Below are 112,914 nucleotides of genomic sequence, written 5' to 3'. Positions count from 1 at the left end.
CAGCGGTGGTGCACCGCTGCCGCGTCTGCGACCCTCATCGGTCCCCCTCGCGCCCATTGACGCCACCCCGCTCGACCTCGTCCGTCGTTTCTCTAGGGTCGATCACACTCCCGCAGCGCGTCGAGGGCAAGTGGGGTGCGACGGAATTGATCAGGACGCGTGGTGTCCGGCGGCACCAGGGGGAACGCAGCCCTTGTGCGTCACGCCATCGCGCGGTCGGCCGAGGGCTCGTCCGTGCGGTCGGCACTGCTCGCGAACTGGGTCCGATAGAGGTCGGCGTAGGTGCCACCGCCCGCGAGAAGCTCGGCGTGCGTCCCGCTCTCGACGACTCGTCCGCCATCGAGGACGAGGATCAGGTCGGCATTCCGGATCGTCGAGAGGCGGTGCGCGATGACGAGCGAGGTGCAGCGCGATAACGCCTCGTCGAGCGCAGCCTGGACGGCCGCCTCCGACTCGGAGTCGAGGTGGGCCGTGGCCTCGTCGAGGACGACGAACGCGGGCTCCTTGAGCAGCATCCTGGCGATCGCGAGACGTTGACGCTCCCCGCCGGACAGTCGGTAGCCGCGGTCGCCGACGACCGTCTCGAGGCCGCTCGGGAGCGACGCTACGAGCTCCCACACGTGGGCCCGGCGCAGCGCCGTCTCGAGCTCGGCATCGGTGGCGTCCGGCTTGGCGTAGCGGAGGTTCGCCGCGATCGTGTCGTGGAAGAGGTGCGCCTCCTGGGTCACGACACCGACCGCGTCGTGCAGCGACCGCTGGGTCACGTTGCGGAGGTCGGCACCCGCGATCCGGACAGCACCCGCCGTGGGGTCGTACATGCGTGTCGCGAGCTGAGAGATCGTGGTCTTGCCGGCACCGGAGTGACCGACGAGCGCGACGGTGGCACCGGCGGGCACGGCAAAGCTCACGTCGTGCAGGGTGTCGGTGACCGGGTCGTTGCCCAGCGTCGCCACGTCCTCGAGCGACGCGAGCGAGACCTCCGACGCGGCGGGATAGCGGAAGGCGACACCGTCGAGCTCGAGCGTCGCGCCGTTGCGCGCCAGGTCGTCGGCGAGGTCGTGCGCATCCGGGGCGTCAGCGACCATCGGTTCGAGGTCGAGCACCTCGAGGACGCGCTCGAAGCTGACCAAGGCGGTCATCACGTCGACCTGGACGTTGGACATCGCGGTGATCGGGCCGTACAGGCGGCCGAGGTACGCCGTGAGTGCGACGACCATGCCGACCGTCAGGGACCCTCCGATCGCCATCAGGCCGCCGGCGCCGTAGACGATCGCGGTGCCGACGGCGGCCACGGCCGTGAGCCCGGCCCGGAAGTACGTGCCGAGCACCGCAGCACGGACACCGATGTCGCGGACGCGCCCGGCCTTGCCGGCGAAGTCCGCGGACTCGGCCGCCGGGTGGCCGTACACCTTGACCAGGTGCGCCCCCGCCACATTGAAGCGCTCGTTCATCATCTGCGCGACGTCGGCGTTGAGCGCATAGCGCTCGCGGGTGATCCCGGCGAGCTTGCGGCCGACCCAGCGCGCGGGCAGGACAAAGGCAGGCAGGAGGACGAGAGAGACGAGGGTGAGCTGCCACGACATCGTGATCATCGCCGCGAGCGTGAAGACGATCGTGAGCGAGTTGCTGACGACATTCGAGAGTGTCGAGGTGAAGGCTTGCTGAGCACCCAGGACGTCGCCGTTGAGCCGCTGGACCAGCGCGCCGGTGCGGGCACGAGAGAAGAACGCGAGCGGCATCTGCTGGACGTGGTCGAAGACGGCGGTCCGCAGGTCGAAGATCAGACGCTCTCCGATGCGTGCGGACACCCAGGTCTGGAGGACCGTGAGGACGGCGCCGACGAGGGCGAGGGCGGCGATGACGAGAGCGAGGGTGACCACCAGTCCGCGGTCGCCGCCGGTGATGCCGTCGTCGATGAGGTCGCGGACGAGCAGCGGGGTCAGTGCGCCTGCGGCGGCGGCGATGGCGATGATGACGAGGAAGATCGCGAGCTGGCCGCGTTGGGGTTTGGCGAAGGCGAGGACGCGGCGCATCGTGTCTCGGTGGAGTGTGTGCTTCGCGACCGAGGAGTCTTGGGTGAAGGAGCGGCGGCCACCGCCGCGGGCTCCGGAGGGAGAACCGAGTTCCATGGGAGACCTCCTGTTCCGTACGGGTCTCTACCAGAGGTGAGTCTAGTTCACTATCTGGGAGACACAAAGTCATTAAGGCTCACGGTAGGATGGGGCCATGGCGACCGAAGGCCCGACGGGGGCTGAGTTCCTCTCTGTGCTGCACGCGGCGATGCGTGCGGTCCGATGCGAGGCCGACGCCCAGATGGGCGAGCAGGCGGTGGCGCCCGGCCAGATGCGCATGCTGCGTGCACTTGCGCGCGCGGGGGGCGAGGCGCGTCCCGGCGAGCTGGCCGAGGCGCTCGGCGTGAGCCCGCGGTCCGTGACATCGAAGGTCGACGCGGCCGAGCGTGCCGGCGACGTCGTGCGCAGTCCCGACCCGCGTGACCGGCGTGCGACGCTCGTCACGCTCACGCCGGCAGGTCGCGCCACCCTCGAGCGGCTCGGCCGGCTGCGCGCAAGCGGAGCTGGCGGACTCCTGCAGCACCTGTCCGCAGACGAGCAGCGCGATCTCGTCCGGCTCCTCGAGAAGGTCGCCGGCGAGCGCGTCTGCTGACTACTCGGCGTCCCTCTCGGCCGCGGCGACCTCGGCGCGTGCATCGGCCACCGCGTCCTGCGCCTGGCGCGCGGCCTGCTCTACTGCCGCCGCCGGGTCTGTCGACGTCGGCCCTGGTGTCGGACGGCCGTCGACCGCCGCGACCGCCTCTTCCTCGTGCGGTGTCCCGCCGAACGCCTCCGTCACCGCCCGTACGGCCTGGGTGAGCTCACCGGGAATCACCCAGAACGTGTTGTGCTCGCCGCCGGCGAGCTGCGGAAGCATCTCGAGGTACTTGTACGCCAGCACCTTCGGATCGGCGTCGTTCTGGTGCACGGCCTGGAAGACGCGCTCGAGCGCAGTCGCTTCGCCGTCGGCCCGCAGGATCGCGGCCTGCCGGTCGCCCTGCGCGACGAGGATCTCCTGCTGACGCGTGCCCTCTGCCGTGAGGATCTTGGCCTGCCGCTCGCCCTCGGCATGGAGGATCAGTGCCCGCTTGTCACGCTCGGCACGCATCTGCTTCTCCATCGCCTCCTTGATCGTCGACGGCGGGTCGATCGCCTTGATCTCGACCCGGTTGACGCGGATCCCCCACTTGCCTGTCGCGTCGTCGAGGACGTTGCGCAGTCGCGTGTTGATCTCCTCGCGTGACGTGAGCGTCCGCTCGAGGTCCATCGACCCGATGACGTTGCGCAAGGTGGTCACCGTGAGCTGGTCGATCGCCTGGAGGTAGTTCGCCACCTCGTACGCGGCTGCCCGGGGATCGGTGATCTGGTAATAGAGGACGGTGTCGATGTTGACCACGAGGTTGTCCTCGGTGATCACCGGCTGCGGCCGCGACGAGAGCACCTGCTCGCGTACGTCGAGCTTGGTGTTGATCCGGTCCGCGACCGGGATGATGAAGTTCAGGCCCGGCTGCAGCGTGGTCCGGTAGCGCCCGAAGCGCTCGACGTTGAAGCGACGTGCTTGCGGCACCACGCGCACGGTCGAAAGCACGGCGAAGGCGACGACGACCGCCGCCACGATGATCGGGACCGCCAGCTCCATCACGTCTCCCACCTGTGCACGATCGCGGTCGCACCGTCGATCTCGATCACGTCCACCCGTTCCCCTGCGGGGATCACGGCGCTCGAGTCGTACGCGCGCGCCGACCACTCCTCGCCCGAGAGACGGATCAGCCCGTGCAAGGCGGTGACCTCCTGGGTCACGATGCCGGTGCGTCCGACCAGCGCCTCGCTCCCGTCGCGCAGCAGCGGCGGCTGAGTCAGGTGGCGCCGGGCGACCGGGCGTACGACCAGGAGGGTGGCTGCTGCGGTCACGGTGAAGGCGAGGAGCTGCATGGACAGGGGTCCGTCCACTCCCGCGACGATGGCCGCGACGAGCGCCGCGACGGCGAGCAGGCCGAGGGCGAAGGTCAGGGTGAAGAATTCGGCGACGGCCAGGCCGATGGCCACGGCCAGCCACACGAACCACGGCATGTGCGCACACCTCCCCGTCCTGCCGGGGGTGCACTCGACTGTACTCCGCGCGCGTGTGGACTCCCACGTTTCCCAGGCGCGAGCGACCCGCCGGCATGGTTGAGCCGCTCGCGCCCGAGGGATGCGCGCGAGCGGCTCAAGGGGTGTCACGGACCCGGGAGGGGGAGCCTGGGCCCGTGACGCTTGGAGGTCACGGGATCGGGTCGGGGTTACGGCGGGGGGCACGTTGATCCCGACCCCGTGACACATGTGAGACGAGGGGGCGTGTCCGTTATGACGTGGTTCAGGTGGTGATCTAGGTCACTCGTCCAAGAACGGCGTCAGTCGACGTAGAGATCGAGGATCTCGCCGAGGTGGTCGCGCTGCGCGCTGCGGCGGCCGGCACCCTTGGCGCTCGCCGCGGTCAGCGCCGCGATGACGCCGATGAGCAGGCTCAGGCTCGGCGGGGAGCTGTCGTACGAGACCCCGGCCGGCGGGACGAGCACGACGTCCGCGCCGACGTCGGCCAGCGGTGCGTCGGGTGCGTCGGTGATGACGAGGAGCCGGCCGCCGGCCTCCTGGAACGCGGTGGCGATGTCGATCGTGTACTTGCGATAGCGCTGGATCGAGAACGCGACCATGACGTCGGAGCTGCGCACGTCGCTCAGCACGTCGATCGGCCGGATGATCGTGCCGTCGACGAGGTGGACGTTGGCGAGGCTCGCGCTGAGGTCGAGTGCGAGGAGCGAGGCGTACGCGAACGACTTCGTGGCGCCGATGATGAAGCGCCGGCGCGCTCCGACAATCTGCGCGGCCATCTCTTCGACGCCGGGATCGGTCAACGCCCAGTCGAGCATCGCGTCGAGCTGTCGACGCTGATCCTCGACGAGGCGTCGCTTCAGCAGGGCCGAGGATCGCCGTTGCGGACGGGCGGTCGCGTCGTCGCTCATCCGTACTCCTGTGGGGTGAGGGTGCACCTGGATCGTAAACCGTGCGGTGAAGAGCAAGGGCAGGAATGGCTGATCCGCCGAGGGAGGACTCGCGCGGTCGCGCGACCTGGGGAAAGTCGTGGCCGCCACCTCGTCCTGTGGAGGACGCCCGTCACGCCGGCGCCACGCCCCTACCGTCGAGGTCTCGTCGTCGACCGAAGGAGACCACCATGTCCGCAGTCCTTGTCCAGCACCGCCGTCACCGTCGTCGCGCCGACGTCGCAGACGGTCCAGACACGGCCGAAGGGCTACGCGGGTCGGCCTACTGGAGCCTGTGGGGTCAGCGACATTTCCCGTGGGCGCTGCTCGATGACGGGTCCCCGGTGCTCCTGCTCGAGTCGTGGTCCAGCGGCTCCCGACTCACCTGGATGGTCGAGGCACGCGACGTGCTCCGCGTGCAGGTGGCGAGCCGGCTCGAGGCTGTCGACGCCGTCTCCGCCTGGTCGGGTGAGCGTCCCGAGGACGTCGAGGCCTCCGACTACCTGCGTGCGAGCGCCGTCGAGTCGGGGGTCGTGCTCGGATGGCGGCCGTCACCGGTCGCGTGGGTGGGAGTGCCACGGCCCGACGGGCTCCGCATCGAGCGCAACGGGTGGGCGGTCGCACGGACGGACGACCTGCGCGCGTGGGGCGTCGGCCTCGCACCGTGAGCGGTGTGCGTGATCCTGGACACGTGCCCTGGATCGTGCGGTAGAAACGTCGCATGCTCTCGACACCTCCGCCGGGCGCCGCGGCCGAGCCTCTCGCTCCGTCGGTCCGGCGTGGCTACGCGCTCGGCTCCGTCGCGACCGGCACGTTCGGCACCGTCCCCGGCCTGCTGCTCCTTCCCTACCTCACCGACACCCTGGGCGTGGCAGCCGGGATCGCCGGCGTCATGGTCTTCGCGCCGAAGGCGTGGGACGTCTTCCTCAACCCGGTGGCGGGCCGGATCAGCGACAGGTCGACGAGTCCACGCGGGCGGCGCAGGCCGTTCCTGCTGCGTGCCGGTCTCCTGCTCGCGGTGACCTTCGCGCTCATCTTCGCCGGGCCGTCGGAGCCGACCTGGCTCGCCGGCGCCTGGGTGGTCGTGATGTTCCTGGCGTGCGCGAGCGCCTACGCGTTCTTCCAGGTGCCGTACGTCGCGATGCCCGCCGAGATGACCCTCGACTACGACGAGCGTACGAGACTGATGACGTGGCGGGTCATCGTTCTGGCGCTCGCCATCTTGTTGTCGGGGGCGACGGCTCCCATGGTCGTCGACGCGGTGGGCGAGGCGACCTCCGAGGCCACCGGCTACCGCGTGATGGGTGTCTACATCGGGCTGATCCTCGTCGTGGGGGTGCTCGGCGCCTACCTCGGCACCCGTCGTGCGCCCGATCACGGGGTGGCGAGCCCGTCCGGCAGTCTCCGTGAGCAGTTGCGCCTGGTCGGACAGTCGACGGATTTCCGCAACCTCCTCATCACGTTCGTCCTCCAGGCGCTCGGCGTCGGGGCGATGCTCGCGGGCGTCGCCTACGTCGCCTCTCACCTGCTCGACGGTGGCGGGGCGTCGACCTTCCTCTTCGTGGCGTTCGTCGGACCCGCGCTCGTCGTCACCCCGCTCTGGGAGCGTGTCGCCGCGCGCCGCGGCAAGCGTCACGGCTACGTCCTCGCGACCGGATTCCTCGTGGTGGGGTCGATCGGCCTGCTCGTCGCCGTGACGGGGACGGCGTGGGCGGCGTACATCGCGGCCGCGTTCGTCGGGATCGGCTATGCCGGTGCGCAGGTCTTCCCGATGGCGATGGTTCCCGACGTCGCGGCCGAGCACGCCGCACGCACGGGCGAGAACCGCATCGGCGTCTTCACCGGCGTCTGGACCGCGGGCGAGACGTTGGGCCTCGCGCTCGGGCCGGGCCTGTACGCCCTCGTGCTGTCCCTCGGCGGCTATGTGTCCTCGCGCGGCGGTGAGGATGTCGCGCAGCCCGACTCGGCGCTGACCGCCATCGCGATTGGCTTCTCCGTCGTGCCCGCTGTCCTCGTGGCACTGAGCCTCCTGTGGCTGCGCCGCTACACCCTCGACGACCGTGTCCACACGGTCGCCACCGCTGCCATCACCCCAGACCACCCGCCCGAGGAGCCGACCCCATGACCACTGACCGCACCGTCGACGACGTCCTGAGCCGCCTCCTCGCGCTGCGTGCCGACGACCTCCCGACCCATGGCGGACGCACGCTCGCCTACGTGTACGACTCCGGCATCGCCGAGGCCGACACGCTCGGCAGAGAGGCGCTCGCGGCCTACGGGGCGACGAACGGTCTCGACCCGACCGCGTTCCCGAGCCTGCTCGCGATGGAGCGCGACCTCGTCGCCTTCGCGCGACCGCTCTTCCACGCCCCGCCGACCGCAGTCGGCACGGTGACGTCGGGCGGTACGGAGTCGATCCTCCTCGCCGTGCAGACCGCCCGCGACGCACACCCCGACGTCGCACGCCCGGTGATGGTGGTCCCGACGACGATCCACGCGGCGTTCCACAAGGCTGCGCACTACTTCGGTGTCGAGCGGGTGAGCGTCCCTGTCGATCCGCAGACCTTCCGGGCCGACCCCGCATCGATGGTCGCCGCACTCGAGACGTACGCCGACCGTGTCGTCCTCGTCGCAGCGAGCGCGCCCTCGTACGCCCACGGGGTCGTCGACCCTATCCCTCAGATCGCGTCTGCTGCGGCGGCGCGAGGCGTCCGCTTCCACGTCGACGCCTGCATCGGGGGCTGGGTCCTGCCGTGGCTCGAGCGCGACGGTCTGGTCGCGACCCCGTGGGACTTCGCGGTCGAGGGCGTCACGAGCATCTCCGCGGACCTCCACAAGTACGCCTACACGCCCAAGGGTGTCTCGCTGCTGCTGCACCGCACCCCACAGCTCCGGCGCCCCCAGTTCTTCGCCAGCGCCGACTGGCCCGGCTACACCATGCTCAACGCGACGATGCAGTCGACGAAGTCCGGCGGCCCGCTCGCCGCGGCGTGGGCGGTCGTCTCCTACCTGGGCGACGAGGGCTACCACGTCCTCGCCCGACGCGCCTACGACGGCACGCGCGCGCTCGCTGCGGGTGTCGCCGAGATCGCCCACCTGCGGTCGGCGTCAGCACCTGACACGACTCTCGTGGCCGTGAGCACCGACGAGGCGTGCGACGTCTTCACGATCAGCGACGCGATGCTCGACCGCGGGTGGTTCGTGCAGCCGCAGATGGCGTACGGCGAGCTCCCGCCGACCTTGCACCTGACCGTCTCGGCAGCGACGGCCGACCTTGTCCCGGAGTTCCTCAACACGCTGCGTGATGCCGTGACCGAAGCCGTGGCCACCGGTCCTGTCGTCATCGACCCTCAGCTGCGGGCGGCGGCACAGGCTCTCGATCCCGCGACGCTGGACGACGCCGCGTTCGACGGCCTGCTGGCGTTGGCGGGGCTGGCTGGCGACGACGGTGCGGTCGGCGTGCCCGCACGGATGGCCCCGGTCAACGCACTCCTCGATGTGGCGCCCCCTGCGCTGCGCGAGGCACTGATGGTCGCGTTCCTCGACCGGCTGACGCGCTGAAGGCCAGGAGCGTCAGTAGGCGCGGTGGCGGCCGGCGGGCGGCGACTCGGCACGCTCGCGGAGCTCGGCCGCGAGGTCGTCACGGGTGCTCACCACGATCGGGGCCGCAGAGCCCGGGATGAGCGCCGCAGGGTCGTCCGGCAGCTCGACCTCGATGTCGACGGCTTCGCTGACCCGGTATGGCATCGCCCCGAGGACACCGCCCAGGGTCCGCCGCAGCCTCGACATCTCGGCCCGTACGGTCACTGTACGGGCGGCGTTGCCGAAGAGATCGTTGGCGAGCTCGGACGCCGAGCGGCCGTCGGGGTTGCGCACCAGCGACAGAAGGATCTCGGAGTGCCGGGGGGAGAGGGCATGGCTCCAGGAGCCGCTCGGCCCCGTCACCTCGACGATCGCCGGGGTGCGGGTGAGGTCGAGACGGACACGGGTCGTCGGCTCGTGGTCGGAGCCGTCGTGGGCGAGCCGCAGGAGCCACCCGTCCGGCACGGGCTCGGCGATGACGTTGCCGAGGGTCGGCAGCCAGAGCGACCCAGGCTCGATCTCGCGAGGGAGGTCCACCCGTGGCGGTGGCTCGGTGCCGACGGCGGCGGCGCAGATCCCGTCGCGGGTCACGGCCAACGCGGGGCCTCCGAGCCGTGCGAGCATCGGTGCGGCGTAGGTGCGGAGCCGGTCGGCGTTGTCGTGGTAGCGCTGGCGCAGCTGAGCCTCGGCGAGCTGTGCGGCCATCACGACGTGGGGGAGTGCGAGCGGGTTGACGCTGGGGTTGCGATAGCTGAGGTCGACCACGCCGATCTGGTCGCCGGTCAGGGGGTCGCGCACAGGCGCGGCCGCGCACGACCACGGGAGGTGGTCCTCGGCGTAGTGCTCGGCAGCATGGATGCCGACCGGAACACCCTCGACGAGCGCGGTCCCGATCGCGTTGGTCCCCACGTTGCCCTCGGCCCAGGTCGCACCGGGGACCATCCCGAGCTCGTCGGCGTGGCGGCGCAGGGGACCGGAGCCGGCCCGCCACAGGATGCGGGCGTCGGCAGAGGTGATCGCGAGCAGCATGCCTGCGGAGTTGACCGCGCCGCGCAAGAGGTCGCTGAGCTGGTCGACCATCGGGCGCAGCGCGCTGGCCGCGCGTTCGGCCTCGACCTCGGCGGCAGCGACCGGCGGCTCCGGCGGTGTGCCGTCCGGGGTGAGCCCGAGCGTCCTGGTGCGGTCCCATGAGGCACGAACGAGGGCGCGCGGCTCGTGCTCGGGCGAGCGTCCGGCGAGGACGTCAGAGCGGATGCGGTAGAGGCTGCGAAGATCGATACCCGACGTCGAAGCCTCAGTACGCGGAGCGGTCATCCTCACCCCCCGGGTCGCCGTGCCCTCCTCGCAGACCCCACCGTACGGCCTGGAGGAAGCAGAGCCCAGCCTTTGACACAACCTTTGTCCGTGTCGTGGGCAAGGTCTGCCGACAACAGTTGCAACCCCGCTGCAACCCTTGCCACGCGCGCGGAGGGTGGCTGGGATGGCTGTACGTCCCGCACCATCTGGTCGCGGACGTGGCCCGGGGACCAGTTCTCGGGCGATCTGGTCGACGTCCTGCTCGCTCCGCTGCGGGGGTACGGAGCGCGCAAGAGGTCGACACGAGCGAGGGCCCCGACACCATCCGGTGTCGGGGCCCTCGTCAGAAGTCTCGTGGAGAGACGACTTCTCAGATGGCGCGAACGTTCTCCGCCTGCGGGCCCTTCTGGCCCTGGGTGACGTCGAACTCGACGCGCTGGTTCTCGGCCAGCGTGCGGAAGCCGTTCCCAGTGATTGCGGTGTAGTGGACGAACACGTCGTCACCGCCACCGTCTTGCGCGATGAAGCCGAAGCCCTTCTCGTCGTTGAACCACTTCACGGTGCCTTGCGACATTTCTTGCTCTTTCGTCGAACTGTGGAGCCGGCCGTTGCCGACCCCCGTGCATGTTGTTCCACCGCCACACGTTCGTGGTGGTGTGCCCGACGCAGGTAAGACAAACGCGCCAACGGTCGAACCGAAGGCGCGGAGTTTCACCTGCGCTGAACCGAACAACTTCTTCCAGAACCCTAGCAGGTCGGTGGGTGCTCGCGCCGAGCTGCGACACGCGGTTCGGGGCTGGTTCGAGTGGCGTCCACCGAGCGCCGCGCGAATGATCGGTGAGCGAAGTCGAACCTCGTGAGGGTCGGCGGGACGGAGTGCTCATGACCAGCCGACAGCCGCGCCGACGTGAGGGTCGCGCAGGACGCCGCACGAGGCGACCCCGGCTGAGCTCGTGGTCCGACAACGCCCTGCGCGGCCGCCGTACGAGGCCCCTCGGGACCGGTCAGGAGAAGCCGGTCGACAGGGTGGTCTTCGGAGTCACCTCCGTTATCGCGATCGCCTTCGTGGTGTGGGGAGCGGTCGGCACGGACTCGCTGAGCACGGTCGCCAACGAGTCGCAGAACTGGGTCATCCGCAACACCGGCTGGTTCTACGTCCTCGTTGCCAGCTACTTCGTCGTGTACGTCATCTGGCTCGCCGCGTCGCGCTACGGGCGCATCCCGCTCGGCGCCGACGACTCCCAGCCGGAGTTCAAGACGGTCTCGTGGATCGCGATGATGTTCAGCGCCGGTATGGGCATCGGTCTGATGTTCTTCGGGGTCGCCGAGCCGCTGTCGCACTACGTGTCGCCGCCACCGGGCACCGCCACCCCAGAGACGGCCGAGGCGATGCGGACCGCCATGGCGACCACGATGTTCCACTGGGGACTGCATCCGTGGGCGATCTATGCGGTGGTCGGCCTCGCGATCGCGTACGGCACGTTCCGGCGCTCGCGGTCCCAGCTCGTGTCCTCGGTCTTCCGCCCGTTGCTCGGGGCCCGCTCGGAAGGCCCGGCAGGCAAGGTCATCGACATCCTCGCGATCTTTGCCACACTCTTCGGGTCGGCCGTCTCGCTCGGGCTCGGTGCGCTCCAGATCGGCGCGGGCATGGAGTTCCTCGACTGGACGGGGCCGGTGGGGGAGCCCGTGCTGGTCGGCATCATCGCCGTGCTCACCGTCGCCTTCGTGGCGTCGGCCGTCTCCGGCATCGAGCGCGGCATCCAGTGGCTGGCCAACACCAACATGGTGCTTGCCGTGTCGCTGGCGGTGTTCGTGTTCGTCGTCGGCCCGACGCTCCTGATCCTCAACGTGGTGCCCGAGACGATCGGTGCCTACCTCGGCGACATGGCTGAGATGGCCTCGCGGACAGATGCCGCCGGCGGGGTGGCGATGGAGGACTGGCTGGCCAGGTGGACGATCTTCTACTGGGCGTGGTGGATCTCCTGGACGCCGTTCGTCGGGCTCTTCATCGCCCGGATCAGCAAGGGGCGCACGATCCGCCAGTTCGTCACCGGCGTCCTCCTGGTCCCGACGCTCATCAGCCTGGTCTGGTTCTCGATCTTCGGGGCGGCCGGCATCCACGAGCAGGATGTCACCGGGGCCCTGACCAACAGCGATGGCGCCGTCGAGAGCGACTTCACGCTCTTCCAGCTGCTCGACCAGTTCCCGCTGGCCACGGTCACGTCCGTGCTTGTCATGGTCCTGGTCGCGATCTTCTTCGTGTCCGGGGCGGACGCCGCGTCGATCGTGATGGGCAGCCTCTCGCAGCACGGGGCCGTCGAGCCCGGCAGGGGGGTCGTCGTCTTCTGGGGTGTCGCCACCGGCTCGGTCGCGGCGATCATGCTGATCCTCGGCGGCCGGAACGCGTTGGACGGTCTGCAGAGCATCACGGTCGTCACCTCGTTGCCGTTCGCCGTCATCATGGTGCTGATCACGTACGCGCTGTGGGTCGACCTGCGCAGCGATGCCCTCACCGTCCGTGGCGACATCGCCGCCGAGCTCGTCCAGGAGGCTGTCGAGTCCGGGATCGAGCAGCACGGGGCCGACTTCGTCATCTCGACCGAGCCGGCCGAGCGCGAGCCCCACACGCGCGAGCCCGACAAGCGCGACCCCGACGAGGACCCGCCAGAAGCGAACCCCTGAGCGGGAATCACGGTGCCGTGGGAACCGTTGCCCCCGGCATGAGCCGTCCCCTGAAGATCGACGTGTGGTCCGACCTTGCCTGTCCGTGGTGCTTCCTCGGGAAGCGCCGACTCGAGGAGGGCGTGAAGCAGTACCGCGCGGAGGGAGGCGACCGCGAGGTCACGCTGGAGTTCCACTCGTACGAGCTCTCGCCCGACACGCCGGTCGACTTTGCGGGGTCGACAGTCGACTTCCTCGTGCAGCACAAGGGCATGGGCGAGGCGCAGGTCCGGCAGATGGTCGGTCGGATCACGGACCTCGGCACGCAGGAGGGGCTCGCGTACGACTTCGACGCCATCCAGCAGACCAGGACGCTCAAGGCGCACCAGGTGCTCCACCTCGCGAAGGCCGAGGACCTCCAGATGGCCCTGGTCGAGCGGCTGTTCACGGCGTACTTCGAGGAGGGCGCCCACCTCGGTCACGACGACGTGCTGGCCGACCTCGCCGCCGAGGTCGGGCTCGACCGTGACGGGGTGCTTCGCGCGCTCGACGAAGGAACGTACGCCGCTGCGGTCGACGCCGACCTCGCTCAAGCACGCGCGTACGGGATCAGCAGCGTGCCGTTCTTCGTCATCGAGGGGCGCTACGGGGTCTCAGGAGCGCAGGAGCCGGCGACCTTCGCGCAGGTCCTGGCGAAGGTCAGCGCCGAGGTCTGAGCAGCAGGACTGGCAGCTTCGGCCTCAGTCCGACAGGCTCGCGAGCCCGTCGAGGACGCGGGCGAGCTCGCCCGCCTGCCGTGCGGGGTCGAAGGCAGCCGCTCGAGCATCCTGATGTGGGTCTGAACCTGGTGTTCTTGCGCACGGGCCTGGCCACGTTCAAGCCCGAGGCGATCGCCGGCGCCGCCGGTCAGGGCACGCTGCTGGTGTTCGTCGTGAACGACCTCGACGCCGAGTTCGCGCGGATCGCCGCGCTCGGCGCCCGTGTCGTGACACCGCCGGAGACCGAGCCGTGGGGCGAGCGGTTCTGTCAGTTCGCCGACGACAACGGGTTGATCTGGCAGCTGGTGCGGTGGATGTCCGAGCCTGACGCCGCGCGACGGCGTCCTCGCCGCAGTAGGTCAGCGCTTCGGCTTCGGGGCCTTGCTGCGGACCAGGACGACCCGCGACGTCGATGATGCCTGATAGATGCTGCGACGCGTGACGACGCGGACCTTCTTGGGCTTCGCGTAGCGCCAGCGGACACGCCAGCTCGCGATGCCCGCGGCGTTCGTGACGCGCACCTTGCCGAGCGTGCGCCAGCGGCCCTTGTGCCGGACCTGCGCCTTGACCCGGATGCCCTGCGCCGTGAAGAGGCCGTACGGACGCGCGACCCGCACGGTCGTGGTGATCTTGAGGTGCTTGCGGAGCTTGGGGCGGCGGGTTGAGAGGCCCAGTGCCGTCGTCGACCGGGGCCGGATCAGCGTCAAGCCGGTGGTCGGCAGCGCGAGCGGCGCACGCGCGGCGTCGGCTGGCCACGTCACACGTGAGCGCACGGTGTATGCGCCCGGTCGCACTGTCCCGGCGCACAGCCGGAATGCGCCGGTGCCCGAGGCGCCCGCGCTCGCCGGGACCACCGCGCGGTCGACGCGGCGGCCGCCGGCCGTCACGAGATCGACCGTCAGCGTCCACCCCGTGCCGACGCCGCTGAGTGCGTACCGGAACGGATGGCTGAAGCAGTTCTTGAAGAGCGTCGCGCTGCGCGACGAGACCTGACCCGAGGCAGCCTGAGCGGGAGCGGACAGCCCCGTCATCACCAGCCCCGCCGTCAGGAGGAGCGTCACGGAGGCGAACAGCAGTCGTCGTACGGCCACCCTGTGACCCTACGCGAGCAGAGGGCCTTCGCCGATGTTTCGACGCGCGGCGGGTGATTCTCGCTCCGACGGCCGCCGAGCCGCTCACACGTGCTGGTCAACCTCGGCCCAGAACGCCTCACGAAGCTGCCACCGCGTCTCGGTCTGCAGCACCCGGTAGCGGTCGTCGCTGTGGGCGACCAGGTCGTTGAGGAGCGTCGAGTCGATGTCGCCGGGGATCGTCGGCCGGGTCGCGACGAGTGCGCGGACGTCGGCCTGCGTGGCGGAGTCCAGCCAGTTGCGCACCACCGTGCGGACCACCTCGGGGATCACCGCTCGGAGGTCGGCGTCGGGATCGGCTCCCGGTCCGCCACCGGAGTGCGCGGTCGAGCTGCTCCACGCGAGCGAGACCGCGGGCTGCGGGGAGGGCGTAGCCGAGGTGGTCGGCGCGGGGTGCAGGCGGGCGACGTCGGAGGGCGTCGGGATCCTCAGTCGCGGCGGAGCGGGAGCCTCCTCCTCAGTGACCACCTCCGCGACGGGGTCCGGCACCGGCACGGGCTCAGCGCGCTGGCGCGGCGACGGCGTGATCGCGGCGCGGATGGTCTCGAGCGGGATCCGGAGACGATCGTCCGCGACGCGTGCGAGGTTCATCGCCGTCGCGTGGACGCCGATGCGTGACTCGTCGTTGGGCACGTTGAACAGCGTGACCCGTACTCCGTAGTCCTGCGCCATGTCCACGGCCTCGGTCAGGTCGTCGTCGCCAGAGACCAGGAAGATCTCCGAGACCGCACCCTGGAGCGCGAGGTTGACGAGATCGAGGGCGATGCGGGTGTCGACGCCCTTCTGGGCGCCCTCGTTGTTGACGCGACCCAGCCGCAGCTTCACGTCGGGCAGGAGCGAGACGAGGTTGTGCTCCTCGGAGAGCGTGCGGGTGCCCAGCGCGTTCGCGGCGTCGTACCAGAAGACACGGAGAAGACGGGTGTCGGTGTGGTCGGCGGCGGACACCTTGATGCCGGTGACCAGGCGCTCCCAGCTCACCGCGATGGCGCGGCGCAGGGAGGTCCCGACGAGGATCTGCGCGGACGACGCGAGCAGGTATCCCGCGTCCACGAGGATGGCGTGACGATCGGACCGCGCGAGCCGGCTCATCCGGCCAGGCTAGTACGGCACCCTGAGGTGCACCGTCCAGCGACAATGAGCCGCGACGGCGCGTACGCTCGGGCACACCGCGGCTCGTCCGGGAGGTGGTTCGATGCCCGACCGTTGGCGGAGCCCCGTGCCCGACGACTGGCCCCGGCTCGTCGACGCCCACTGCCATCCGGTGCTGACCGGTGATCTCACCGACGAGGCGTTCGCCGGACTGATGGGTGCCGGTCAGGCTCTGGAGTCCATGTCCACGGTGGCGCTGCGCCGTTGGTGCGCGCCCGTGCTGGACCTCGACGCGCACGCCGCTCTGGACGCCTATCTCGCCCGACGTCGCGAGCTCGGTGCCGCCGAGGTCAACCGCAGGCTGCTGTCGCGCGCGGGCGTCGGCGACCTCGTGCTCGACGAGCCGGAGGGCACCGATCTTGAGGCGACGCTCACGGCCGCCGACGCGCGGGGGCACCGCGTCGTCCGCCTGGAGGACCTCGCCGCCGGTCTGCTGGCGCAGGTCGACCCTCCCGCTCTCGCCGATGCCGTACGGTCCGAGCTGTCTCGTACGGACGCCGTCGCCGCCGTCACTCTCGCGGGCGTCCGCTCTCCGTCCGTCGGGGGAGCCGCCAACGGGCCCATGCTGGGCGCTCGCCCGCTGGCGGACTCCTCGCTCGGCGACCTCGTCGGCACCACCGAACCCGAGGAACGGGCGGACGACCCGCGGTGGCACACGTGGCTCGCGTTCGCGGCGCTGGAGGCGGGCCTGCCGCTCCAGGTTCCACTCGGACACGTGCTGGCACCGGGGCGACCGATCTTCGGCGACCCTCTGGCGTTGCGCCCTTTCCTGGAGGCGACCGAGTCCCTCGGCGCCCCGGTCATCCTCATCAACTCGTACCCGCACCACGAGATCGCCGCCGTCCTCGCGCGGTCGTACGCACACGTCCATCTCGACATCGGGCGGGTGATGCGTGCAGGCGGCGACCTGTCAGCGCGCGTCGTCGCGGAGGTGCTGCTGGCCGCGCCGTTCGGGAGACTCGTCTACAGCTCGGACGGGTACGGCCTCGCCGAGCACCACTACCTCGCGGCCGTGCTCTTCCGTCGTGGGCTCGGAACGGTGCTGCACGACCTCGTCGTGCGTGACGAGATCGACAGGGCCACGTCCGATCGCCTCACCCGGGCCGTGAGCCGCGACAACGCCGTCCGGGCGTTCGGGCTCGGCGAGACCGACTGACGTCAGCTCAAGTAGCCCTCGACCTCATCGGCGGGGCGTACGGCTGCGTGGCCGGGATCCTCGCCGAACTCTTCCTTGGCACGTCGCTGACGCAGCAGGTCCCAGCACTGGTCGAGGCTGGTCTCGACCTGCCGGAGCCGGGCGAGCTCGGCCTCTGGGTCGGCCTCGCCGCGCTCTCTGCGCTCTCGTAGGGACTTCTCCTCCGCCACCAGCGAGGAGATCGTCGTAAGGATGTCCTGGTCGGTCGTCATAGGGATCTCCTGGTTGTCGGGTCCCTGTCCACGGTAGACCGAGGGCCACCGCCCAGGCGACCGCTAGGGTGTGGGGAGCCACGACGAAGGAGTGACGAGTGAGCGACTCATCGGCCCCGGGAGCGCCGGACGACGACCGCCCCGAGGGTGAGCCGGAGGCAGGCGCGCCGCAGAGCGACCAGCCGCAGCAGCCCGCCGACGCGAGCTGGGGCTACCCCGGTACGGACGCGCAGGCGCCCACCGACCAGCCGGTCTACGGCCAGGATCCCTATGCGCCGCAGCCGCCGCAGGTGCCTCCGTACGGCCAGGACCCGTACGCGCCGCAGCCCGGCTACGGCCAGCAGCAGCCGTACGGTCAGCCCGCCTACGGCCAGCAGCCCCCGTACGGTCAGCAGCCCTACGATCAGCAGCCCCCGTACGGCCAGCAGCCCTACGGCGCGTACGGTGCACCGGGCTACGGCTACGTCGATCCGCAGGCCAAGAGCAAGCTCGTCGCCGGGCTTCTCGGCATCTTCCTCGGCGGATTCGGCATCCACCGCTTCTATCTCGGCTACACCACCATCGGTGTCGTCCAGATCGTCGTGACGATCCTCACGTGCGGCCTCGGGGCGATCTGGGGATTCGTCGAGGGGATCCTCTACCTCGTCGGTGCCAACGGATGGAAGACGGACGCCGAGGGGCGTCCGCTCAAGGACTGAAGAGACACGGGACCGAGTTGCATCGAAGGAGGGCGCAGGTGAGGGCACGTCGGGTGACGGCGGCGTTGGCGGTGATGTTCACGGCGGGGCTGATCACGGGCTGCGGCGGAGCGGACGACCAGCAGTCGGGGTGCCTCGGCGACGCTGACGGCGGCACGGTCGTCGTCCAGGGCGCCAGCACGGTGATCGCGGAGAACGTCAACGCGGGCGTCGGGTCGATCGACGTCGACGTCGACACCGCGTCGGCGATCGTGACGCTGAGCGAGGGTGACGCCCCGGGCGCGGTGCGGTCGATCTCGGTGACGGTCGGCACCACGATCCCCGCTGCGGGCCAGGAGATGTCGGTGGTCCAGATCTGCCGAGGCTCCGTGACGATCGACGTCACCGGCTGAGTCGGCCCGTACGAAGGAGCCCCGAACCGCACTGCGGTACGGGGCTCCTTTCGTATGTCCAGAGGCAGACAGTCAGCCCTTGTCGCCGAACATGATCTCGTCCCACGACGGGACCCGACGCCGCTCGCGTCGCCGTGGCGCGCGCTTGCGCGGCTGCTCGTCGGCTCCGTCCACGTCGGCGTCGGCGTCGTCCTCGGACGCGTCGATCATGTCGGACGGGTCGGTCTCGTCGGATGCCGCCGCGCTCTGGCGGGCAGGGCGGGGATCACCTGAGCCGTCGCGCTCGCGCGGGGCGGCATCGGGCTCGGGCGGCGCCGCTGGGGGAGCGGACATGGTGGCGGCCTCGGCGGGTTCGTCCAGCTCGAGCGTCGGCTCCGGCTCCGTCACGCTGGGCAGGTCGTTGAGGGTGGGCTGCTCCTCGGTGCGTTCGCTCGCCTGGGCGGCGCGTCGTGCGCGCGCATGACGCAGCGAGGTGACCCGGGGGTCGGAGTCGAGCTCGACGACGTCGACCGGCCGCGACACGGCGTCGGCGATCGCCATCTCCGAGGAGTCCGATGCATCCGGCACGTCGCCGACCAGCTCGCGTGCGGCCTCGTCCGCGGCGAACGTGTAGCGTCCGGCGGGGTCGAACACGTAGTCGGCAGACACCGCACCGGCCCGGACACAGACGGTCCACCGAGCGTCGTCACGACGCCACGAGTCCCAATCGGCGGTCTGAGGATCGACGCCGCGGCTGCGCAGCGTGGTGTCGACGGACTCGCCCAACGTCAGGGCGTTCGACTGGGCGTGCTTGCGGCGCACGGTCGCCCCGCGGGCACGCTCAGCCATGTGCTCGCGCTCGGCGAGCACCGGGTGGGCGTAGCCCATGATGCGTTCCACCGGGAGCTTGGCTGCCTCTGCCACCTCCTCCGGCGACTCCCCACGGCGGATCCGAGCCTGGATGTCTCGCGGACGCAGTGCACTGTCCATCGCTATCTCCAACTGGCCGAGTCGTGCCCGGTCGTTCCTGAGGGTGGCGCGCAGACGGTCGTCGGCCGGGACGCGGAACAGCTCACCGACCGGGCCTCGCAGGACCACGTACCTCTGGTCCTCGCTCAGCCCCACCACGGTGAGGTCTCGCATCCTCGTCCCCTTCGTCATCGTGCCTCGTACCAGCCCCAGTCTCGGGTGCCGTCGGCCTCAATCCAAGCAAGCGCGCCGAGGGTGATCGTTCGGACCCCTCTCGCGGCGCTAGTTTCGTCCTGTGCTCTCCCATGCGCTCGTCGCCGCCGACCTCGTCGGCATCGCCGCGTTCGCCCTGTCCGGCGCTCTCGTCGCGGTCCGCAAGCCGCTCGACATCTTCGGGGTGCTCGTGCTCGCGGGTGCGACCGGGCTGGGGGGCGGGTTCCTGCGCGACGTCCTCATCGACGCGACGCCGCCGGCTGCGCTCATGGACTGGCGCTATCTGATGGTCCCGGTGCTCGCCGGGCTGGTCGCGTTCCGGTTCCATCCCGTGCTCGGTCGGGTCGAGCGGAAGATCGCGGTCTTCGACGCCGCCGGGATGGGGCTGTTCTGCGTGACCGGCGCCGCCAAGGCGCTCGAGTTCGGCCTCGAGCCGGTTGCGGCCGCGCTGATGGGCATGGTCACGGCCATCGGTGGCGGCGTGATCCGTGACCTTCTCGCGGGACGCGTCCCCGTGGTGCTGCGTGAGGAGCTGTACGCCTTCCCGGCGCTGCTGGGCGCCTCAGTGGCCGTCGCCGCGATCGAGTGGGAGCTGGCCGGCGTGTGGGTCCTCGTCCCTGGAGCGCTGCTGGCCTTCGGCTACCGGATGATCGCCCTACGCCGGGGCTGGCACGCCCCGCTCCCGCCGGGCATGGACGGCTACTGAACTGCACGCGAGCCACGGATGACCCACGATCCGGCCATCGCCAGCACGCCCGCTCCGAGGCAGACGGCGTAGCCCCAGGAGGGGGCGGCGTTGTCGACGACCCACCCCGACACGGCGGCGCCGGGTGCGACGCCCGTCGCCAGGCCGGTCGTGAACCATGCGATGCCCTCGGTGAGTCGCTCCTTAGGGACGCCCTGCTCGACGAGCCTGGTCGCCGCCACCATGCTCGGTGCGATCGCGAACCCGGAGACGAACAGCGCGGCGGCCACCAGGGGGAGCGAGGTCGTCAGGAGGAGGGGGACGATGCTGAGCGTGAGCACGGCGGCAGTGATCCGCAGCTGGCGGAGCGGGGTCACGGCCGGCGGGCGCGCGCCCACCAGGAAGCCGGCGATGAGGCTGCCTGCCGCCCAGACCGCGAGCAGGACTCCGGCGAGCTGCTTGTGGCCGGCATCCTCGGCCACCGCGACCGTCACGACCTCGGCGGCTCCGAACAGGATCCCGAAGCCGACGCCTGCGCCGACCAGCGGTGCGAGGAGTGCGATGGGCATGGCGCCCCGCCGGCTCTCGTGCTGGCGAGCACGGCCAGAGGGCGGTTCCGTGCGTCGCTGCACGGCGAGGGCGAGCGAGCCGCTGATGCCCGCGACGCCGGCGACGATGAGGCCGACGTACGGGTTGACCATGGTCGCGAGGAAGGTGACCACGACGGGACCGACGATGAAGACGACCTCGTCGAGCACGGCCTCCAGGGCGAAGGCCGTGGGGATCATCGACGGCTCGGCGTTGTGTGTCCACCGGGCACGGACCATCGACCCGGCCTGGGGGAGCGCCAGTCCGGCGAGCGCCGCGCACAGGTGAGGGACGGGAGTCGGAGCGTTCTGGTCGACCGCGAGGAGGCCGAGCGCCAGGCCCAGCCCGAACAGCGCGGCCGTTGCGGGAAGCACCCGGTGCTGGCCGAAGCGGTCGGTCAGCCGGCCCTGGAGCGGGGCCCCGACGGCGTTCGCGATCAGCGCGGCCGCGGAGATGGCGCCCGCCTCGCCGTACGAGCCGGTCTGCTCGGAGACGAGCAGCACGAGGCCGAGACCGAGCATCGAGATCGGGAGCCGGGCGACGAGTGCTGCCGAGCTGAAGGCCGGCGCTCCCGGAATCACGAGGATCCGGCGGTACGTGTCGAGCAACGGCATTCCTGGCGACGGATGTGGCGGAGGAGACTCCTCCGGGCGCCCCGACGGGGTCACCCCTGCAGCGTATCGCCAGGGTTGGAAGGATGGCCGACATGGATCGACCCGTCCCCGACACCCGTCCGTACGACGCGTTCCTGCTGGTCTCCTTCGGGGGGCCGGAGCAGCCTGACGACGTCGTCCCGTTCCTCGAGAACGTCACCCGCGGGCGCGGCATCCCGCGCGAGCGGCTCGTGGAGGTGGGAGAGCACTACTTCTCGTTCGGTGGACGTTCGCCGATCAACGACCAGAATCGCGACCTGCTCGCCGTCCTCCAGCTCGAGCTGCGCACCCACGGCATCGACCTGCCGATCTACTGGGGCAACCGCAACTGGGATCCCTACCTCGCGGACACGCTCGCGCAGATGCGCGACGACGGCGTGGAGCGGGCCGTGTGCCTGTTCACGAGCGCGTACACGTCGTACTCCGGCTGCCGCCAGTATCGCGAGAACCTGTACGACGCGACCGCCGCAGTCGGCGAGGACGCGCCGCGGCTCGACCGGATCCGCCACTACTTCAACCACCCGGGGTTCGTCGCCCCGTTCGTCGACGGCACCGTGGGGGCGCTCGACCGGCTCGGCGACGAGGGCTACGACGCTGCGGCCACCCGGCTGGTGTTCGTCACCCACTCGATCCCGGACGCGATGAACGAGGCGAGCGGGCGCTTCACCACCGGCGAGGCGCTCGTCGGTGGTGCCGCCTACGTGCGCGAGCACCGCGACGTCGCCGCGCAGGTCGCCTCCGCCGTCGCCGAGCGCACCGGCGTCGAGCGGGCGTACGACCTCGTGTACTGCTCCCGCTCGGGCTCGCCGCACGTGCCGTGGCTCGAGCCGGACGTCAACGACCACCTCGAGCAGCTCACCGCGGAGGGCGTCGCGTCGGTGGTCCTGATCCCGATCGGCTTCGTGTCGGACCACATGGAGGTCATCTACGACCTCGACACGGAGGCGAAGGAGACCGCGGAGCGGCTCGGACTCGGCTTCGCGAGGGTCCCGACTCCCGGGGTGGATCCGCGGTTCGTCGCCGCGATCCGTGAGCTGGTCGTCGAGCGGGCTGCGGCCGCACGTGGCGAAGAGCCTGTGCAGCCCGTCGTCGGCGAGCTCCCGCCGAGCTGGAACGTGTGTCCCGCCGGGTGCTGTGCCAACCTCCGGGACCCCGAGCGGCCGGCGCTGCTGGGGGAGAAGACCCCGTGACCGGTCGTCCCGACCCAGAGGCGCTGGGGACGCTGGCGCTGAGGACCGCGCGAGCTGCCGCTGCGTTCGTACGCGAGCGCCGACCGGCCGGCAGAGTCGACGTCGCGGCCACGAAGTCGAGTCCGACCGACCCCGTCACGGAGATCGACCGCGCGACCGAGCAGCTCGTACGGTCGATGATCCTCGCCGAGCGGCCCGACGACGCCTTCCTGGGAGAGGAGGGCGGGGAGAGCCTCGTGGGCTCCACCGGTGTGCGGTGGGTCGTCGACCCGATCGACGGCACCGTCAACTTCATCTACGGGCTCCCGCAGTACGCCGTCGCCATCGCTGCCGAGGTCGACGGTGTCGTCGAGGCAGGGTGCGTCGTGGACGTTGCAGCGGGCCACGAGTTCACCGCCGTGCGAGGAAACGGCTCGTTCTGGCGGGAGAGCCCGTCGCGCGAGGCGGTCAGGCTGCAGTCGGTCGGCCCTGCTGCGACCTCTCAGGCCCTCGTCGCGACCGGGTTCAACTACGTGCCCGAGGTGCGGGCACGGCAAGCACAGGCAGTAGCGCGGATGCTGCTCGATGTACGTGATATCCGTCGCACCGGATCGGCCGCGCTCGACCTCTGCGCGCTTGCCGCGGGCCATCTCGACGCGTACGTCGAGCAGGGTCTGGCACCATGGGACCTGGCCGCAGGGGGCCTGATCGCAAGGGAGGCCGGGGTTATCGTGACCGGACTCGACGGTCCCCCGGACGAACGACTGGTCGTCGCCGCACCGGAAGCGTTTGCGGAGGAATTTTTGCGGCTCGTACGCGCTTGTGGCTTCTGAAGTTGGGTCGTGCCGATCTGTGTGGCACAATCTGCGCGCCTGAAGGTTATGGAAATGGGATGAGCCCGCCCCTCGGGGGCCGGGTGCGAGACGTCAAGAGGAGGGTTCATGGCGACCGACTACGACGCTCCTCGGAAGACCGAAGAAGAGCAGTCGGAAGACAGCATCGAGGAGCTCAAGGCTCGTCGGCACGAGAAGAACTCCGGCAAGGTCGATGAGGACGAGGTCGAAGCGGCCGAGTCTTTCGAGCTGCCCGGAGCCGATCTGTCGCACGAGGAACTCTCGGTCCAGGTGCTTCCTAGGCAGCTGGACGAGTTCACATGCACGTCGTGCTTCCTGGTGCATCACCGCAGTCAGCTCGCCCGTGAGAAGGGCAAGCAGCTGATCTGCGTGGACTGCGCTTAATCAGGTTCAACGACGACGCCCCCGAACCGTCTGACGGTCGGGGGCGTCGTCGTGTCCTGGTGGGACGGACGGTCAGGTCTTGGGGTGCTTGAACCCCGGAGGCAGGTCGCCGGTCGACTTCACCCAGTAGGCGACCGCCTGGCGGTTGAGGACCACCTTGATCAGGCCGGCGCTCGCACCAGCCAGCACTGCCCACGCCACCGCCTCGCGGGTCGCCATGCCCGGATCGCGCGAGGCGTCGGCGCTGGGCGGCCGGTGGCCTGTGGCGGCCCTCCAGACGAGTGCGGCGGCCTGGGTCGCGATGACACCGGCCGCGATCGTCGAGGTGCGGTCGATCAGTCGCCACGCCGCCTTGCTGGGCCGCTTCTGCTTCGGCTTCTTCGCCGTCGTGCCCGCCGCCGGCTTCTTTGCGCTGCGCGCCACGCTCACCCGTCCTTTCGTCGTCGAGGTGCGGAGGCCCGCACAGCCGAAACGGTAGCGCCTCCGGCAGCCGACGCGCGGGCGGTCACGTCCGGCGGGTACGGAGATGGTCGCCGAGATGGCCGACGTAGACCCTGCGGGTCGGCCCGGACGTGTCGTCGTAGAAGTAGAGCCGGGGGGTGGGCCTGCCGCCGCCGAGCTGGATGCGGATGTGGGGGCCGAAGAAGGCCTTCCCGGACGGCGCGACCTCACGGGGGAGCGTGAAGGTACGGGGTTCGCGGAAGTGCGGGGTGTCCTTGATGAGCTGGGACTCGCCCGCGGCCACGTGCTTGGGGGAGATCGTCGGGCGCGGATGATCCTCGACGTACGCCCGAAGGCTGGGCGCTGTCGCGGTGCCGCCGGCCTTGGCGGCGGCGTACTCCTCGAGGAGCGTGAGGGCCTCCCACGAGCGCTGACGCCAGCGTGGTGATTTGGCGTGCTCGTCGATCGCCGCCGCGCGGACCTCGAGGTCGTCGGCGAGGTCAACGTGCTTCAGCGTGCGGCGCGCGGCGGCCAGCAGGTCGGCGAACGTCGCGAACTCCGGAGGAGGAGGAGGAGGGACGCGCGGCGCCGCCTCCGGCTCTCGCGAGACAGGGGCGGCCGCTGGAGGGCCCACATGGGCCGCTGGCGCCGCCTTCTGCTGCTCTGTGCGGGCGACGAGGGTCTCGAGCTGGCGGATGCGGCGGCGGGCCGTGTGCAGCTCGTTGTCGAGGCGATCTGCTCGGGAGGTCTGACGCTCGATCTCGCGTCGCAGCGCGAGCTCCTCGGGGTCGTCCTCGTCCGCAAGCAGGTTGCGGAGCTTGTCGGCGGCATTGGTGGCGAGCGCCATCTGGACCTCGGTGCCCAGCTCGACCACGGCGCAGGCGATCACGCGGGCGAGCCGCCGAGGGTCTTCTCGGAGGGGGAAATGGGTGGCGATCTCGCGTGCCCGGTGTTCGTGGGCTGTGCGGGCGACCACGGCCCCACCAGCGCGCGGCAGGGCGAGCCCGTACGCGCCCAGGACGCAGGTGACGGCGTCACGGACGCGCTCGGGGACGACGAGGATCGGAACGACCGGGCGCGCCGCAGCGGGCACGGCCTTCTCGACGAGCCGTACGACAGTGTCCTCGGTCGTCTCGGCGCTGACGAAGATCACGACGGACGGGAGCTCGACGGACCACCATCTCTCGAGCACCGCGATCGGGGGGCCGAGCAGGTCGATGACCTGCGAGGTGGGCCCGATCGGTTGGCCGAACTGGCCTGACAGCCGCTCACGCGGCAGTCGCGCGGCCGAGAGGACGTCAGACCCCAGCGCGCCCGCGCGCATCGGCGACAACCCGACGAAGAGGGTGAGGATCTCGCGCCCGTCGCCGTCGCGTCCGATCGGATAGGGGAGGACGAGGCAGCGCTGGGACTGGGCGAAGTGGACCCGCATCAAGCTCTCGGAGCGCAGCCCGACCGACTGGTTCTGGGTGTGCGACACCACGGTGTCGACCTCGTCCCTCGACTCTGCGAACATGCGATCGACGAACGCGGGCCAGTCGTCGCGCTGCATGAGGACCAGTCCGCCTCCGAATCCCTCCACGGCTGCTCCTCGGTCCCACGATCGGTCGTGTCAGTCCGCACAACCTAATCTCCGTGGGGGGGCCTGAGAAGGTTTTCCGCAGCCTTCGGCGAGAATCGCCCTCAGGTCGTTATCTAGCCGCGGGCGCGTCGCGCGAGGAGGGCATCGGCGAGCTCGTGCGGGTGACGGGTGCCGATGAGCCAGTAGGGCGTCGGGTCGCGGGGATCGACGACCTCGATGCGGACCGCCGTGGTGATGTACGGCCGGATCAGGAAGAACGCGCGTGCGTCGGCCTGCGGGCCGTGCAGCGCGCGGGTCTGGGCGGCGTCGAGGACAGTCACCTCGCCGCAGTGCACGAGCGGGATGCGCGCCGAACCGGCGCGCAGGTGCACGTTGGACACCTCGACCGCGGCGCTGCCGTACTGCACGAGCCCAAACCCGATGGCCACCGCGGCGAGGAGCGCCGCAGCGAGCGCCACCCACGCGGGAGTGGCGAGGGCGAAGATCCACCAGACCATGAAGGCGAGGCCGACGGCGCCGAGCCACCACGACGCTGGGACGCTCAGGTGCTCGCGGTACGACGGCACATCGGCGTCACGGGTCATGCGACAAGGTTGCCATGCGGGTAAGGGTGCCCTGACCGGTAGGGTCGTGCGACATGGTCGAGGTCATGCTCACACGTCTGGACGACGGTGTCCCGCTCCCGTCGTACGCCCATCCCGACGACGCGGGGGCGGATCTCTGCACGACGGTCGACGTGAGGCTCCAGCCGGGTGAGCGGGCGCTCGTCCCGACCGGGATCGCCGTCGCGCTGCCGTCGGGCTACGTCGCTCTCGTGCACCCGCGCTCGGGTCTCGCAGCCCGCTGCGGGCTCTCGATCGTCAACGCTCCCGGCACCGTCGACGCGGGGTACCGTGGCGAGATCAAGGTGTGCCTTATCAACCTCGACCGGACGGAGCCGATCGTCCTCTCGAGGGGCGACCGGATCGCCCAGCTGGTGCTTCAGCGAGTCGAACGCGCCGACTTCCGCGTCGTCGACGCCCTCCCGCCGTCCGTGCGTGGCGACGGGGGGTACGGTTCGACGGGTGGTTTCGCCGTGACGCAGGCCACCTGATCGAGAGGCACGGCGCTGTCGAGCCACGGGACACGAGGACGAGAGGAGCGCGGTGATGTTCGGTCGTCGCAAGAAGGACCACGACGAGACGGCTGCGGAGGCCACGGAGCCCGAGACCGGGGCCGCGGATGCTCCGCAGGCGGGCGAGGACCAGGGCAGCGCTGCGGCGCCGTACGACCGGTCCCAAGGTCCGTGGGACGCCTCCGAGCGTGAGATCCCCGAGGACGACCCGACGTTCGTCGATGTCGGTGCCCTGATCGTGCACGGACGCGTCGGGCTCGACCTGCAGATCCCCACCGACCCCGAGACGGGGGTCGCCACCTCCGTGGTCGCGCTTGCCGAGGAGAGCGCGGTCGAGCTGCGCGCCTTCGCCGCGCCGCGTGGCGGCGGCCTGTGGGCGGAGATCCGCCCCGAGATCATCGCCGAGGTCGAGCGCGTGGGCGGCAAGGTCGAAGAGGTCGACTCGACGTTCGGACGCGAGCTGCGCGTCGAGGTGCCGGTCCAGGCCCCGGACGGTCGTCAGGGCGTTCAGGCGAGCCGTATCATCGGCGTCGACGGGCCCCGGTGGCTGCTGCGCGCGACCTTCATGGGCAAGCTGGGCTCGTCCTCGGACCCCGACAGCGTCCTCGAGCAGGCGGTCCGCGACGTCGTCGTCGTCCGTGGCTCGACCCCGATGCCGCCGCGCGAGCAGATCCCCGTCGTCGTGCCCGCCGGTGCCGTGCGCGCCGAGCAGCCGACGACTGAGGCCTGATCTACCGCTGGTGACGTCCCGGCGGCCTAGGCTGGACGCATGACGAGGCAGTCCTCATGACGAGCGCGGGAGCGGTGACCCGGATGTGGAGTCGTGCCCGTGACCGCATGTCCGGCCTCACCGAGCGTGCGGACGACGAAGCGCTGCGGCGTGGCGCGCTGACGGCAGGCTGCCGTCCGGTCTGCGATCAGCGGGCCGGCGACGTCGTCACGGTGCACGGTGAGCTTCGCGCCGTGACCCTCCGCCCGCGGACAGGCGCACGTGCGCTCGAGGCGACGCTGTACGACGGCACCGGCGCGCTGACGCTGATCTGGCTCGGGCGCAGCCGCATCGCCGGCATCGAGGCCGGCCGCGCCCTCACCGCCACGGGCCGTCTCGGGCTTCGCGACGGCGATCGTGTGATCTACAACCCCCGATACGAGCTGAGTCGATGAGCGAGAGCACCCCGTCCCCGCAAGACCCCGCGCCGCAGGGGGGCCCCGCGACGACGGTCACCGTCGAGCAGGTCGTTCGTTCCCAGCTCGCCAAGGCGCTCGGCGGCGTCCGCGGGATGCTCGAGGCCGCGGTCCCGACGATCGGCTTCACGGTGAGCTGGATCGTCACGCGCGACCTCAAGCTGGCGCTGTGGATCAGCGGCAGCCTCGCCGTCGCGCTGCTGGCCGTCCGCCTCGTCCAGCGCAGCACGACGCAGTTCGTCCTCAACTCGCTCTTCGGGATCGCGATCGCCGCCGTCTTCGCGCTGCGCTCGGGCGAGGCCCGTGACGCGTTCCTGCCCGGCCTCATCTACAACGGCGGCTATGCCGTGCTGCTCGTGTTCACGGTGCTCATCGGCTGGCCGATCGTCGGCTTCATCGTCGGCAGCGTCACGGGCGACCCCACGGCGTGGCACCGCGACAAGGCCCTCGTACGGCTCTGCTCGCGGTTGACGCTGATCCTCGCCCTGCCGTGCGTGCTGCGTGTCCTCGTCCAGTACCCGCTGTGGGCGGCGGACGAGGTCGGGCTGCTCGGCACGGCAAAGGTCGTCATGGGGTGGCCACTGCAGATCGCGACCCTCGCCGGCATGGTGTACCTGCTCGGTCGCAACCACACGCCCGTCTCCGACCCGGAGGCCGCCGGCCGCCTGCTCTCGCGCGAGGCACTTGAGATCCAGCCGAAGGTGCAGCCGCGCGACTGAGCGGACGTCATACGTCTGGAGGTACGGGGCCCTCGTCCGGGATGACGTCAGAGTGCGTCTGGCGAGTCCGGGTCAGCGTGGTGCTCGACCGGCGCGAGCAGGTGCTGGAGCGCCTCCTCGGAATCCTCCGGGGCCACGAACAGCAGCTCGTCGCCGGCCTCGAGGGAACGGTCGGGCTCGGGCACCTGGATGCCGTTGTGGCGCAGGATCGCCACGAGGACCACGTCGCGCGGCCACCGGACGTCGCTGACCCGGACGCTCACCAGGGGTGAGTCCGCCGGCAGCGTGAGCTCGACCAGGTTGGCGTGCGAGCCGCGCAGCGAGAACAGGCGAACGAGGTCGCCGACCGTCACCGCCTCCTCGACCAGTGCCGACATGATGCGTGGCGTCGACACCGAGACGTCGACGCCCCACGCGTCGCTGAACAGCCACTCGTTGTCGGGGTGGTTCACCCGGGCGACCGTACGACCGACGCCGAACTCGGTCTTGGCCAGCAGCGAGACGACAAGGTTGGCCTTGTCGTCGCCGGTCGCGGCGATCACGACGTCGAAGAGTTCGAGGCGCGCGACGTCGAGCGCGGAGAGCTCGCACGCATCGGCGAGGAGCCAGTCAGCGCCGGGCACGGTGTCGGAGCGGATCGCGCGCGGGTTGCGGTCGATGAGGAGCACGCCGTGGCCGTTCTCCAAGAGCTCGGCGGCGATGGAGCGGCCAACCGCGCCCGCACCGGCGATGGCGACCTTCATGCGTCCTCCTCGCGGGGACCTTCGGACAGCGTGCTGAAGACGGTCTCGGAGTCGCTGATGAGCGAGAAGAGGTGGAGCACGTCACCGTCCTGGAGCACCATCTGCGCATCGGGGATCTCGGCGGTGCCGTAGCGGGAGATGCTCGCCACCCGCCCTCGTGTGGCCGCTTCGAGGGCGCTGACCGTACGCCCCACCCAGGCCTCAGGGACGGAGACCTGGTCGGCGCGGACCTTGCCGGACGGGTCGGTGTAGACCACCGAGCTGTGTCCGGCGGGGAGGAGCTTGCGGAGCACCTGGTCGGCGGCCCAGGTCACGGTCGCGACCGTGGGGACGCCGAGACGCTCGAACACCTCGGCGCGGCCCGGGTCGTAGATGCGTGCGACGACCGTGTCGACGCCGAACTGCTCGCGCGCGACCCGCGCCGAGATGATGTTGGAGTTGTCGCCCGACGAGACCGCGGCGAAGGCGCCAGCCCGCTCGATGCCCGCCCGGCGCTGGATGTCCCGGTCGAACCCGAGACCGGTCACCGTCATCCCTGCGAAAGAGGGGCCGAGACGGCGGAAGGCATCGGGGTCGCTGTCGATGACGGCCACGGAGTGACCGCGCGACTCGAGACGGTGCGCGAGGGTCGATCCGACCCGTCCGCATCCCATGATCACGACATGCACGCGATGACGCTACACCGCTGACGGTGGTGGCGAGGGCGGAGTGGACGCGGCGGGTCTACCATCCTCGGGTGGGAATGGCCGAGCTGGGCAAGCGCGTGTTCCTCGGACGCAAGCTGCGCAGCACGCAGCTCGACGAGACGTTGCTCCCGAAGCGCATCGCGCTTCCAGTTTTCGCGAGCGATGCGCTCTCGTCCGTGGCGTACGCGCCCGACGAGATCTTCCTCGTGCTGTCGATGGGCGGCCTGTCCGCGTACGCGTTCAACTGGAAGATCGGCCTCGCCGTCGCGGTCGTGATGTTGACGGTGGTGGCGTCATACCGGCAGAACGTCCGCGCCTACCCCAGTGGCGGTGGCGACTACGAGGTCGCCACGGTCAACCTCGGGCCCCGCGCGGGCGTGACCGTCGCCTCCGCGCTGATGGTCGACTACGTGCTGACGGTCGCGGTGTCGATCTCGTCGGGCGTCCAGAACGCGACGGCCGCGCTGCCGTGGCTCAACGGGCACGAGGCGCTGGCGGCCTCCGCGCTCGTGCTGCTGCTGATCGCGGCCAACCTGCGGGGGCTTCGCGAGTCCGGTGCCGCGTTCGCGATCCCGTCATACCTGTTCATGTTCTGCATTCTCGGCATGGCCGTGTGGGGCTTCGTGAGGTACGCGTGGGGAGATCTCCCGAAGGTGGCAAGCGGCGACCTCGATCTCGTCGCGGAGGAGCCGTACACGGGTGCCGTCTCGGCGATCGCGATGACGTTCCTCGTCGCGCGGGCCTTCTCGTCGGGCTGCGCCGCGCTGACCGGCGTCGAGGCGATCAGCAACGGTGTCCCGGCGTTCCGGCGCCCCAAGAGCAAGAACGCCGCCACGACGCTCGCCCTCCTAGGCATCATCTCGGTGACGATGCTCACGAGCATCATCGTTCTGGCCGACCTCACCCATCTGCGGTTCGCGGAGGATCCGGCCACGCAGCTGACCCGTGACGGCGTGCCGGTCGGCGACGACTACGTGCAGGACACCGTCATCGGGCAGCTCGCGGCTGCGGTCTACGACAACGTGCCCGTGCTCTTCTACCTCACCGTCGCGACCACCGGCATCATCCTCGTCCTGGCGGCCAACACGGCGTTCAACGGCTTCCCCGTGCTCGGATCGGTGCTCGCGCGCGACGGCCATCTGCCACGCCAGCTCGACACCCGCGGCGACCGTCTCGCGTTCAGCAACGGCATCGTCCTCCTCGGTCTCGCGGCGGTCGTGCTGATCCTCGCGTTCGACGCCGAGGTGACCAGACTCATCCAGCTCTACATCGTCGGCGTGTTCGTCTCGTTCACGCTCAGCCAGCTCGGGATGATCCGGCACTGGGGAAGGCTGCTGCGCGCGGAGCCCGACCCGGCCGAGCGTGGACGGATGAAGCGCTCCCGGGCGGTCAACCTGTTCGGTCTCGCGATGACCGCGACGGTCCTGGTGATCGTCTTCGTCACGAAGTTCCTCGCCGGTGCCTGGATCGCGATCACCGCGATGGTCGTGCTCTATCTCCTCATGCGTGCGATCCGACGGCACTACGACCTGGTGGCCGACGAGCTGGCGGTCGACGACTCCGACACGACGCTCCCATCCCGGGTGCACGCGATCGTGCTCGTCGGGCGGCTCCACAAGCCGGTCATGCGGGCGCTCGCGTACGCGCGGGTCTCGAGGCCCGACACGCTCGAGGCGCTCACGGTCGACCTCGACCGCGCGTCCACGGCTCAGCTGACCAAGCAGTGGGACGACCTGGGCATCCCGGTGCCGCTGGTGGTCGTCGGCTCGCCATACCGCGAGCTGGTCCGGCCGGTCATCAAGTACGTCAAGGAGCTGCGGCGCCAGAGTCCGCGCGACATCGTGATGGTCTACGTCCCCGAGTACGTCGTCGGCCGCTGGTACGAGCAGGTCCTGCACAACCAGACGGCGCTGCGGCTGAAGGGGCGGCTGCTGTTCACGCCCGGCGTGCTCGTCACGAGCGTCCCGTATCAGCTGCAGTCGGCCAAGCGTCGCGGTCCCGAGCGGGTACGCCCGGTCCCCGGCGAGGTGCGGCAGGGGCGGACCGTCAGCGACCGCCGCGACTCCTGACGGAGGCCGTACGGCACCCTTGAGGGATGCAGTCACCTACGGACGAACGTCGCGACCTCGCTGGCACCCGGATGGAGCTCGAGGTGGGTGCCGTCGCTCACGGGGGGCACTGCGTGGCGCGGTGGGACGGCCAGGTCGTCTTCGTCCGTCACACGCTCCCTGGCGAGCGGGTGGTCGCCGAGATCACCGAGGGACGCGAGGGTGACCGCTTCCTCCGTGCCGATGCCGTCGAGGTCCTCGACGCGGCGCCTGGTCGGGTCGAGCCGCGCTGCCCTGTCGCCCGTCCCGGAGGGTGCGGGGGATGCGACTTCCAGCACGCCTCCCTGGCCACGCAGCGCGAGCTCCTCGGCTCGGTGGTCCGCGAGCAGCTGTCGCGGCTGGCCGGGATCGACCGGGAGGTGACCGTACGCCCGCCGCTCGGCGAGGCGGCACGCGACGGTCTCGGATGGCGCACGCGGGTGACCTTTGCGGCGACCGAGGACGGCACGCTCGGGCTGCGGCGCCACCGCTCGCACGCGATCGTGCCGCTCGACGACTGCCCTATCGCGTCGCGCGACCTCCCGAACGTCCTGTCCGTCCGCTGGCCCGCCTCGCGGGTGACGGCGGTGGCCGGCTCCGACGGCGACGCGCTCGCAGCCGCGTACGACGTGACAGGGGGGCTTCCAGCGGTGGAGGCCACCGGTGTGCTCGCCGACGGCGCCACGGTCCACGGGCGCGGCTGGGTGCGTGAGGTTGTCGGCGATCGCGGCTTCCGCGTCGGGGGCGCCGGCTTCTGGCAGGTCCACCCCGACGCCGCGACCACGCTCGTCGACGCCGTGATGCGGGCGGCCGCGCCGAAGCCGGGGGAGCGGGTCGCCGACCTGTACGCCGGCGTCGGACTGTTCTCCGCGTTCCTCGGCGAGGCTGTGGGGACGGACGGGGTGGTCGTCAGCGTCGAGGGTGACGCGCAGGCCTCGCGCGACGCCCGCCGCAACCTGCACGACCTCCCTCAGGCCAGGATCGTCACCGGTGACGTGGCCCGTGTGCTGGCGCGCGGAGAGGCGGGGGAGCAGTGCGACGTGGTCGTCCTCGACCCGCCCCGTACGGGGGCGCGTGCGAAGGTCGTGCGGGCGATCGCGGCGCTGCGCCCGCGCAGGGTCGTCTACGTCGCGTGCGACCCGGCGGCGCTGGCGCGCGACGTCAAGACGTTCGCCGAGCTCGGCTACACCCTCGGCGACCTCGAGGCGTACGCGCTGTTCCCGATGACGCATCACGTCGAGTGCGTGGCGACGCTGGACCTCGCGCCCTGACCCCGAGGTGACTCCGCCTCGCGAGACACTTCACCGGTGACGTACGCCGATCCCCTGCACTGCCCGAGCTGTGGCGCGCCTGCGGCCGGGGTGGAACGCTGCCCGAGGTGCGGTGTCCAGCTGCGAGGAGAGCGCCCGCTGCGCCTGCTCGGCCTTCTCGCGGAGGCCGACCGCGTGCTGGCGGAGATGCGGGCGGAGGCGGCCGCCACGGCGGCGCGGCCGGCGGGTCCGAGCGTGCCCTCGTGGTCGCCATCGGCCGCGGGCCCGGCCGCGGAGGCGCCGCAGCAGCCGTCGTCGTACGGGGCCCAGCAGCCGCCGCCGTGGTCGCCGCGCCACCCGGCGTACAGAGCGTCGTCGCCGCGCCACACCTGGTCGGTGGGCGGCACCCTCCTCGCCCTCGGCTCGCTGTGCCTGGTGGTCGCAGGGTTCGTGTTCGTCGCGGTGGGGTGGGGGAGCCTCGGCCTGACCGGCCGGACCCTCGTCCTCGTCGCCCTCACGACGGCCGTGGCCGGTGCCGCTGCGTGGGTCACCACGCGACGTCTGCGGGCGTCCGCCGAGGCGCTGTGGACGGTCTGCGGGCTCCTCGCCGCCGTCGACGTCGGTGCCGGGGTGCGTGCCGGCGTCCTCGACCTGGACACCCTCGACGCGGACCTGCTGATCCTCGGCTTCTCCGCCGTGCTCGCCGTGGCCAGCCTCGGCGTCGCGCTCTGGGCACGACAGTGGCTCCGACGCGTCGTGGCGGCCGAGGTCGGGTTGGTGATCGGGCTGGTCACGGGCACGGTCGCCGCGCTGGTCGTCCTTCCCGTCGACCTGCGGTGGACCCTCACGGCGGCGTCGGCGGGCCTCGTGCTCGCGACCCTCGGCCTCGTACGCCTCCGGCTGACGGTCGCGGCGTGGGCCGTCGGGCTGTGCGCCGCGGGCGCGGTTCCGGGCAGTGCCGCCGTCCTCGTCACCGCCGTCGCGATCTCCGACGGGGCCGCAACCCGCTGGACCCGCGGCGACGCGCCCGCGCTGCTGCTCCTCGGTGCGGTGACGGCGGGCCTGGCCGCGCTCGTGGCCCGGACGCTCGAGGCGCGGGCGCTGACTGCACCTGCCACGCTTGCCCGTGCTTTCGGCGGGTTCGGCGCCGCGCTGTGCCTGGTCGTGGTCGCGCTCCTCGGACGTGGCGTGCCGGTGGAGGTGGCCACGCTGACGTGGGTCCTCGTCCCTCTCGCGACCGCTGGGGTCGGTGCGCGCCTGTCGCCGCCCGGGTGGGCGACCGGCGTCCGCGCCACGCTCGTCCCTGCCGCGCTTCCTCTCGTGGGTGCGCTGCTCGCCACCGGGGGTGCGGCCGGTCTGGCGGTGGCGGAGTCGTGGCTGCCGGGCTGGGACGACGACGTCGCTCTCCGGTTCACCACGGAATGGGGCGATCCGGTGTGGCTGGTCGCCTGCACATGGCTCGGGGCGGCGGCCGTCGTGGCGGTCGTCGCGTGCTGGAGGGCAGCGGCGCGCGCGCCGGCGATCCGTACGACCTCGTGGGTCGTGGTCGCGCTGCTGAGCGCCGGAGGGGTCGTCGTGGTCGGGGTGCTCCTCGAGGCGCCGGTCCTGGTGGTGGCGTTGAGTGCGCTCGGGGTCGCGGGAGCGGCGGGGGCGACGTGGCTGGTCCGAGGCTCCGGTGACCTCGCGGTGGCCGCGGCCTGCACCGCACCGCCGGCCGCGGTCGTCGCCGTGCTCCTCCCGATCGGTTCCGCGCCGGCGGCGGCGACGGTGTGGTGCGCGGTCGCGATGGTGGCCGCGCTGGTGACGGTCGCCGCGCTGTCCGACGGGCGCCGCGATGCCGCAGCCGTCGCCGCGGGTTCGGCCGCCGCCCTCGGCGTCGCGGGGGTGCTCGCCTGGGTCGACGTCTCCGGCGCCGGGCTCCGCACAGGCGCGCTGGTCGCCAGCGGGCTGGTCGTCGCGCTCCTCGCGTCAGCGTCGGTGCCCACCCTGCCGCGTTCGTTGCGGGTGCCGTGGGAGATCGTCGCCGGCGGAACCGCCTGCCTCGCGCTGGTCGAGGCACTCGATGCGAGCCTCGGATGGTTCAGCCTGTGCCTGACCGTCCTCGGCGTCGCGGTGACCGTCGCCGGCATCCTGCGGTACGACCGCAGGCCATACATGGTGCTCGGCACGGTCCTCCTCGGCACGGCGTACGTGACGCGCCTGGCTGCCTCGGACGTGGACATCGTCGAGGCGTACACGCTGCCGTTCGGGCTGCTGCTCCTCGCTGCAGGGCTGCTGCGCATGCGGCACCAGCGCGGTCAGAGCTCTGCGGCGCTGCTGCCCGGACTCGGCCTCGCCCTCCTCCCGAGCCTGCCGGCGACGCTCGACGACCCGGCCTCCGTCCGTGGCCTGCTGCTGGCCGCTGCGGGGATCGGTCTCCTCGCGGTCGGCACCGTCGTCCGCCAGAAGGCGCCGTTCGTCGTCGGCGCCACCCTGACGACCCTGCTGGTGGTGCGTTGGGCAGGGCCGTTCGTCGGCGACCTGCCCCGGTGGATCCCGCTCGGGGCCGTCGGTCTCGCGCTGGTGCTGGCGGGGGCCACGTGGGAGGCACGCGTGCGCGACGCGCGCGCCGTCGTCGCATACGTCCGTACGCTGCGCTGAGGCGGACGGGCCATTGCCGCGAGCACTGCGCGCGTGCTTGGATGTCGGCACCGTCAGCGGGTGAGGGAGCAGGAATGCAGATCATCGAGCTCACGCACGACCATGCTGGCGACATCGTCACCTGGAGCTATCCGGAGCCCAACGGCTGCTACGACCTCACCGGGATGGACCCGCGCCATTTCACCGACCTCTCGCACGGATTCTGGGCGCTGATCGAGGGGGAGCGGCTGATCGGCTATCGCTGCTACGGGCCGACGGCGCGGGTGCTCGGGTTCGACTACGACGACGAGGCGCTCGACATCGCCGGCGGGCTGCGCCCCGAGCTGACCGGGCAGGGTCTCGGCCACTCGGCGATCGCGACGGGGCTCGCCTTCGGGGCCGAGCGGTTCGCTCCGCAGCGGTTCCGCGTGACGGTCGCGGAGTTCAACGTCCGCGCCCTCAAGGTCGTCGACACCCTCGGGTTCGCCGCCGTCGACAAGTTCGAGTCGCCCGCAGACGGTCGCCGGTACGTGGTCCTCGTCCGCGACGCCTGACCTCCCCGCGGCCCGCACTTTCCGTGGGGGCCAACGCAGAGTTGCGCCCCCACCGGAACATCGAGGTGGGGCCAGACGTCTGCGTTGGCCCCCACGGAAAATGGTGGCGCGCGCTGGGAGGGCTCGGACCGGAGCGAGAAGTTTGATAACGTTTATCTTGACATCGAGATACATGCTGCGAGAGCGGCTGAGTAAGGCGAGCCTGATCGCGCGGGCCCCATTCGACCGCGCGACGATAGAGGGCGGATGCCGCGCGGAGCGCGCACGGCGATCGCGGGCTCCGGCAGGACGGAACGAGGAGAGGCATGGCCAGCGTCAACAGCTTCAACGCGAAGGAAACCCTGAACGTCGGGGACACCGCGTACGAGATCTACCGCCTCGGGGCGGTGACCGGCGAGGGCCTGGACGTCGCCTCGCTGCCCTTCAGCCTCAAGGTGCTGCTGGAGAACCTCCTGCGCACCGAGGACGGCGCCGACATCACGGCGGACGACATCAAGGCGCTCGCCGGCTGGGACGCCGACGCTGAGCCGAGCAAGGAGATCCAGTTCACGCCGGCGCGCGTGATCATGCAGGACTTCACCGGCGTCCCGTGCGTCGTCGACCTCGCCACCATGCGTGAGGCGATGGCCGACCTCGGTGGCGACCCGAGCAAGATCAACCCGCTCGCGCCGGCCGAGATGGTCATCGACCACTCGGTCATCGCCGACGTCTTCGGCACGCCGGACGCGTTCGAGCGCAACGTCGAGATCGAGTACGAGCGCAACCGCGAGCGCTACCAGTTCCTGCGCTGGGGCCAGACCGCGTTCGACGACTTCAAGGTCGTCCCGCCGGGCACCGGCATCGTGCACCAGGTCAACATCGAGCACCTCGCCCGTACGGTCTTCACCCGCACCGTCGACGGCGTCCTCCAGGCGTACCCCGACACCTGCGTCGGCACCGACTCCCACACCACCATGGTCAACGGCCTCGGCGTCGTGGGCTGGGGCGTCGGCGGCATCGAGGCCGAGGCCGCGATGCTCGGCCAGCCGGTCTCGATGCTCATCCCGCGCGTCGTCGGCTTCAAGCTGTCGGGCGAGCTCCCCGAGGGCTCGACCGCGACCGACCTCGTCCTCACGATCACCGAGATGCTGCGCGAGCACGGCGTCGTCGGCAAGTTCGTCGAGTTCTACGGCTCCGGCGTCGGCGCGGTGCCGCTGGCCAACCGCGCCACGATCGGCAACATGAGCCCCGAGTACGGCTCGACCATCGCGGTCTTCCCGATCGACGACGAGACCACGAAGTACCTGCGCCTCACCGGCCGTTCCGAGGAGCAGATCGCGCTCGTCGAGGCGTACGCAAAGGCGCAGGGCCTGTGGCACGACGCCGACCACGAGCCGCGCTACTCCGAGTACCTCGAGCTCGACCTCGCGACCATCGTGCCGTCGATCGCCGGCCCGAAGCGTCCTCAGGACCGCATCGTCGTCACCGACGCGAAGCAGTCGTTCCGCGGCGCGCTCGTCAACTACGTCGAGCACGCCGAGGAGCCGCCGATCGGCGCGTACGACGAGGCGCTCGAGGAGTCCTTCCCGGCCTCTGACGTGCCTGCTGCCCACGAGGACGTCCACGGCCAGACCCCCGCGACGGACTACCTCTCGCTGGCGCCGAAGGACAACGGCCGTGCGAGCAACCCGCAGCGCGTCACCACCGCCGACGGCACGACGTACGAGCTCGACCACGGCGCCGTGACGATCGCGGCGATCACGTCGTGCACCAACACGTCCAACCCGTCGGTCATGATCGGCGCCGCGCTGCTCGCGCGCAACGCCGTCGAGAAGGGCCTGACCCGCAAGCCGTGGGTCAAGACCACGCTGGCGCCGGGCTCGAAGGTGGTCTCCGACTACTACGACCGCTCTGGCCTCACGCCGTACCTCGACAAGCTCGGCTTCAACCTCGTCGGATACGGCTGCACCACCTGCATCGGCAACTCGGGCCCGCTGATCCCCGAGGTCTCGCAGGCGGTCAACGACGGTGACCTCGCCGTCACCTCGGTGCTGTCGGGCAACCGCAACTTCGAGGGCCGGATCAACCCTGACGTGAAGATGAACTACCTGGCGTCCCCGCCGCTGGTCGTCGCGTACGCGCTGGCCGGCACGATGGACACCGACCTGTTCAACGACTCGCTGGGCAAGGACAAGGACGGCAACGACGTCTTCCTGCGCGACATCTGGCCGTCGCCGTCGGAGATCGAGGAGGTCGTCGCCGGTGCGATGTCCGCCGAGACCTTCAAGCGCGAGTACGCCGACGTCTTCACCGGTGACGAGCGCTGGCAGTCGCTGCCGACGCCCGAGGGCGACGTCTTCGAGTGGGACGAGGACTCGACGTACGTCCGCAAGGCGCCGTACTTCGAAGGGATGCAGCACGAGCCGTCTCCGGTCACCGACATCGAGGGCGCGCGTGTGCTCCTCAAGCTCGGCGACTCGGTCACGACCGACCACATCTCGCCCGCCGGTGCGATCAAGAAGGACAGCCCGGCCGGCAAGTACCTCGCCGAGCACGGTGTCGCGCCGCGCGACTTCAACTCGTACGGCTCGCGTCGTGGCAACCACGAGATCATGATCCGCGGCACGTTCGCCAACATCCGCCTGCGCAACCAGCTCGCGCCGGGCACCGAGGGTGGCTTCACGCGCCAGCTCAACGAGGGCGGCGAGGTCACGACCGTCTTCGAGGCGTCGGAGAAGTACATCGCGGCGGGCATCCCGCTGGTCGTGCTGGCCGGCAAGGAGTACGGCTCGGGCAGCTCGCGCGACTGGGCAGCCAAGGGCACCGCGCTCCTGGGCGTCAAGGCCGTCATCGCCGAGTCGTACGAGCGCATCCACCGCTCGAACCTCATCGGCATGGGCGTCCTGCCGCTGCAGTTCCCCGAGGGCCAGACCGCCGACTCGCTGGGTCTGACCGGCGAGGAGACGTTCGAGTTCCACGGCGTCACCGCGCTCAACGAGGGCCGTACCCCCAAGACCGTCAAGGTCCGGGCGACGCTCGGCGGCGACGAGGCGATCGAGTTCGACGCCATCGTGCGCATCGACACGCCGGGTGAGGCGAACTACTACCGCAACGGTGGCATCATGCCGTACGTCCTGCGGTCGTTGATCGGCTGAGTGCCGCTCGACTGATCCTCACGGCTCACCCCGTCACGTCCGGCGGTGAGCCTGGTCCGACCCGGTGCCGACCGGTCGGACCAGGCTCACCGTCGACGTCGTTGGGGCGGAGTTGGTCTCGATTTTGTTGCGGCGGTGACAAAATCAGGTCCGGGCGTGCTAGTTTCGCCTCGCCCTACGACCACAGCGAGGAGGGGCGGCGCGGTGCCACTGCAGCAGCAGCGACCGATCGGCAAGGGTGCCAACCAGGAGGCGGTACGCCGCCACAACCTCGGCACCTTGCTCGGTCACGTGCATCGCGACGCCGACGTGTCGCGCGCCGACCTGACGATCCGGATGGGCCTCAACCGGTCCACGATCGCGGCGTTGGTCGGTGAGCTCGAGCGACTCGGCGTCGTCGCTCAGGCGTCGCCTCGCGGTGACCGTCAGGGAGCAGGACGCCCCTCGCTGCACGTACGCCCCGGTGAGCGGCACGTGTGCGTGGTCGCCGTCGAGCTGCGGGTCGAGAGCATCGAGGTGGCCCGGATCGGCCTCGGCGGCACCGTCCACGGACGCCGGTCCGTGCCCGTGGAGATCGGTGCGTCGCCCGCCCAGGTTGCCGACCAGGTCGTCCGTACGGCGGCCGACCTCCTCGTCGACGTCCCTGCCGACACTCTGCTCGTCGGGGTCGGCGTAGGCATGCCGGGCATCGTCTCCACCGAGGACGGGCGCATCCACTACGCGCCCAACCTCGGGTGGTCGGACGTCGCCTTCAGCGAGCTCGTGCAGGAGCGCATCGGAGGCGAGATCCCGGTGGTCATCGGCAACGACGCCAACCTCGGAGTCCTGGCCGAGCATGCCCGCGGTGTCGCTCGCGGGATGTCGGACGTCGTCTACCTCAGCGGCGACGTGGGAGTCGGCGGTGGGCTGATCACGCGTGGTCGGAGCCTGCTGGGCACCGTCGGCTACGCCGGCGAGGTCGGGCACATGCGGGTCTCGGCCGGTGGCCGACGCTGCCGCTGCGGCAACCTCGGCTGCTGGGAGACCGAGATCGGCGCGGTCGCCGTCGCCGACGCGCTCGGGACCCCCTCGCACGACATCGCGCACCTCGTCGCCCTGCTGGAGGACGTTCGTACGCCCTCGGACCCGCTGCGCGAGGTCGGCCGGATGCTGGGTGTCGGCATCACGAACCTGATCAACATCTTCGACCCACAGGTCGTCATCCTCGGCGGCCTGCTGAGCGCGCTCTATCCGGCGGTGGGTGCCGACGTCGACGCCGAGGTGCGGCACGGGACCCTCGATGCCGCCGACCGGCGTACGGAGGTGCTTCTGCCAGGGCTCGGGCGCGACTCGGTGCTGGTCGGGGCGGGCGAGCTCGCGTTCGGGGCCATGATGAGCGACCCGTTGCTGGTCGTCGCCTCGGCGGAGCAGGCCGTCCACCGGGTGCGCGTCGCGTCCGCCTGAGTCACGCCCGCAGCTCCTTGTCGAGCGGCGTCGGGAAGCTCGGTGTGAAGGTCGCGGCATCGAGCAGCACCTGCAGGCGCTCGGCCTCCGCGGCGACGGCGGCGGCTGCGTCGGTGCCGACATCCTCGAGGAGCCGGTGCACGACCTCGCCGCCGGCACGTACGGCCCATCCGCCGACGACGCGACCGTCCCACCAGACGGTGGGACCGATGTTGCCCATGCGGTCGAACAGGCGCTCGCGGTGCTCGCCGAGATACCAGGTGCGGTGCTTCCAGCCCATCGGCGTCGGGTCGAGCGCGGGGAGCAGCGCGGCGCCGGGCGGTGCCGCGGCATCGGGGATCTCGATGCTGGGGAGCATGATGCCGGGCCCCTCGGCGAGCGTCACCTCGACGAGATCGAGCCTGGCGAGCGCGGCACGGGTGTGCGTCTTGTTCCAGCCGGCCCACCACTGGAGGTCGTCGGGCGTCGCGGGGCCGAAGGCCTCGAGCCAGCGCCGTGCGAGGAGCGTACGGGCGTCGGCCTCGGGGAGCTCGGGAATGCCGTCGGGGAACCACGACTCGATCGGGGCCCAGGCGTGGTGGCGCGACGTCCAGCTGCCGCGCGGCTCGGTGCGGACGATCCGGCCCTCGGCGGATAGCAGGGCGAGCGTCTGGGACGTGACCGTACGGCGGACGTCCCACGCCTTGTCGGTCGTCGGGAGCAGGGCGGTGCGTAGCGCGGGGACGGCTGTGCTGATCTCGGCGCCGGACAGGGTTCTGCCGTCGCGCGCGGCCGTACGGAGCACGGCGTCGACCCCGCGTTCGACCCCGGCGAGCCACGCCTGCGGGTCGGGCACCTCAGGGTCGGTCGGGGTCTTGACGAGCTCCTTGAGGAGTCGCGTGCGCAGCATGCGGGCGACCCCGAGGCTCGCGCCGGCGTGGATCGCCGGCACGTCGTCACGACCGGCGACGAACAGCGTGCGGCGCATCGCGAGGACGCGCACGAGGTCGCGGCGTTCGTACATCGCCGCGCGGATGTCGTCGCGGGTGAGTCCGGGTGCGCGGGCGAGCACGGAGAGGTAGACCGTGGCGGGGTCTGTCGCGTGCAGGACGAGAAGGTCGGAGACGACGTCCTCGACGCGCGGGGATCGAGGGGCCATGGTGTGACCGACCCGATGCTGGACGACCAGTCGTCGACGGCGTTGCTCATCCGTGAGGTGCACCAGCCCATCCTGGCCGACCTCGGTGACAGATCACGCGGAACGTCGACGGATCGTACGCTGACGGCGTGACCATCCATTCCGACCACCCGTTCCTCCCGCCGGAGGGCGAGCGCGACCCGCTCAGGCGGCTGCGCGGCCGACTCCCGCAGGCGGTCACGCTCTGCACCGCCGGAGAGGGCCGTACTCGTGTCGGCCTGACCGTTTCGTCGGTGGTGGTGGCCGACGGTGCACCGGCCCGCGTCCTGCTGCTCGTCGACGAGGACAGTGACCTTGCCGACACGCTCGAGGTGGGCGGACCGTTCGTCGTCAACGTGCTCGGCGCGCGTGACCGCGCGCTCGCCGACCCGTTCGCCGGGACGGCGCCGGCGCCGGGTGGCGTGTTCACGCTGGGTGTGTGGCGGCAGACCCTGTTCGGGCCCGTGCTGGAGTCGGCGGCTGCGTGGCTCGGGGCGCGGGTCGCCGTGGAGCCGCGTCAGGTCGGGTGGCCGCTGCTCGTCGAGGGTGTCGTGGAGCATGTCGAGATCGGGGAGGACGGGCCCGCGCTCACCCATGTGCGTGGGCGCTATCTCGACCTCGGCTGAAGACGTGACAGCACTTGTATAAGTGCTGTTACGGTTGTCCTGTGGACCCCACCGACGAGAACTTCTGGCAACCGCTTCGCGCGCTGCAGGACGCGATGGACGCCGAGCTGACCGCGCTCTACCGTGAGCGAGGCCTTGCCGTACGCCCCCGGCTGACGAAGCCGGTCATCAAGCTTGCGCACGCTGGTCCGATGTCGATCCGCGCACTCGCGGAGGCCGTCGGTGTCACCCACTCCGCGGCCAGCCAGACGGTCGCGATCCTGCGCGCCGACGGCCTCGTCGAGACCTCGCCCGGACCGGACGCCCGTACGAGGCTCGTCAGCCTCACCGCGCACGGACGCGCGCTCGTGCCGCTGCTCGAGGCGGAATGGCGCGCGACGGAGCGAGCCCTCGCCGAGCTCGACGCCGAGGTCCCGTACTCGCTCATCGCGGTCGTCGCTGACCTCGAGGCGGCGCTGAGGCATCGGCCGTTCCGTGACCGGGTCGCGGCGCACCTGCCCGACGAGCTCGCGCGATGAGCGCCCGGGCGGGGCTGCTCGACCTCGCCCCGCTCAGACGAGGACCGGCGTTCCGGTGCCTGTGGGCAGGTGGGCTCATGAGTGCCTTCGGAGGTCAGATCGGTCTGGTCGCCCTGCTCCAGCTGGTCTGGGACCTCACGGGCAGCGCCGCGATGATGGGGACGCTCGGCCTCGCGCACGCGGTCCCGATGGTGGTCCTCGGGCTGTACGGCGGCGCCCTCGCCGACTCGTACGACCGGCGGAGCGTCGTGCTCGCGACGACGGCGGGTGGCGCGGCGGTCGCGGTGGCTCTCGCCGCGCAGGCGGCGTACGGGATGCGCTCGCTCCTGCTCGTCCTGGCGCTCGTCGCGCTGCAGGCGGGCCTCGGCGCCCTCGGTGCGCCGGCGCGACGCGCCCTGATCGCCAGGCTGCTCCCGCCTGGCGAGGTCGCCGCCGGAGTCGCGCTCACCCACGTGGGCTTCCAGGTCGCGATGCTCGTCGGCCCGGCGGTCGGTGGCGTGCTCGTCGCGTACGGCGGAGCGGAGGTGGCCTTCGCCGTCCAGGCCGTCCTGATGGTCGTCGCGTGGCTGGTGACGCGAGGTCTGCCGGCGGTCTCGCCGAGGGGGGTGGCCGAGCGTGGAGAGCGTGCCGCGGTCCTCGCCGGGCTGCAGTACGTCGCGCGTTCGGCGCTCCTGCGGGGAGCCGTCCTCACCGACGTGCTCGCGACGGTCCTCGTGATGCCAGTGGCGCTGTTCCCGGTGGTCGTCGACGCCCGGTTCGACGGCGACCCGGCGATCACGGGGCTCATGCTCTCGGCCGTCGGGGCCGGCGGCATCGTCGGCGGACTCGCTTCCGGGGTCGTCACGCGCGGTGCGCGTCCGGGACGCACGATGGTCGTGGCGGCGACCGTCTGGTGCCTCGGCGTCGCGGCGTTTGGCGCGTCCCTGTGGCTGCTGCCCGCGTTGGCGGCACTGGCCGTGGCGGGTGCGGCCGACACCTTCGCGGTGATCGCCCGCGGTGTCGTCACCCAGCTCGCGACCACCGACGAGCAGCGTGGACGGGTGTCGTCGGTCGAGTACGTCGTCGGCGTCGCAGGACCCGACCTCGGCAACGCCCGAGGGGGAGTGGTCGCCGGGTTCTCGTCGCCCGAGGTCGCCCTCGTGTCCGGGGGTCTGCTCGGCGCGGCCGGCGTGATCGCGGTGTCGGTCACCCACCCCGCAGTACGGGGGTTCAGCCGCGCGTCGGGCGCCGAGCGGCCCGTGCCGCGAAGGCGTCGAGCGCGTCGATGACCTCCGGGCACTGCCAGACGCGGTTGCGGGCGCCGCTGCCGACCTGGACGAGGACACCCGCCTCGACCAGGCGGTCGATCGCCCCCTGCGCGGCGACGTCGCTGACCCCGAGCTCGCGCGCGACCAGCGCGTTGTCGAGCGCGGGGTGGCGGACGAGCACGGCAGGCATCCGGTGCACGGCCGCGTGCCGCCGCGCGACCACCCGCTCGGCCCAGCGGGCGCGCAGGCCTACGAGGTCGGCGACCAACCTGCGTCCGTTGTCGACCGCGCGCAGCGTCGCGGCGGCGAGCTCGGCGACGACCGGCGCGGGGTCGCCGTCGCGATAGGACCCGAGTGCCGCGAAGTAGCGGCGGGGCTCGCCCACCAGTCCGCTCGAGATCGGGACGGAGACGCGTTCGGTGACGGCTTTGCTCCGCAGCATCGCGTGGATCAGCGCGCGCCCCGTACGGCCGTTGCCGTCGGTGAAGGGGTGGATCGTCTCGAACTGTGCGTGCGCGATCGCGACCTGCGCCATCACCGGGACGTCGTCGCGGCGGACGAAGCGCACGAGGTCGTCGATCGAGGCCTCGACGCGCGTGTGGTGCGGCGGAACGAACTCGGCGTCGTGGGGGCCGTACGAGGAACCGCCGACCCAGACCTGCTCGCTCCGCCAGCGGCCAGCGCCGCGCGGGTCGGTGTCGCCGAGCAGCGTGCGGTGGAGGGTGAGGAGCGCATCGGCGTCGAGGGAGTCGGCGAGCGCGAGCGCGGCGCGCATCGCCTCCACGTTGCGGACCACCAGTCGGGCGTCGGGCGAGGAAGCGGCGCCGATCTCGGCGAGCGCGAGCTGGCGGGCGTCGGCGTCGACGTGCTCGATCCGCGACGACGACGCCGACTCCGTCCGCAGGAGCAGGGCGGAGAGGGGGCCGATCTCGCCGAGGGTGTTGGCGTGGTCGCCGTCGCCGAAGGCGTGCGAGAGCCCGGCGTCGAAGCGGGCGATGGCCGTGGTGGCCTCCTCGGCCTCCGCGAGGACAGCGGCGTCGAGGCGTATGGGGAGCGTGGCGATCGGGGAGAGGACGGCCGCCTGGTACGGCTGGGAGTGACGCCGCAGCCGCGCGCGTGAGACCCCGTACGCCGGCAGGCGCGTCCAGGGGTGCGCCTCGTACGACACCGCTGGCCAATCCTTGCCCACCGCTTCACCGTACCGAACCTTTGCCGACTTACGTTCGTCAACGAGCGAGCGCGGCGCGGATGCGGGCGGCGTAGTCGTCGGCCTCGCCCGCGGCGTACTTCGTGCGCGGCCAGAAGAACCCGCGCAGCCCGTCGCCCTTGGTCCGCGGAACGACGTGGACGTGCAGGTGCGGGACGGACTGCGACACGACGTTGTTCTCGGCGACCCACGTCCCCTGCGCCCCGACGACCTCGGGCAGGTTGCGCGCGACGTGCTGCACGACGCCGAAGTACGGGCCGAGCCGCTCCGCCGGGAGGTCGGGGAGCGTCACGACGTGGTCGCGCGGAGCGACGAGGACGTGACCCTTGAAGACGGGACGATGGTCCAGGAAGCCGATCGTGTCGGTGTCCTCGTACACGATGGGGGCGTCGAGCTCTCCCGTGACGACGCGGCAGAACGTGCACGACGCGTCGTACGTCCCAGACATGGAGGCATCACACCATGACCGCCCGTCTCGCACCGGACGACCTGGCGCTCCGCACCCTCGCGCGCCAGTTCCCGGCCCCGACCGGCACCGCGGTCACCGACCTGGTCGCTCTGTACGACGCGCTGGGGCCGGTCCAGACCCAGGTCCCGCGGGCCGCGTTCCTCTTCGCGGCCTCGCGGCTGCCCGGCATCACTCACGAGACGGTGGTCGAGGCGTTCGACTCGTACGCGCTGGTCAAGGGGACGACCCTGCGCGGCACGGTCCACTCCTCGACGCCGCAGCACCACGCGTGGTCGTCCGCGGTGACGTCGGTGTGGCTCGACAAGGCGTTGGCCAAGGGTCTCGCGCTCGACCAGATCGGCCCCGACGAGGTCCGCGCCCGCACCCGGGACTACGCGAGCGACGAGTGGCGCGAGCGCGACGACCTCATCGCCCACGTCGCCGACTGGCTCGCGTCCCAGGAGTCGGAGGGGCACGGCACGGTCGCCGACTCGTACGCCCGCAACCTGCTGCGCGGTGCGCCGTGGCTCGTCCGTCGCCCGCCCGACCGGCGGTGGCACACCCGCACCGACACGCTCTACCGCTCGTCCGCGGCGCTGACCGGCATCGACCCGTCGCTCGCCCCTGAGGTCGCGCGCCGCGAGCTCGTCCGCGTCCACCTCGGCGCGTACGGTCCCGCGACCCGGCGCGACGTCGCGTGGTGGCTGGGTGACAAGCTGCGCCCGGTCGACGCGGCGATCGCCGCGCTCGGCGACGAGGTCGTCACCTACGAAGGGCCCGAGGGGCGCACCTATCTCGATCTGGCCGGCGCCCCCGACGGCAGCGACTATGCCGGCGGGCTGCGGCTGCTCCCGGAGTTCGACGGCGTGATGCTCGGCTACGAGGGGACGGGCCCGGAGCGCGCACGGTTCACCGCCCTCGACAACCAGCGGCACGTCTTCAACCGCGTCAACGGCACCACGACCCCGGTCGTGCTCGACGGGACGCGGCTGGTCGCCCAGTGGCGGCTCATCCCGCGCGGCAGCCGTGTCGACGTGGAGATCGTGCCGCTGCCGGGGGAGCGGGCGCCGTCCGAGGACGCGGTCGCCGATGCCCTGCCGGCGGTCGAGGCGGTGCTCGAGACGGAGGTCGCCGACCTTCGCACGGTCGCTCGGGGCGCCACCGCAGACTGACGGTCGGCGGGCGGGTAGGTGCCATGGCCTAAGATCGAATGACGCCCACCCACACCCGCGGAGGACCATGAGCACGCTCGATCAGATCAGCCAGCCGAGCGATCTGAGGGATCTCACCGATGCCGAGCTGGATGCGCTCGCCGAGGAGATCCGCGAGCGCCTGATCGTCGCGGTCGCCACCCACGGGGGCCACCTCGGCCCCAACCTGGGGGTCGTCGAGCTGACGATGGCGATCCACCGCGTGTTCGACTCGCCGCGTGACCGGGTCATCTTCGACACCGGCCACCAGGCGTACGTCCACAAGATGCTCACCGGTCGTGCCGCCCAGTTCGAGCGGCTGCGGATGGAGGGCGGCCTGTCGGGCTACCCGAGCCAGGCCGAGTCCCCGCACGACGTCGTCGAGAACTCCCACGCCTCGACGAGCCTGTCGTACGCCGACGGCCTCGCCAAGGCCAACACCGTCCAGGGTCGTCCCGACCACGTGGTCGCGGTGATCGGCGACGGCGCGCTCACCGGAGGCATGGCCTGGGAGGCGCTCAACAACATCGCCGCCGACGCCGACCGGCGCCTCGTGGTGGTCGTCAACGACAACGGGCGCTCCTACCGACCCACCGTCGGCGGGCTCGCCAACCACCTCGGACGGCTGCGCACCAATCCGCGCTACGAGCCCGCGCTCAAGGCCGTACGCGAGCGGCTCTCCAACTCCAACATCGTCGGCCAGACCGCATACGAGGCGCTGCACGCGATCAAGAAGGGCCTCAAGGACGCGCTCTACCCGCAGGGGATGTTCGAAGACCTCGGTCTCAAGTACGTCGGGCCGATCGACGGCCACGACCGCCCTGCCGTCGAGAAGGCGCTCGCGCAGGCAAAGACGTACGGCGGACCCGCCATCGTCCACGTCATCACGACCAAGGGCCAGGGCTACCAGATCGCGGTCGCCAACGAAGAAGACCAGATGCACCAGGCCAAGGCGTTCGACCGCCTGACCGGCGAGGCGCTCGCGGTAGAGCCGACCTCCTGGACGTCGGTGTTCCGCGACGAGCTGGTCCGCATCGGTGACGAGCGGCCGGACGTCGTCGCGATCACCGCCGCGATGCTGTCCCCGACGGGTCTCGACGCGTTCGCCGACAAGTTCCCCGAGCGCACGTACGACGTCGGCATCGCCGAGCAGCATGCCGTGACCAGCGCCGCTGGGCTTGCGATGGGCGGGCTGCACCCCGTCGTCGCGGTGTACGCGACCTTCCTCAACCGGGCGTTCGACCAGGTGCTCCTCGACGTGGCGCTGCACAAGTGCGGCGTCACGTTCGTGCTCGACCGCGCGGGCGTCACCGGCGACGACGGCCCGAGCCACAACGGCATGTGGGACATATCGATCCTGCAGGTCGTGCCAACCCTGAGCCTGGCCGCACCCCGCGACGGCGCCCGCCTGCGTGAGCTGCTGCGCGAGGCGGTCACGGTCGACGACGCGCCGACTGTCGTCCGGTTCCCCAAGGGTGGCGTGCCCGGCGACATCGAGGCCATCGGCACCGTCGGCCGGAGCGACGTCCTCTTCCGCGAGGGCGACGACGACGTCCTGATCGTCGCGGCGGGCCCGATGGTCCGCCAGGCGCTCGACGCGGCCGCGCGGCTGCGCGCCGAGGGCGTCGGAGTCACGGTGGTCGACCCGCGGTGGGTCAAGCCGCTCGATCCGGCGCTCGTCGAGATCGCCGCCCGTCACCGCCTTCTGGTCACCGTCGAGGACGGCGGCCGCGTGGGCGGCATGGGGTCGGTCCTCACCCAGATGCTCGCCGACGCCGACGTTCGTACGCCCGTCCGCATTCACGGCGTCACGCAGGAGTTCTTCGACCACGCCAAGCGCGACGTGCTGCTCGAGCGGATGGGGCTGACGGGCGAGGCGATCGCCGCGGACACCCTCGCGCGCCTGTGACACACGCTCCTCGCTGACGCGCCTGCGCGGCCCGTTGCGGGCATAGTGACCCCAGAAGGGGGATCACGATGGCCAAGAGCGAGCTCTTCCGTACGAAGTCCGTCGAGCAGTCGATCCGCGACACCGACGACCCCGAGACCAGGCTCAACCGCAACCTCGGGGCGATCGACCTGGTGGTGTTCGGCGTCGGCGTCATCATCGGCGCTGGCATCTTCGTTCTGACCGGCCGTGCCGCGGCGACGAACGCCGGTCCGGCGATCGCGATCTCGTTCCTCGTCGCCGCCCTCGCCTGCGGGCTCGCGGCGCTCTGCTACGCGGAGTTCGCGTCGACGGTGCCGGTCGCGGGCAGCGCGTACACGTTCTCGTACGCCACGTTCGGCGAGCTGGTCGCGTGGACGATCGGCTGGGACCTCGTCCTGGAGTTCACCGTGGGGGCTGCCGCGCTGGCGTCGGGCTTCTCGTCGTACTGGAACAATCTCGTCGACGGGACGTTCCTCGAGCTGCCCGCACATTTGAACACCGCGGCGGGCACCGGCGTCGTGGACATCCCTGCCATCGCGATCTCGCTGATCGTGATGTGGATCCTCATCACCGGCATCAAGTTCTCCAGCCGGATCAACCAGCTCGTCGTCGCCATCAAGATCGTCGTCGTGCTGCTCGTGGTCATTGCGGGCATCAAGTACATCGACACACAGAACTGGTCCCCGTTCGTCCCGCCGTCGGCCTCGCCCGAGAGCGGTGAGGGCGGCTGGCTCAAGGTCCCGCTGATCCAGACGATCCTGGGTCTCGAGCCCGCGGTGTACGGCGTGGCGGGGATCTTCGCCGGGGCGGCGATCGTGTTCTTCGCGTTCATCGGGTTCGACGTCGTGGCGACCACCGCGGAGGAGACAAAGGACCCGCAGCGTAACGTCCCGATCGGCATCTTCGGCTCGCTCGCCATCGTCACCGTGCTCTACATGGCGGTGAGCGTGGTCATCACGGGCATGCAGAACTACCAGGACATCGACCCGCTCGACGGCGCTCCGCTCGCGACCGCGTTCGACGCCGTCGGCGTGACGTGGATGGGCGACGTCATCTCGGTGGGCGCCTGCATCGGGCTCGTCGTCGTGGTGATGATCCTCATGCTCGGCCAGACGCGCGTCGCGTTCGCGATGGCGCGCGACGGGCTCCTCCCGCGCTGGCTGGCAGGGACGCATGCGAAGCACCGCACCCCGCACCGGATCACGTACGTGACGGGGTTCGCGGTGGCCGCGATCTCTGGCTTCGTCGACCTCTCCACCCTCGCGGACCTCGTGAACATCGGCACGCTCTTCGCGTTCGTCCTTGTCAGTATCGGTGTCGTGATCCTGCGGAAGACGCGGCCGGACCTTCCACGCGGGTTCACGGTTCCAGGGGCCACGGCTGTGGCCGTCGTGGCCGTCCTCGCGTGCGTGTACCTCATGCTCAACCTCGTGGGCGAGACATGGGTGCGCTTCTTCCTGTGGATGGCGCTCGGGTTCGTCGTCTACTTCGCGTACGGACGTCGGCACAGCAGGTTGGGGCGAGGGGCCGAGGCTGCCCGAGCCGCCGATCAGCCGTCCCCACCCGCCGCGTAGTCTGGAAGGCGCGCGCCCGCCGATCCGTACAAGCGGGAATCCCGTGCGGTCGGCGGACGTTGGGAGGTGTCGTGGTGCGCAAGTGGATCGCCCGGCTGAGGCCAGGGTCTCGTGACAGCGGAGTGTTCGACGGTCTTCCCGAGGGGGTGAGACCGACAATGATCTATGCCTTCGACGGCTTCCTCAACGCCGGCTCCGCCCCGCGGCTCGCGCTGGAGCACCTCGAGTCGCGCGACGAGGGCGAGGTCGTCCACGAGTTCGATCTCGACGACTACTACGACTACCGCGCGCGCCGGCCTCCGGTCGTCTTCGACCGTGACCGCTACGCCGACTACGAGCGCCCGTCGCTCGAGCTGCGCCGGCACAGTGATGACCACGGCGTCCCTTACCTCGTGCTGACCGGGCCGGAGCCCGACTTCCGCTGGGAGCAGTTCGCCGAGGAGGTCCACGACCTCGTCGAGGCCCACGGGGTGGAGCTCGTCGTCGGGCTCGGTGCAGTGCCGATGGGCGTCCCGCACACGCGGCCGTCGGTCGTCACCAACCACGCGGTGCGCCGCGACCTGCTCGACCGCAAGAACCTCTTCCGCGCGCAGGTCGTCCTGCCCGCGAGCATCCAGTCGGTCCTCGAGCTGAGGCTGGGGGAGTGGGGGCACGACGCGCTCGGCTACGTCGCCCACGTCCCGCAATACGTCGCCCAGGTCGAGTACCCCTCGGCGTCCGTCGCCCTCCTGGAGGCGGTCGCGACCCGTACGGGGCTGCAGTTCGACCTCGAAGAGCTGCGCCTCCAGCAGGCCGAGACGGTCGCAGACATCCACAAGCAGGTCGAGGAGCAGGACGGCGGCGAGGTCCTCGCCGGTCTCGAGCGCCAGTACGACCAGATGAACCGCTCCGCCACGGAGCCTCTGGTCACGGACGAGTCAGAGTTGCCGACGCCCGACGAGATCGGCCAGCAGTTCGAGCAGTTCCTCGCCCAGCTCGACGAGCGCGAGTCCGGCCCGTCCGACTGACGTCGGCGCTGGTGAGGCGCCGCTCACAGCTGCGGCGTGGTCGCCGCTGATCCGCGTACGAGGCTGTCGGCTCGTGAGACGATGTGGCGCGTGCCTGCAACGATCGAAGAACTCGTCGACCTTCTCGACCTCGAGCGTCTCGAGGAGGATCTCTTCCGCGGCGGACACCCGAAGGGGAGCGAGCTCACGCGGGTCTTCGGGGGGCAGGTCGCCGCGCAGGCGTTGATGGCTGCCGCCCGCAGCGTCGACACCGACCGGGCGGTGCACTCCCTGCACGTCTACTTCTTGCTCGGTGGCGATCCGAGCGTGCCGATCATCTACGACGTGGAGCGGATCCGTGACGGCGGCTCGTTCTCGACGCGGCGGGTCTCGGCGCGCCAGCACGGCAAGGTCATCTTCTACATGACGGCGTCGTTCCACCGCCACGAGGACGGATACGCGCACCAGGACGCGATGCCCGAGGTGCCCGCCGTCTCGGCGTCGCCCGAGCTGGCCGAGGTGCTGGCGTACGTCGACGCCCAGGCTGCTGAGCACTGGCGCCACGAGTGGTCGGCGCTCGACGTCCGCTACATCGGTGACAACCGCGCTGCTGACGATCCAACCAGGCAGCTGGTGCCGGCCGTCCAGCGGCTGTGGCTGCGGGCGCTGGGCGAGCTCGGCGACGATCCTGTCCTCAACGCGTGCGTGCTCACGTACATCAGTGACCTGAGCCTGCTCGGCTCGTCGCTCGTCCCGCACGGGCTGACCATCGGGTCACCCACCATCCAGCCGGCCTCGCTGGACCACGCCGTGTGGTTCCACCGGCCGATCCGCGCGGACCACTGGATGCTGTACGACCAGCGCTCACCGTCCGCGATCGGCGCCCGCGGGTTCGCCACGGCCAACATCTTCGCGGAGGACGGCGCACTGCTGGCCTCCGTCGCGCAGGAGGGGCTGATCCGCCCCGTCACGCGCCAGCCGAAGGCCTGACGCCCCGGTCGGTGCAGGTGTTGCGTTGGTCGCTGGGTGGTCACTGGGCCCGCTGCGGGTGACCACCGGCGGACTGACGTGCGCGGCGGACCAGACTCGTGCGGGCCGCCCGCCGTACGACCTCAGGCAGGCGTGACGCGGGCGACAAGGTGCGTCGGCGCAGGCTTGTCGCCGCGCGGGCGACCCGTGATCCCGAAGAGCAGCTCCTCGCCCTCCGTGCTCGACCCGAAGGTGACCGTCGCCGGGAGCAGGATCGGACGCCGGAACTCCGCGACGACCGTGTACGCGTCGGCGAGGCGGTTCTCGACGGCCGCCAGCGCCCGCGCCTTGCTCCACATGCCGTGCGCGATCTGACGGGGAAATCCGAAGGCCTTCGCCGACAGCTTCGAGAGGTGGATCGGGTTGCGGTCGCCCGACACCGCCCCGTACCGCCGGCCGAGCCCCGCGTCGAGCCGCCACGTCGCCGAACCGGCCGGCGGCTCGACCCCGTCGAGCGGCGCCCGCGCCGCCTCCGCCTCCGCGCCACCACCCCCTCGCCGCAGCAGCGTCATGGTCTCCTCCCACACGACCTCGTCGTCGACCCATACGGTGCTGAGGACGTCGACGAGGGTGCCCTTCGGGTGCGGGCGCAGATCCGCGGCCCGCACCGACACGTCGTACGTCTCCGTCACTGCGATCGGACGGTGCTGCGTGATCGTGTTGCGTAGGTGGACCAACCCCATCGGCGCGAACGGGAACGCCGTGTCGACCATCAGCGCCATCTGCAGCCCGAAGGCCGCCATGTGCGGGTATGTGACCGGCAGCGTCTCGCGCAGCGCGAACCCGCAGACGTCCGCGTACGACGCCAGGTGGTCGAGGTCGGTCGTCACGCGGGGCCGCTCCAGCGTGAGGTCCGGGACGGCGCCCGAGGCGTGCCGTACGCCGGGGAGCCCACCGACCACCGGCACTGCGGGGAGCGCAGCACGCAGGTAGAGCGGGAGGATCGACGGCGCCTCGGCGTACTCGCGGAGGATCACCTCACGCTCCCAGCAGGCTCTGGCCGCAGACGCGTACGACGTTGCCGGAGACCGCACCCGAGCCCGGGCTGGCGTACCACGCGACCGCCTCGGCGACATCGATCGGCTGCCCACCCTGCGACATGGAGTTCATCCGGCGGCCGGCCTCGCGGATCGCCAGCGGGATCGTCTTGACCATGTCGGTCTCGATGAAGCCCGGCGCGACGGCGTTGATGGTCAGGCCGTCGGCAGCGATGCGCGGCGCGAGCTCGTGGACCCAGCCGATGACACCGGCCTTGGACGCCGCGTAGTTGGTCTGCCCGTTGTTGCCCGCGATGCCGGCGATCGACGAGACACCGAGGATCGTGCCGCCGCTGCGGATCAGCTTCTGGTCGAGGAGCTCGGCGGTGATCCGCTGCGGAGCGTCGACGTTGATCTCGAGGACCTTGTGCCAGTTCTCGGTCTTCATGTTGCGCAGCCGCTTGTCGCGCGTGATGCCGGCGTTGTGGACGACGACGTCGACGCCACCGTGGTGCTCGGCGAGGTAGGCGGCGATCCGCTGCGGCGCGTCGGGCGCGGTGATGTCGAGGATGATCGACTCCCCGCCGAGCGCGGCCATCTCGCGCTGGAGGTCGTCGGCCAGCGGCGCGACGTCGAGACCGACGACGGTCGCGCCGTCGCGGTGCAGCGTCTGCGCCATCGCGAGCCCGAGCCCACGCGACGCGCCCGTTACGAGGGCGACCTTGCCCGCGAGCGGCGACGCGGGGTCGTACGAGGGAGCGTCGGCGAGACCGGTGGTGCCGATGCGGATGACCTGGCCGCACACGTACGCCGACTTCGGCGACAGCAGGAAGCCGAGCGTCGACGAGATCGCCCCCTCCGCGCCGGCCGCGACGTACACGGTCTGCGCGGTCGAGCCCTTGCCGAGCTCCTTGCCGAGCGAGCGCGTGATGCCTTCGAGCGCACGCTGCGCGATCGCGCGGCCGGGCGTGCCAGCCTGCTCGGGCGGCGTGCCGAGGAGCACGACGCGGCCACAGCCCGACAGGCTGCGCAGCACCGGGGTCAGGAACTCCTGGACCACGTCGAGCCCGGCCGCCGTGTCGATGCCGGTGGCGTCGAACACGATGCCCTTGACCCGGGTGCCTTCGTCGAGCCTCGAGGTGGTGGTCACCGCGAGGTCCGCGAGGGAGTCCGCGACCGCCGATCCGAGGGTCGACCCGGGCGCGGCACCGACCAGCACCGTCCCGTCGACCAGCGGCGCACCCGCGCGGTAGCGCTCGAGCTGGGGCGGGTTGGGGAGGCCGAGGTTCTTCACCAAGAACTTCCCGACCGGCGTGTGGACGAGGTCTTGGTAGCGGTCGGTCATGTCGTGTGTCCTGCCTCTCGAATACCCACAGTATCTAGAACGTCAGGCCTACCGTAACCTAGAGTTACAGAGTCAGGGCAGGACAGGTGCCCCGCCCGTCACAATGTGGTCAACGCAACGCCTTCTTCGAGGAGAACCCATGGCATCGACCTCCGCCAAGCGCTCCGCCTCGGCGCCTCGCCGGGTCGCAGTGATCGGGGGCAACCGGATCCCCTTCGCGCGCTCCAACACGATCTACTCGCACGCCTCCAACCAGGACATGCTGACCGCGGCGCTCGACGGGCTGGTCGCCCGGTACGACCTCGAGGGCGAGCGTCTCGGTGAGTTCGCCGCGGGCGCGGTCCTCAAGCACAGCCGCGACTTCAACCTCGCGCGCGAGACGGTGCTGGGCTCGAAGCTCGACCCGACGACTCCCGCGTACGACGTCCAGCAGGCCTGCGACACAGGCATCCAGGCAACGATCCAGGTCGCCAACAAGATGGCCCTCGGCAAGATCGACGTCGGCGTGGCCGGCGGCTCCGACACCACCTCCGACGCACCGATCGCGGTGGGGGAGCGGCTGCGCAAGATCCTCCTCGATGCCAACCGCGCCAAGGACCTCAAGGGTCGCCTCGCCGCTCTGGCCCGGATCCGCCCGGGCGACCTCGCGCCGTCGATCCCGCAGAACTCCGAGCCTCGTACGGGGCTGTCGATGGGTGAGAGTCAGGCGCTCACCACCCTCGAGTGGGGCATCGCCCGCGAGGACCAGGACCAGCTCGCCGTCGAGTCGCACCACAAGCTCGCCGCTGCATACGACCGAGGCTTCCTCGACGACCTGCTCACGCCGTACCTCGGCCTCGAGCGTGACCAGAACCTCCGCGCCGACTCGTCTGTGGAGAAGCTCGCGACGCTGAAGCCGGTCTTCGGCAAGGGCGAGTCGGCAACGATGACGGCGGCCAACTCGACCCCGCTGACCGACGGTGCGTCCACGGTGCTGCTCGCCTCGGAGGACTACGCGAAGAAGAAGGGGTGGGAGCCGCTGGCCTACCTCACCGAGTACGAGACCGCCGCCGTCGACTACGTGAACGGCAGCGAGGGGCTGCTGATGGCTCCGGCGTACGCGATGCCACGGATGCTCGCCCGTGCGGGCCTGACGCTGCAGGACTTCGACTTCTACGAGATCCACGAGGCGTTCGCGTCGCAGGTGCTCAGCACTCTCAAGGCGTGGGAGGACCCGATCTTCTGCAAGGAGCGCCTCGGCCTCGACGCGCCGCTCGGCGCGATCGACCGCGCCAAGCTCAACGTCGCGGGCTCGTCGCTGGCCGCCGGGCACCCGTTCGCCGCGACCGGTGGCCGCATCGTCGCCACGCTGGCCAAGCTCCTCGCCGAGAAGGGCAAGGGGCGCGGCGTGATCTCGATCTGCGCCGCAGGCGGCCAGGGCGTCACCGCGATCCTCGAGCGCTGAGGGTCTCGACAGGCTCGACCAGCGGACGGCCGGCGCTCCGCCGGTCGAGCCTGTCGAGACCTCCGCGCCGTCCGCGCCGTCAGTCCTGCGGGTCGTCGGCGACAGCCATCGCCTGGGCCGCGCGGATCGTCTGGCGCTTCACGGCCTCCCACGGGACCCTGCGCACGGTGGGGACGCCCGGGGAGGCCTCGCTGACGAGCAGCTGGTTGCGTGCGAACCGCAGCGCGCCGAGCGACTGGGTGTAGAGCATGTTGGCGAGCATGTACGGGTCTTCGGCGTGGAAGTCGCCCGACTTGTTGCCGGCCTCGAGCACGTGCGCGAGCACACCGAGAGGGCCGAGCATGCCGCGTCCGAGGCGCATCATCGCGCCCTCGGAGACGCTGTCGAGCAGCTCGTTGCCCGGCTTGCTGAGGAGATCGAGCGCGCAGTCGACGAACGCCGGGTATTCGTGGCCGCGGTCGAGGAACGCGCTCGCGACCCGCTCGAGACGCTCGGCAGGCGCGGCACGGGGGTCGTCGGCCTCACGCATGACCTCCGCGATCTCGTCGAGGTAGCCGATCAGCGTGAGCGCGAACAGCTCCTCCTTGCCGGAGAAGTGGCGGTAGATGATCGCGCGGTTGATGCCGACGGCCTGGGCGATGTCCTCGATCTGGGCGTCGCGCACTCCGACCGTGTCGAAGAGGTTCCGCGTGGCGCGGATGATGTCGTCCTCACGGGCACGGCGGCGTGCGGCGGTCGCGCGGGCGCCACGCAGGGCCCTCGGCTCGCTCTCGTCGGTCTTGGCTTCTCCCACATCCGAAGTCTAGAGGGATCGCGTGCCGGGCGGGACATCGACACAAGACACCACAGTGGGTGTGTTGAGTGTCCGGGGTGCCGTGACCGCGTCGAAGTGTCAGTGGTACGACGTACGCTCGACACATGCGTTCCGTGAAGGACCTGCAGCGCCAGGTCGCGCCCTTGCACGTGGTCTCCGACTTCGAGCCGAGCGGCGACCAGCCCCGCGCCATCGCCCAGCTCACCGAGCGCGTGCAGCGCGGCGAAACCGACACGGTCCTCCTCGGCGCCACCGGCACCGGCAAGACGGCCACGGTGTCCTGGCTCGCCGAGAACCTCCAACGGCCGGTCCTCGTGATGCAGCCCAACAAGACGCTGGCGGCACAGTTCGCCAACGAGCTGCGTCACCTGTTCCCCGACAACGCCATCGAATACTTCGTCTCCTACTACGACTACTACCAGCCCGAGGCGTACGTCCCGCAGACCGACACTTACATCGAGAAGGACTCCTCGATCAACGAGGAGGTCGAGCGGCTGCGCCACTCTGCCACCTGGAACCTCCTGACCAGGCGCGACGTGATCGTCGTGGCAACGGTCTCGTGCATCTACGGCCTGGGGTCGGCCGAGGAATACATGAACCGCATGATCCACCTCCAGGTCGGCGCGGAGATGGATCGCGACAAGCTCCTCCGGACGCTCGTCACCGCCCAGTACTCCCGCAACGACCTGGCCGCGACGCGGGGGACGTTCCGGGTGCGCGGCGACACGCTCGAGATCTTCCCCGTCTACCAGGAGCTCGCGGTCCGCGTGGAGTTCTTCGGCGACGAGATCGAGCGGCTGATGACGCTGCACCCGTTGACCGGAGAGGTGCTGAGTGACGAGCGCGAGCTGTACGTGGGCGCGGCGACCCACTACACGGTCGGCCCGGAGCGGCTCGAGACGGCGGTCCGCGGCATCGAGAACGAGCTCGAGCAGCGCCTCGCCGAGCTCGAGAGCCAGGGCAAGCTCCTCGAGGCGCAGCGCCTGCGCATGCGCACCACGTACGACATGGAGATGATCCGGCAGGTCGGCACGTGCTCGGGCATCGAGAACTACTCGCTTCACATGGACGGCCGCCCGCCCGGCTCCGCACCGAACTGCCTCCTCGACTACTTCCCCGAGGACTTCCTGCTGGTCGTCGACGAGTCGCACGTGACGATCCCGCAGATCGGCGCCATGTACGAGGGCGACATGTCCCGCAAGCGCACGCTGGTCGAGCACGGATTCCGCCTGCCGAGCGCGATGGACAACCGTCCTCTCAAGTGGGAGGAGTTCCTCGACCGCATCGGCCAGACGGTCTACCTCTCGGCGACTCCCGGCCCGTACGAGATGTCCAAGGTCAAGGACGAGCACGACGTCGTCGAGCAGATCATCCGCCCGACCGGCCTGGTCGACCCCGAGGTCATCGTCAAGCCGACCAAGGGCCAGATCGACGACCTCATCGAGCAGATCCGCGGCCGGGTGGAGCGCAACGAGCGGGTGCTCGTCACGACGCTCACCAAGAAGATGGCCGAGGACCTCACCGATTACCTCCTCGAGGCCGGCATCCGCACCCGCTACCTCCACTCGGAGGTCGACACCCTGCGACGCGTCGAGCTGCTGAGCGAGCTGCGGATGGGGGAGTACGACGTCCTCGTTGGCATCAACCTCCTGCGCGAGGGTCTTGACCTGCCCGAGGTGAGCCTGGTGGCGATCCTCGACGCCGACAAGGAGGGCTTCCTGCGCTCGGGGCGGTCGCTGATCCAGACGATCGGACGCGCGGCGCGCAATGTGTCCGGTCAGGTGCTCATGTACGCCGACACGATCACGCCGTCGATGGAGCAGGCGATCGACGAGACCAACCGACGCCGCGCGATCCAGGTCGCCTACAACACCGAGCACGGCATCAACCCCACCCCGCTGCGCAAGAAGATCGCCGACATCACCGACATGCTGGCGCGCGAGGACGCCGACATCGAGCAGCTCGTCGGCTCAGGTCGGGCGCAGTCGCGCGGCAAGTCTCCGGTGCCGCTGGTGGGCTCGTCGGGCGACGGGAGCCACGTCGACCCATCCACGATGGCCGCGTCCGAGCTCGCGGAGCTGATCCAGGAGCTCAACACGCAGATGCACGCGGCCGCCGAGGAGCTGCAGTTCGAGGTCGCAGCGCGTCTGCGTGACGAGATCGGTGACCTCAAGAAGGAGCTCCGTCAGATGCAGGCCGCCGGCGCGGGGTGAGGACTCGGGGTCTCGATACGCCGGCTCGTTCTCGCCGGCTACTCGACCACCGAGGGTCGGCCTGGCCACGCGTCGGGATCCATCGCGTACACCCATCGCATCCCGGGCCACTCGGTCACCGACCAGAGCTCGCGCCGCTCGGGCCACGCGGCGATGTCCTCGCACCCCGTCGGCAGCACGCCCTTGTGCCGCCGGAAGTCGCCGGGCGCTCCGACGAGGAGGTCGCCCGCGTTGCCGCGCCCCTGGCTCGTCGTCACGTACCACCGGCCGTCGAGAGCAGTCACGCCCTGCATCCGCGCCGACTGTGCGGCGTGCAGCTCGGTCGGGACCGCGCGCCCGGACCCGTCTCGTACGGGCAGGTGCGTCGTCGGGTCGAGCGTGAAGCGCCAGAGCCGCTGGCTGCGTCCGACGCCGCCGTACTCGCCGGCCACCAGCGCGGGCGGCTCGCCTGGGGCCCCGTACGCGACGGAGAGGAACGAGTACCGCAGGCGACTGCCCTCGTCGCGGCTCCAGGCAGACAGGCGCGCGTACTCCGGCAGCACGACCTCGTACCCGAGCCGTCCGGCCACCCCGCGGCCGCGCCCGCTCAGGTCGAGGCGGAGCAGGTCGGAGATTCGGAACAGCACGATCCCGGCCCGCGTCGCCGCCACGTATAGGTACGGGCCGTACCAGGCGATCCCGCCGGCGTGGATCGGGACCGGGCGGGCCCGCACCCCCCACGGCGTCCTCACCGCGCGGACGAGCAGGACGTGCCGATATCGCCGTGCCGCGAGATCGACGAACGTGAGCCGTGAGCCCGTACGACGCGGGCGGTGGTGGGCATACCAGGTGGCGACGAGGACGTCCCGGTCCGTCGCCCCCTCCTGGGCGTCGGCGGAGGTCGTGACGCCCTGGGGATACCAGTGCTCCGTCTCGGCGTCCGTCGGCTCCCAGGCGAAGCCCTTCGTCACCGCGCTCCCGGGGACGTCGGCCTCGCGCAGCCGCAGCACCGCTCCGTCGAGGAGCGAGGGCACGTCGAGCGGCTCTCCCGCGCGCAGCAGAGCGTCCCGGGCGGCCGGTCGTGTGAGCGCTCCGCGCAGGCCTACGTGTCTCACCGTCACGGGGCTGAGCATCTCGCGTTGCGGGTCCGCGCGCACCCTCTGGCACAATGGCGCAGGGAGGGGAGTATTCCTTCGTCGACCCGTCGTCATCACGGCAGCACCAGGTGCAGCCCGGCGGGTCGAGTCGTGCCAGGCGCGCTCTACGCCGTCGCGGCGGAAGAGACCTCCGGCCTGACGAACGATCCGACCGGAGGAACCTGCCCGTATGAACGTCACACCGCTCGAATGGTGGATCACGATCGGCGTCACCGTCGCTGTGCTGCTGTTCGACGTCATCGTGATCGCCCGTCGCCCGCACGAGCCGTCGATGAAGGAGGCCGGGCTGGCGCTGACGGTATACGTCGGTCTCGCCATCGCCTTCGGTATCTGGGTGTCGAGCTTCCACGGCGGCCAGTACGGCCTCGAGTTCTTCACGGGCTGGCTCACCGAGTACAGCCTGTCGGTCGACAACCTGTTCATCTTCATCATCATCATGGCGAGCTTCAAGGTGCCTCGGGTGTACCAGCAAGAGGCCCTGATGATCGGCATCATCCTCGCGCTGATCTTCCGCGCGGTCTTCATCGTGCTGGGTGCGGCCGCGATCAACAACTTCAGCTGGGTCTTCTACATCTTCGGCCTGTTCCTCGTGTGGACCGCGTACGGGCTCGTCAAGAGCTATCGCAACCACGATGACGAAGAGGCTGGCGACAACGCGGTCGTCCGCTTCGCCGAGCGCCACTTCAGCATCACGGACGAGTTCCACGGCATGAAGATGGCGATCCGCGTCGACGGCAAGCGCTTGCTGACGCCGATGTTCTTGGTGATCCTGGCGCTGGGCAGCACCGACCTGCTGTTCGCGCTCGACTCGATCCCGGCGATCTACGGCATCACGCAGGAGGCCTACCTGGTCCTCACCGCGAACATCTTCGCGCTGATGGGCCTGCGTCAGCTCTACTTCCTGCTCGGCGGGCTGCTGCAGCGCCTGGTCTACCTGTCGCTGGGCCTCTCGGTGATCCTCGCGTTCATCGGCGTCAAGCTGGTGCTCCACGCGCTGCACACCAACGAGCTGTCGTTCATCAACGGTGGTGAGCACATCGACGTGCCGGAGGTGCCGACGCTGGCCAGCCTGGGCGTGATCGTCGTCGTCCTCGGCATCACCGCGGCTGCAAGCCTCTGGAAGACGCGCAACCAGCCGCCTCCGCAGCGTCCTGACGAGCACGAGGACATTCCTCAGGCCTGACGCGGCCGCGCTGCGCGTCCCTCGCCTCGGCGGTGAGTCCGGTCCCACCCAGAAGCATCGGGTGGGACCAGGCTCACCGCCGTCGTGCGTGAGGGCCGGGTACGGGGGCGAAGAGGGCGCGCCATCGTGGTCCGAACGAGGGTGCAGGCCCGTCATAGCCGAGCGAGACGAGCTTGCGGTGTACGAGGATGACGAGGGCACGTGGACGGGCGAAACGTGCGCTCGTGATCTGGACGTACGTGACGCCGTGGTCGCGAAACCCCTCGTACCGTCCGATGTCAACATTGAACTGGTGGACATCCTCGGCGTGCTGGCGCCCTTCGTACTCGAGAACGAGCAGCCATCGATGGTAGAGCAGGTCGGCGCAGCCGAGGAACCTCCCCTCCACGAAGAGGTCCACGTTGACCTCAGGCGTGGGAAGTCCGGCCATGACGAGCATCGCACGGACCTTCGACTCGCGAGGCGAGCGCGAACGCGGGTTCAGCATCGGTAGGACCTCGAGTGCGCGGTCTGCGCCGGGGCGCCAGGAGTCGCGGATCGCGAGCTCGGCGAGCTCCTCATGTGTGGCGTGACCGTGGCGGAGGAGCCAGTCGCCGGCGGCGACGAGGTCGATGAGGGGCTCCTCGGCACAGCATCCGAGGAATGCCGCGGCGGGTGTCACCCCGCTTGCGTCGAGAGGCGGCATCTCCTTCGTCCGGTGCACCATGATGCCGTCGAGTGCGACGTGATGGTCGTCCGGCACCACGAAGCAGATCGGCTCCAGAGGGAGGTCGTCGTACCCGAGCATCCGGAGGCGCGTGCCGTCGGTGGGCTGAGCGTACGAAGGCACCGCGAGCGCCGCGGCCGCAATCTGGTCGCTGTCGGTCATCGCGTGATCCGTGTGCACCCAGGTCTCGGGATGAAGGCGGCGAAAACGCTTGCCGAGGAGCAGCTTCGGCGAGAGTCCGAGCGCGACCAGCTCGTCGCGCGAGAACGGGCGGTTGGTCAGCTGAACTGGAAGCGGTGTCGGTGCGGGCATCCCGTCATCTCACGCGTCCTCGCGGGCTCCGTACATCGCCTGCGCGCGCACCTGTGGATGCCGCGGAGCCGAAGGCGTGTGTGGAGAATGCGGGCGCGGTGACTGAGGTCCCACTGTGCGGGCCTCGGTGGGACCGGACTCACCGCCGCTCCGCCGCCCGGCCGCCCTGAATGTGGTCACACCGCCACGCTTGGGCTTGATGTCTTGTTTGTGTGGGTTAGCCTGACGGAGGCCTCGCTCGTACGCCGAGTCCCGCCCAAGGGCGAGGCCTACCCCGGATGGCCGGTCACGGGGGCCGGCGAACCTTGATCTGAACGGGCGGGAGTGGGGAACCCATCTCTGGAGCCTTGGCTCCTTGGGGTGAAGCCTTGCCGCACGAACAACGCGGCAGGCCGGGCACCTTCGGCCCGAACCCGACAGCTAACCCCACAGGCGTTGTGAAGGGACAACATGTTCAACGCCCTCCGCGTCGCCCGTCGTGGCGTCGCTCTCACGCTGGCGCTCGCCGGCATGGTTCTGGGGATGCTGGTCTTCACCAGCACGCCCGCCAACGCAGCCAAGGACAAGACCTGGGAGCGCCTCGCCAAGTGCGAGTCAGGCAAGCGCTGGCGCATCAACACCGGCAACGGCTACCACGGTGGCCTCCAGTTCAGCGCGGGCACCTGGCGTGCGTACGGCGGCAAGAAGTACGCCTCGTACGCCCACAAGGCCAAGCGGCGCGAGCAGATCGCGGTCGCCGAGAAGGTCCTCAAGGGGCAGGGCTGGGGCGCATGGCCCGGCTGCTCCCGCAAGCTCGGTCTGAACAACAAGCTCAAGCGCGAGAAGTGGCAGGGGTTCGCCAGGAGCGACCGGTACGCCAGGAAGGGTGCCATCGGGCACTTCCCGCGGTGGTGGCGCAAGAAGTTCTGGTGACGCCTCGCCTGACGTGACACCCGGACCCCGGTGGGCTCTCATTCGAGCTCGCTGGGGTCCTTCACGTAGGTCTTGGCCCCGTACGCCGCGCGGTTGACGACCCACGTGATCGCCCAGAGCACGACGCCGATGCCGAGGAGCAGTCCGGCGACCTCGTACTGCTCGGCAGGACGCCCGGAGAGTGGCGTCACGAGGTAGAGCGACGTCACGCCGGCGATGACCGGGAGCACGGTGGGGGTCACGAAGTGGTCGTCGTCGACCGGGTCGCGTCGCAGGACCAGCACCGTGATGTTCACGATGGTGAACACCCCCAGCAGGAGCAGGGCCGTCGTCCCGCCGAGCGTGGCGATCGCGTCGTCGCTGGCGCTGAACACGTACGTGATGAGGCCGCACGCGATCACGGTCGTGAAGAGGATCGCGACCCATGGCGTCTGGCGGCGCGCACCTACATGGGCGAGTCCCGGCGGGAGCACGCGCTGCTTGGCCATGCCGTAGATGAGCCGACTGGCCATCAACATGTTGATCAGTGCAGTGTTGGCGACGGCGAACATCGTGATGAACGGATAGATCTCGTCGATCGGGACGTCCGGGGCGCCGCGTTCGACGACGGTGAGCAGCGGCGTCTCCGAGGCGGCGAGCTCGCCGACCGGGACGAGCGCGACGGCGGTGATGGACACGAGGACATAGATGATGCCCGTGATCGAAAGGCCCGTCAGCATGATGCGAGGGAACGTGCGGACGGGGTCCTTCGTCTCCTCGGCCATGTTGACCGCATCCTCGAAGCCCACCATCGCGAAGAACGCCAGCGAGGTCGCCGTCGTCACTGCGAGGAAGACGTTCTTCTCGTCAGGCGTGTCGAACGCGACCACTCGGGAGAAGTCGGCGTCCCCCTGCGTCATTGCCCAGATCCCGACGAGGATGACGAGCGCCAGGCCAGTGAGCTCGATGAACGTGAGCGCCACGTTGGTGAGCACGCCGTGCGCGACACCGCGCAGGTTGATCAGCGCCAGCAGGACGATGAACGCCAGCGCGACGAGGAGGATGCCGGTCTTGTCCAAGCTCAGGTTGAACCCCTGGTCGACGCTGCGGGCGACCAGCCGCGATGCGGTCGAGGCGGACGTGATCCCCGACGACATCACGGTGAAGGCGACGAGGAAGGTCAGGAAGTGGATCCCGAACGCCTTGTGGGTGTAGAGCGCGGCACCGGCGGCCTGGGGATACTTCGTGACGAGCTCGAGGTAGGAGAAGGCCGTCAGCGTCGCGATCACGAAGGCCAGGATGAACGGCAGCCAGGCCGCGCCGCCGACCTCGGCCGCGACGTCGCCGGTGAGGGCGTAGACGCCGGTGCCGAGGATGTCTCCGACGATGAAGAGCAGGAGCAACTTGGGGGTGAGGAACCGGCGGAGCTCCGGGGCGCGGCCCTCGTCGGTGGCAGTGGCATCGGGCCTGCTATCGGTCATGACGCTCCTCGTCGTTCGGTCCTGCCCCACTCTCGTGCTCGTGGCGTATGGGTGCAATCCGGCTCGCCAATAGGGGAGGACATCGAACATGTGTTCGAGTCCCGTCGTATCCTGTGGCCGTGGGAACGAACAGGCGGTACGGCAGCGACGGGCGTGCCGTCGAGCCGCGCGACGGCGGCGCGGTCCGACACGTGTGGGTGTCGTTGAGCCGGTACGAGGCCGACGCGTACCCCGGTCTCGTCATCGAGTGGCGCCGCGAGTCCCAGGGCTGGGTCGCGCGCGTTGCGTTCGTGCCCGGCAAGCAGGGGGAGGGGACCCTGGTCGAGCAGTGGGTCGAGGCGAAGCGCCTGCGCCCTGCGGGGCCGCCACCCCCGCCGCTGGTCGAGTAGCCCTACGTCAGCTCCACGCCTGCTGCGGTGACGAGGAGCGTCTCGAGGACGGCCGACACGGCGGCGCCGGGCTCGCGCCGGGTCTGGCGGTGGCGGGCGACGACGCGGCGCGACCCGAGGCCGGGAAGTGACACGACCTCGACGCCGGTCGCGAGGTCCTGCTTGAGGGCGAGCGCGGGGACCATCGCGACGCCCTCGCCTGCAGCGACGAGCGCGTGCGCCGCCTCGAAGCTGGAGAACTCGTGCGCCGTACGGAGCCGACCGCCGAACGTCCCCGCGAGCCGTACGAGCGCGCGCGCCGCCGCCACCTGCTTCTCGGCGCCGAGCCACGTGGCGTCGGCGAGATCGGCCAGCTGCGTCGGGGTCGGGAAGGCAGCGGGGATGACGACGCGCCACGGCTCGTCGAGGAGGATGACGTCGTTCATCCCTCGAGGCGCGCCGACGGGGGAGTCCTCGTCCTGCTCGACGAGCGCGAGATCGAGCTCGCCGGCGCGCAGCAGGCGGAGCGCGTCGTCGGGCTCGTGCTCGGCGACGACGACGTCGATACCCGGAAACTCCTCGCGGACCCTGCTCAGCGACGGGCCCACGATCGCCTGGATGGACGTCTGGAACGCTCCGACCGCGACCCGTCCCGAGACTTCCTCGCCCATCGTCGCGAGCGTCTTGCGGGCCTCGACGAGCTCGGACTCGATCCGCTCGGCCGTCTCGGCGAGAACGCGGCCGGCGGGAGTGAGGGTGACGCCGCGCGGACCGCGTACGAGCACGTCGAGACCCTCCTCCGACTCCAGTCGTGCGATCTGCTGGGAGACCGCTGACGGTGTGACATGCAACTCATCTGCTGCCGCCAGGATGCCGCCCGTCCGATAGACGGCCAGCAAGTACGCGAGACGGCGGGGGTCGAGGGAAGGCATTTAGTAATACTAAACGCCGGATCAAGAAAGGGTCGATTGTGCTAAATGCGATCCGCACGCAGACTGAACGAGTCGCCGCCGGGGCCTCGCGGTGAGGCAGCAGGCGACACCCCTTCCCACCCAGTACGACCTCTCGGAGCCGCACATGTTCTCGTTCGCTGACTTCGTCACCGCCCTCGGGTGGTTTGGCGCCGTCGCGGGCGCTGCCGCGTACCTACTCGTCAGCCGTGGCCGGTGGAGCGCCTCCTCGGCGCGCTACCAGACGGCGAACCTCCTGGGCGCCGGCCTCATGGGGGGTGTTGCGGCGTTCAACCACGTGTGGCCCTCGGCTGCGGCGAACCTCATCTGGGTCGTCATCGGCGGCCAAGCGCTCTGGATGATCGCGGGCAAGAAGCGTGCCGATCGCGAGGAAGCCCAGAGTGCGGAGGCCGAGGCGGCGATCGCGTCGCTGCCGGCCGCTCCGCCGATGGCGCTGGCCGTGGACCGTTCGTACGACGTCTTCATGGAGGAGCGCGATCCCACCCTGCGGATGGGCACGGCCGAGCTCGCCGCGCTCACCGAGCGCGGAGTGGCTGCCGCCGCCTGACCTCCGTACGAGATTGCGTGCCCCCTCCCGGATCGCTTCGGGAGGGGGCATCGTCGATCACGGGGCGTACGAGGAGGGTGCGATGACCACGATCGTCGTCGGTGCGGGACAGGCCGGGCTCGCTGTCAGCCACGAGCTGCGCGAGGCGGGCGTCGACTATGTCGTCCTCGAGCGTGACCAGGTGGCGCGCGCTTGGCGCAACCGGTGGGACAGCTCCACCCTCGTCACCCCGAACTGGACGCTCCGCCTCCCCGGGAGCCGGCGACGGCGACGAGCCCGAGGGCCACGTCGGGCGGGACGAGATCGTGGCCTTCCTCCAGGACTACGCCGACCTCGACGTGGCCCCGGTACGGGAGGGCGTGGCGGTCACGTCGGTCGACCGGGGGAGCACGGCGCGCTTCCGGCTCCGTACCGACGACGGGGACCTCGACGCGGACTCGGTCGTCCTCTGTACGGGGGCCTACCCGCGCCCGCACGTCCCCGCGGCTGCCGCCGAGCTCGCCCGGACGACCCCCGTCCTCGACGCGACGGCGTACCGCGACCCGTCCGACCTTCCTGAAGGGAGGATCCTCGTGGTCGGTTCGGGGCAGACCGGCGTCCAGCTCGCCGAGGAGCTGCACCAGGCAGGTCGCGACGTCGTGCTCGCCTGCGGTCGGGCGCCCTGGGTCCCGCGGCGGATCGACGGCGTCGACATCGTGACGTGGCTCGAGCGTGCCGGCTATTTCGACCAGCCGCTCTCGGCCCTCCCAAGTCCGCAGATGCGCCTGCTCGCCAACGTGCAGGCGACCGGCGCCGGTGGCGGCCACGACCTGCACTACCGCGTGCTCCAGGAGCGAGGTGTCACGCTCACCGGGCACCTGCTCGGCGTCATCGACGGGACGGTCAGCTTCGCCGACGACCTCGCGGCGTCGGTCGCGTTCGGCGATGCGCGCCTCGCCGACGCCCGACGTGTCCTGCACGAGCGACTCGGCGCCGACGCGCCGGACCTTCCTGAGCCGGCGCCTTTCGTCGCAGAACCGCTGCTCAAGATGCCGGTCTCGGCGATCGACGCCGTCCTCGTCACGACCGGCTTCCGGCCGGACCACGCGCGCTGGGTGCACTTCCCGGTGTTCGACCCGTACGGGTTCCCTGTGACCGCAGACGACCTCACGACCGGGTTCCCGGCCTCTTCTTCTGCGGGGTGCACTTCCTGCGCAACCGCCGCTCGTCCCTGGTGTGGGGCGTGGGCGATGACGCTCGTCTCGTCGCCCACGCGCTCGCCGGCGACCAGGCGGCTGCCTGACGGGTGGACTCGGCTGGCGTGGCTCCGTGCGATCGGTTGCACTGGGGGCATGAGGAGACGAGTTGCGTCAGCGGTGAGGATTGTCGCGCTCATCGTCCTCGCCGGCTGCTCCGACGGCGACGATTCGGCGGACGACGAACCCTCCGCCACCGAGACGACGACGCTGGCGACGACGGCGCAGCCAAGCCTGGCCAGCCAGGTCGAGGACGCGTTCTCCATGTCGTACGGGTGGCCGAACCAACCGAAGTGGCAGCACATCAAGAAGTTCAGCGACGACAACGCGCCGCGGGTCACGGTCGTCACCGATCTCGCAGATGCGCCGGCGAGCCAGACGGAAGCGCAGGGCTACTGCGAGGCCGTCGTGTCCGTGTCGGGTCGGTGAACGCGGAGTTCACCGGTGCGGAGGTGACGGCAGGCGACGGTGGTCCCGTCCTGGCCGCGTGCGACGTCCCGGCTGCCTGAGACGCGTGGCTGCGAGACGGCACGGTTGTGCTCGTGTGCCCATTGTGTGCACACTTGAGGCATGGCTAAGGATGAACGCCTCCATGTGAGGCTGACGAAAGAGCAGATGGACCTCATCCGCAGCGCTGCCGAGGTGGAGCACCGAACGGTGTCCGACTTCGCCGTGACCGCGCTCAGCGACCGCGCCAACGACGTGCTGGCCGACCAGCGCGTCTTCGAGCTCACAGGCTCCCGCTGGGACGAGCTCGTCGCCGTCTTGGACCGCCCAGCCACCGTCCGTCCTCAGCTCGCCGAGAGCCTCCGGCTGCACGCGAAGTACATCCGTCAGTGACCGGGGACTGGCACTTCGAGCCGCTGGCATCGCGTCATGACGTCAGCGCCTTCACATGCCGGGAGCATTCGATAGCCGACTGGCTGAAGCGCTACGCGCTACCGAACCAGGCCCGCCGGTCATCACGCACCTTCGTTCTGGTCGACGGCGACGATCCCGCTGTGATCGGCTACTACGCTCTCTCCCTTGCAAGCCTGCAGAAGTCGACGGCTGCCGCAGAGGTAGCCGAGGGAATGCCGCCATTCGAGATCCCGGGCGTGCTTCTGGGGCGCATGGGACGGGACGAGAAGTATGCATACAAGCACGTCGGCGACCTGCTGCTGGCCGACGCCGTCCTCCGGACGCTTCAGATCGCCGAGCTCGCTGGTGCGAAGGTGCTGCTGGTGCACGCGCTGCGGGACGAGCTCGTGACCTGGTATCGGGATCGCGGGTTCCTGCCGTCTCCGGTCGAGGGCCGCTTGCTCATGCTGCCGATCCAAGACCTCGAGGCCACGCGCGACTACGCGTAGCCCCGGGGCCGGGTCGATCCGTTCGGCGGGCGAGCGAACCGCGACGTCTTGCTGGCTACCAGCCTCGCTCTCGCCACTCCGCGAGGTGTGCCGCTCGGCGCCGAGCGTGGAGTCGTCGCCTTGCCCGGGATCGAACCAGGTCTCGTCCGGGAGCCGGTCGAAGATCTTGCGCTCGACGTCGTAGATGAGCGTCACGAAGTCGTCGTGCGACCACGTCTTGCCTACGCCCACGGCGGTGTCACGATCCGTGCCGCCGAACTCGAACGGCTCGCCCAGCTCCGTCCTGGCGAGCTCGGCACTGATGCCGCCGCACTCCGCTTCGGAGTCGCCTCGGTCAACACGACCGGCGCGGTCTCCGTCGCCGCCCTCGAGGCGACCCCGTGAACGCGCTTGAGTTGCCCCCCGCGGTCGGCGAGCTGCAGACGATCTGGGCTCCCCACGCCGCTACGACAACGACCTCGGCTACCGCGACCGGCTCGAGGCGTTCGTCTGGTCACGTGTCATCGGCGGCTCCCTGTCTCGCGCCGGCGTGGTTCGCAACGGAGACGGCAGCACCGTGCTCGTCACCGACTCCGCCAGCACGCCGACGGCAGCTTCGGAACCCGCGGACCCGAAGGAGCCGTCCCCGCCGAGGCCGTCGTCGTGCCGCTCACCGGACTGGAGGAAGTCCCGTGACCCCGTGCCGCTCACCGCTACGCCGCCCTGGCCGCCGCGTGTCGCCGCGCCCCGTCGATACGCCACTGCCGCGCACCCTGGAGTCTGCACGCGCCCGGAGCCGCGTCGCTGTCGAATCGACCCCGCCGCTCGTGCTCGCCGCCGTCCGCGAGCTGTTCGCCTACCTGGACACCCGCAGCCGGGGCCGCCTGATGGATGAGCTCGCCCACGACTCCGCCGCAGCCCTCGAGCGTGCCGCGAAGTTCCTCAAGGTCGGCCCCGCGCTGCGCACTCTGATCCGGCGTGCCGTCGCCGCCCAGCGTGCTTACGAGCACCGACGTGAGCGCGGCGTCTACTAGGTCCCCGTGGCCAGGCTGACCATCCCCGACGCCGTCCCGCTCGACGTCCGCTTCGAGATCGCCTCCACCCTGCACGGTGCGATCAGCGACGTCCGCGAACCCGGACTGTGGCTGATGCTCGACGCCCTCGCCCTTATGATCTTCGACCCCGACGACCCCGACGACCCCGACGACCCCGAGCTCGCCGACACGCTCGACGACGCCCTGCTGCTCATCTGCGCCCGCCGAGGCCGCGCGCTGGACCCACGCGCCTTCGCGGCCCTGTTTATCGCACGACGCCCAGCAGCGGCTGCTGGCTCTGGCGCGCGCTCGAGCGACAGCTCTATCTCGCCGCCGTCACCGCCCGCTCCGAGTGGTGCGACCTACTCGACGAGATCGACCGGCTCGAGTCAGCGGTCGAGCTCTGACTCGGCGTTCGCGTCGTCCTCGGCATGCACGTGAGCGCGGTGAGCCATCTTGGCGCTGCGTCGCCACGGACGTGCCCTGCGCAGTTTGTGCCCGGCCCCGGCGCGCTCCCACTTGCGGTTCGCCGCGTCGGTGAAGGACATGTCGGCGGCGAAGGCAATGTCTCCGAGACGGTGCAGATCCTCGGCGTGGTCGACGAAAGGGACCTCATCGTGGGGGGCCACCGCGCTGACGAAGTAGGGGCCAGACGGGCCCCCGTCGTGGTCAAGCCAAACGAAGACGTTGAACACCGGCTCGTCCGAGCCGTTCCGGACGCGGAGCACGTGCTCGGACTCCGACTTGCCGGAGTCCTCGAAGATCGCGCTCACCAGCTGGGCCTGCGCCCGCCGTCGATCGAACGTGTTTGTCACGTAGACCGCGACCGCGACCGCGACGCCGATGGTGGTCACCGTCGTGCCCACGACATCGATCCATGCCGTGCCGCGCTCGCTGGTGATCCAGTCACCACTCGCATCGAACATGGAGGCGAACCTAGCGTCCCGGTTCGCCAACTGCCTGTGCATGCGCATACGAGAACGTACGGAACAGGTCCTCAGGCGCGATCTGCGTGGGTCCGTCGACGCTCACCGTCAGCGCGTGAACTCACGGCCTGACCGAGATCTCCGCCTCGATCATGGATTCAGCAGTGGTGATGTCGCCGGTCTTGAAGCACTCCTTGCTCCTCGCGACCGTTCGTGCCCAGAGCCGCAGGTAGGTCGTCGCCTCCGCCGTACGGCTCAAGTGCTGCTCATCTGCGGCTCCTGGCTCGAAGCTCGAGTTCCAGTTCGGGCCGTCGTGCTCCCAGCCTGCTCGCGTATCCGCCTGCTCAACCTTCTCGAACTTGCTCAGGTAGGAGGCAGCGAGCTCCCGTGGCTGATCGCACGACGCTGCTGTGCTGGTCGAGGGATCGCGAGCCAAGACCAGCGCAGCCAGCACGGCGACGACGCCCGCCCCTGTGCCGACGAGCCACGCCATCAGCTTGCTACCTCTGCGCGCGGCGACCGCACCGCCGACGACGGCGAGCACCACCGCGACGACGACGAGTACGAGCGCGACGATGTCGGTCACGGCGACGTCCATCGCGTCAGCCTTGCAGTGCCCGAGTCGTGCCGCAGGAGTTTGCTTGCGCACGAGATCGCACAGCTGCGCACGGCTCAGCACGAGCTCGCTCGCGATCTGCACGACTCCGTCACCGACGCGGACCGGCTTTTGGCACCGCCGGCGCCGGGCGACCCCCGCTCCGCTCGCTCCGTCCCGCCCTGGCGGAATCTGGGGAAAACCAGCCGAGCTCTCCGAGAGTGTCCGGATGGCAATCAATAGCCCGGGCGATGCTCTCTCGTTCTCTCGCGCCATAGTGAAAGGCTGGTCGGGTGACCGTCTCCATCACCACTGAACACGGGGCAACCCTCGACTCCGCGATCGCCGACGACGTCCGTGCTGGCGTTCAGCTCATGGGGGTCGACGACGCCAACATCATCCTCACCGGCGATCTCGCCCGCTCCGTCCGCGAGGCGACGGGCAACTCCAGCTACGCGCTCGACCGAAGTGGAGGCGTGGTCGCTGGCAAGACCGTCGACGGAACCACCAGCTACCTGTCGGCGGACGCCGTGATGGAGGAACGAGCGGCGGTCACCGCGCTCGCCGCACATGAGGCCGGGCACCTCCTGCTCCACCGGCGAGGCGAGGGTTTCGACGAAGGGCGAACCAGCCCAAGCTCTGATGCCCGCGTCTGGGAGGTCGGCTCGGCTAGGTGCGCGCTCGACGAGTTCCGCATCACGCTCGCGCTCCACGCAGAGAATCTTGGATGTACACCGAGGAGCTTCACCGACGATGTGCCCCATCACCTATTCGAGGTCGGCGTCGACGTCCTCGAGGCGTTGAACGACCACTGGCCGTCCGACACAAACCGTGGCGACCTCTACGCCGCCGCGATGAGGATTCTCCCCGTGGTCCAGAACCTGGGGAAGGTCCTCTCGTATAGCGCGGCTGAGGTCTCCGCCGGGGACCGCGAACTACTCCCAGACACGTTCTCCCCACCCGTCCGAGCACTGTGGGAGGAGTTCGCGTCGTCGACCTGGGACGACCGCTCCCAGCTGCTGGAGCAGATGCCGGATGCCCGCCTTCCTCTAGCCGTAGGGCAGTTGGAATCCGGGATCCGCGAGCTCGCCGACATCGAGGCTCGACTTCTCGCGGCGATCGGCTTCAGGTTGAAGTGGGGCGCGCAAGGCGAACTGGACATCTTCATGACGCGCACCGACTGGCCTACCGTCTTCGAGGCCGTCCTGGAAATCGACGATGCGATCGAAGACGGCTCAGCGAGCCCGCCGGGCTCCTAGCGCCGCTGTACGTCGACGGCGTCGACCCAGACATACGGCACCTGCAGCCTGTCGTCGGCGACTGCGACGCAGACGTGCCGGCCGTGCCAGCGGACAGCTCGAGCTCGGAGCCAGCAGACCCCGTCGCGCTCGAAGTCGAGCCAGACCATGCGGGTATCGGCTGCCGGGCGGCGGGAACGGGTGCGTTCGGTTACCGGTCGCCCGCGGCGAGGACGTCATCGTTGGACGCGATGTAGACACCGTTGCCCAGCGGCTCGAAGCCGTGCCGCGACCAGTACGCCTGGAGGCGCTCCTCGCCGCGCTTGGATTTCGAGCCGATCGGGGCCGGATAGAGGACGACGGTCGCTGCGCTCATCACCGCGAGCGCGTCTCGGACGATCTCGACGCCGAGGTCGCGTCCGCGATAGGCGGGCTCGAGCTCGACGCTTTCGACGATCACCATGCCGAGTCCTGGCCCGTCGGACCAGCGGATCAGCTCGTGGTCGTCGTGTCGGCCGAGCTCCTCGGCGATCACGGAGAGGTCTCCGCTATTGGCGTCGAGCGCTTCGAATAGCGCGTCGCGCTCGTGGAAGATCCCGCGCAAGCTCACGACGATCGAGGCGTGCCCGACCGCCCGCTGCTCGCTCTCCGCGGTCTCGTCGTACGCGTAGACGCTCCCGCCCCACAGCGCGATGTCGTCGAATTCGCGGTCGCGGCGGACATGCCACTCGACCCACAGCCCTTCGGTCTCCAGTGTCATCTTCTGTCATCCTGCCGGGGATGGGGCCGGGCGGCAGGGTCGGGCGCTGAGTGGTGTGGAGCTGGAGCGCGCGGCGTCACGCGGCCTACCAGCCGCGCTCGCGCCACTGCGCGAGGTGAGGGCGCTCCTGGCCGAGCGTGGAGTCGTCGCCGTGGCCGGGATAGAACCACGTCTCGTCGGGCAGCCGGTCGAAGATCTTGCGCTCTACGTCGTCGATCAGCGAGGCGAAGTCGTCGCGCGACCAGGTCTTGCCGACCCCGCCGGGGAACAGCGAGTCTCCGGTGAACAGGTGCGGCATGCCCTCCGGGTCGTCGTACAGCAGCGCGATCGACCCCGGCGTGTGGCCGACGAGATGGATGACGCGCAGGCGGGAGCGTCCGACGGCGATCTCCTCGCCGTCGGTCACCACGGCGTCGATCGGCACCCCGATCGCCTCGGCGTCCTCGGCTCCCGCGATCGTCCGCGCACCCGTCGCCTCGACCACGGCGGCGAGTGCCTGCCAGTGGTCGCCATGGCGGTGGGTGGTCACGACGGAGGTGAGACCGGACTCTCCGACGACCTCGATGAGCGTGCCGGCGTCGTTCGCCGCGTCGATGAGCACCTGCTCGTCGGTGTGCCGGCAGCGCAGGACGTACGCGTTGTTGCTCATCGGCCCGACCGCCACCTTGGTGACGATGAGGTCCGCGAGCTCGCGGACGTCGGGCGTCCCTCCGACGGTGACCTTGCCGGTGTACGTCATCGTGAGCTCCTGTTCGTACGGTCTCAGCGCCAGGCGTCGAGGTCGGGCAGGTCGCCGGTGGTGGCCAGCGAGGGCCCGGTGACGCTTCGGGTCACCCAGGCCAGCAGGTCGGCCTGCGTCCCCGACACCGTACGGCCTCCGCCGTCGCCGACGCCGAGCCCGGAGTCGACGGCGCGCAGCGCGAGGGGCTCTCCGGCACGCTCAGACAGGTCGCGGGCGGCGTCGTGCATCGCGAGCGAGACCCAGCCCGGCGGCCACCGGTCGGGCGTGTAGCCGAGGTCGAGGTCGTAGTGGTGCAGGACGACCTCGGTCGCGCGCATCATCGGCACCCACGACCCGGCGACCTGTCGGCCACCTCGGGCGGTGACGGTCGCCGACCATGCTGCCTCCGGGAGCGCGCGTGCCTCGACGATCCAGCCGATGGACGTCTCTGTGAGGTCGTCGAGCAGTACGTCGGCGCTGCGGCCCGCGCCTGCCTCGATGTCGTCGTCGCGCTGCTCGGCCGAGGCGTACATCGGGATCGCCTCACCCGTCCGTGCCGACGTCAGCAGCCGTACGAGGGCGTCGGCGTTGCGGGCGAGGTGGGTGATCACGTGACCGCGGCTCCAGCCGGGCAGCAGGCTCGGCGCCCGCATGTCGGCGTCGTCGAGCCCGTCGAGGTCGACGAGGAGCTCGCGCGTACGGGAGTCGACCAGGTCGATCACGTCGTTCGGGGTCGCCATGGTCCCACCTTGCCAGGTCTTGACCTGCGTTCCTGTCAGGACCCCTCGCTACGATGGAGAAGGTGGGTCGAGCCCTGCTCGGGCAGCGATCCGCGCCCTGATGTCCCCACCGGCGCGACCCCCAGGAAGGCTGAACACGTGGCAGATCGACTGCTCATCCGCGGCGCTCGCGAGCACAACCTGAAGGACATCTCCCTTGATCTCCCACGGGACGCGATGATCGTCTTCACGGGTCTATCGGGCTCCGGGAAGTCTTCGCTCGCGTTCGACACGATCTTCGCGGAGGGGCAGCGCCGCTACGTCGAGAGCCTGTCGGCGTACGCGCGCCAGTTCCTGGGGCAGATGGACAAGCCCGACGTCGACTTCATCGAGGGCCTGTCGCCGGCGGTCTCGATCGACCAGAAGTCGACCTCGCGCAACCCGCGCTCGACGGTCGGCACGATCACCGAGGTCTACGACTACCTCCGCCTGCTCTACGCGCGTATCGGCCACCCGCACTGCCCCGTGTGCGGCGAGGCCATCACCAAGCAGACCCCGCAGCAGATCGTCGACCGCATCATGGAGCTCGGCGAGGGCACGCGCTTCCAGGTGCTCGCGCCCGTGATCCGTGGCCGCAAGGGCGAATACCTCGACCTGTTCCGCCAGCTGCAGTCCCAGGGCTACAGCCGCGTCCGCGTCGACGGCGAGACCCACAGTCTCGCCGACGAGCCCCCCACGCTCGCCAAGCAGAAGAAGCACCACATCGAGGTCGTCGTCGACCGGCTCGCGGTCAAGCCGTCGGCCCAGCAGCGCATCACCGACTCGGTCGAGACCGCGCTCAACCTCGCCGACGGGCTGGTGCTCCTCGACTTCGTCGACCTGCCGGAGGACGACCCGCACCGCATCCGCCGGTTCTCCGAGAAGCTCGCCTGCCCCAACGACCACCCGCTGGCGGTCGACGAGCTCGAGCCGCGCTCGTTCTCGTTCAACGCCCCGTTCGGCGCATGCCCCGAGTGTTCCGGTCTCGGCACCCGGATGGAGGTCGACCCCGAGCTGGTGGTCCCCGACCCGTCCCTGTCGCTCGACGACGGGGCGATCGCGCCGTGGGCGGCCGCCCACGTCGCCGACTACTTCGGTCGCCTGATTGACGCCCTGGCCGAGGAGCTCGACTTCACGACCGCGACGCCGTTCGAGGACCTGCCCTCCGAGGCGCGCAAGGCTCTGCTCGAGGGCCACCCGACGCAGGTGCATGTCCACTACCGCAACCGGTACGGACGTGAGCGCTCTTACTGGAGCTCGTTCGAGGGCGTCATCCCGTACGTCGTGCGCCGGCACGCCGAGGCAGAGTCCGACACGACACGCGAGCGCTTCGAGGACTACATGCGCGAGGTGCCGTGCCCGACCTGCGGCGGCACGCGCCTCAAGCCCGTGATCCTCGGCGTGACGGTCACCTCGGCCACCCACGGCGAGAAGAACATCGCCGAGGTGTCCGCGCTGTCCATCGAGGAGGCCGCCCGCTACCTCAGCGACCTCGAGATGTCCGAGCGCGAGAGCCAGATCGGCCAACACGTCCTCAAGGAGATCCACGAACGGCTGCGGTTCCTGCTCGACGTCGGCCTCGACTACCTCAGCCTCGACCGCGCGGCGGGGTCGCTGTCCGGCGGCGAGGCCCAGCGGATCCGGCTGGCGACGCAGATCGGCGCCGGCCTCGTCGGCGTGCTCTACGTCCTCGACGAGCCGTCGATCGGGCTCCACCAGCGCGACAACCACCGCCTCATCGAGACCCTGGTGCGGCTGCGCGACCTCGGCAACACCCTCATCGTCGTCGAGCACGACGAGGACACGATCCGGGCGTCCGACTGGGCCGTCGACATCGGTCCCGGCGCCGGCGAGCACGGCGGGCAGGTCATCGTGTCCGGCCCGGTGGAGGAGCTGTTCGCGTCGGAGGACTCAATCACCGGCGCCTACCTGTCCGGCCGCAGGGAGATCTCGGTCCCGGCGGAGCGGCGCCCACGCCGAGAGGGCCACGAGCTCGTGGTGCGCGGCGCGCGCGAGCACAACCTCAAGGGCATCGACGTGGCGTTCCCGCTCGGCCAGATGGTCGCCGTGACGGGTGTCTCCGGCTCGGGCAAGTCGACGCTGGTCAACGACATCCTCTATACGTCGCTCGCCCGGACCATCCACAACGCCCGCACCCTGCCGGGCCGCCACAAGGACATCACCGGCGTCGAGCTGGTCGACAAGATCATCCACGTCGACCAGTCGCCGATCGGCCGCACGCCGCGCTCCAACCCGGCCACCTACACCGGCGTCTGGGACCACGTCCGCAAGCTGTTCGCCGCGACGCCCGAGGCCAAGGTCCGCGGCTACCTGCAGGGCCGCTTCTCGTTCAATGTCAAGGGCGGGCGCTGCGAGGCGTGCTCGGGCGACGGCACGATCAAGATCGAGATGAACTTCCTCCCGGACGTCTACGTCCCGTGCGAGGTGTGCCACGGCGCTCGCTACAACCGCGAGACGCTCGAGGTGCACTACAAGGGCAAGACGGTCGCCGAGGTCCTCGACATGCCGATCGAGGAGGCGCTGGAGTTCTTCGAGGCGATCCCGGCGATCTCGCGCCACCTGCGCACGCTCGTCGACGTCGGGCTCGGCTACGTCCGTCTCGGCCAGCCGGCCCCGACGCTGTCCGGCGGCGAGGCGCAGCGGGTCAAGCTCGCTGCCGAGCTCCAGAAGCGTCAGACCGGCCGCACGCTGTACGTCCTCGACGAGCCGACCACGGGTCTGCACTTCGAGGACATCCGCAAGCTGCTCGGCGTGCTGGGTCGTCTCGTCGACCAGGGCAACTCGGTCATCGTCATCGAGCACAACCTCGACGTCATCAAGACCGCCGACTGGCTGATCGACATGGGGCCTGAGGGCGGCAACCGCGGCGGCATGCTGGTCGCTGCCGGCACGCCCGAGGAGATCGCGGCCCATCCCGACAGCTACACCGGCCACTTCCTCAAGCCGCTCCTCGAGGGGCGCGAGGCCAAGCAGCCGACCCTGCAGCCGGCGCTCGACCTCGCACCGGTCGGCCGTACCCGCAAGGGCTCCGGTCGTACGGCCTCCGCCAAGGCGGCGCGGGCCTCCGCACGCGAGGCGGAGAAGCCCACACCGGCGAAGAAGACGCCGGCCAAGAAGGCCGCAGCGAAAAAGTCCGCTGCGAAGCAGGTGCCGGCCAAGAAGGCAGCAGCCAAGAAGGCATGACGCGTCGGCGGGGGTGCGCCCGTCGGACCCGTCACGCGAAGTTGCGGGCACCTCTCGCCTGTGGGGATCGTTGAACGTTCCACCGACTGCACCACCACACTGCACGCCAACGAGAGGCCAGGCATGACCGACGCTCCGGACAGGGCCAGCACCGTGAAGCGCCGTACCGTCATCCAAGGAGTAGGACTTGTGGGCGGCACCGTCGCCGCCGGTGGGCTCCTCGCCGCATGCGGCGGCGGGGGAGACGGAGGGGGCTCCGACGCAACGACGAGCGCCCCGCCGCAGAGCGACGCGACCACTCCGAGCGCAGAAGCGACGACCGACGGCGGTGCGCCCGCGACCGGCACCGAGCTCGGCTCGACCTCCGACGTCCCCGTCGGCGGCGGACGCGTGTACGAGAGCGAGAAGGTCCTCGTCGCGCAGCCGACCGAGGGCGAGTTCAAGGCGTTCTCGTCGGTCTGCACCCACCAGGGGTGTGCCGTGAGCATGATCGAGCGCACGACGATGACCTGCCCGTGCCACGGCAGCGAGTTCTCGACCGACGGCGGCAAGGTCCTGCAGGGACCGGCGACCAAGGCGCTGCCCGAGCGCGAGGTCCGCGTCGAGGGCGACGCGATCTTCCTCGTCTGAGGCCTCAGCGGCACGCGGGCGGTCGTCACGGCAACGCCCCGCGTGCCGGTCGGCGGCGCTGTCAGCGTCCCCTCGTAGGCTGGTCACGTGGCAGATCCAGCGACATACCGCCCGGCGCCGGGTTCCATCCCTGATGCTCCAGGCGTCTACCGGTTCCGCGACGTACAGCGTCAGGTGATCTACGTCGGCAAGGCCAAGTCACTGCGTTCGCGGCTCTCGTCCTACTTCCAGGACATCGCCGGACTCCACCCTCGCACCCAGCAGATGGTGACGACCGCTGCGAGCGTCGAGTGGACGGTCGTCTCCAACGAGGTCGAGGCGCTCCAGCTGGAGTACACCTGGATCAAGGAGTACGACCCGCGGTTCAACGTGAAGTACCGCGACGACAAGTCCTACCCGTGGCTCGCGGTGACCCTCAACGAGGAGTTCCCGCGGGTGACTGTCGGCCGTGGACCCAAGCGCAAGGGCGTCCGCTACTTCGGCCCCTACAGCCACGCCTGGGCGATCCGCGAGACCGTCGACCTCCTGCTCCGGGTGTTCCCGATGCGCTCGTGCAGCAACGGCGTCTTCAAGCGCTCGGCGCAGATCGGGCGGCCGTGCCTGCTCGGCTACATCGGCAAGTGCGCCGCCCCTTGCGTGGGTCGGGTCAGCCCCGAGGAGCACCGCGAGATCGTCGACGACTTCTGCTCGTTCCTCGCCGGCAACACCTCGACCTACATCAGGCGCCTCGAGCGCGACATGAAGGCGGCGGCCAGCGAGCAGGAGTACGAGCGCGCGGCACGCCTGCGCGACGACATCGACGCGCTGCGCAAGGCCCTCGACAAGAACGCGGTCGTTCTCGGCGACGGCACCGACGCCGATGTCATCGCGCTCGCTGACGACCCGCTCGAGGTCGGCGTCCAGATCTTCTCCGTACGAGGCGGCCGTATCCGCGGTCAGCGCGGCTGGGTCGCCGACAAGACCGACGACGCCGGGACGGGCGAGATGGTCGAGCGGGCCATGATGAAGCTGTATGACGGCGAGCCCGCCGACGCGATCCCGCGCGAGGTCCTCGTGCCGGCGCTCCCCGACGACGCCGACGCGGTTGCCGACTGGCTCACCCAGCAGCGGGGGAGCAAGGTGGCGATCCGCGTCCCGCAGCGCGGCGACAAGCGTGCCCTCATGGAGACCGTCGAGCGCAACGCCAAGCAGGCGCTCGTCCTCCACAAGACCAAGCGTGCGAGCGACCTGACGACCCGCACCCGCGCGCTCGAGGAGCTCCAGGTGGCGCTCGGGCTGCCGGAGGCGCCGCTGCGCATCGAGTGCTACGACGTCTCCAACCTCCAGGGCACCGAGGTCGTCGCGTCGATGGTCGTGTTCGAGGACGGCCTCCCGCGCAAGTCCGAGTACAGGCGCTTCGTCATCCGCGGCGTCGAGGGCCAGAACGACGTCGCGTCCATGCACGAAACGATCACGCGCCGCTTCCGCCGCTACCTCGACGAGCGGGCCGCGCTCGCCGCGCCCGAGATCGGCGTCGAGGACCCGGCCGAGGCCGAGGGCCCGCAGCTGGTCGACCCGGACACCGGCAAGCCGCGCAAGTTCGCGTACGCCCCCGGTCTGGTGGTCGTCGACGGCGGCCCGCCGCAGGTCGCGGCCGCGCACGACGCGATGCGCGCGCTCGGTGTCGACGACATCCCGCTGTGCGGCCTGGCCAAGCGCCTCGAGGAGGTCTGGATCCCTGACGAGGAGGATCCGGTGATCCTCCCGCGCACGAGCGAGGGCCTCTACCTCCTCCAGCGCGTACGAGACGAAGCCCACCGTTTCGCGATCTCCCACCACCGCGGTCGCCGATCCCGCACCATGGTCGAGAGCGCTCTGGACGACGTGCCTGGGCTGGGGGAGGTGCGCCGCAAGGCGTTGCTCCGCAGGTTCGGCTCGCTCAAGAAGCTGCGGGCCGCGACAGTGGACGAGATCGCTGCCGTGCCGGGCTTCGGACCACGTACGGCGACCGCGGTCGCTGAGGCTCTCGCGGGAGACAGGTCGACGCCGTCGGCTCCCTCGATCAACATGACGACCGGCGAGATCCTCGAGGAGGGATCGTGAGCAGCTCGGGTGTAGAAGAGCTCGTCCTCGTGACGGGCATGACTGGTGCCGGCCGCAGCACCGTCGCCAAAGTTCTGGAGGACCTCGGGTTCTTCGTCGTCGACAACCTGCCACCCCAGCTCCTGGGTGACACGGTCGAGCTCTTCGGCCAGAACCACGTCGCCACCAAGCTCGGCGTCGTGGTCGATGCGCGCTCGCGCCAGTTCTTCTCCGCACTGTCGGGTGCTCTTGAGCGCATGCGCAAGGAGGGTCTGCGCTCGACGGTGATCTTCGTGGAGGCGTCCGACGAGGTGCTCGTACGCCGTCAGGAGGCCGCCCGCAGGCCCCACCCGCTCCGTACGGAGGGCCGGCTCCTCGACGGGTTCCGGGTCGAGCGCGAGATGCTCCGCGAGCTGCGTGCGGAGGCCGACCTCGTCATCGACACGACCCGCCTCAACGTCCACCAGCTGTCGGCGCGAGTCTCTACGGCGTTCGAGAGCCCCGACGAGCACCCGCTGCGCGCGACGATCGTCTCGTTCGGGTTCAAGTACGGCATCCCCGTCGACTCCGACATGGTCGCCGACATGCGCTTCTTGCCCAACCCGTACTGGGACGAGGAGCTTCGTCTGCTGAGCGGGCTCGACACCGAGGTGAGCGAGTTCGTCCTCAGCCAGCCCGACGCACTCCCGTTCCTCGACCAGTACGAGGCGCTCCTGACGACGCTGACGGACGGGTTCGTCCGCGAGAACAAGCGCTTTCTGTCGCTCGCGATCGGGTGCACCGGTGGTCGGCACCGCAGTGTCGCGATGGCCGAGGCGCTGGGGGAGCGGCTTCGCGCCCACGACGTCCGTACCCTCGTGATCCACCGCGACCTGGGGCGCGAGTGACCGCCGCGACCCGACGCCGTGGTCCCGCGCACTCACCGGTCGCCCAGCGCAAGGTCGTCGCGATGGGTGGCGGGCACGGACTGGCGGCGAGCCTGTCGGCACTGCGCTATCTTCCGGCGGCGATCACCGCGATCGTGACGGTCGCCGACAACGGCGGGTCCTCCGGGCGCCTTCGCGAGGAGCTCGGCGTCCTGCCGCCGGGCGATCTAAGGCAGGCGCTGGCCGCCCTGTGCGGCGAGGACGAGTGGGGACGGACGTGGGCACAGGTCCTCCAGCACCGCTTCGAGTCGCCAGGGGAGCTCGACGGCCACGCACTCGGCAACCTCCTCATCGTGGGCCTGTGGGAGCTGCTCGGTGATCACGTCCACGGGCTCGACCTGATCGGGCAGCTGCTCGGTGCACGCGGACGCGTGCTCCCGATGAGCTCGTTGCCGCTCGACATCGCGGCGTCGGTCCGCCAGCCCGACGGCTCGGTCGGGGAGGTCCGCGGGCAGGCAGCGGTCGCGACGACCGCCGGTGAGGTCCTCAGCGTCTGGCTCGACCCCTCCGACCCGCCCGCCTCGCCGCCGGCGCTGACCGCCGTACGAGAGGCCGAGTGGGTTGTCGTCGGGCCAGGGTCGTGGTTCACGAGCGTGATCCCCAACCTCCTCGTCCCCGAGCTCTCCCTCGCGCTGCATGAGACCTCGGCCCGCCGGATGGTCGTCCTCAACCTCGCGCCGCAGCCTGGCGAGACCGAGGGCTTCTCGCCCGAGCGCCACCTCGAGGTGCTGGGCGAGCACGCGCCCGACCTGACCATCGACGTGGTCCTCGCCGACCGGGCCGCGGTCACCGACGAGGACCATCTGCGTGCGGCGGCGGCCGAACTCGGTGGCGAGCTCGTGCTCGACAACCTCGCGCTTGGCGACGGCAGCCCGCGTCACGATCCGCTGCGCCTCGCAGCCGCCTACGAGCGCGTCATGCATGCGTGTCCGTGACGCGGGCGGAGGGTCCGTACGAGAGCCACGCCACGTCGGGGGCGCGCGTACAGTGGCGCAGGGGTATCTACGTAGCCGGGGGGCCGGCGAGGAAGACACGAGGAGTGGGCGCATGGCGATGACCGCGCAGGTGAAGTCGGAGCTGTCGAGCACGGCGGTCACCAAAGCGTGCTGCCGCAAGGCGGAGGTGTCGTCGCTGCTGAGGTTCGGCGGTGGTCTGCACCTCGTCGGCGGCGCGATCGTCGTCGAAGCGGAGGTCGACACCGGCGCCGCCGCGCGGAGGCTGCGCAACGACATCGCCGACGTGTACGGCCACGCGAGCGAGGTGCAGGTCCTGCAGGGCAACGGCATCCGCAAGGGAACCCGCTGGGTGGTGCGCGTCGTCCGCGAGGGTGCCGCGCTGGCACGCCAGACAGGACTCCTCGACGGCGCCAACCGACCGATCCGCGGACTGCCGCCGCAGGTTGTCTCCGGGGCGACCTGCGACGCGGTCGCGGCCTGGCGCGGGGCGTTCCTGGCGCGGGGGTCCCTGACAGAGCCGGGTCGCTCGTCCGCGCTCGAGGTGACGTGTCCCGGGCCGGAGGCGGCGCTGGCGCTGGTCGGAGCCGCGCGCCGGCTCGGCATCCAGGGCAAGGCCCGCGAGGTGCGGGGGGTCGACCGCGTGGTCATCCGCGACGGCGAGGCCATCGGCGCGCTGCTCACCCGCCTTGGCGCCCACGAGTCGCTGCTCGCGTGGGAGGAGCGGCGCATGCGTCGCGAGGTCCGGGCGACGGCCAACCGCCTCGCCAACTTCGACGACGCCAACCTCCGGCGCTCGGCGCGTGCCGCAGTGGCTGCGGGCGCACGCGTGCAGAGGGCCCTGGAGATCCTCGCCGACGAGGTCCCGGAGCACCTCCAGACGGCCGGCCGGTTGCGCGTCGAGCACAAGCAGGCGAGCCTGGAGGAGCTGGGCCAGCTCCATGACCCGGCCTTGACGAAGGACGCGATCGCGGGCCGCATCCGCCGCCTGCTGGCCATGGCCGACAAGCGCGCGAGCGACCTGGGGATCCCCGACACGGAGGCCAGCCTGACCGACGAGATGCTGGCCGACGGAGCCTGATCTCGGGCCCGGAGTCCGTGTGAGGGGACGTCGGGGCACCGCGATAGGCTCGTGGTGATCGTCAAGACCGATGAGTGATCCTCGAAGGAGAGCGTCGTGACCGTGCGCGTAGGTATCAATGGATTCGGCCGGATCGGCCGCAACTTCTACCGGGCGGCGTTGGCCTCTGGCGCTGATTTCGAGGTCGTCGCGGTGAATGACCTGACCGACAACAAGACCCTCGCGACCCTCCTCAAGTACGACTCGATCCTGGGCCGGCTGCCCGAGGACGTCTCGTACGACGAGACGTCCATCACGGTCGGTGGCCGCAGCATCAAGGCGTTCGAGGAGCGCGACCCGTCGGCGTTGCCGTGGGGCGATCTCGGCGTCGACATCGTCATCGAATCGACCGGCTTCTTCACCGACGCGACCAAGGCCAAGGCCCACCTTGACGCCGGCGCCAAGAAGGTCCTGATCTCGGCACCCGCCAAGAACGAGGACCTGACGGTCGTCATGGGTGTCAACGAGAACCTGTACGACCCGGCGAAGCACCAGATCATCTCCAACGCCTCGTGCACCACCAACTGCCTCGCGCCGATGGCGAAGGCGCTCAACGACGGGCTCGGCATCGAGCGTGGCCTGATGACGACGATCCACGCCTACACCCAGGATCAGAACCTTCAGGACGGTCCCCACAAGGACCTGCGCCGCGCGCGTGCCGCCGCCCTCAACATCGTCCCGACCTCGACGGGTGCCGCCAAGGCCGTGAGCCTCGTGCTCCCCGAGCTCAAGGGCAAGCTCGACGGCTACGCGCTGCGCGTGCCCGTGCCCACCGGCTCGGCGACCGACCTCACCTTCACCGCTGCGCGCGAGACGACGGTCGAGGAGGTCAACGAGATCGTCAAGGCGGCGGCCGAGGGCCCGCTCAAGGGCTACCTCGTCTACACCGAGGACCCGATCGTCTCCACCGACATCGTGACCGACCCGGCGTCGTGCATCTTCGACTCGGGCCTCACCAAGGTCATCGGTGACCAGGTGAAGGTCGTCGGCTGGTACGACAACGAGTGGGGCTACTCCAACCGCCTCGTCGACCTGACGTCGTTCGTCGGCGCGTCGCTCTGACGCGACCGGCCGAACCGACCCACCCCGTACGGAGTCTGGGAGCCACGTGAAGACCATCGACGACCTCGGCGACCTGCGCGGCAAGCGCGTGCTCGTCCGCAGCGACCTCAATGTGCCGCTCGACGGCACCACCATCACCGATGACGGGCGCGTCCGCGCCAGCGTGCCGACGATCCTGCGGCTTGCCGACGCCGGTGCCAAGGTCGTCGTCTTAGCTCACCTCGGCCGTCCCAAGGGCTCGCCCGATCCCGCCTACTCGCTGGGGCCGGTGGCTGCCCGGCTGGCCGAGCTCCTCGGCCAGGACGTGGCGTTCGCGACCGGCACCGTCGGCCCGTCCGCCCACGAGGTCGTCTCCGGTCTCGCTGACGGGCAGGTCGCCGTCCTCGAGAACGTCCGCTTCAACCCGGGCGAGACGAGCAAGGATGACGCCGAGCGTGGCACGTTCGCTGATCAGCTCGCCGAGCTGGGCGACGCGTTCGTCTCCGACGGCTTCGGCGTCGTCCACCGCAAGCAGGCGAGCGTGTACGACATCGCGACGCGGCTGCCCGCGGCAGCCGGCGGGCTAGTGCTGACCGAGGTCGAGGTGCTCCGTCAGCTCACCGAGGATCCCGCACGCCCGTACGCGGTCGTGCTCGGCGGGTCGAAGGTCTCCGACAAGCTCGGCGTCATCGACAACCTCCTCGAGAAGGCCGACGCGCTGCTCATCGGCGGCGGGATGGTGTTCACCTTCCTCGCCGCGAAGGGGGACGAGGTCGGCACGTCGCTGCTCGAGGCGGATCAGATCGACAGGGTCCAGGGCTACCTCGCCCGCGCCGCCGAGAAGGGTGTCGAGATCCTCCTTCCGACTGACGTGGTCGTCGCGCCGGAGTTCTCCGCCGACGCCCCGCCGACGATCGTCGCCGCGGACGGGATCCCGGCCGACCAGATGGGGCTCGACATCGGCCCCGAGTCGGCGGAGGCGTTCGCGCGGCTGATCGAGGGTTCGCGCACCGTCTTCTGGAACGGTCCGATGGGCGTGTTCGAGTTCCCCGCGTACGCGGCTGGCACCAAGGCTGTCGCGCAAGCGCTCACCGCGGTCGACGGCCTGTCGGTCGTCGGCGGCGGCGACTCGGCGGCGGCAGTGCGCCGGCTCGGTTTCGACGATTCACAGTTCGGGCACATCTCGACCGGCGGCGGCGCCTCTCTCGAGTTCCTCGAGGGCAAGACGCTCCCCGGCCTGCAGGTCCTGGAGGGCTGACAACAATGGCGCAGACGCGCACCCCGCTGATCGCGGGCAACTGGAAGATGAACCTCAACCACCAGGAGGCCGTTGTCCTGGTGCAGAAGCTTGCCTGGGTTCTCCAGGACAAGAAGCACGACTTCGACAAGGCCGAGGTGACGGTGGTTCCGCCGTTCACCGACCTGCGGAGCGTCCAGACGATCGTGGACGGCGACCGGATGAAGATCCGCTACGGCGCCCAGGACGTCTCGGTCCACGACGCCGGCGCCTACACGGGCGAGATCTCGGCGGCGATGCTGGCCAAGCTCGGCTGCTCGTACGTGGTCGTCGGCCACTCCGAGCGCCGCGAGTATCACGGTGAGACCGACACGCTGGTCGCGACGAAGGCGCTCAAGACGCTGCAGGCCGGCATGACGCCGATCGTGTGCGTCGGTGAGGGCCTGGAGGTCCGCAAGGAGGGCACGCAGGTCGACTACTGCACCCAGCAGCTCGAGGGCTCACTCGCGGGTCTGTCGCCCGACCAGGTGGCGGAGTCGGTCATCGCGTACGAGCCCGTCTGGGCCATCGGCACCGGCGAGGTGGCGACCCCCGACGACGCCCAGGAGGTGTGTCTGGCGCTGCGCGAGCAGGTTGCCAAGACGTGGTCCTCCCAGGCTGCGGACCGGGTGCGTATCCTGTACGGAGGATCGGTCAAGGCAGCGAATGCTCCCGCGATCATGGCGCAGTCCGACGTGGACGGTGCCCTGGTGGGAGGCGCGAGCCTCCAGGCGGACGAGTTTGCCGCCATCTGCCGGTTCTATGCTCTCCCCGACCTGTCGGGCGTGGCATGAGCCACGACCGATCCCGTACGACTCGTAAGGACGATCCGTCGTGATCCTCACCTTCTCGATCCTGCTCGTCTTGTCGAGCGTGCTGCTCATCGTTCTCGTGCTGATGCACAAGGGCCGTGGTGGCGGTCTCTCCGACATGTTCGGCGGCGGTGTATCGAGCAGCCTTGGTGGCTCGTCCGTCGCAGAGCGCAACCTCGATCGCATCACGGTCGGCACGGCCGTCGTGTGGGCGATCAGCGTCGTCGCGCTCGGCTTGCTCTACCGGTTCAGCTAGCCGGTTCATTTTCTTTAGCGCTGCACCTCGACCCGAGGTGCAGCGCCGTTTACACTCACTATCGACCCGGCGTCAGCCGGTGGCGATGACTTGTGACGAGGGGCGAGGAGTCCACAGGTGTCAGGTGGTGCCATTCGAGGAAGCCGGGTCGGGTCGGGCCCGATGGGCGAGGCCGAGCGGGGTGATGCTGCTCCACGGCGAGCCATCTCCTACTTCTGCTCCAACGCACACACGACCGTGCTCAGCTTCGCGCTCGAGGCCGATGTGCCCGAGTCGTGGGACTGCCCGCGCTGCGGGCTCCCAGCGAGCCAGGACCACGAGAATCCGCCGACGGCTCCCAAGATCGAGCCGTACAAGACGCACCTCGCTTATGTGAAAGAGCGTCGCAGCGACGACGAGGCCGAGCAGATCCTCTCTGAGGCGCTCGAGACCTTGCGGGCGCGACGAGCCCGCGGCGACGTCATCTACTGACACGCGCCTCCTGCACCCGCGGTCCCGAGGTGGGGCCGCGGGTCAGTGCTTTCACTCCCGCGAAGAACCGAGCGGTCAGCGCAGCGCGTCGGGAACGGCTGACGCTGCGCCTTCGTCGAGCATCCACATCGTCTGCTCGGTGCCCCGTACGCCGGCGGCGGGGGTGGTCTCGACCGGATCGCCTGCGAGGGCTCGGGCGACCGCGTCGGCCTTGCCGGCGCCCGACACCAGGAACCACACCTCGCGGCCCCGGTTGAGGGCGGCGAAGGTGAGGCTCACCCGCGCCGGCGGAGGCTTCGGTGAAGAGGGCTCGGCGATGGTGTCGCGGTCGTTGACGGTGAGTGTGGGCTTGCCCGGGAACAGCGAGGCGACGTGGCCGTCCGGGCCGACGCCGAGCATGACCACGTCGAAGACCCGACCCCGGACGACATCGGCGTAGGAGTCGGCCGCCTCGTCGAGAGTCAGAGTTCCGTCGTCGGCGGGCATCGCGTGGACGCGCGACTCGTCGACATCGAGATGGTCGAGGAGCGCGCGCCGCACCTGCCGCTCGTTGCGATCGTCGCTGCCTGGAGCCACGAAGCGCTCGTCTCCCCAAAAGAACTCGACTCGCGACCAGTCGACTCGTCCGTCCTCGGCACGCGCCGCGACCGTACGGTGGATCTTGTCGGCGATCGTGCCACCGGTGAGCACGACGCTGGGGACGCGCCCCTGGGCCTGCAGGGCGGCAAGCGTGGAGACGAGCTGGTCGGCGACGCTGCGTGCAAGCTGGTCGGGGTCGCGATCGACTATGACCTCAGGGTCGTCGTCCACGTCAGGCCTCTGCCTTCTTGGTTGTGCGCTTCGCGGCTGGCTTCTTGGCGGCCGCGGTGCTCTTCGCCGCCGCAGCGGTCTTGGGCGCCGCCTTCTTGGCGGGGACGCGCTTCGGGGTCCTCTTCACATCCTTCGCGGGCCCGCCGTCGAGGGTCGGCTTGGTCCGTCCCGAGGTCTTGGACCGGCCGGACGAACTGCGGTCCTCGCGGCGCAGGAGACGCTGGACCGTCTCGGCGTACACGTCGTCCTCGTCGAGCCGCCGGAGGTCCTCAGCGAGGAGCTCGGCGGTCGTACGGCGCTTGAGGGCGACCGAGCGCTCAGCCTCGCCCGGGACGAGGAACCGACCGTTGCGTCCGTCGTGGCGGATCACCGCGACATCCCCGATCGTCGAGTGCAGCCGGACCTCGGTGAGGCCGGGCCCGCGAGAGACGGCGTGGTGAACCGGCACCTTCAGGCGCGCCTCGATCCACGCGACGAGCAGGTCGGCGCTCGGGTTGCCGCGCTCGGCGACGACGGTCGCGCCGCTGACGATCAGCTCGACCTGGTCGAGCGCGGCGGCGAGAAGGGCGCGCCACGGCGTGAGACGTGTCCAGGCGAGGTCGGTGTCGCCGGGGTGGTACGAGCGCGCGACCCGGAGAAGAGCGGCGTGGCGCGTCCGCGCGGCAGCGGCATCGGTGATCCTGCGGGCGGCCAGCGAGCCGAGCGGGTCCAGCGCGGGAACCTTCGGGGCGGAGCCGGGCCACCACGCGACCACGGGGGAGTCGGGGAGCAGCAGCGGGAGGACGACGGACTCGGCGTGCTGGGTGAGCTCGCCGCTCATCCGCAAGATCACCGACTCGCCGGCGCTGTCGTTGCCGATCCGCACCTGCGCGTCGAGGCTCGACGGCCCGCGCCTGGAACGCAGGATCACGCCGAGGACTCGGGCCGGGTGCTCGCGGGAGATGACCCTGGAGGCGCGCATCGCGTCGTAGTAGCGAGCCTCGTCGGTGACCACGATCAAGGTGAGGACCATGCCCATCGCCGGGCTGCCGGCGGCGATCCGCGCACGGACGAGGGCAGCAGCGACCGCACTGGAGCTGGTGTCGTTCAGGTCGACCTTCATCGCACTCCTCGCTCGTCAGCACTCGTCTCACGTGCTCGCGGTGACCTGCTCACGGCCGCCGCCACGCCCGTCCGTCCCTCGCCAGCATCTCGTCCGCGGACTTCGGCCCCCAGCCTCCGGAGACGTATGGCTCCGGCATGCTGATGCCCCGCTTCGACTGCTCGGCCCAGTAGTCGATGATCGGATCGAGGATCTTCCACGACAGCTCGACCTCCTCCTGCTGGGGGAACAGCGGCGGGTCACCGAGCAGCACGTCGAGGATCAGGCGCTCGTACGCCTCGGGACTCGACTCGACGAACGTGCCGCCGTACGCGAAGTCCATGTTGACGTCGCGCAGCTCCATCGCGGTGCCGGGCACCTTGGAGCCGAACCGTACGGTGACGCCCTCGTCGGGCTGGATCCGCATGACGATCGCGTTCTGGGTGAGCTCGGTGGTGTCGTACTTCGCGAACGGCTGGTGCGGGGCCCGCTTGAACACGACGGCGATCTCGGTCACGCGCCGAGCGAGCCGCTTGCCGGTGCGCAGGTAGAACGGCACACCCGCCCAGCGCCGTGTCTCGATGTCGAGTCGGATCGCCGCGTACGTCTCCGTGGCTGAGGTCGGCGGGATGTCTTCCTCGTCGAGGTAGCCCTTGACCTTGATGCCTCCGGCCCAGCCGGCGGTGTACTGGCCGCGCGCGGTGTGCAGGTCCATCCGTTCCGGTGTCCGCGCCTGCGCGAGGACCTTCTGCTTCTCCAGGCGCAGGCTCCTGGCGCTGAAGGAGACCGGCGGCTCCATCGCGACCAGCGCCATGAGCTGGAGGAGATGGTTCTGGATGACGTCCCGTGCGGCGCCGATGCCGTCGTAGTAGCCCGCACGACCGCCGATGCCGACGTCCTCGGCCATCGTGATCTGCACGTGGTCGACGTAGTGGGAGTTCCAGACCGGCTCGAAGAGCTCGTTGGCGAAGCGGAAGGCGAGGATGTTCTGGACGGTCTCCTTGCCGAGGTAGTGGTCGATCCGAAAGACCGACTCCGGCGGGAACACCTCTGACACGACGTCGTCGAGCTCAATCGCGCTCTCGAGGTCGTGGCCGAACGGCTTCTCGATGACGACCCGGCGCCACGAGTCACTACGCGGCGTGGCGAGCCCGTGCTTCTTGATCTGGCCGACCACCGTGGAGAAATAGCCGGGCGGGATCGACAGATAGAACGCGTAGTTGCCGCCCGTGCCGCGTTCGAGGTCGAGCTCGGTCACCGTCTTGGCGAGGTGCTCGAACGCCTCATCGTCGTCGAACGCACCAGGGACGAACCTGAAGCCCTCGGCGAGCTGCTTCCAGACCTCCTCGTGAAACTCCGTACGGGCGTACCTCTTGACCGACTCGTAGACGACGTGGGCGAAGTCCTGGTCCTCCCACTCGCGCCGGGCGAAGCCGACGAGCGAGAAGCCGGGCGGAAGCAGACCACGGTTCGCGAGGTCGTACACCGCAGGCATCAGCTTCTTGCGCGACAGGTCACCGGTGACGCCGAAGATCACCAGACAGCTCGGCCCGGCGATGCGGGGGAGTCGCCGGTCCTCCGGCTGACGCAGCGGGTTGACATACGGGACTGGCCCGCCCTGCGAAGCCCGGCTCACCCGAGCGCCTCCCGCAGCGTGGTGCGTGCGGCCTCGGACCCGTCGAGGTGCAGACGGAGCACCGGGCGCCCACGCTTGCTGAGCACCGTCGCGTCTCCGACAGCCTGCGCGCGCAGGAACTCGCCGAACGTGAACGGCCGGCCGGGGACGGCCAGGTCCTGGTCAGGCTCGGTCGTGACCTGGAGGTAGACACCGGTCGCGGGGCCACCCTTGTGGTACTGGCCGGTGGAGTGGAGGAAGCGGGGCCCCCATCCGAACGTCGTCGGCCGGCCCGTACGCGTGGCGAGCACGTCGCGCACCGCGGCGAGGCTGGGGTCGCCGTACCGGTCGAGGTAGGCCTGCACGGCGAGGTAGCCGCGCTCGGGGTCCAGCTCGTCGAGCAGGGCAGCGACGGCCTCACGGACGGTCGTCACGTCCTCCGGCAGCCAGCCGCTGGTGTCGTATACCGTGACCCCGCCGTCGGTGAAGGCCGCGACCGGCGCGGACGACCCGCCGTCGAGCATCTCGCGAGCCGCCTGCTTGGCGCTCTCGACGTCGGGCTGGTCGAACGGGTCGATGCCGATCATCCGACCGACGATCGCGGTCGCGTACTCCCAGAGCAGGAACAGCGCACCGAGCGGCGCATCGACCGCGAAGCCGTAGCCGGAGGCGGCCTCGGGGTCGTCGTCGCGCATCGGACCGATCACGCCAACGACCTCGTCCGCGGTGTTCGGCGTCGCGTTCGGTGCGCCGGGGCTCGCGACGACGACGGGCAGCACGCCCTTGCCCTGCTTGCCGGTGGACTCCGCGACGAGCTGCTCGGCCCAGTCGCCGAACCCGACGTTGCGTGACCCCGCATCGGCGAGCACGAGCTTGTCGACACCGTGCGCGTTCGCGACACCGAGCAGCGCGGCCAGCACCAGAGCCGGGTTGGTCTCGTCGTCGGCAGCGACGTCCTCGGCGATCTCGTCGGCCTGCTCCAGCAACGCACCGATGTCGGCGCCTGCGAGGCCGCTGGGGACGAGCCCGAACGCGGTCAGTGCCGAGTAGCGGCCGCCCACCTGCGGGTCGGCGTGAAAGACGCGGTAGCCCTTGTCCGTCGCCTCCTGGTCCAACGGCGAACCCGGATCGGTGACGACGACGATGCGCTCGGCGGGGTCGATGCCCGCGATCTCGAAGGCGTGCTCGTACGCGCGGCGCTGGCTGTCGGTCTCGACGGTGCCGCCGGACTTGCTCGAGACCACCACGACGGTGCGAGCGAGATCGACATCGATCGCCTCGCGGACCATGTCCGGGTCAGAGGAGTCGAGCACCGTCAGCGGGACCCCCGCTGTCGCGCAGATCACCTCCGGCGCCAGCGACGACCCGCCCATGCCGCACAGCACGATGCGGTCGAGACCGCGCCCGCGCAGGTCGTCGCGCAGCGCGGTGACCTGGCTGACGAGCGGGACCGAGGTGACGTGCAGGTCGACCCATCCGAGTCGCTTGCCCGCCTCCTCCTCGGCTTCGGGGCCCCACAGCGTCGCGTCGTGCGCAGCGATGCGGCTGGCGACCTGGTCGGCGACGAGCCGCTCGATCGCTTCTGTGAGCTCGTGCTCGTCGGGATAGGCAAGTCCCAACTCGAAACCTGCCGGCGCGCTCTCGTCCTCCACGGATCCCCCTTGTGCGTGGCCTCAGCCGCGGCGGGTGCGCGCGGCCGTGAGCTGGTCCTGCATGGTGCGGACGAGATCCGCCCACGAGGACTCGAACTTCTCGACACCCTCGGACTCGAGGGTCGCCATCACATCGTCGTAGTCGACGCCGATCTCGGCAAGTGACCTGAGCACCTCCTGCGCCTCGTCGGCGGTGCCCGTGAGGGTGTCGCCGTGGACCTCGCCGTGGTCCTTGAACGCAGCGAGAGTCGCGTTGGGCATCGTGTTGACGACGCCGGGCGCGACGAGCTCCGTCACGTACATCGTGTCGGGGTACTCCGGGTTCTTCACGCCGGTCGACGCCCACAGCGGACGCTGGCGGTTGGCGCCCTTGGCCTCGAGCGCCGCCCAGCGCTCGGAGCTGAAGAACTCCTCGTACGCGGCATAGGCGAGGCGCGAGTTGGCGATGCCGGCCTTGCCCATGAGCGCGACGGCCTCGGATGTGCCGATCGCGTCGAGGCGCTTGTCGACCTCGCTGTCGATGCGGCTGACGAACACCGACGCGACCGACTGGATCGTCGACAGGTCGACGCCGTTGGCCGCGGCCTGCTCGAGACCGTACGCGTAGGCGTCCATCACCGCGCGGTAGCGCTCGATCGAGAACAGCAGAGTGACGTTGACGCTGATCCCCTCGGCAATGGTCGCTGCGATCGCCGGCAGACCCTCGCGGGTCGCGGGAATCTTGATGAAGACGTTCGGCTCGCCGACCTTGTCCCAGAGCTTCTTGGCGGCGGCGATCGTCTCGTCCGTGTCGTACGCGAGCGTGGGGTCGACCTCGAGGGACACCCGTCCGTCCGTGCCGAGGGTCTCGCCCCAGACACCGCGCAGGATGCGGGCCGCCTCACGGACGTCGGTGGTGGTCACCTCGAAGATCGCGTCGGCGACCGTCGTCTGGTCGGAGGACGCGAGCAGCTCGTCGAGCTGCCCCTCGTAGCGTTCGCCCTCCTTCATCGCCGAGGCGAAGATCGTCGGGTTGCTGGTGACGCCCACGACGTGGTCGTCCACCACCAGGGACGCGAGCGCGCCGGTCTCGGTGAGCTCACGCGAGAGGTCGTCGAGCCAGATGGACACACCCGCCTCGCTGAGTGCCTGCAGTCGGTCGGTCATCGCTGTCTCCTCCGTCTTGGGTGGACGCCGTCGCGCGGCGTCGCTCAGTGGTCGGTCTGCGGGAGGACGGTGTCCACCGGCTTCGCGAAGACGCCGACACCTCCAGTGTGCCCCGCAGCCGCGATGCTCTCCTTGGCCGCGCTCACGACCGCGTCGGCGGTGATGCCGAACTGGTCGTACAACGTCTGGTACGCCGCCGAGGCGCCGTAGTGCTCGAGGCTGACGGTGCGGCCGGCATCGCCGACCACGTCGCGCCAGCCCTGGGCGATGCCGGCCTCGACGCTGACACGTGCCCGCACGTGCGGCGGGACCACCGAGTCACGGTAGGCCTCGGTCTGGCCGTCGAACCACTCGCGGCACGGCATCGAGACGACACGCGCCTGGATGCCCTCGGCGGCGAGCTGCTCGCGGGCGGCGACCGCCAGCTGGACCTCGGAGCCGGTGCCGATCAGCACGACGTCGGGATCGCGGTCGGTGTCGAGGAGGACGTAGCCGCCCTTGGCGGCGTCCTCAGCCGGGGCGTAGCCGTCGGTGCCACGCGGGAAGACCGGCAGGTTCTGGCGGCTCAGGGCGAGCGCCGCCGGGTGGGTCGTAGACTCGAGGACCTTCTTCCAGACGGCGATCGTCTCGTTCGCGTCGGCCGGGCGGATCACGTCCAGGCCCGGGATCGCGCGCAGCGCGGCGAGGTGCTCGACCGGCTGGTGGGTCGGGCCGTCCTCGCCGAGCCCGATGGAGTCGTGCGTCCAGACGTAGGTGACCGGGATCTGCATGAGCGCCGCCAGGCGGACCGACGGGCGCATGTAGTCGGAGAAAACGAGGAAGGTGCCGCCGTACGGGCGCGTGGGGGAGTGCAGCGCGATGCCGTTGAGGATCGCGCCCATGCCGTGCTCGCGGATGCCGAAGTGGAGCACCCGGCCGTACCAGTCGCCGGAGAACATCTTCGACGCGTGCTCGGGCGGCAGGAACGACGGCTCGCCCTTGGGTGTGGTGTTGTTGGAGCCGGCGAGGTCGGCCGAGCCGCCCCACAGCTCGGGGAGCTTCGGTGCGGCGGCGGTGAGGAACGCGCCCGAGGCGACACGGGTCGCGACGCCCTTCTCGTCGGGCTCGTACGTCGGGAGCCCGTCGTCCCAGCCGTCGGGCAGGCCACGGGCCTGGAGGCGATCGATCAGGGCGGCGCCTTCGGCGTGCGTGGCGCGCCAGGCGTCGTACCGCTCGTCCCACTCGGCCTGCAGCTTCTCGCCGCGCGTGCGGGTCTCGCGGGTGTGCGCGATGACCTCCGGCGCGACGGCGAAGGTCTTGTCAGGGTCGAAGCCGAGGACCTTCTTTGTCGCTGCGACCTCGTCGACGCCGAGAGCGGAACCGTGGGAGGCGCCGGTGTTCTGCTTGTCGGGCGCGGGCCAGGCGATGATCGTCCGCAGCGCGATGAGGCTCGGCTTGTCCTGGGCCTGCTTCGCGGCCTCGAGCGCGTCGTACAGGCCCTGGACGTCCTCCTCGTAGTTCTCGCCGCCGTGGGTCCAGTCGACGAGCTGGACGTGCCAGCCGTAGCCCTCGTAGCGGCGCAGCACGTCCTCGTTGAACGCGACGGATGTGTTGTCCTCGATGGAGATGTGGTTGTCGTCCCAGATCACCGTGAGATTGCCGAGCTGCTGGGTGCCGGCGATCGAGCTGGCCTCGGACGTCACGCCCTCCTGCATGTCGCCGTCGGAGGCGATCGCATACACGTGGTGGTCGAACAGCCCCTCGCCGATCGGCACGTCGGGCTCGAGGAGGCCGTGGCGTCGGCGTGCGGCCATCGCCATGCCGACGGCGTTGCCGACGCCCTGGCCGAGCGGGCCGGTGGTCACCTCGACGCCGGCGGTGTGGCGGAACTCGGGGTGCCCGGGGGTCTTGCTGCCCCAGGTGCGCAGGGCCTCGATGTCGGCGAGCTCCAGGCCGAAGCCGGTGAGGTAGAGCTGGATGTACTGGGTGAGGCTCGAGTGGCCGCACGACAGGACGAAGCGGTCGCGCGCGATCCAGTGCGGGTCGGCGGGGTTGTGCTTCATCACCTTGTTGTAGAGGAGGTACGCCGCAGGGGCGAGGCTCATGGCGGTGCCGGGGTGGCCGTTACCGACCTTCTGGACGGCGTCCATCGCCAGGACGCGGACGGTGTCGACCGCCTTGCGATCGAGGTCGGTCCACTCCAGCTGGGTGCTCACGTCGGGATGCTCCTCGTACGGTTGCGCGGGTTGCCGGCGCGGCGCATGCTCGAACGCCGGATCACGTTCAGGTCTCGTGTCGAGCCTACTCGCGCCGGTGATGGCGTGGGGATCGGCTCCCTGCCGGTGGACAGAGGGCTTGCGCGGGCGTGGCGGCCGTCACGTCGGGTTGCTCCCCGATGCACCCGGGGGTGCATCGGGGAAACGGTTGACTAGACTCGCGGCGTGACCGCAATCGACCCGGAGCTGAGTGCTGGGCACCAGCTCCCCTCGGACCCGTCGAGCGGTCGTCCCCGTGTCTCCGACGTCGTCAGCGCCTACGTGGGCCTGACGAAGCCGCGGATCATCGAGCTGCTGCTCCTGACGACCGTGCCGATGATGTTCCTCGCCGCCGAAGGGGTCCCCGGCCTCTGGATCGTGGTCGCCACCTTCGTCGGCGGGGCGCTCTCCGCCGGATCGGCGAACGTCCTCAACTGCGTCTTCGACGCCGACATCGACCAGCAGATGCGCCGTACGCGCCGCCGTCCGCTCCCGCGGCACGCGGTCACGACACGCAACGCGCTCGTCTTCGGCCTCGTGCTCGCCGTCGTCTCGACGCTGTGGCTCGGGTTCCTCGTCAACTGGCTGTCGTCCGGGCTCGCGCTGGCGGCGAACGTCTTCTACGTCGTCGGCTACACGATGCTGCTCAAGCGTCGTACCGCCCAGAACGTCGTGTGGGGCGGGCTCGCCGGCTGCTTCCCGGCCCTGATCGGCTGGACGGCCATCACCAACGAGCTGGCCTGGCCGCCGTTCATCATGTACGCCGTCGTGTTCTTCTGGACGCCGCCGCACACGTGGGCGCTGGCGACCCGCTACCGCGAGGACTACGCGCAGGCCGACGTGCCGATGCTTCCGGTGATCGCCCCGGCGACGGTGGTCGGGCGCAAGATGCTCGCCTACTCGTACGCGATGGTCGCGGTGTCGCTGCTGCTGTGGCCCGTGGCCTCGACCGGCTGGTTCTACCCGGTGGTCGCGGCGGTGCTCGGTGTGGCGTTCCTCGTCGAGGCGCACCTGTTCCTGGCCCGGGCGCACCGGTCGAACGAGCTGAGCGTGCTCAAGCCGATGCGACTGTTCCACTGGTCCAACGCCTACCTCGCGCTGCTCTTCGTCGCGGCGGCGGCGGATCCCTTCCTGCGCTGACCCCCCGGGCGCCTGCTGCGGGTCCGCTGACGCCCGACGGATCTTGAGGGATTCGGCCCACGACGTGGGCGCAATTCCTCGTCTTCCGTATGGCACGCGGCGTCGTCGTGACGCACAACGGACTCGCGTGCGCTCCGGGGTCCGTTCTCGGTGGGCTCACGGCGCTCGCACGCGCGGGCCTGACGGGTTTCGTCTCGCCGACGACCTTCGTCGTGTTGCCGGAGGGCGCCGACCGACCCGCGATCGAGGGCGTGGTCCCGCACTGGAGCACCATGCTCGACGAGCGTGACGTCCCTCCGCCGCGCGAGCCCGCACGGACGAGGCCACCGCGCAGCGTGCGCGATGCTGCCAGCAGACGCGGTCCGTGTCGCCACCGTGCGCTCATCGTGGAGTCGATCGTGGATGCCTCCGGAGGGATCCAGTCGCTTCCGGAGCGCGACTTCGGCCAGATCAGGTTCTGCAACGGGTCCCGAGCCCGACGCGGCAGAGCGCCACCCGACGCCCGAACGAGATCGTGATCGCGGGCCCGCGGCTCCTCACGTTCAGCTCGTACGCGATCTGGCGTGAGCCCGATTTCGTCGCCAACCACTCGGGCGGCTCTTGCGAGACGCCGGTTGGCAGGCAGCCGCCTGAGCGTCCCTCAAGATGCGTCGGACGGGGTCGGGGATGGGGCCGGGTACGTGGGGGCAGGCGCGGTGGCCGGGGTGCGGGACTCGAGGGCGGCCCAGGTCGCGGCGGCGGCGAGCATCCCGGCGCCGAGCATGTGGAGGCCGACGAGGACGACGGGCAGATCCGTGAAGTACTGGAAGAACCCGATCACGCCCTGTCCGAGCTCGACGACGAGGAGCACGATCGCGGCGCGGATGGCGACCTTCGCACCGACGGCCTTGTAGGCCAGCAGGAGCCCGACCGAGAGTCCGAGCAGCAGGAACACTGCGTCCGTGTGGAGCTGGGTCACCGCTGCCGGGTCGAACCCGTTGCGTGGTGTGTCCGGGTCGCCGGCGTGCGGGCCGGCACCCGTGACGACCGTGCCGATCATCACGGTCGCCCACATCGCGCCGTACGTCACCCACCCGAGGAGCTGGAGGGGCGCAGGCACCGTCGGCGGATACCAGGCCGCCGGGTGGTATGTCTGGCGCAGGAGCACCGTGGACAGACTGACGAGGCCGATCGAGACCGCGAGATGGACTGCGACCGCCCAGGAGTTGAGGTCGACGAGGACGGTGATGCCGCCGATCACAGCCTGTGCGGGAATGCCGAGAGCCATCAAGGTCGCCACGACCACCGCACGCGGCCGGCGAGGGCGCCATGCGCGCACCGCGAACCACGTCGCGACCGCGATCGCGACCAGGACGAAGGTCAGGAGCCGGTTGCCGAACTCGATCACCCCGTGCATGCCGAGCTCGCCGTGGGGGACGTACGACGCGTCGCTGCACCGTGGCCAGGTCGGACACCCCAGACCCGAGTCGGTCAGTCGCACCGCCGCTCCGGTGACGATGATCAGGATGTTGGCGACGAGCGACGCCCACGCCCATCCACGGACGAAGCCAGTCGTCGCCGTACGGAACCTGCTCAGCATGCCTACTACTCCCATTTGAACGTTCGCGCAGTCGCGATCGACGCGACGGCGGCCCACACGACAAGCACCACCACGCTCGAGGTCGGCAGTGCGCCGCCCTCGAACACGGTGCGCAGCCCCTCGGACAGCGCCCCTGACGGCAGCAGCTCCAAGAACGCCTGAGCCGCCTCAGGGTAGCGGTCGAGCGGGACGAGCACGGCCCCACCCACCAGCAGCAGCACGTACACGAGGTTTGCCACCGCCAGTGTCGCCTCCGCACGCAGGGCGCCCGCGAGCAGCAGGGCCAGCGCGGCGAAGGCTGCGGTGCCCAACAGCGACAGGACGAGCATCGACACGTACGAGACCGCGCCGCCATGAGGCTGCCAGCCGAGCCACAGCGCGACCAGGCAGAGCACGACGAGCTGCACCGCCTGGACCAGCAGGACCGATCCGATCTTGCCGACGAGCAGGCCCCACCGGGGGAGCGGCGTCGTCCCGAGCCGTTTGATCACCCCGTACCGGCGCTCGAAGCCGGTCGCGATCGCCAGCGACGTGAACGACGACGACAAGATCGCGAGGGCGAGGACGCCGGGCGTGATGATGTCGATCGGGCGACCCGGGCCGAGGTCGACGATGCGGGTGGCCTCCGTGCCGGCCACGAGCAGCAGCAGCGGGATCACCAGCGCGAGGAGGAGCTGCTCGCCGTTGCGCATCAGCAGCCGGGTCTCCATCAGCGTCTGCGCGGCCACCATGCGGCCGAGCGGCGCGGCGCCGGGCCGTGGCGCGAAGTCGAGGCTCACGAGCGCAGCTCCCGTCCGGTCAGGTCGAGGAAGACGTCCTCGAGGGTGCGGCGGCGTACGGCGATGCCGTCGAGCAGGATGCCCTGCCCGGCGCACCACGTGGTGACCGTCTGGAGCAGCTGCGGGTCGATCGTGCCGGAGACGAGGTAGGCGCCGGGGGTCTGCTCGACGACCTGCGACCCCGCCGGGAGCACCGCGAGGAGCCCGGAGACGTCGATGCCGGTCGGGCCGGACAGACGCAGGGAGTTCTCGGCGCCTTCGCTGGTGAGGCTCTTCGGGGTGCCGGAGGCGATGAGGCGGCCGTGGTCGAGCACGTGCACCCAGTCGGCCAGACGCTCCGCCTCGTCCATGAAGTGGGTGGTCAGGACGACGGTGACTCCGCTCGCGCGCAGCTCGTCCACGAGCTCCCATGTCGAACGTCGCGCCTGCGGATCGAGGCCGGCGGTCGGCTCGTCGAGGAAGACGAGCTCGGGGCGCCCGACCAGCGCGGTCGCGAGCGCGAGGCGCTGCTGCTGGCCGCCGGAGAGCCGCCGGTATGGGGTACGGCCGACGCCGCCGAGCCCCAGCCGGTCGATCAGCGCGTCGACGTCGAGCGGGTGCGCGTACAGGCGGGAGACGTAGCGGAGCATCTCGTGCGGGTACGAAGCCGACCACGAGCCGCCGCTCTGCAGCATCACCCCGACACGGGGGCGCAGACGGGCGGCATCGCGTACGGGATCGAGCCCGAGGACGCGGACCTTGCCCTCCTGCGGGCTCCGGTAGCCCTCACAGGTCTCGATCGTGGTCGTCTTGCCCGCGCCATTGGGCCCGAGGACGGCTGTCACGGTGCCCGGCTCGACGGTGAGGCTGAGGCCGTCGACCGCCGTCGCGTCGCCGTAACGCATGACGAGGCCGGCGACCTCTACGGCGAGGAAATCCACTGGAACAGTCTAGAGAGCCGGTGCTTGGATAGGGTCTTCGGGGGCCACCAGCGGGGTGGCCCTATGCATGGGGGGTTCCCTTGTTCGGCAGCCTTGGCCGCTATATCGTCCGTCATCCCTGGCAGGTCATCCTCGCGTGGATCCTGCTTGCCGTCGTCGTGGTCGCGACGGCGCCCAAGCTGGAGTCGACCTCGGACGAGGCAGACTTCCTCCCTAGCCACTACGAGTCGATCAAGGCGCTCGAAGCCCAGCAGGAGGCGTTCCCCGAGCTCGCCGACACCGAGCCGGCGGCGATCGTGGTCGTCGACCGCGCGGACGGCGCACCGCTGAGCGAGCAGGACGTCGCGGCGGTCGAGGAGATGGCGCAGGACCTGAGCACCGCCGACATCGACCTCCTCGACGACGTCCGTGCCAACCCGCCGTCGGAGAACGGCCTCGTCCAGACCATCAGCGTCGGACTGGCCGAGGGCACCGACCCCTTCGACGTCGCGCTCAACGACAGCGCCGAAGAGCTGCGGGAGCAGGTCGCGGACGCGGCAGAGGGCACCGACCTCCGCGTCGGTGTCACCGGGTCGATCGCGCAGAACCTCGATGCGACCGAGGCGGCGAGCGGCGCCGAGGCCGCGGTCGGTGTCGCGACGATCGGCCTCATCGTCGTGCTGCTGCTGGTGATCTTCCGGAGTCCGATCATCGCTCTGCTCCCGATCGTGGTGATCACGATCGTCTCCCAGGTCGCGACGGGGTTGATCGCCTACGCCAACGAGCTGTTCGGCCTCCAGACCGACTCGTCGATCACCGTCATCCTCATCGTGGTGCTGTTCGGCATCGGCACCGACTACATCCTCTTCGTGATGTTCCGCTACCGCGAGCGGCTCCGAGAGGGTGAGGGGCCGAAAGAGGCGATGATCCACGCGATCGAGCGCGCGGGTGAGGCCATCGCCTCGGCCGGCGGCGCCGTCATCGTGGCGTTCCTCGCGCTGGTGCTCTCCACGCTCAGCATCTTCCGCGCGATCGGGCCCGCCCTCGCCATTGCGGTCGCGGTGACGGTCGTCGCTGCGCTCACGCTCGTCCCTGCGGTGGTGTCGCTGCTCGGCACGAAGGTGTTCTGGCCCTCGAAGGCGTGGAAGAAGGAGCCTCGCTCGGCCCGCTTCGGCGCGATGGGCGGCGCGCTCGGTCGCCACCCGGGCCGCTTCGCGCTCGCCTCCGGCCTGCTGCTGGCGTCGCTCGCGGTCTTCGCGTTCGGCTTCAAGCCATCGTTCGACTTCTCGCAGATGAGCCTGCCGGACGATGCCGAGTCGATGGTCGCGAGCGAGCGCATGCTCGAGGGCTACCCGGCCGGCGCGACCGCGCCGCAGACCGTCGTCCTGCAGAGCACGGACGATGCGCCGCTGGAGCAGGCCGACCTCGCGTCGTACGGCGAGGCGCTGAACGCGGCCGAGGGTGTCGCGCAGGTCGCCGAGCCGATCCCCAACAGCGACGGCACGGCCGCGATCTTCGTCGTGACCCTCGACGACGACCCGATGTCCGACGTGGCCATGGAGCACGTCGAAGGGCCGATCCGCACCGCGGCGCACGACGCGGCACCGGACGGTTCCGAGGCCCTGGTCGGTGGGACGACGTCGATCTTCGTCGACCTCCAGGACGCGATGGTCCGCGACTACTCCGTCGTGTTCCCGGTCGCGGCGCTGATGATCATGGTCATCCTCGCGCTTCTCCTGCGCAGCCTCGTCGCCCCGCTCTACCTGATGGCGTCGGTGGGTCTCGGATTCGCCGCGACGCTCGGCGCGACGGTGCTGGTGTTCCAGGTGGCGCAGGGCCAGGACGGCCTCATCTTCATGCTGCCGATCTACATCTATCTGTTCGTCACGGCACTGGGCACCGACTACAACATCTTGATGATCGCGCGGCTCCGCGAGGAGGCACGGCACGGCAAGGACCCGCACGCGGCCGCCGCCTGGGCCGTACGCCATGCGGGCCCGACAATCGCTGCGGCCGGCCTGATCCTCGCCGGCTCGTTCGCGGCCCTGATGCTCGGTGGCAACCCGTTGCTGGTCTCGATGGGCTTCGCGATCTCGTTCGGCATCCTCGTGGCGGCGTTCGTGATGTCGATGTTCTTCACGCCATCGCTGACCGCGCTCCTCGGGCACGCCGCCTGGTGGCCCGGTCGCGCCGACCGCGCCCGCCCACAGGACGAGGTCGAGGAACCGCTCGAGGTCAGCCCGCGGGCCTGACGCAGGGAGAGGCAAAGGGCCTCCGGCCGATGTCGAATCGACCGGAGGCCCTTGCGTGGGCGTGCCGTCGTCAGTCGCCGAAGCGGGCGACCAAGCGCCCAGTGACCTGGTTGGCCTTGAGCCGCTCGAGACCCTTGCCGATCTCGTCGAAGGCGATCTCCTCGTAGACCGGGGTGATCTCGCCCCTGTTCATCAGGTCGAAGACCTCCTCGATGTCCGCCACCGTGCCGCCCAGCGAGCCGATCAGCCGCTTGCCGAGGATCGTCGGTGTGACGACGGTGAAGGTGGGCTGGCCGAGTCCGACCTGGACGACGGTGCCGCCCCGCTTGACGGCGTTCAGGGCCTTCTGGGTCGTGTCGAAGCCGGCGTAGTCGACGATGAGGTCGAAGTCGGGTCCCTTGCCCCAGCCTTGGCTCGCGCTGGCCCACTCGGAGGCGTCCTTGACGCAGCTGGTGACACCTGCCTCGCGGGCGATGGCCCAGACGTCCTCCTTCATCTCCGCGACGTGGACCTCGGCACCGGCGAGGACCGCAGCCCGTGCGCCGATCTGGCCGAGACCGCCGAAGCCGATCACCCCGACCTTCATCCCGGCCGTTGCGCCACCCTCCTTGATGATCGCGTGATAGCTGGTCATGCCTGCGTCGGTGGCCAGTGCCGCCAGGGAGAGCGAGAGCCCGTCGGGAACGCGAGCGAGGTCCCGGAAGTCAGCGGCGAGCTTGTCGGCGAACCCGCCGGGCGTGAACATGCCGAGCGGCGGTTGGACGCCGGAGGAGTTCACACCCACGACGTCCCCGACCGCGAATCCCTCGACCTCGACGCCCAGCGCGCTGATGATCCCCGCATTCTCGTGTCCCTGCGTCATGGGGAGGTGTGGCATGACGCGGTCGCCGGTCTCCATGTACATGAGGTCGGAGTGGCACAGTCCCGCAGCCTTGACGTCGATGATGACCTGGGTCGGGCCGGGCGTGGGCTCGGGAACGTCGTTCATCTGGATCGGCTGATGATTGCCGGGGTACTGCCACGCCTTCATGGCAACGGCCCTTTCTCGGTGGGGAAGCTGCATCTCCGTACGGGTGTGCGGATATCTTGAGCGTAGGTACTAAAACGTTTTAGTCCAAGGAGTCGAGAGTGGCTGTCACGATCCGCGACGTGGCGAAGGCTGCCGGCGTGTCGCCGGCCACGGTGAGCTTCGTGCTGAACGAGACGCCCACGCAGTCGTTGCGACCCGAAACGCGCGAACGCGTCCGCGCGGCAGCCGCCGCCCTCGGCTACACGCCGCACCGCATCGCACGAGCCCTGCGTGAAGGGGTGTCACGGCTGGTCGTCTTCATCGCCGGCGACCTGCACGGAGGCAGCACGGCGAGCATGATCAGCGGCCTGGAGTCCGAGCTGCGTGAGTTCGACCACCGCCTCGTCGTGCTCCACGGACCGCGCGACGAGGATCTGCTCACCGCTTTGGCACCTCGAGCGGTGCTCGACTACGCGGTGATGGACTTCGCCGACGCCGATCTCGAAGGTGAGGGGTGGGTGGATGGCCTCGCTCGACATGCGTCGGTCCAGGTGGACCACCTCGTCGACCTCGGCCATCGGCACCTGGCCATCGCCTACCCCGCGCACGGCACCGGACGGCTCTTGGAGATCCGGTTGCACCACATCCGCACGCGACTCCAGGCCGCGGGCCTGCCAGCGCCCGTCGAGCTCTCCGTCCCCGACGACCGCCAGGAGGCCGCGGCTGGTCTGACGCGACTCCGCGAGCAGCATCCGGAGGTCACGGCAGTGGCAGCGTACGACGACATGACCGCAATCCGAGTCCTCGCCGCCTCGGCCATCCTCGGGCTGCGGTCGCCGCAAGATCTCGCCGTGATCGGCTTCGACGAGAGCCCGTTCAGCAGCCTGTGGACGCCCGGCCTGACCACGGTTCGCATCGACGCCGAGGGCTACGGCCGGCGCGCCGCCAGACTCGCGCTGGGGATGCCCGTCGGTGCATGGACCCACCCGCCCTCGCAGGTCGTGCGGCGTGAGACGACCTGAGCTCGGCGGCTTTTTCACCACTGCTGAGGGCGAACTCCTTCTAGGGTGGTCATCGTGGATCTCCCAGTGATGCCTCCGGTACGCCCGATGCTGGCGAAGTCGGTCAAAGGTGTGCCGGACCCCGCCAAGGTCGACGGCGGTCTGTCGTACGAGCCCAAGTGGGACGGGTTCCGCTGCATCGTCTTCCGCGACGGCGACACCGTCGAGATGACGAGCCGCAACACGCGTGACCTCACCCGCTACTTCCCGGAGCTGGTCACCGCGTTCCTCGAGCACCTCCCCGAGCGCTGCGTCCTCGACGGCGAGATCATCGTGGCGATCGATGGACGGCTCGAGTTCGAGGTCCTCCAGGAGCGCATCCACCCGGCCGCGTCGCGGATCGGGCTGCTCGCCGAGCAGACTCCGGCCTCGTACGTCGCGTTCGACCTGCTGGCGCTCGGCGACGACGACCTGACGGGGGAGCCGTTCGAGCTGCGGCGCGCCCGCCTCGTCGAGGCGCTCCAGGACGCGGGCGCGCCGGTGCACACGACCCGTACGACGCTCGACCCCGTGGTCGCCGAGGAGTGGTTCGGGCACTTCGAAGGCGCCGGCCTCGACGGTGTCGTCGCCAAGCCGTTGCGCTCCCCGTACGAGCAGAACTCCCGCACGATGCTCAAGATCAAGCATGAGCGCACCGCCGACGTCGTGGTGGCGGGCTACCGGTTCCACAAGACGTCGACGCCTGAGCGACCCCTCCTCGGGTCGATGCTGCTGGGGCTGTTCAACGACGAGGGCGTCCTCCAGCACGTCGGCGTGTGCGCCGCGTTCACCGAGGCGCGGCGCGCGGAGCTGGCGGCGGAGCTCGACCGGCTCAAGGTGCCGTTCGCCGACCACCCGTGGGGCCGATGGGCAGAGGCCGAGGCCCACGCGGAGGGCGATCGCCTGCCCGGGGCACAGAGCCGCTGGAGCGCCGGCAAGGACCTCTCCTTCGTGCCGATCGAGCCGGTGCTGGTCGCCGAGGTCGCGTACGAGCACATGGAGGGCACGCGGTTCCGGCACACCGCCCGCTTCAAGCGGTGGCGCCCGGACCGCGACCCCGAGTCATGCACGTACGAGCAGCTCGAGGAAGTTGCCTCGTACGACCTCGCCGACGTCCTCGGCTGAGCCCGGACGTCATACGTCCTGCGGGCCGTAGCCCGCAGGACGTATGACGTTGCGGCGGCGTCAGCGGGTGACGGTGGCCGACGGACGGAGCGGGATGTCGCGGAGGAGGCGGTGCAGGATCGCGACGACAGCGGCGATCGCCGCGAGCGAGATCAGTACCAGGACGACGGCCGGGAACATGTTGTCTCCCAGCACCGCGTCGACGCCTGCGGAGTAGACGCCGCCACCGAGTGCGATCTCGGCCCCGACGACCAAGGTGACCACGAGGATCAGGCCGACGGTCCCCCCGATCCCTCCCCAGCGGTAGTAGCCGACCGCGAGGGCGACGCCGCCGAGGAAGTACGCGATGCTGGTCAGCGACCACGAGAGCCAGATGCCGAAGAAGTCGCCCGACGAGTCGTACAGGCCGGGGTCGGCGATCGCGGTCGACCAGTCCAGGCCGCCGAAGACCAGCGACTCGACGAGCATCCCGACCGCTCCGGCGAAGGCGTACGTGACGCCCAGCGCGAACCCCGCGACGACGACACCCCGGGTGAAGGACCGGCGGGTGGCGCCGCCGGCGAGGTGCATCGGCAGCATCGCCAGCGGGATGATGATGCCCATGACGCCGAGGAAGTACGGCGCGGAGCCGAGGACGCCGTCGGCGATGCTGCCCTCGACGTCTGCCCAGGTGTCGATCACGACCGTCAGGCCGACCGAGATCAGGACGACGGCGATCCAGAAGTAGGCGCCGATCTGCCACGTGCCGACGAACGTCGCGTACGCGCTGGTCCACATGCCGCGCCGCTCCTGCGTACGGGCATCCGCATCGAGAGTGTCGGTCATCGGACTGTCTCCTGGGTCAGGTGGATGAAGAGGTCTTGGAGCGACACCCGGGCCACCTCGACACCCGCCTCGCGAGCCAGAGCCAACTCAGCGGGGTCGAGGGACCCTTCGAGGGTGATCTGCGTGCTGCCGCCGAGGCTGCGGGTGGACAGGGTGCGCCGACCGTCGGTGAGCTTGGTGACCGCACTGGTCGGCCCGACCAGGCTGATCGCCCGGTCCCGGACGGTGTCGGCCGTCTCGGCGAGCAGCGTCTTGCCCTCGTGGATCACCACGACGTCCTCGAAGAGCCGCTCCACCTCGTCGATGAGGTGGCTCGAGACGACGATCGTGCGGGGGTGGTCGGTGTAGTCGTCGAGCAGCGCGTCGTAGAAGGCGTAGCGGCTCGGTGCATCCATGCCGAGGTAGGTCTCGTCGAAGATCGTCAGCGGCGCGCGGCTCGCGAGGCCGATCACGCAGCCGAGCGCGGACTGCTTGCCACGCGAGAGACGGTCGGGGCAGTGGGCGGGGTCGATCCCGAACCGGTCGAGCAGTGCAGTGGCGAAGTCGGTGTCCCACGTCGGTCGCAGCTCGGAGTAGTAGCCGAGCGTCTCCTCGACGCTGGTGTCGCGCAGCACGTCGCCGGACTCGCGGACGAGCTGGACGCCGGCCATCACGACGGCGTTCTCGAACGGGTCCCGACCGTCGACGCGGACGGTCCCCGAGGTCGGGCGCCGCAGCGAGGCGAGGAGGGCGAGCGCGGTCGACTTGCCGGCACCGTTGCGGCCGAGGAGCCCGGTGATCGTGCCGGGGCGGAGCGAGAAGCTCGCGCCGTCGAGTGCAGGCTCGCCCCTGCCGTACCGGACGGTGACGTCGGTCAGCTCTGCTCCGTACGGGGTGGTCATCGTGCGTCGCCTTCCGTCACGGGGGTGGGGGAGGTGGTCGGGGTGGTGTCGTCGAGATAGGCGACGAGCTCGCGGCGGGGGATGCCGAGGAGATCGGCCTGCTCCACCGCCGGGCGGAAGACCCGGTCGAGGTACGCCGCGCGGTGCTCGTCGAGGAGCCGCTCGTGGGCGCCGTGGGCGACGAACATGCCGAGCCCGCGCCGCTTCTCGATCAGGCCCTCGTCGACGAGGATCCCGAACGCCTTCGCCGCGGTCGCCGGGTTGATGCGGAACGTGGTCGCGTACTGGGTGGTGGACATCACCTGGGCCTCCTCGGGCAGGTCGCCGCTCAGGATCTGGGCGCGAATCTGCTCGGCGATCTGGATGTAGATCGGCTCTGGTCCGTCGAACAAGATCCCGACACCTCCTGTGGTTCATTACTGGACTAATGAACCACAGGACGCGCGTCGACGCAAGCCGTTGGCTACTGGGGATCGGCCATCTCGGCGGCGACACCGAGGAGTCGTACGGAGCGGGTCCGGTCGGTCCGTTCCAGCAGCGAGGCCGCCGCATCCGCGATCACCGCGGCATCGGACGTCGGCTCGGCGAGCTTCGTGCTGCGGGTACGCGTCTCGAACGGGACGTAGCGGATCTTGAGCCGCACGCGCACCGCCGGACGTCCGTCCTCGACCACGTCGCGGGCGGCGAGCACGGCCAGTCGACGGACCTGCGCCTCGACCTCGGCGGGGTCGTCCAGGTCGGTCTGGAACGTCTCCTCGTGCCCGTGCGAGCGGGGCACCCACGGTGTCGGGTCGACGGGGGAGGCGTCGAGCCCACGGGCGAGGCGTCGGTACCACGGGCCCATCGTCGGCCCCAGCTCGGCGGCGAGCCGCTCCTCGTCCGCGTCGCCGACCTCGTGCACCGTGCGAAGTCCCAGTGCGGCCAGCTTCGCGGCGGTCTTGCTGCCGATCCCCCAGACGCCGTCGGCCGGACGGTCACCCATCACCGCCCACCAGTTGTCACGGGTCAGCGTGAACGTGCCGCGAGGCTTGCCGAAGTCGGTCGCGTTCTTCGCGCGGATCTTGTTGTCGCCGATGCCGACCGAGCAGTGCAGCCGCGTCCGCGCGAGGACCCGCTCCTGGATCGCGTGGGCGAGGGCGGTCGCGCGCGCGAGGTCGGCGTCCGGACCGGCGTCGACGAACGCCTCGTCCCACCCGAGGACCTCGACCGCCGTGCCGAAGCTGCGCAGCGCCGCCATCACCTGCTCGGACGCCTCGTCGTACGCCGGCTTGTCGACGGGCAGGAACACCGCGTCAGGGCACTTCTTGGCCGCCGTCCGCAGGGGCATGCCGGACCGGACGCCGAACTCCCGCGCCTCGTACGACGCCGTCGACACAACCGCACGCTCGGTCGGGTCGCCGCGGCCACCGACGATCACGGGGAGCCCAGCGAGCTCGGGACGGCGCAGCACCTCGACCGCGGCGATGAACTGGTCGAGATCGACGTGCAGCACCCACATCCGTCAGCCCTCGGGCGCGTCCTCGTCGGCCCAGTTGGCAGCGTTCTTGCGGCTGGGCTGCACACGCGGCGGCTCGCCCGGCATCTTGGGGTAGTCGGGTGGGTACGGCATGTCGCCGAGCCCCTGCTCCTCGTCGCGGGCGTACAGGTCGAGCAGTGGCTCGAGCGAGCACGCCGTGTCGTCGATGGCCGCGTGGAGGTCGCCGAGCTCGGCGAAGCGCGGCGGCACCGTGTGGAGGGTGAAGGCGCGCGGGTCGTCGAGCGTCGCGAGCTCGTCCCAGGTCACGGGGGTGGAGACCGGCGCGCCCGGCTTCGGGCGCAGGCTGTAGGCACTGGCGATCGTCCGGTCGCGGGCGTTCTGGTTGAAGTCGACGAAGATGCGCGCGCCTCGCTCTTCCTTCCACCAGTTCGTGGTGACCCCGTCCGTACGGCGCTCGAGCGCGCGACCGAACGCGATCGCGGCGTGACGGACGTCGGTGAAGGACCACCGCGGCTCGATGCGGACGTAGACGTGCACGCCCCGGTTGCCGCTCGTCTTGGGGAAGCCGACCATGCCGAGGTCGTCGAGCAGGGCCCGCGCCTGACCGGCCACCCGTACGGCGTCGGTGAAGTCCGTCCCCGGCTGGGGGTCGAGGTCGATGCGCAGCTCGTCGGGGTGCTCGGCGGCCTCGCGACGGACCGGCCACGGGTGGAACGTGAGCGTGCCCATCTGCGCCGCCCACGCGACCGTCGCGAGCTCGGTGGGGCAGACCTCGTCGGCCGAGCGGCCCGACGGGAACTCGATGCGGGCCGACTGGACGAAGTCGGGAGCGCCCTTGGGGAGGCGCTTCTGATAGAACGCGTCGCCGCGGTTGTCGACCCGGGTCGACAGTGTCATGCCCTCGCGGACCCCCTTGGGCCACCGCTCGAGCGTGGTCGGGCGCTCGCGCAACGCGCGCATGATGCCGTCACCCACCGCGAGGTAGTAGCGGACGACGTCGAGCTTGGTCACCTCGCCCGACCATGGCGTCGCCTCGTAGATCACGCGGTCGGGACTGCTCACCCGGACGGCACGGCTCCCACCGGGGGACTCGACCTCGACCTCGGTCGCTGCTGCAGGCATGCGACCAACCTAGGCCTTCGCGGGGACACGATGCGCGTTCGCGCGCGCGGGCACGTAGTCTCTCGCCGTGGAACGCCAGATCACGCTCGCCCCCGAGCCTGGGCGGAGCCATGCGTTCACTCTCCGCGTGGGCGGGGCCGACCAGTCGCACGTCGACCTGGCAGACCCGACCCGGCTCGTGTTCGAGTACGTCCAGCGGATCGCTGACACGCTCGACCTCCTGCGCTCCGCCCCGGACCGGATCAGCGTCGTCCACGTCGGCGGTGCCGGGCTGACCCTGCCCCGGTACGTCGCCGCGACCCGCCCCCGCTCGGCGCAGGTCGTCCTCGAGCCCGACGCAGACCTCACCTCGTACGTCCGCGAGCACCTCCCGCTGCCCAGCCGCAGCGGGATCAAGGTGCGGCCCATCGGGGGGCGTGAAGGGCTCGCGGAACTGCGCGACTCGTATGCCGACGTGGTCGTGCTCGACGCCTTCGACGGGCCTGTCGTCCCGGCCGAGCTGACGACGGCCGAGGCGTTCGCCGAGGTCGCGCGGGTGCTGCGACCCGACGGTGTGCTGCTCGCGAACGTGGCAGACCGAGGGCCGTTCCGGTACGCCCGTCGGGTGCTGGCGGCGGTTCGCACGACGTTCGGCGAGGTCGTCGTGAGCGCGGAGCCAGCGACGCTCAAGGGGCGACGCTTCGGGAACGTCCTGCTGGTCGCGAGCCGGGTGCCGCTGCCGGTGGAGGGCATGGCGCGGCGTGCGGCCTCGTCGGCGTTCCCCTACCGCGTGCTCGCGGGGGCAGAGCGCGACAGCATCCTCGGCGGCGGAGTCCCATTCACGGACGCCGACGCGGAGCCATCGCCCGGCCCACCCGGTGGGGCGACCTACTTCTCGTGAGCGCCCTTCCGTGTGACCGGGGTTACTAAGGACATCCTTCGTTGAATGCGCACGAGCAATAAGGGCACACTGGTGTTGTGAAATCCGCACGGGAGCTCTCTGACGAGTCGCCGACTCGTGAGCGCGTGGTGCGCAGCATCATGCACGAGGGCCCGTCCACAGCCGCCCAGCTAGCCGAGCGGCTCGAGCTGACACCTGCCGCCGTTCGCCGCCATCTCGATGCCCTCCTCGACGAGGAGATGATCGAGGTCGCCGCCGAGCGTCCGCTCTCGCAGCGGCGTGGCAGGGGACGGCCGGCCAAGGCCTTCGCCCTCACCGACGAGGGCCGCGAGGCGTTCGAGCAGGACTACGACGACCTGGCGGTCAGTGCGCTGCGGTTTGTCGCCGATACGCTCGGCGAGGACGCGGTGAAGGAGTTCGCCAGGCGGCGCAGCCAGGAGTTCGAGCGTCGTCTGCTGCCCTTGCTTGAGGACACCACGCCCGAGCAGCGACCCGAGGTCCTGGCCGAGGCGCTGGCCGAGGACGGTTATGC

General features: G+C 70.4%; 110 protein-coding genes and 1 riboswitch (2 of these 111 only partly in view). Of the genes, 63 read left to right on the top strand and 47 right to left on the bottom strand.

What is annotated here, in order from left to right; all coding sequences use genetic code 11:
• A protein-coding gene (locus HCT63_RS08425) for an elongation factor G-like protein EF-G2 (protein WP_167003148.1) crosses the window boundary here: on the bottom strand, window positions 1-57 show its beginning. It extends 2,076 nt beyond the left edge of the window; the window shows 57 of its 2,133 coding nt (coding positions 1-57); the start codon lies at window positions 55-57; its stop codon lies beyond the left edge, outside the window.
• Between the two features lie 143 nt (window positions 58-200).
• Window positions 201-2,129, bottom strand: a complete 1,929-nt coding sequence (locus HCT63_RS08420; RefSeq protein WP_167003146.1) for an ABC transporter ATP-binding protein — start codon at window positions 2,127-2,129, stop codon at window positions 201-203.
• A gap of 97 nt (window positions 2,130-2,226) precedes the next feature.
• On the opposite strand from HCT63_RS08420, the gene HCT63_RS08415 reads away from it, so the two are divergent.
• Entirely contained in the window at window positions 2,227-2,664 is a 438-nt protein-coding gene (locus HCT63_RS08415) for a MarR family transcriptional regulator (RefSeq protein ID WP_167003144.1), read from the top strand.
• Here HCT63_RS08415 and HCT63_RS08410 read toward each other — a convergent pair whose 3' ends face one another.
• The 3 genes from HCT63_RS08410 to HCT63_RS08400 form a co-directional block, all read right to left on the bottom strand.
• The gene (locus tag HCT63_RS08410; RefSeq protein WP_243842950.1) at window positions 2,665-3,702 is read right to left on the bottom strand and encodes an SPFH domain-containing protein; all 1,038 of its coding nucleotides are present in this window, start codon (window positions 3,700-3,702) and stop codon (window positions 2,665-2,667) included. It abuts the gene before it with no gap.
• Window positions 3,690-4,121 (bottom strand): NfeD family protein, encoded by a 432-nt coding sequence (locus HCT63_RS08405; RefSeq protein ID WP_167003142.1) that lies wholly within the window; start codon window positions 4,119-4,121, stop codon window positions 3,690-3,692. Before HCT63_RS08405 ends, HCT63_RS08410 begins: the two co-directional genes overlap by 13 nt.
• Window positions 4,122-4,441: 320 nt before the next feature.
• Window positions 4,442-5,050 carry an SIS domain-containing protein gene (locus tag HCT63_RS08400; RefSeq protein WP_167003140.1) on the bottom strand — a complete coding sequence of 203 codons (609 nt, stop codon included), beginning with the start codon at window positions 5,048-5,050 and terminating at the stop codon, window positions 4,442-4,444.
• Between the two features lie 209 nt (window positions 5,051-5,259).
• On the opposite strand from HCT63_RS08400, the gene HCT63_RS08395 reads away from it, so the two are divergent.
• From HCT63_RS08395 to HCT63_RS08385, 3 genes are read left to right on the top strand one after another with little or no spacing between them, the layout of a single operon-like run.
• Window positions 5,260-5,736, top strand: a complete 477-nt coding sequence (locus tag HCT63_RS08395; RefSeq protein ID WP_167003138.1) for a hypothetical protein — start codon at window positions 5,260-5,262, stop codon at window positions 5,734-5,736.
• Between the two features lie 53 nt (window positions 5,737-5,789).
• Window positions 5,790-7,193 carry an MFS transporter gene (locus HCT63_RS08390; RefSeq protein WP_167003136.1) on the top strand — a complete coding sequence of 468 codons (1,404 nt, stop codon included), beginning with the start codon at window positions 5,790-5,792 and terminating at the stop codon, window positions 7,191-7,193.
• The gene (locus HCT63_RS08385; protein ID WP_167003134.1) at window positions 7,190-8,629 is read left to right on the top strand and encodes an aminotransferase class V-fold PLP-dependent enzyme; all 1,440 of its coding nucleotides are present in this window, start codon (window positions 7,190-7,192) and stop codon (window positions 8,627-8,629) included. Before HCT63_RS08390 ends, HCT63_RS08385 begins: the two co-directional genes overlap by 4 nt.
• Before the next feature lie 12 nt (window positions 8,630-8,641).
• Here HCT63_RS08385 and HCT63_RS08380 read toward each other — a convergent pair whose 3' ends face one another.
• Together HCT63_RS08380 and HCT63_RS08375 are read right to left on the bottom strand one after the other, a co-directional pair.
• Window positions 8,642-9,964 (bottom strand): helix-turn-helix domain-containing protein, encoded by a 1,323-nt coding sequence (locus HCT63_RS08380; RefSeq protein ID WP_167003132.1) that lies wholly within the window; start codon window positions 9,962-9,964, stop codon window positions 8,642-8,644.
• 352 nt (window positions 9,965-10,316) lie between these two features.
• Window positions 10,317-10,520 (bottom strand): cold-shock protein, encoded by a 204-nt coding sequence (locus tag HCT63_RS08375; protein ID WP_139105401.1) that lies wholly within the window; start codon window positions 10,518-10,520, stop codon window positions 10,317-10,319.
• 308 nt (window positions 10,521-10,828) lie between these two features.
• Here HCT63_RS08375 and HCT63_RS08370 point away from each other — a divergent pair, with 308 nt between their 5' ends.
• From HCT63_RS08370 to HCT63_RS08360, 3 genes are all read left to right on the top strand, one after another.
• A complete protein-coding gene (locus HCT63_RS08370; protein ID WP_167003130.1) occupies window positions 10,829-12,628 on the top strand; it encodes a BCCT family transporter in 1,800 nt (599 codons plus the stop codon).
• 38 nt (window positions 12,629-12,666) lie between these two features.
• Complete coding sequence (locus HCT63_RS08365; RefSeq protein WP_167003128.1) at window positions 12,667-13,323, top strand: DsbA family oxidoreductase; 657 nt, start codon at window positions 12,667-12,669, stop codon at window positions 13,321-13,323.
• A gap of 116 nt (window positions 13,324-13,439) precedes the next feature.
• On the top strand, window positions 13,440-13,781 hold the full coding sequence (locus HCT63_RS08360; RefSeq protein ID WP_208322344.1) for a VOC family protein: 342 nt from the start codon (window positions 13,440-13,442) through the stop codon (window positions 13,779-13,781).
• On the opposite strand, the gene HCT63_RS08355 is transcribed toward HCT63_RS08360, so the two are convergent.
• Window positions 13,725-14,456: a hypothetical protein gene (locus HCT63_RS08355; protein WP_167003126.1), complete on the bottom strand. Its 732-nt coding sequence runs from the start codon at window positions 14,454-14,456 to the stop codon at window positions 13,725-13,727. The two genes, HCT63_RS08360 and HCT63_RS08355, sit on opposite strands and share 57 nt — an antisense overlap.
• Window positions 14,457-14,540: 84 nt before the next feature.
• Window positions 14,541-15,584 carry an NYN domain-containing protein gene (locus HCT63_RS08350; protein ID WP_167003124.1) on the bottom strand — a complete coding sequence of 348 codons (1,044 nt, stop codon included), beginning with the start codon at window positions 15,582-15,584 and terminating at the stop codon, window positions 14,541-14,543.
• 103 nt (window positions 15,585-15,687) lie between these two features.
• On the opposite strand from HCT63_RS08350, the gene HCT63_RS08345 reads away from it, so the two are divergent.
• Entirely contained in the window at window positions 15,688-16,800 is a 1,113-nt protein-coding gene (locus tag HCT63_RS08345) for an amidohydrolase (protein ID WP_167003122.1), read from the top strand.
• Window positions 16,801-16,802: 2 nt separating this feature from the next.
• On the opposite strand, the gene HCT63_RS08340 is transcribed toward HCT63_RS08345, so the two are convergent.
• The gene (locus HCT63_RS08340) at window positions 16,803-17,051 is read right to left on the bottom strand and encodes a DUF2630 family protein (RefSeq protein WP_167003120.1); all 249 of its coding nucleotides are present in this window, start codon (window positions 17,049-17,051) and stop codon (window positions 16,803-16,805) included.
• Between the two features lie 98 nt (window positions 17,052-17,149).
• Here HCT63_RS08340 and HCT63_RS08335 point away from each other — a divergent pair, with 98 nt between their 5' ends.
• Both HCT63_RS08335 and HCT63_RS08330 read left to right on the top strand, forming a co-directional pair.
• The gene (locus HCT63_RS08335; protein WP_167003118.1) at window positions 17,150-17,749 is read left to right on the top strand and encodes a TM2 domain-containing protein; all 600 of its coding nucleotides are present in this window, start codon (window positions 17,150-17,152) and stop codon (window positions 17,747-17,749) included.
• Window positions 17,750-17,787: 38 nt separating this feature from the next.
• Window positions 17,788-18,141: a hypothetical protein gene (locus tag HCT63_RS08330; protein ID WP_167003116.1), complete on the top strand. Its 354-nt coding sequence runs from the start codon at window positions 17,788-17,790 to the stop codon at window positions 18,139-18,141.
• Window positions 18,142-18,213: 72 nt separating this feature from the next.
• Here the strand turns inward: HCT63_RS08330 and sepH are convergent, their stop codons facing one another.
• Window positions 18,214-19,263: a septation protein SepH gene (gene sepH / locus HCT63_RS08325; protein ID WP_167003114.1), complete on the bottom strand. Its 1,050-nt coding sequence runs from the start codon at window positions 19,261-19,263 to the stop codon at window positions 18,214-18,216.
• Window positions 19,264-19,384: 121 nt separating this feature from the next.
• Here sepH and HCT63_RS08320 point away from each other — a divergent pair, with 121 nt between their 5' ends.
• Window positions 19,385-20,008 carry a trimeric intracellular cation channel family protein gene (locus tag HCT63_RS08320; protein WP_167003112.1) on the top strand — a complete coding sequence of 208 codons (624 nt, stop codon included), beginning with the start codon at window positions 19,385-19,387 and terminating at the stop codon, window positions 20,006-20,008.
• Here the strand turns inward: HCT63_RS08320 and HCT63_RS08315 are convergent.
• Window positions 20,002-21,183, bottom strand: coding sequence for an MFS transporter (locus HCT63_RS08315; RefSeq protein WP_167003110.1), 1,182 nt, complete (start codon window positions 21,181-21,183; stop codon window positions 20,002-20,004). The two genes, HCT63_RS08320 and HCT63_RS08315, sit on opposite strands and share 7 nt — an antisense overlap.
• 98 nt (window positions 21,184-21,281) lie before the next feature.
• Here HCT63_RS08315 and HCT63_RS08310 point away from each other — a divergent pair, with 98 nt between their 5' ends.
• The 3 genes from HCT63_RS08310 (at window position 21,282) to HCT63_RS08300 (ending at window position 23,635) form a co-directional block, all read left to right on the top strand.
• A complete protein-coding gene (locus HCT63_RS08310) occupies window positions 21,282-22,418 on the top strand; it encodes a ferrochelatase (RefSeq protein WP_208322343.1) in 1,137 nt (378 codons plus the stop codon).
• Window positions 22,415-23,230, top strand: coding sequence for an inositol monophosphatase family protein (locus HCT63_RS08305; protein WP_167003106.1), 816 nt, complete (start codon window positions 22,415-22,417; stop codon window positions 23,228-23,230). The genes HCT63_RS08310 and HCT63_RS08305 overlap by 4 nt, the downstream gene beginning before the upstream one ends.
• A 108-nt stretch (window positions 23,231-23,338) precedes the next feature.
• On the top strand, window positions 23,339-23,635 hold the full coding sequence (locus HCT63_RS08300) for a DUF4193 domain-containing protein (protein WP_167003104.1): 297 nt from the start codon (window positions 23,339-23,341) through the stop codon (window positions 23,633-23,635).
• Window positions 23,636-23,707: 72 nt separating this feature from the next.
• On the opposite strand, the gene HCT63_RS08295 is transcribed toward HCT63_RS08300, so the two are convergent.
• The 3 genes from HCT63_RS08295 to HCT63_RS08285 all read right to left on the bottom strand — a co-directional run bounded on the left by HCT63_RS08295 (window position 23,708) and on the right by HCT63_RS08285 (window position 26,242).
• Window positions 23,708-24,058, bottom strand: a complete 351-nt coding sequence (locus HCT63_RS08295; protein WP_167003102.1) for a DUF4235 domain-containing protein — start codon at window positions 24,056-24,058, stop codon at window positions 23,708-23,710.
• An 82-nt stretch (window positions 24,059-24,140) separates the two neighbouring features.
• On the bottom strand, window positions 24,141-25,658 hold the full coding sequence (locus tag HCT63_RS08290; protein WP_167003100.1) for a hypothetical protein: 1,518 nt from the start codon (window positions 25,656-25,658) through the stop codon (window positions 24,141-24,143).
• Window positions 25,659-25,771: 113 nt separating this feature from the next.
• Entirely contained in the window at window positions 25,772-26,242 is a 471-nt protein-coding gene (locus HCT63_RS08285; RefSeq protein ID WP_208322342.1) for a DUF3093 domain-containing protein, read from the bottom strand.
• A gap of 65 nt (window positions 26,243-26,307) precedes the next feature.
• On the opposite strand from HCT63_RS08285, the gene dut reads away from it, so the two are divergent.
• Genes dut through HCT63_RS08265 form a run of 4 tightly spaced genes read left to right on the top strand, consistent with a single transcriptional unit; the run spans window position 26,308 to window position 28,676 of the window.
• On the top strand, window positions 26,308-26,751 hold the full coding sequence (dut, locus tag HCT63_RS08280) for a dUTP diphosphatase (protein ID WP_243842949.1): 444 nt from the start codon (window positions 26,308-26,310) through the stop codon (window positions 26,749-26,751).
• Between the two features lie 55 nt (window positions 26,752-26,806).
• Window positions 26,807-27,502 carry a DUF3710 domain-containing protein gene (locus tag HCT63_RS08275; RefSeq protein WP_167003096.1) on the top strand — a complete coding sequence of 232 codons (696 nt, stop codon included), beginning with the start codon at window positions 26,807-26,809 and terminating at the stop codon, window positions 27,500-27,502.
• 56 nt (window positions 27,503-27,558) lie between these two features.
• Entirely contained in the window at window positions 27,559-27,936 is a 378-nt protein-coding gene (locus tag HCT63_RS08270) for an OB-fold nucleic acid binding domain-containing protein (RefSeq protein WP_208322341.1), read from the top strand.
• Window positions 27,933-28,676 (top strand): DUF3159 domain-containing protein, encoded by a 744-nt coding sequence (locus tag HCT63_RS08265; protein WP_167003094.1) that lies wholly within the window; start codon window positions 27,933-27,935, stop codon window positions 28,674-28,676. Before HCT63_RS08270 ends, HCT63_RS08265 begins: the two co-directional genes overlap by 4 nt.
• Window positions 28,677-28,723: 47 nt before the next feature.
• Here the strand turns inward: HCT63_RS08265 and HCT63_RS08260 are convergent, their stop codons facing one another.
• Both HCT63_RS08260 and HCT63_RS08255 read right to left on the bottom strand, forming a co-directional pair.
• Window positions 28,724-29,419 (bottom strand): TrkA family potassium uptake protein, encoded by a 696-nt coding sequence (locus tag HCT63_RS08260; RefSeq protein WP_167003092.1) that lies wholly within the window; start codon window positions 29,417-29,419, stop codon window positions 28,724-28,726.
• Window positions 29,416-30,087, bottom strand: coding sequence for a TrkA family potassium uptake protein (locus HCT63_RS08255; protein WP_167003090.1), 672 nt, complete (start codon window positions 30,085-30,087; stop codon window positions 29,416-29,418). The genes HCT63_RS08260 and HCT63_RS08255 overlap by 4 nt, the downstream gene beginning before the upstream one ends.
• A 74-nt stretch (window positions 30,088-30,161) precedes the next feature.
• On the opposite strand from HCT63_RS08255, the gene HCT63_RS08250 reads away from it, so the two are divergent.
• The 6 genes from HCT63_RS08250 (at window position 30,162) to HCT63_RS08225 (ending at window position 41,192) form a co-directional block, all read left to right on the top strand.
• Window positions 30,162-32,174, top strand: a complete 2,013-nt coding sequence (locus HCT63_RS08250; protein WP_167004828.1) for an APC family permease — start codon at window positions 30,162-30,164, stop codon at window positions 32,172-32,174.
• 26 nt (window positions 32,175-32,200) lie between these two features.
• A complete protein-coding gene (locus tag HCT63_RS08245) occupies window positions 32,201-33,463 on the top strand; it encodes a TRAM domain-containing protein (RefSeq protein WP_167003088.1) in 1,263 nt (420 codons plus the stop codon).
• Window positions 33,464-33,499: 36 nt separating this feature from the next.
• A complete protein-coding gene (locus HCT63_RS08240; protein WP_167003086.1) occupies window positions 33,500-36,082 on the top strand; it encodes a hypothetical protein in 2,583 nt (860 codons plus the stop codon).
• Between the two features lie 74 nt (window positions 36,083-36,156).
• The gene (locus HCT63_RS08235) at window positions 36,157-36,615 is read left to right on the top strand and encodes a GNAT family protein (RefSeq protein WP_167003084.1); all 459 of its coding nucleotides are present in this window, start codon (window positions 36,157-36,159) and stop codon (window positions 36,613-36,615) included.
• A gap of 305 nt (window positions 36,616-36,920) precedes the next feature.
• A complete protein-coding gene (locus HCT63_RS08230) occupies window positions 36,921-39,749 on the top strand; it encodes an aconitate hydratase (protein ID WP_167003082.1) in 2,829 nt (942 codons plus the stop codon).
• A gap of 204 nt (window positions 39,750-39,953) precedes the next feature.
• Window positions 39,954-41,192, top strand: coding sequence for an ROK family transcriptional regulator (locus HCT63_RS08225; protein WP_167003080.1), 1,239 nt, complete (start codon window positions 39,954-39,956; stop codon window positions 41,190-41,192).
• A gap of 1 nt (window position 41,193) precedes the next feature.
• Here the strand turns inward: HCT63_RS08225 and HCT63_RS08220 are convergent, their stop codons facing one another.
• On the bottom strand, window positions 41,194-42,330 hold the full coding sequence (locus HCT63_RS08220; RefSeq protein WP_208322340.1) for a winged helix DNA-binding domain-containing protein: 1,137 nt from the start codon (window positions 42,328-42,330) through the stop codon (window positions 41,194-41,196).
• A 3-nt stretch (window positions 42,331-42,333) separates the two neighbouring features.
• Here HCT63_RS08220 and HCT63_RS20690 point away from each other — a divergent pair, with 3 nt between their 5' ends.
• The 4 genes from HCT63_RS20690 to HCT63_RS08205 are packed head-to-tail and all read left to right on the top strand — an operon-like array spanning window position 42,334 to window position 44,760.
• Window positions 42,334-42,462 carry a hypothetical protein gene (locus HCT63_RS20690; protein ID WP_255490655.1) on the top strand — a complete coding sequence of 43 codons (129 nt, stop codon included), beginning with the start codon at window positions 42,334-42,336 and terminating at the stop codon, window positions 42,460-42,462.
• Entirely contained in the window at window positions 42,459-42,974 is a 516-nt protein-coding gene (locus HCT63_RS08215; RefSeq protein WP_167003076.1) for a flavin reductase family protein, read from the top strand. Before HCT63_RS20690 ends, HCT63_RS08215 begins: the two co-directional genes overlap by 4 nt.
• A gap of 41 nt (window positions 42,975-43,015) precedes the next feature.
• On the top strand, window positions 43,016-43,492 hold the full coding sequence (locus HCT63_RS08210; RefSeq protein WP_243842948.1) for a MarR family transcriptional regulator: 477 nt from the start codon (window positions 43,016-43,018) through the stop codon (window positions 43,490-43,492).
• Window positions 43,489-44,760: an MFS transporter gene (locus HCT63_RS08205; protein ID WP_167003074.1), complete on the top strand. Its 1,272-nt coding sequence runs from the start codon at window positions 43,489-43,491 to the stop codon at window positions 44,758-44,760. Before HCT63_RS08210 ends, HCT63_RS08205 begins: the two co-directional genes overlap by 4 nt.
• Here the strand turns inward: HCT63_RS08205 and HCT63_RS08200 are convergent.
• On the bottom strand, window positions 44,702-45,928 hold the full coding sequence (locus HCT63_RS08200; RefSeq protein ID WP_167003072.1) for a Fic family protein: 1,227 nt from the start codon (window positions 45,926-45,928) through the stop codon (window positions 44,702-44,704). The genes HCT63_RS08205 and HCT63_RS08200 overlap by 59 nt on opposite strands.
• Window positions 45,929-45,965: 37 nt before the next feature.
• Window positions 45,966-46,394, bottom strand: coding sequence for an HIT family protein (locus HCT63_RS08195; protein WP_167003070.1), 429 nt, complete (start codon window positions 46,392-46,394; stop codon window positions 45,966-45,968).
• Window positions 46,395-46,408: 14 nt separating this feature from the next.
• Between HCT63_RS08195 and HCT63_RS08190 the strand changes: the two genes are divergently transcribed.
• The 5 genes from HCT63_RS08190 to HCT63_RS08170 all read left to right on the top strand — a co-directional run bounded on the left by HCT63_RS08190 (window position 46,409) and on the right by HCT63_RS08170 (window position 53,064).
• A complete protein-coding gene (locus HCT63_RS08190; protein ID WP_167003068.1) occupies window positions 46,409-47,566 on the top strand; it encodes a crosslink repair DNA glycosylase YcaQ family protein in 1,158 nt (385 codons plus the stop codon).
• Between the two features lie 67 nt (window positions 47,567-47,633).
• Window positions 47,634-49,493 carry a 1-deoxy-D-xylulose-5-phosphate synthase gene (gene dxs, locus HCT63_RS08185; protein WP_167003066.1) on the top strand — a complete coding sequence of 620 codons (1,860 nt, stop codon included), beginning with the start codon at window positions 47,634-47,636 and terminating at the stop codon, window positions 49,491-49,493.
• Between the two features lie 68 nt (window positions 49,494-49,561).
• The gene (locus HCT63_RS08180) at window positions 49,562-51,088 is read left to right on the top strand and encodes an amino acid permease (RefSeq protein WP_167003064.1); all 1,527 of its coding nucleotides are present in this window, start codon (window positions 49,562-49,564) and stop codon (window positions 51,086-51,088) included.
• A gap of 74 nt (window positions 51,089-51,162) precedes the next feature.
• Entirely contained in the window at window positions 51,163-52,095 is a 933-nt protein-coding gene (locus HCT63_RS08175; RefSeq protein ID WP_167250722.1) for a PAC2 family protein, read from the top strand.
• Window positions 52,096-52,176: 81 nt separating this feature from the next.
• On the top strand, window positions 52,177-53,064 hold the full coding sequence (locus HCT63_RS08170) for an acyl-CoA thioesterase II (RefSeq protein WP_347877938.1): 888 nt from the start codon (window positions 52,177-52,179) through the stop codon (window positions 53,062-53,064).
• A 122-nt stretch (window positions 53,065-53,186) separates the two neighbouring features.
• Here HCT63_RS08170 and HCT63_RS08165 read toward each other — a convergent pair whose 3' ends face one another.
• Both HCT63_RS08165 and HCT63_RS08160 read right to left on the bottom strand, forming a co-directional pair.
• Window positions 53,187-54,080 (bottom strand): MaoC/PaaZ C-terminal domain-containing protein, encoded by an 894-nt coding sequence (locus HCT63_RS08165; protein WP_167003059.1) that lies wholly within the window; start codon window positions 54,078-54,080, stop codon window positions 53,187-53,189.
• A 1-nt stretch (window position 54,081) separates the two neighbouring features.
• Window positions 54,082-55,425 (bottom strand): 3-oxoacyl-ACP reductase, encoded by a 1,344-nt coding sequence (locus HCT63_RS08160; protein ID WP_167003056.1) that lies wholly within the window; start codon window positions 55,423-55,425, stop codon window positions 54,082-54,084.
• Window positions 55,426-55,564: 139 nt separating this feature from the next.
• Here HCT63_RS08160 and HCT63_RS08155 point away from each other — a divergent pair, with 139 nt between their 5' ends.
• On the top strand, window positions 55,565-56,869 hold the full coding sequence (locus HCT63_RS08155) for an acetyl-CoA C-acetyltransferase (RefSeq protein ID WP_167003054.1): 1,305 nt from the start codon (window positions 55,565-55,567) through the stop codon (window positions 56,867-56,869).
• 79 nt (window positions 56,870-56,948) lie between these two features.
• Here the strand turns inward: HCT63_RS08155 and HCT63_RS08150 are convergent, their stop codons facing one another.
• Window positions 56,949-57,662: a TetR/AcrR family transcriptional regulator gene (locus tag HCT63_RS08150; RefSeq protein WP_243842947.1), complete on the bottom strand. Its 714-nt coding sequence runs from the start codon at window positions 57,660-57,662 to the stop codon at window positions 56,949-56,951.
• Between the two features lie 125 nt (window positions 57,663-57,787).
• On the opposite strand from HCT63_RS08150, the gene uvrB reads away from it, so the two are divergent.
• The gene (gene uvrB / locus HCT63_RS08145) at window positions 57,788-59,896 is read left to right on the top strand and encodes an excinuclease ABC subunit UvrB (protein ID WP_167003052.1); all 2,109 of its coding nucleotides are present in this window, start codon (window positions 57,788-57,790) and stop codon (window positions 59,894-59,896) included.
• Between the two features lie 38 nt (window positions 59,897-59,934).
• Here uvrB and HCT63_RS08140 read toward each other — a convergent pair whose 3' ends face one another.
• Complete coding sequence (locus HCT63_RS08140; RefSeq protein ID WP_167003049.1) at window positions 59,935-60,996, bottom strand: hypothetical protein; 1,062 nt, start codon at window positions 60,994-60,996, stop codon at window positions 59,935-59,937.
• A 205-nt stretch (window positions 60,997-61,201) separates the two neighbouring features.
• Here HCT63_RS08140 and HCT63_RS08135 point away from each other — a divergent pair, with 205 nt between their 5' ends.
• A complete protein-coding gene (locus HCT63_RS08135) occupies window positions 61,202-62,215 on the top strand; it encodes a TerC family protein (protein WP_167003047.1) in 1,014 nt (337 codons plus the stop codon).
• 73 nt (window positions 62,216-62,288) lie between these two features.
• Here the strand turns inward: HCT63_RS08135 and HCT63_RS08130 are convergent, their stop codons facing one another.
• Complete coding sequence (locus HCT63_RS08130; RefSeq protein WP_167003045.1) at window positions 62,289-63,233, bottom strand: hypothetical protein; 945 nt, start codon at window positions 63,231-63,233, stop codon at window positions 62,289-62,291.
• 286 nt (window positions 63,234-63,519) lie between these two features.
• Window positions 63,520-63,682: riboswitch (cyclic di-AMP (ydaO/yuaA leader) on the top strand.
• 1 nt (window position 63,683) lies between these two features.
• Between HCT63_RS08130 and HCT63_RS20685 the strand changes: the two genes are divergently transcribed.
• Window positions 63,684-64,145: a transglycosylase family protein gene (locus tag HCT63_RS20685; RefSeq protein ID WP_167003043.1), complete on the top strand. Its 462-nt coding sequence runs from the start codon at window positions 63,684-63,686 to the stop codon at window positions 64,143-64,145.
• A gap of 38 nt (window positions 64,146-64,183) precedes the next feature.
• On the opposite strand, the gene HCT63_RS08120 is transcribed toward HCT63_RS20685, so the two are convergent.
• Window positions 64,184-65,605: an APC family permease gene (locus tag HCT63_RS08120; RefSeq protein WP_167003041.1), complete on the bottom strand. Its 1,422-nt coding sequence runs from the start codon at window positions 65,603-65,605 to the stop codon at window positions 64,184-64,186.
• Window positions 65,606-65,724: 119 nt separating this feature from the next.
• Here HCT63_RS08120 and HCT63_RS08115 point away from each other — a divergent pair, with 119 nt between their 5' ends.
• Window positions 65,725-65,994 (top strand): hypothetical protein, encoded by a 270-nt coding sequence (locus HCT63_RS08115; RefSeq protein ID WP_167003038.1) that lies wholly within the window; start codon window positions 65,725-65,727, stop codon window positions 65,992-65,994.
• A gap of 2 nt (window positions 65,995-65,996) precedes the next feature.
• On the opposite strand, the gene HCT63_RS08110 is transcribed toward HCT63_RS08115, so the two are convergent.
• Window positions 65,997-66,905 carry a LysR family transcriptional regulator gene (locus tag HCT63_RS08110; RefSeq protein ID WP_167003037.1) on the bottom strand — a complete coding sequence of 303 codons (909 nt, stop codon included), beginning with the start codon at window positions 66,903-66,905 and terminating at the stop codon, window positions 65,997-65,999.
• A 145-nt stretch (window positions 66,906-67,050) separates the two neighbouring features.
• On the opposite strand from HCT63_RS08110, the gene HCT63_RS20245 reads away from it, so the two are divergent.
• The 7 genes from HCT63_RS20245 to HCT63_RS08065 all read left to right on the top strand — a co-directional run bounded on the left by HCT63_RS20245 (window position 67,051) and on the right by HCT63_RS08065 (window position 71,529).
• On the top strand, window positions 67,051-67,491 hold the full coding sequence (locus HCT63_RS20245; RefSeq protein ID WP_208322339.1) for a hypothetical protein: 441 nt from the start codon (window positions 67,051-67,053) through the stop codon (window positions 67,489-67,491).
• A gap of 158 nt (window positions 67,492-67,649) precedes the next feature.
• Entirely contained in the window at window positions 67,650-69,155 is a 1,506-nt protein-coding gene (locus tag HCT63_RS08095; RefSeq protein WP_279587730.1) for an NAD(P)-binding domain-containing protein, read from the top strand.
• 141 nt (window positions 69,156-69,296) lie between these two features.
• Window positions 69,297-69,566 (top strand): DUF1778 domain-containing protein, encoded by a 270-nt coding sequence (locus tag HCT63_RS08090; protein WP_167003033.1) that lies wholly within the window; start codon window positions 69,297-69,299, stop codon window positions 69,564-69,566.
• Window positions 69,563-70,075: a GNAT family N-acetyltransferase gene (locus tag HCT63_RS08085; protein WP_167003031.1), complete on the top strand. Its 513-nt coding sequence runs from the start codon at window positions 69,563-69,565 to the stop codon at window positions 70,073-70,075. The genes HCT63_RS08090 and HCT63_RS08085 overlap by 4 nt, the downstream gene beginning before the upstream one ends.
• A 204-nt stretch (window positions 70,076-70,279) precedes the next feature.
• Window positions 70,280-70,459, top strand: a complete 180-nt coding sequence (locus HCT63_RS08075; RefSeq protein ID WP_167003029.1) for a hypothetical protein — start codon at window positions 70,280-70,282, stop codon at window positions 70,457-70,459.
• Between the two features lie 422 nt (window positions 70,460-70,881).
• A complete protein-coding gene (locus HCT63_RS08070; RefSeq protein WP_167003027.1) occupies window positions 70,882-71,088 on the top strand; it encodes a hypothetical protein in 207 nt (68 codons plus the stop codon).
• Between the two features lie 6 nt (window positions 71,089-71,094).
• The gene (locus tag HCT63_RS08065) at window positions 71,095-71,529 is read left to right on the top strand and encodes a hypothetical protein (protein ID WP_167003025.1); all 435 of its coding nucleotides are present in this window, start codon (window positions 71,095-71,097) and stop codon (window positions 71,527-71,529) included.
• Here the strand turns inward: HCT63_RS08065 and HCT63_RS08060 are convergent.
• Window positions 71,478-72,014, bottom strand: a complete 537-nt coding sequence (locus HCT63_RS08060) for a hypothetical protein (RefSeq protein WP_167003023.1) — start codon at window positions 72,012-72,014, stop codon at window positions 71,478-71,480. The genes HCT63_RS08065 and HCT63_RS08060 overlap by 52 nt on opposite strands.
• Window positions 72,015-72,135: 121 nt before the next feature.
• Window positions 72,136-72,714 carry a hypothetical protein gene (locus HCT63_RS08055; RefSeq protein ID WP_167003021.1) on the bottom strand — a complete coding sequence of 193 codons (579 nt, stop codon included), beginning with the start codon at window positions 72,712-72,714 and terminating at the stop codon, window positions 72,136-72,138.
• 188 nt (window positions 72,715-72,902) lie between these two features.
• On the opposite strand from HCT63_RS08055, the gene HCT63_RS08050 reads away from it, so the two are divergent.
• The gene (locus HCT63_RS08050; protein WP_167003019.1) at window positions 72,903-73,868 is read left to right on the top strand and encodes a hypothetical protein; all 966 of its coding nucleotides are present in this window, start codon (window positions 72,903-72,905) and stop codon (window positions 73,866-73,868) included.
• Between the two features lie 190 nt (window positions 73,869-74,058).
• Here the strand turns inward: HCT63_RS08050 and HCT63_RS08045 are convergent, their stop codons facing one another.
• The 3 genes from HCT63_RS08045 to HCT63_RS08035 all read right to left on the bottom strand — a co-directional run bounded on the left by HCT63_RS08045 (window position 74,059) and on the right by HCT63_RS08035 (window position 76,068).
• Complete coding sequence (locus tag HCT63_RS08045) at window positions 74,059-74,607, bottom strand: hypothetical protein (RefSeq protein WP_167003017.1); 549 nt, start codon at window positions 74,605-74,607, stop codon at window positions 74,059-74,061.
• Between the two features lie 85 nt (window positions 74,608-74,692).
• Window positions 74,693-75,346, bottom strand: a complete 654-nt coding sequence (locus tag HCT63_RS08040) for an MBL fold metallo-hydrolase (RefSeq protein ID WP_167003015.1) — start codon at window positions 75,344-75,346, stop codon at window positions 74,693-74,695.
• Window positions 75,347-75,369: 23 nt separating this feature from the next.
• Window positions 75,370-76,068 carry a maleylpyruvate isomerase family mycothiol-dependent enzyme gene (locus HCT63_RS08035; protein WP_167003013.1) on the bottom strand — a complete coding sequence of 233 codons (699 nt, stop codon included), beginning with the start codon at window positions 76,066-76,068 and terminating at the stop codon, window positions 75,370-75,372.
• A gap of 138 nt (window positions 76,069-76,206) precedes the next feature.
• On the opposite strand from HCT63_RS08035, the gene uvrA reads away from it, so the two are divergent.
• The 11 genes from uvrA (at window position 76,207) to HCT63_RS07980 (ending at window position 88,836) form a co-directional block, all read left to right on the top strand.
• On the top strand, window positions 76,207-79,290 hold the full coding sequence (uvrA, locus tag HCT63_RS08030; RefSeq protein ID WP_167003011.1) for an excinuclease ABC subunit UvrA: 3,084 nt from the start codon (window positions 76,207-76,209) through the stop codon (window positions 79,288-79,290).
• A gap of 123 nt (window positions 79,291-79,413) precedes the next feature.
• Window positions 79,414-79,920 carry a Rieske (2Fe-2S) protein gene (locus HCT63_RS08025; protein WP_167003009.1) on the top strand — a complete coding sequence of 169 codons (507 nt, stop codon included), beginning with the start codon at window positions 79,414-79,416 and terminating at the stop codon, window positions 79,918-79,920.
• A gap of 87 nt (window positions 79,921-80,007) precedes the next feature.
• Window positions 80,008-82,002 carry an excinuclease ABC subunit UvrC gene (uvrC, locus tag HCT63_RS08020; RefSeq protein ID WP_167003007.1) on the top strand — a complete coding sequence of 665 codons (1,995 nt, stop codon included), beginning with the start codon at window positions 80,008-80,010 and terminating at the stop codon, window positions 82,000-82,002.
• On the top strand, window positions 81,999-82,868 hold the full coding sequence (gene rapZ / locus HCT63_RS08015) for an RNase adapter RapZ (RefSeq protein WP_347877928.1): 870 nt from the start codon (window positions 81,999-82,001) through the stop codon (window positions 82,866-82,868). The genes uvrC and rapZ overlap by 4 nt, the downstream gene beginning before the upstream one ends.
• 62 nt (window positions 82,869-82,930) lie before the next feature.
• The gene (gene yvcK, locus HCT63_RS08010) at window positions 82,931-83,842 is read left to right on the top strand and encodes a uridine diphosphate-N-acetylglucosamine-binding protein YvcK (protein WP_167004816.1); all 912 of its coding nucleotides are present in this window, start codon (window positions 82,931-82,933) and stop codon (window positions 83,840-83,842) included.
• Between the two features lie 112 nt (window positions 83,843-83,954).
• On the top strand, window positions 83,955-84,941 hold the full coding sequence (gene whiA, locus HCT63_RS08005) for a DNA-binding protein WhiA (protein WP_167003005.1): 987 nt from the start codon (window positions 83,955-83,957) through the stop codon (window positions 84,939-84,941).
• 96 nt (window positions 84,942-85,037) lie between these two features.
• Window positions 85,038-86,042: a type I glyceraldehyde-3-phosphate dehydrogenase gene (gene gap, locus HCT63_RS08000; protein WP_167003003.1), complete on the top strand. Its 1,005-nt coding sequence runs from the start codon at window positions 85,038-85,040 to the stop codon at window positions 86,040-86,042.
• Window positions 86,043-86,088: 46 nt separating this feature from the next.
• Window positions 86,089-87,279 carry a phosphoglycerate kinase gene (locus tag HCT63_RS07995; RefSeq protein ID WP_167003001.1) on the top strand — a complete coding sequence of 397 codons (1,191 nt, stop codon included), beginning with the start codon at window positions 86,089-86,091 and terminating at the stop codon, window positions 87,277-87,279.
• A gap of 5 nt (window positions 87,280-87,284) precedes the next feature.
• Window positions 87,285-88,091 carry a triose-phosphate isomerase gene (gene tpiA, locus HCT63_RS07990; protein WP_167002999.1) on the top strand — a complete coding sequence of 269 codons (807 nt, stop codon included), beginning with the start codon at window positions 87,285-87,287 and terminating at the stop codon, window positions 88,089-88,091.
• A gap of 40 nt (window positions 88,092-88,131) precedes the next feature.
• Entirely contained in the window at window positions 88,132-88,365 is a 234-nt protein-coding gene (gene secG / locus HCT63_RS07985; RefSeq protein ID WP_167002997.1) for a preprotein translocase subunit SecG, read from the top strand.
• A gap of 117 nt (window positions 88,366-88,482) precedes the next feature.
• Entirely contained in the window at window positions 88,483-88,836 is a 354-nt protein-coding gene (locus HCT63_RS07980; protein ID WP_167002995.1) for an RNA polymerase-binding protein RbpA, read from the top strand.
• A 75-nt stretch (window positions 88,837-88,911) separates the two neighbouring features.
• On the opposite strand, the gene pgl is transcribed toward HCT63_RS07980, so the two are convergent.
• The 6 genes from pgl to tkt are packed head-to-tail and all read right to left on the bottom strand — an operon-like array spanning window position 88,912 to window position 97,335.
• Complete coding sequence (pgl, locus tag HCT63_RS07975) at window positions 88,912-89,646, bottom strand: 6-phosphogluconolactonase (RefSeq protein WP_167002993.1); 735 nt, start codon at window positions 89,644-89,646, stop codon at window positions 88,912-88,914.
• 1 nt (window position 89,647) lies between these two features.
• The gene (locus HCT63_RS07970; RefSeq protein WP_167002991.1) at window positions 89,648-90,748 is read right to left on the bottom strand and encodes a glucose-6-phosphate dehydrogenase assembly protein OpcA; all 1,101 of its coding nucleotides are present in this window, start codon (window positions 90,746-90,748) and stop codon (window positions 89,648-89,650) included.
• A 49-nt stretch (window positions 90,749-90,797) separates the two neighbouring features.
• Window positions 90,798-92,363, bottom strand: a complete 1,566-nt coding sequence (gene zwf, locus HCT63_RS07965; protein ID WP_167002988.1) for a glucose-6-phosphate dehydrogenase — start codon at window positions 92,361-92,363, stop codon at window positions 90,798-90,800.
• Window positions 92,360-93,994, bottom strand: a complete 1,635-nt coding sequence (locus HCT63_RS07960; protein WP_243842946.1) for a glucose-6-phosphate isomerase — start codon at window positions 93,992-93,994, stop codon at window positions 92,360-92,362. The genes zwf and HCT63_RS07960 overlap by 4 nt, the downstream gene beginning before the upstream one ends.
• 21 nt (window positions 93,995-94,015) lie before the next feature.
• Window positions 94,016-95,140 (bottom strand): transaldolase, encoded by a 1,125-nt coding sequence (gene tal, locus HCT63_RS07955; protein ID WP_167002986.1) that lies wholly within the window; start codon window positions 95,138-95,140, stop codon window positions 94,016-94,018.
• A gap of 44 nt (window positions 95,141-95,184) precedes the next feature.
• The gene (tkt, locus tag HCT63_RS07950; protein WP_167002984.1) at window positions 95,185-97,335 is read right to left on the bottom strand and encodes a transketolase; all 2,151 of its coding nucleotides are present in this window, start codon (window positions 97,333-97,335) and stop codon (window positions 95,185-95,187) included.
• Between the two features lie 246 nt (window positions 97,336-97,581).
• Here tkt and HCT63_RS07945 point away from each other — a divergent pair, with 246 nt between their 5' ends.
• Complete coding sequence (locus tag HCT63_RS07945) at window positions 97,582-98,514, top strand: heme o synthase (RefSeq protein WP_167004810.1); 933 nt, start codon at window positions 97,582-97,584, stop codon at window positions 98,512-98,514.
• A gap of 640 nt (window positions 98,515-99,154) precedes the next feature.
• Here the strand turns inward: HCT63_RS07945 and HCT63_RS07940 are convergent.
• Genes HCT63_RS07940 through HCT63_RS07930 form a run of 3 tightly spaced genes read right to left on the bottom strand, consistent with a single transcriptional unit; the run spans window position 99,155 to window position 101,792 of the window.
• Window positions 99,155-100,093, bottom strand: a complete 939-nt coding sequence (locus tag HCT63_RS07940; protein WP_243842945.1) for a COX15/CtaA family protein — start codon at window positions 100,091-100,093, stop codon at window positions 99,155-99,157.
• Window positions 100,094-100,098: 5 nt separating this feature from the next.
• Window positions 100,099-100,872 carry an ABC transporter permease gene (locus HCT63_RS07935; protein WP_243842944.1) on the bottom strand — a complete coding sequence of 258 codons (774 nt, stop codon included), beginning with the start codon at window positions 100,870-100,872 and terminating at the stop codon, window positions 100,099-100,101.
• Window positions 100,869-101,792, bottom strand: a complete 924-nt coding sequence (locus HCT63_RS07930) for an ABC transporter ATP-binding protein (RefSeq protein WP_243842943.1) — start codon at window positions 101,790-101,792, stop codon at window positions 100,869-100,871. The genes HCT63_RS07935 and HCT63_RS07930 overlap by 4 nt, the downstream gene beginning before the upstream one ends.
• A gap of 80 nt (window positions 101,793-101,872) precedes the next feature.
• On the opposite strand from HCT63_RS07930, the gene HCT63_RS07925 reads away from it, so the two are divergent.
• Entirely contained in the window at window positions 101,873-104,023 is a 2,151-nt protein-coding gene (locus tag HCT63_RS07925) for an MMPL family transporter (RefSeq protein WP_167002980.1), read from the top strand.
• Window positions 104,024-104,093: 70 nt separating this feature from the next.
• Here HCT63_RS07925 and HCT63_RS07920 read toward each other — a convergent pair whose 3' ends face one another.
• The gene (locus HCT63_RS07920) at window positions 104,094-105,053 is read right to left on the bottom strand and encodes a zinc-binding dehydrogenase (protein ID WP_167002978.1); all 960 of its coding nucleotides are present in this window, start codon (window positions 105,051-105,053) and stop codon (window positions 104,094-104,096) included.
• A 98-nt stretch (window positions 105,054-105,151) separates the two neighbouring features.
• On the opposite strand from HCT63_RS07920, the gene HCT63_RS07915 reads away from it, so the two are divergent.
• Both HCT63_RS07915 and HCT63_RS07910 read left to right on the top strand, forming a co-directional pair.
• Window positions 105,152-106,054, top strand: a complete 903-nt coding sequence (locus tag HCT63_RS07915; RefSeq protein ID WP_208322338.1) for a LacI family DNA-binding transcriptional regulator — start codon at window positions 105,152-105,154, stop codon at window positions 106,052-106,054.
• A 54-nt stretch (window positions 106,055-106,108) separates the two neighbouring features.
• A complete protein-coding gene (locus HCT63_RS07910; RefSeq protein WP_167002976.1) occupies window positions 106,109-107,197 on the top strand; it encodes an ATP-dependent DNA ligase in 1,089 nt (362 codons plus the stop codon).
• A gap of 60 nt (window positions 107,198-107,257) precedes the next feature.
• Here HCT63_RS07910 and HCT63_RS07905 read toward each other — a convergent pair whose 3' ends face one another.
• From HCT63_RS07905 to HCT63_RS07885, 5 genes are all read right to left on the bottom strand, one after another.
• Window positions 107,258-108,022, bottom strand: coding sequence for a hypothetical protein (locus HCT63_RS07905; RefSeq protein ID WP_167002974.1), 765 nt, complete (start codon window positions 108,020-108,022; stop codon window positions 107,258-107,260).
• Window positions 108,019-108,903, bottom strand: a complete 885-nt coding sequence (locus HCT63_RS07900; RefSeq protein ID WP_167002972.1) for an ABC transporter ATP-binding protein — start codon at window positions 108,901-108,903, stop codon at window positions 108,019-108,021. Before HCT63_RS07900 ends, HCT63_RS07905 begins: the two co-directional genes overlap by 4 nt.
• The gene (locus HCT63_RS07895; RefSeq protein WP_167002970.1) at window positions 108,900-109,295 is read right to left on the bottom strand and encodes a GntR family transcriptional regulator; all 396 of its coding nucleotides are present in this window, start codon (window positions 109,293-109,295) and stop codon (window positions 108,900-108,902) included. The genes HCT63_RS07900 and HCT63_RS07895 overlap by 4 nt, the downstream gene beginning before the upstream one ends.
• A gap of 71 nt (window positions 109,296-109,366) precedes the next feature.
• Window positions 109,367-110,401 (bottom strand): DNA polymerase IV, encoded by a 1,035-nt coding sequence (locus HCT63_RS07890; protein ID WP_167002968.1) that lies wholly within the window; start codon window positions 110,399-110,401, stop codon window positions 109,367-109,369.
• A gap of 3 nt (window positions 110,402-110,404) precedes the next feature.
• A complete protein-coding gene (locus HCT63_RS07885) occupies window positions 110,405-111,502 on the bottom strand; it encodes a DNA polymerase domain-containing protein (RefSeq protein ID WP_167002966.1) in 1,098 nt (365 codons plus the stop codon).
• A gap of 67 nt (window positions 111,503-111,569) precedes the next feature.
• Here HCT63_RS07885 and HCT63_RS07880 point away from each other — a divergent pair, with 67 nt between their 5' ends.
• Both HCT63_RS07880 and HCT63_RS07875 read left to right on the top strand, forming a co-directional pair.
• Complete coding sequence (locus tag HCT63_RS07880) at window positions 111,570-112,382, top strand: fused MFS/spermidine synthase (RefSeq protein WP_243842942.1); 813 nt, start codon at window positions 111,570-111,572, stop codon at window positions 112,380-112,382.
• Between the two features lie 77 nt (window positions 112,383-112,459).
• Window positions 112,460-112,914, top strand: the 5' portion of a protein-coding gene (locus HCT63_RS07875) for a metalloregulator ArsR/SmtB family transcription factor (protein WP_208322337.1). The gene runs 250 nt beyond the window's last position; 455 of the gene's 705 nt are visible here — the first part of the coding sequence; the start codon lies at window positions 112,460-112,462; its stop codon lies off the right edge, out of view.

Origin of the sequence: Mumia sp. ZJ430 (assembly GCF_011751845.1) — a bacterium.
In the GTDB taxonomy this organism is placed as follows: domain Bacteria; phylum Actinomycetota; class Actinomycetes; order Propionibacteriales; family Nocardioidaceae; genus Mumia.
Note: the sequence above shows the minus strand (reverse complement) of the source record. Positions and strands in the feature narration are given on the sequence as shown.

Excerpts from the sequence above, each read along its gene's own strand:
- HCT63_RS08420 (WP_167003146.1), bottom strand. The coding sequence starts at position 2,129 with ATGGAACTCGGTTCTCCCTCCGGAGCCCGCGGCGGTGGCCGCCGCTCC.
- HCT63_RS08415 (WP_167003144.1), top strand. The coding sequence starts at position 2,227 with ATGGCGACCGAAGGCCCGACGGGGGCTGAGTTCCTCTCTGTGCTGCAC.
- HCT63_RS08405 (WP_167003142.1), bottom strand. The coding sequence starts at position 4,121 with ATGCCGTGGTTCGTGTGGCTGGCCGTGGCCATCGGCCTGGCCGTCGCC.
- HCT63_RS08400 (WP_167003140.1), bottom strand. The coding sequence starts at position 5,050 with ATGAGCGACGACGCGACCGCCCGTCCGCAACGGCGATCCTCGGCCCTG.
- HCT63_RS08395 (WP_167003138.1), top strand. The coding sequence starts at position 5,260 with ATGTCCGCAGTCCTTGTCCAGCACCGCCGTCACCGTCGTCGCGCCGAC.
- HCT63_RS08390 (WP_167003136.1), top strand. The coding sequence starts at position 5,790 with ATGCTCTCGACACCTCCGCCGGGCGCCGCGGCCGAGCCTCTCGCTCCG.
- HCT63_RS08385 (WP_167003134.1), top strand. The coding sequence starts at position 7,190 with ATGACCACTGACCGCACCGTCGACGACGTCCTGAGCCGCCTCCTCGCG.
- HCT63_RS08380 (WP_167003132.1), bottom strand. The coding sequence starts at position 9,964 with ATGACCGCTCCGCGTACTGAGGCTTCGACGTCGGGTATCGATCTTCGC.
- HCT63_RS08375 (WP_139105401.1), bottom strand. The coding sequence starts at position 10,520 with ATGTCGCAAGGCACCGTGAAGTGGTTCAACGACGAGAAGGGCTTCGGC.
- HCT63_RS08370 (WP_167003130.1), top strand. The coding sequence starts at position 10,829 with ATGACCAGCCGACAGCCGCGCCGACGTGAGGGTCGCGCAGGACGCCGC.
- HCT63_RS08365 (WP_167003128.1), top strand. The coding sequence starts at position 12,667 with ATGAGCCGTCCCCTGAAGATCGACGTGTGGTCCGACCTTGCCTGTCCG.
- HCT63_RS08350 (WP_167003124.1), bottom strand. The coding sequence starts at position 15,584 with ATGAGCCGGCTCGCGCGGTCCGATCGTCACGCCATCCTCGTGGACGCG.
- HCT63_RS08345 (WP_167003122.1), top strand. The coding sequence starts at position 15,688 with ATGCCCGACCGTTGGCGGAGCCCCGTGCCCGACGACTGGCCCCGGCTC.
- HCT63_RS08340 (WP_167003120.1), bottom strand. The coding sequence starts at position 17,051 with ATGACGACCGACCAGGACATCCTTACGACGATCTCCTCGCTGGTGGCG.
- sepH (WP_167003114.1), bottom strand. The coding sequence starts at position 19,263 with ATGCGAGACCTCACCGTGGTGGGGCTGAGCGAGGACCAGAGGTACGTG.
- HCT63_RS08310 (WP_208322343.1), top strand. The coding sequence starts at position 21,282 with ATGGATCGACCCGTCCCCGACACCCGTCCGTACGACGCGTTCCTGCTG.
- HCT63_RS08300 (WP_167003104.1), top strand. The coding sequence starts at position 23,339 with ATGGCGACCGACTACGACGCTCCTCGGAAGACCGAAGAAGAGCAGTCG.
- HCT63_RS08285 (WP_208322342.1), bottom strand. The coding sequence starts at position 26,242 with ATGACCCGTGACGCCGATGTGCCGTCGTACCGCGAGCACCTGAGCGTC.
- dut (WP_243842949.1), top strand. The coding sequence starts at position 26,308 with ATGCTCACACGTCTGGACGACGGTGTCCCGCTCCCGTCGTACGCCCAT.
- HCT63_RS08275 (WP_167003096.1), top strand. The coding sequence starts at position 26,807 with ATGTTCGGTCGTCGCAAGAAGGACCACGACGAGACGGCTGCGGAGGCC.
- HCT63_RS08270 (WP_208322341.1), top strand. The coding sequence starts at position 27,559 with ATGACGAGCGCGGGAGCGGTGACCCGGATGTGGAGTCGTGCCCGTGAC.
- HCT63_RS08265 (WP_167003094.1), top strand. The coding sequence starts at position 27,933 with ATGAGCGAGAGCACCCCGTCCCCGCAAGACCCCGCGCCGCAGGGGGGC.
- HCT63_RS08260 (WP_167003092.1), bottom strand. The coding sequence starts at position 29,419 with ATGAAGGTCGCCATCGCCGGTGCGGGCGCGGTTGGCCGCTCCATCGCC.
- HCT63_RS08250 (WP_167004828.1), top strand. The coding sequence starts at position 30,162 with ATGGCCGAGCTGGGCAAGCGCGTGTTCCTCGGACGCAAGCTGCGCAGC.
- HCT63_RS08245 (WP_167003088.1), top strand. The coding sequence starts at position 32,201 with ATGCAGTCACCTACGGACGAACGTCGCGACCTCGCTGGCACCCGGATG.
- HCT63_RS08235 (WP_167003084.1), top strand. The coding sequence starts at position 36,157 with ATGCAGATCATCGAGCTCACGCACGACCATGCTGGCGACATCGTCACC.
- HCT63_RS08230 (WP_167003082.1), top strand. The coding sequence starts at position 36,921 with ATGGCCAGCGTCAACAGCTTCAACGCGAAGGAAACCCTGAACGTCGGG.
- HCT63_RS08220 (WP_208322340.1), bottom strand. The coding sequence starts at position 42,330 with ATGGCCCCTCGATCCCCGCGCGTCGAGGACGTCGTCTCCGACCTTCTC.
- HCT63_RS08205 (WP_167003074.1), top strand. The coding sequence starts at position 43,489 with ATGAGCGCCCGGGCGGGGCTGCTCGACCTCGCCCCGCTCAGACGAGGA.
- HCT63_RS08195 (WP_167003070.1), bottom strand. The coding sequence starts at position 46,394 with ATGTCTGGGACGTACGACGCGTCGTGCACGTTCTGCCGCGTCGTCACG.
- HCT63_RS08190 (WP_167003068.1), top strand. The coding sequence starts at position 46,409 with ATGACCGCCCGTCTCGCACCGGACGACCTGGCGCTCCGCACCCTCGCG.
- dxs (WP_167003066.1), top strand. The coding sequence starts at position 47,634 with ATGAGCACGCTCGATCAGATCAGCCAGCCGAGCGATCTGAGGGATCTC.
- HCT63_RS08180 (WP_167003064.1), top strand. The coding sequence starts at position 49,562 with ATGGCCAAGAGCGAGCTCTTCCGTACGAAGTCCGTCGAGCAGTCGATC.
- HCT63_RS08170 (WP_347877938.1), top strand. The coding sequence starts at position 52,177 with ATGTGGCGCGTGCCTGCAACGATCGAAGAACTCGTCGACCTTCTCGAC.
- HCT63_RS08160 (WP_167003056.1), bottom strand. The coding sequence starts at position 55,425 with ATGACCGACCGCTACCAAGACCTCGTCCACACGCCGGTCGGGAAGTTC.
- HCT63_RS08155 (WP_167003054.1), top strand. The coding sequence starts at position 55,565 with ATGGCATCGACCTCCGCCAAGCGCTCCGCCTCGGCGCCTCGCCGGGTC.
- uvrB (WP_167003052.1), top strand. The coding sequence starts at position 57,788 with ATGCGTTCCGTGAAGGACCTGCAGCGCCAGGTCGCGCCCTTGCACGTG.
- HCT63_RS08135 (WP_167003047.1), top strand. The coding sequence starts at position 61,202 with ATGAACGTCACACCGCTCGAATGGTGGATCACGATCGGCGTCACCGTC.
- HCT63_RS08130 (WP_167003045.1), bottom strand. The coding sequence starts at position 63,233 with ATGCCCGCACCGACACCGCTTCCAGTTCAGCTGACCAACCGCCCGTTC.
- HCT63_RS20685 (WP_167003043.1), top strand. The coding sequence starts at position 63,684 with ATGTTCAACGCCCTCCGCGTCGCCCGTCGTGGCGTCGCTCTCACGCTG.
- HCT63_RS08120 (WP_167003041.1), bottom strand. The coding sequence starts at position 65,605 with ATGACCGATAGCAGGCCCGATGCCACTGCCACCGACGAGGGCCGCGCC.
- HCT63_RS08110 (WP_167003037.1), bottom strand. The coding sequence starts at position 66,905 with ATGCCTTCCCTCGACCCCCGCCGTCTCGCGTACTTGCTGGCCGTCTAT.
- HCT63_RS20245 (WP_208322339.1), top strand. The coding sequence starts at position 67,051 with ATGTTCTCGTTCGCTGACTTCGTCACCGCCCTCGGGTGGTTTGGCGCC.
- HCT63_RS08095 (WP_279587730.1), top strand. The coding sequence starts at position 67,650 with ATGTCGTCCTCGAGCGTGACCAGGTGGCGCGCGCTTGGCGCAACCGGT.
- HCT63_RS08090 (WP_167003033.1), top strand. The coding sequence starts at position 69,297 with ATGGCTAAGGATGAACGCCTCCATGTGAGGCTGACGAAAGAGCAGATG.
- HCT63_RS08060 (WP_167003023.1), bottom strand. The coding sequence starts at position 72,014 with ATGTTCGATGCGAGTGGTGACTGGATCACCAGCGAGCGCGGCACGGCA.
- HCT63_RS08045 (WP_167003017.1), bottom strand. The coding sequence starts at position 74,607 with ATGACACTGGAGACCGAAGGGCTGTGGGTCGAGTGGCATGTCCGCCGC.
- HCT63_RS08040 (WP_167003015.1), bottom strand. The coding sequence starts at position 75,346 with ATGACGTACACCGGCAAGGTCACCGTCGGAGGGACGCCCGACGTCCGC.
- HCT63_RS08035 (WP_167003013.1), bottom strand. The coding sequence starts at position 76,068 with ATGGCGACCCCGAACGACGTGATCGACCTGGTCGACTCCCGTACGCGC.
- HCT63_RS08025 (WP_167003009.1), top strand. The coding sequence starts at position 79,414 with ATGACCGACGCTCCGGACAGGGCCAGCACCGTGAAGCGCCGTACCGTC.
- yvcK (WP_167004816.1), top strand. The coding sequence starts at position 82,931 with ATGGGTGGCGGGCACGGACTGGCGGCGAGCCTGTCGGCACTGCGCTAT.
- whiA (WP_167003005.1), top strand. The coding sequence starts at position 83,955 with ATGGCGATGACCGCGCAGGTGAAGTCGGAGCTGTCGAGCACGGCGGTC.
- tpiA (WP_167002999.1), top strand. The coding sequence starts at position 87,285 with ATGGCGCAGACGCGCACCCCGCTGATCGCGGGCAACTGGAAGATGAAC.
- HCT63_RS07970 (WP_167002991.1), bottom strand. The coding sequence starts at position 90,748 with ATGAAGGTCGACCTGAACGACACCAGCTCCAGTGCGGTCGCTGCTGCC.
- tal (WP_167002986.1), bottom strand. The coding sequence starts at position 95,140 with ATGACCGACCGACTGCAGGCACTCAGCGAGGCGGGTGTGTCCATCTGG.
- HCT63_RS07940 (WP_243842945.1), bottom strand. The coding sequence starts at position 100,093 with ATGCTGAGCAGGTTCCGTACGGCGACGACTGGCTTCGTCCGTGGATGG.
- HCT63_RS07920 (WP_167002978.1), bottom strand. The coding sequence starts at position 105,053 with ATGAAGGCGTGGCAGTACCCCGGCAATCATCAGCCGATCCAGATGAAC.
- HCT63_RS07905 (WP_167002974.1), bottom strand. The coding sequence starts at position 108,022 with ATGACCGACACTCTCGATGCGGATGCCCGTACGCAGGAGCGGCGCGGC.
- HCT63_RS07900 (WP_167002972.1), bottom strand. The coding sequence starts at position 108,903 with ATGACCACCCCGTACGGAGCAGAGCTGACCGACGTCACCGTCCGGTAC.
- HCT63_RS07890 (WP_167002968.1), bottom strand. The coding sequence starts at position 110,401 with ATGTGGGTGCTGCACGTCGATCTCGACCAGTTCATCGCCGCGGTCGAG.
- HCT63_RS07885 (WP_167002966.1), bottom strand. The coding sequence starts at position 111,502 with ATGCCTGCAGCAGCGACCGAGGTCGAGGTCGAGTCCCCCGGTGGGAGC.